We start from the raw sequence: 115,343 nt of genomic DNA, 5'->3' as shown, positions 1-115,343 counted from the left end.
AAGGGGTATGACCGTTACGCACAGGTGGGCGCCAATGATCCTCGCGCTGTCCAGCGCCGTGACGGTTTTGTTGGACGCCTCAAGGGTATTGCTGATGTCGAATTGCCCGAACTCGAAATGAACTCGCCGTCCACTTTCCGTGACGGAAGAATGGCGATGGCTCAGCTTTTGGATCGTGGAGAAGGTACGCTTGGCGTGTTCTGCTCTTCAGATGTGGTCGCTCACGGCGCATTGGCGGAAGCCCACGCCCGCGGATGCAGCATGCCGGACAAACTTGGAATAGTCGGCTTTGGTGATTTCGATTTCGCTCCCCACACACACCCGCCACTAACCACTGTTCGCATTGATCGCCGAGAGATAGGCACCAAGGCTGCCCGCTCAATCCTCAGAAAGATCGAAGGCGACAAAGACGTGGAAGCCATGATCAATGTAGACTTCCACATCGTTGCCCGAGGAACGGCCTGACGCATCTTGGTTACGGACGTTTGCCAAATTCAGCCATTCCGCGCGTCCAATGCCCGGACTGTTCTGAAAGAGTAATGCCCAACCCCGGTCGGGTTGGAACGAGCATACGCCCCTGTTTAATCTCCAGCCGCTCATTAAATAGCGGGTCAAGCCAATCGAAATGCTCTACCCAAGGTTCCAGCTCGTAGGCTGCTGCCAGATGCAAGTGAATTTCCATAGCGAAGTGCGGAGCAAGCTGCAGTTTCTTGGCTTCCGCCAGCGCGCAAATTTTCAGGAACTGGGTGATACCACCGACACGGGGTGCGTCCGGCTGGATAAAATCCACGGCGTTGTTTTGGATAAGCGCGATGTGCTCGAGAACACTTGCCAGCATCTCGCCTGTTGCAATGGGCGTATCGAGCTGTGCTGCGAGGGCGGCATGGCCTTCCACGTCATAGGCATCGAGCGGCTCTTCGATCCAGGTTAGGAGATAGGGCTCCATAAGGCGGCCAAAACGCATCGCGCTTGGGCGATCCCATTGTTGGTTTGCATCAACCATCATCGCTGCCTGCCCACCAATGTGCTCATGCACTGCAGCAACGCGCTTCAGATCAGCACTCATATCGGGCTGACCAACCTTGATCTTGATGCCGCCGATACCTGACGCAATTGACATTTCAACGTTGTCAATAACCTCTTCGATCGGCGACGAAAGGAAGCCGCCTGACGTATTATAGCACTGCACGGAATCACGGTGCGCTCCCAGCAACTTCGCCAGAGGCAGTCCCGCACGTTTGGCTTTGAGATCCCATAAGGCCACATCAAAGGCCGCGATGGCTTGTACGGCAAGTCCGCTTCGGCCGACTGAGGCGCCTGCCCAGCAAAGCTTGTTCCACAACTTGCCAATATCATTGGGGTCCTCGCCGATCAGGACATGTGCGATTTCCTTGGCGTGCTCATATTGCCCAGGTCCGCCAGCTCGCTTTGAATAGCTGAAACCGATCCCGCTATAGCCTTGCTTCGTTTCGATTTCCGCAAACAGGAATGCTACTTCCGTCAGCGGCTTTTGTCTGCCTGTTAAAACCTTCGCGTCACTAAACGGTGTTTTCAACGGCAGGAAGATCGACGACAGCTTTATCCAGGCAATACTGTCCCCGGCCGACTGAAATCCTTGCTGACCTGTCTTTAAAGCATGCATATCCATCTAGCCGCCTCCCGATTTCGAGCTTCTGTAGAGCTGTCATGCTTGACTGATAACGCCCCAATCCATTTAAGTCCAAGTTGATTGTTGTTGAATATCTATACCGGATTTGAATAGATGCTTGATTTAGGACAGGTCCGTTCATTCGTTATGGTGGCCTCTGAACTGAACTTCAGCCGTGCCGCCCGACGTCTGAACATCACACAGCCCCCGCTCAGTCGGCAGATCAAGTTGCTGGAGCAAACACTGGATGTTACACTTTTTGAAAGGAATAGCAGGCGTGTCGTCCTGACACCTGCAGGCCTGACATTTCTAGTCGAGGCCCAGAAACTCCTGGAAATCGGCAATGCCGCTGTCACGGTGACCAGAAGGGCTGCTCGCGGCAGCGCCGGATCTGTCAAGGTCGCATTTGTTGGTGCCGCCACTTACAGCTTCTTGCCGGGCTTCATCAGTCAGGCCCGCGCTCTTGCTCCCCAAATTGAACTCGAACTGGTGCAGATGGAAACCGCCGAACAGCTTCAGGCTATCAATGGCGGAGAAATTGATCTTGGCTTGTCTCGTCCACTAACCGGCTCGCACCACCTTGAAAGTCTTTGTGTCGCGCGCGAAACCATGATGCTGGCCATTCCCCGCACCCATCCACTAGCGGCCAATCGCCGCTCGCCACTGGATGCCCTCAATGGCGAACCCTTCATCATGTTTTCGTCTGCAGCACGTTATCTGCACGACAAACTCGCTCGGCTAATGGCGGAAAACGGCGTCACACCGCGTATCGTGCAGAATATGACACATTCGCAGGCAATATTGTCACTGGTCAGCGCAGGTATCGGTCTGGCAATCGTACCCGCTGGCACCCAAAATGCTTGCTTCGATAATGTCGTTTTTCGTGCACTGGATCTGAAGCACGAATGTATTGCCGAGCTTCATGCCATATGGAGCCCGGGCAATCGAAACGCACTGATGTGGGACATACGCGAGATTGCCACTACGAGCGCCGAATTGCGATAACAAATAGTTGCTGCGACCTAGTGCCTCGAGTTGATGACAAGGCCACCACGCAACCTTGCACCAACTCCGCCAAGCTCTGTTTTACGGCCGAGGGCATCGGGCTGAGCAGCGCTACACCCCTTTCAAGCTTACGGTCACGATACAATCGCTAGTCAGCTCACCTAAAGGCCGTATTGGAACGTGTAGGACAGGAAGAGCGAGGCAATCCATACAATACAACTCTCTATGATTAAGCTTGGCTTTTAATCGTGCAATCGGCCAATGGCTTATCTCGCAAACGAGGGCGACGCAATTTCGAAGCCTCTCCGCGTCCAGATAAGGCATGTAACTTTGCCGTAGTGATTGGATCGTAAATATGGCTACCGTGACCAAAGTATCGCTTAAGCGGTCCCAATTCCGCTTGATCCGATCGCCTTTCCTTGGTTAAACGTCAAACACCCTCCAAAGCGATCGCAATACCCTGTCCCACGCCGATGCACATTGTTGCCAGCGCATATCTGCCCTTGGCCAGAGAAAGTTGAAGCGCGGCTGTTCCTGCAATGCGGGCGCCCGACATACCCAACGGGTGGCCAAGCGCTATCGCGCCGCCATTTGGATTAACGCGCGGGTCATCATCGGCGATGCCGAGCTCTCTTAACGTTGCCAGGCCTTGTGATGCGAAAGCTTCGTTGAGTTCAATGACATCGAAGCGGTCCTGGGTGAGGCCGAGCATCGTCATCAGCTTCTTAGAGGCCGGTACAGGGCCAATGCCCATGACGCGCGGAGGAACACCGGCTGCCGCACCGGCCAGAACACGGGCAAGTGGCGTCAGACCATATTTTTTTGCGGCTTGCTCGGAAGCGAGTATGAGAGCGGCAGCGCCGTCGTTGACCCCTGACGCATTGCCGGCTGTCACCGTTCCCCCTTCCTTCCTGAAAGGTGTGCCGAGTTTGGCAAGGGCTTCAAGCGTTGTTGCTCGGGGATGCTCATCTTGGGACACCATGATGGCCTCACCCTTTCGCTGCGGCACGAAAACCGGGGTGATTTCTCGGGCAAGTCGGCCATTTTCCTGCGCAGCCGCGGCTTTCATCTGGCTGCGAAACGCAAATGCATCCTGATCTTCGCGAGAAATCCGGTAATCTTGCGCAACATTTTCCCCCGTTTCGGGCATGGAATCGACGCCATACAGATTTTTCATCAATGGATTGATGAAACGCCAACCAATCGTCGTGTCATGGATTTCCGCATGACGGGAAAACGCCGTGTCCGCCTTGGGCATCACAAAAGGCGCACGGCTCATGCTTTCCACGCCTCCAGCGATCATTAAGTCTGCTTCGCCTGATTTAATAGCGCGGGCGGCGGTCATGACCGCATCCATACCGGAACCGCACAGGCGGTTGACTGTGGTGCCACTAACGGAGACCGGTAGCCCAGCAAGAAGTAGCGACATACGCGCGACATTCCTGTTGTCTTCCCCTGCCTGATTGGCACAGCCATAAATGATGTCTCCAATCGCATCCCAGTCGACGCCAGTATTTCGTTCGACCAGCGCCTTGAGCGGCAAAGCTCCGAGATCGTCAGCGCGTACCGAGGAAAGCGCCCCGCCAAACCGGCCAATGGGGGTTCTGACGTAGTCGCAGATGTAAGCTTCGGCCATAGGTATTGCCCTCACAAATCAGGAACGACGAGGTCGGCGACCGCCCCGTCGACATGCAGCGCTGCTCCGGTCATGGCTTGCAGATCATCAACGCTCATGCCGGCAAGTTTCTCCCTCAGCACAAAACGCCCCTGAGCGACGTCGATGACAGCGTGGCTGGTGTAGATGCGTGTGACGCAAGCAACACCGGTCAACGGGAACGTGCATTTCTCAACCAGCTTCGGCTCGCCGTTCTTGGTCACGTGCTCGGTGATGACAAAGACCTGCTTGGCGCCGTGCACAAGATCCATCGCACCGCCGACCGCTGGCACACCCTTTGAACCGACCCGCCAATTCGCAAGGTCTCCATTTTGCGCAACCTGTAAGGCACCGAGAATAGCGACATCGAGATGACCACCGCGCACCATGGCAAAACTGTCTGCATGATGGAAGAACGCGGCACCGGGCTTCAAAGTCACAGCCTTTTTCCCGGCATTGATGAGATCCCAATCCTCCTCACCGACCTTCGGCGCCTCTCCAAAATCGAGGATGCCGTTTTCCGTGTGGAATACCGCTTCCCGGCCGGGTGGTTGGTACCGCGCAACCATCTCAGGAAAACCGATACCAAGGTTGACATAGGCACCGTCAGCGATGTCCTGGGCTGCACGCCAGGCAATCTGCGCGTTGCTTAGCTTGTGTTCCTCGTGAATGGCACTTGTCATGCGTAAGCAACTCCGGCCCGAATGAGTTCCTCTTCCTGTTGTGGCTGTGAGACCTCGACAAGACGATCAACAAAAATCCCGGGGGTCACGACATGTTCGGGATCAATTTCCCCGGGTTCGACGATGCCGGAGACCTGAACAATCGTCCTGGCAGCGGCCATGCACATCAACGGATTGAAGTTGCGTGCGGCCTTGTTATAGATCAGGTTGCCATGGCGATCGCCGAGATGAGCCTTGATGATGGCGAAATCGGCCTTGAGCCAACGCTCCTGAACATAGTGCCTGCCATCAAACTCGCCGATCGGCTTTCCGTCGGCAAGCTCCGTGCCGTAGGCGGTCGGCGTGTAGAATGCCGGAATTCCAGCTCCGCCCGCACGAATACGTTCCGCGAGCGTGCCTTGCGGAACAAGCTCAAGTTCGATTTCACCAGCAAGATACCTGTCAGTAAATGCACGCGGATCAGACGATTTCGGAAACGAACAGATCATTTTGCGGACCATGCCCGCATCGATCATGGCAGCGATGCCTATCCGGCCATTTCCGGCATTATTGTTTATCACTGTCAGGCCTTTCGGCCCTTTGTCGATCAGTGCGTGAATAAGTTCAATCGGCGCACCGGATCCTCCGAACCCCCCGATCATCACCGTTGCACCGTCACCAATTTCCGAGACGGCTTGCGCAAGGTTCGGGCTCGTCTTGTCCATCCTACGACCTCCACGGATGTAACTTCGATGGCCCCGTTAAGGAGCCTTGTCTAATTTTCTACCGCTGCACATTGTCGACCTCAACCGAATTGTGCGATATGCTGTATTTGTTTACATATCGCACAAATGAGAAATGATGTGGCCATCAAGCAAAATGACATGATGGGCGGATTAGCCAAAGGCCTACGCGTTATCGAAGCATTTACCGCCGAAACACCGCGCTTGAGCATTTCGCAAACTGCGGACATCACGGGACTGGACCGAGCCACCGCCCGGCGATGTCTGTTGACCCTCGCAGAACATGGGTACTGTGCGTATGATGGCAAATTCTTCACCGTGACCCCGCGTGTGCTGCGGCTCGGAACAGGATGCCTTGCCTCCATGCCATTGCCACGCATTGTCCAGCCTTGGCTTGATCAACTGTCGGAAAAGATCGGTCAGAGTACGTCTGTTGCTATTCTGGACGATGCGGAAATCGTTTACGTGGCCCGTGCAGCGCAGAGAAGAGTGATGTCGATTGCTCTCATGCCCGGGTCACGACTTCCGGCCTACTGCACATCTTTGGGGCGCGTTATGCTGGCGGCACTGGCTGAACATCACGTTCGCGACATGCTGGCGGGCCATCCGCTCCAGGCCAGAACTTTGCGGACAGTCAATGATGTCGACGCGATAATGGCAGAGTTGGAACTGGTGAGAAAGCAAGGATATGCCGCGGTCGACCAGGAGGTAGAGCAAGGGCTGCGATCTGTCGCGGTTCCACTTAAAAATGCGCGCGGCGTTGTCATCGGGGCTCTCAATACGGGGCTCGCAGCCTCCCCTGAGCCCATGGTAGAGGTCATTGAGACCTATCTGCCGTCATTGCTGCAGGTAAGCCGCGAGCTTCAGGGCGTTCTCGCCTGAATCTGAAAACGATTGGCGGGTCTCAAATTAGCGAGAGAGAGGCTGCGACCTCACGTATGATCTGCACCAGATAGCATTGTCATGCCGACGAGCCCTGATGTGTTACTCGTGTCACTCGAGTTGATCTGCAGTGCACACAGTCGTTCGTCAAAGATATCGACAGCGCATCCTTCACCGACAGTGGATTTAGCTAGTGCTTGCGATCAAATCCCTTGTTGCATGGCGCCCAGAGATAACTTCAATCTGGATACTGTAGAAAACGGGAGTGAGGCCTACAGCATCCGTGGACTTGTACATTCCCGGTTCCCACCAGTTGGCCCTCTGCTGTAAAAGAGACCAGGCATACATATGTTCATCATGCCATTTTTCGTCGTCAGGCAGTTCTTGATAGCGGCCCTCGAGAAGGACGCTCTGCCATTCATCCGGTGTGACCAATTGCTCAATCTGGACGCAGGCGTGCGGGTTAAGTCGAAGACTGTCGATCTTTTTGCCCGGTAATGAAAAGCTGTAAAAGGCGCCGTCCCTGAAAGCATACCGTATTGGAACAACATAAGGACGCTCGTCACAGATGCAGCCGAGATGACCAATCTGGTTGACCGAAAGCATCGTCTCGCATTCCTGCCTTGTCATATCTCGCAAATTCATTTTGGAGCTCCTGTTTACCCGCAGCGATACGGTTTGCGTACGCACTGTGGTTTGCTGGCAGAGCGCTATTCTTGCGCCTTTTGCGCCGACTTTGCCACCCATCATGTTTACCGTCAGTCATGCTTCGCACGACGGTTACCTGCCAGTACAATTGTCGCACATGAGAGGTCAGCAGATGAACAAAATTAGCACCCGGATAGTGGCGGGGATGCGGTAGCACGTTGGGCAAAACGGCATCCGACTTGTGGCTAAAAACCGGAAGAGTTATGCGGACCATGTTTGAATATTGGCACTTGCCACTTGGTCTTCGGGATACGCCACGTCCATGCGCTCATGTCATCTAGGGGCATTTGATTTGAAATCACAAGGGCGGCTGTCAGCTACAGCAGGACGCGGGCAGGCCGAAGAATGCAATGGCTTAATCGGTGTCGCAATTAAACCATTGCATTTAGAGCATCACAGAGGTTGCATGTCCCAGCCTCAAAAATCGAACGTGCCCTATGGATTGCGCGGGCCTACTTTGTGACCGTCAGCATGGCATGCATGCCCGCTCCATAGTGTCCCTTGATATTGCATAACAGGACATATGATCCAGGAACTAGCTTAACTTTCAACTGCCCGTCAGCGCCAGGCTTTAACTCGGCAACTTCGCCCATGCTGTGCAGGGCCTTCTCGTCGACCCTATTCTTGGATTTGTTGATGGAGATCATCTGATCCGCTGACTTCAGCTTGACGAGCACCATTTCGTGCTCTTCTGTCATGGCGTCATTGTGAACCAGAAACGTCGTATCACCGGCCTTGATCGTCGACTGATCGAGCGTCAACGTCATCGGACCGCCACCTTCGCCTCCTTCGACAACCTTAATCGTAGTCGCTGCGAACACAGGCGCTGCGACGCAGAACGCAGCACAGGTCATAAAAATTCTCTTTAGGATGCGCATTGTATGTTCCCTTGGTTTGTCATCGGGAACCAGCTCATAGAAATCAATGCTGACATCAGCCTGAATGATCAAACTCTCGCTGATCCTCCCTTGAACCAACTTGGCAAAAGGTGACTTTAGCGCATGCGATTATTTCCGCACTGCCGTCGTTCCACCGTAAATTAGGCTTATAAATCTGTCCTTATAACTCCCCGCTTGAGAAGGACGGGCAATGAGAAAACAAACACGTCAACAGACAGCCGTGTGTATGCTTTCGGCGACCATGTTCTCGCTCACCGGGACGGCGCATGCCGACTGCCGCTCAGCCCTTAACACCCCCAACTGGAGCCAAATAGCGCGGTCAGTTTCCACTCTACAGCTTTGTGAGCAAATCCCCGTCGGCCCAAATCAAACAGCAAGGTTCGACATCGTTTCACTCGATACCTGCTCCTTTCCCAATAACGTCGTATCGGTCACAGCAAAGGCGATGCTGACCTGCCAGTCGGGAGAAGACTCTTTCGTCCAAATGCCAGCCGTTGATAGTGAAGTCACGGTTGCAGCCACGCTCGATATGGCGGCGTGTCGTATCATAAGTTCTGATCTCAAGGTCAGTGGTGAAATTGGTGCCATTCTGTCGAGCCTGGAAGATGTTCAGGCAGCTGCGCGCAATTGGGCACAATCAAATTTGTCGCGGCTTTGTGCGATGCAGCGCTGACAAAGCCTTATTCTGTCATATCTCACGTCACGGTGGTTCTTTAACGCAAATCACCTGTTGTACAGTCGAGCGTAAAGAGAAGGCCTTCGGATAGGTATTCGATTTTTGCCTCTCCACGCACTGTGGCCGATAGGGCGCGTTCTATCATTCGGGTGCCGAAGCGTCTGCGTTTGGGTGCTGCAACGCGAGGGCCGTTCGTATCGTGCCAGACAAATTGAAAGCGCTCACCTTCGACAGTCCACTTGATGGAAACACGTCCCGTCTCAGTCGATAGCGCACCGTACTTGACAGCATTCGTGGCGAGCTCATGCAAGGCCGCGCTTCTTTTTTGTTCGTCATGGAGGCTGTTTCATCCAAACTGATCAGCAAGGTAAGTAATTTCCTTTATGCTAACACAGCGGAAAAAAGTAAGGCGACCATGGTCGACCCACATCTGGTTCCGGACAGATTGGCTTGCTGCGAAGCTCAGTCCTGTTTGAGCAGCAGATTAAACTACTTGATAAATGCGTGAGGGAAGGCGAGCCATCGTGGCAGCGGCATGGCCACGGGCGCCGACAGTCGCCACCTTGTCTATGCTGAGACCGAAATCAGCGGCAAATGTGATAACAGCGACAAGAAGCTTCTAGTGCTGCGGCGAAGCTAATCTGCAACCCGAACCACGACCTTTCCCTTGGCGCGGCCGGTCTCGACATAGGCCAAGGCTTCAGGCGTCTGCTCAAAGGGGAACACCTTGTCCACCACCGGACGGATGATGCCGACGTCGATCAGCGTGGCGATTTCACGCAATTGCTGCCCGTCTGCGTGCATGAACAGGAAGGAGTAGTCGACGCCCCGGCTCCTTGCCTTTTTCAGAATACTGCGGCTCAGCAGCCGCATCACGAAACGCAGGAACAGGTTCAACCGCAGCGATTTGGCGAAGGGACCGTCCGGCGGGCCGGAAATCGAGATGAGCTTTCCACCGGGTTTGAGGACGTTGAGTGACTTTTCCAGCGTTTTGCTGTCCTGGCTGTTCAGCACCAGGTCATAACCGCTCAACACCTGCGCGAAGTCTTGCGTCTTGTAATCGATCACCACGTCGGCACCGAGGCTTTTGACCAGCGCGGCATTGGCGGCACTGGTGGTGGTCGCCACGGTTGCGCCGAGGTGTTTGGCAAGTTGGATGGCAAAGGTGCCGACACCGCCGGAACCGGCCTGGATGAATACCTTCTGGCCGGGTTTGACCTTTCCCACCTCAACCAGCGCTTGCCATGCGGTCAGGCCGACCAGCGGGATCGATGCGGCCTCTTCCATGGAGAGGCTTTGCGGCTTTGGCGCGAGGTCTGCGGCGTCAGCCGCGATCATCTCTGCAAAGGTGCCAACCCTCTGATCTCGCGGGCGGGCGTAAACCTCATCACCTACCTTGAACTCTCGCACATTGACGCCAACACGAATTACCGTTCCGGCCAGATCGTGGCCGAGAATGAAGGGCGGCCGATACGGCAGAAACAACTTGAATTCGCCGTCACGAAGCTTGGAATCCAGAAGGTTGATTGCGCTGGCGTTAATGCGAACCAACACATCATCGGCACCGATTTCAGGATCGGGCATATCCGCCAGACGCAACGGGCCGTTCTTCTTGTATTTGTCGACGACGAATGCTTTCACGGGCTTTCTCCAGTGTGAAACGACTGTCAGTTCAGGCGGCCGGAAAAGCCAGGGCTTTCAGCACGAACTTTGAATGCTATTGGACTATCCCACCGTGACCGGCATCACCTTAGATCACGAGCCCGGCATCGGGAATACGACAGGCCATCAGGCGATGTTGAACTGTTTGCGCAGGATGCGATCAAACAGCGCACGCGGAAGGAAACGCCGGGCAAAGGAGGTCTGTCGTGCAGCCTTGCCTGAAGGGTAACGCAGACCGGGCTTCCCGGCCTGTGCAGCCGCAAGGATGGTCGCTGCGACATCATCTGCCGTGTCGCCTGCCGCCATGGCAGCATTAAACGCGGACTGATATCTGGCGAATGTATCGCGGTACGCCGCAACGGGACGATCGCCCTGTGGTGAGTTGGCTTCGATGGAGGTCTTGGTGGCCCATGGCTCGATGACGGCAACGCGGATGCCGAAGCCCCGCACCTCATGATCCAGGGATTCGGAATAACCCTCGATTGCGTGTTTGCTTGCCGTGTAATAGGCGCCGAAGGGGCCGGGAATAAGCCCCACAACCGAGCCGACATTGAGGATCCGCCCACCGGCCTGCTGACGCATGATCGGAAGGACCACGTTGGTCACGCGCACAACACCCAGGAAATTGGTGTCGAACAGGGCATGAACCTGCTCGATGGAGCTTTCCTCAGCCGCGCCCGATATGGCGTAGCCGGCATTGTTGACCAACAGGTCAATGCGGCCGAGTTCTGCATGGGCCAGCGCCACAGCGGCGGCAACGGAGGCGTCCGAAGTCACGTCGCAAGCGATCATCCGTATGCCGTGGCGGATCTCGCCAGCCGCCGCCTTGCGGCTGGTGCCAATGACACGGAAACCCGCCCGGCTTAGCGCCAATGCTGCTGCCTTGCCGATGCCGCTGGATGCACCGGTGACGAATGCAGTTTTCTGTCCTTTTGGTGTCAAGGTGGTCATAGCTTTCTTCTCGATCTGGTGCGCGACAGCCTGCCGCGCAGCCCTGGGAGTTGCCGGAGGGAATAGTCATTGATTGATGATGATTGGCATTACAGGGAGCCGTACTGACGCACGGCTCCCTTTGCTTAGCTGCCGGACGTCTCGTTAAAGCGCGCATAGTCGGTATAACCCGCAGCACCGCCACCATAGAGCGTGGCCGGATTCATTTCCGCCAGCGGTGCGCCGCTTTGCAGCCGCTCTACCAAGTCCGGATTGGAAATGAACGGACGACCGAAGGCGATAAGATCCGCCTTTTTATCGGCCAGTTGCGACGTTGCCAAGTCCAGATCATAGCCGTTATTGGCGATATAGGTCTTGGAGAAGCGGCGGCGCAGTGACGCGTAATCAAATGGTGCCACGTCGCGTGGGCCGCCTGTCGCGCCTTCAACGACATGAAGATAGGCAATGCCAAGCGCATCGAGCTGATCGACGATATAGCCGTACTGTGCCTGCGGATCGCTGCTGGAAATGCCGTTGGCGGGCGAGACCGGCGAAATCCGGATGCCGGTGCGTTCTGCGCCAATCTCCTGCGCCACCGCTGCGGTGACTTCCAGCATCAGACGCGCTCGGTTTTCCACCGAGCCGCCATAGGCATCGGTTCGGACATTGGCACCGTCCTTGGCAAACTGTTCCAGCAGATAGCCATTGGCGCCGTGAACCTCGACGCCATCGAAACCGGCCTCAATGGCATTGGCGGCGGCCTTGCGGAAGTCGTTGACGATGCCGGCCAGTTCATCGATTTCCAGCGCGCGAGGCTCTGAAACATCAACAAAGGCATTATTGACGAAGGTCTTGGTTTCCGCGCGAATTGCCGAGGGGGCAACGGGCTGGCCGCCATTGGGCTGCAGGTCGACATGGCTGATGCGACCGACATGCCAAAGCTGCAGGACGATGCGTCCGCCCTTTCCGTGCACGGCGTCGGTTACTTTGCGCCAGCCATCGATCTGCGCCTGGTTATAGATGCCGGGTGTGTCCTGGTAACCTTGCCCTTGCTGAGAAATCTGGGTGGCTTCAGAAATGATCAGACCAGCCGACGCACGCTGTGCGTAATATTCCGTGGCCAGTTCGCCGGGCACGAAGCCCGCGCCGGCCCGGTTGCGGGTAAGCGGCGCCATGACGATGCGGTTTGCAAGAGTGATGGCGCCAAGGGTGTAGGGTTTGAAGAGCAGGTTGTTGGTCATGATGTGTACCTGTGGTGTTTGTTCTGCTATTGCGTTGGCTTGCTGCGGGGGATACTCAGGCTGGCGTCCGATACCGCTGGGCTGGAGCAGCGTTACCATAGTTGCCAAGCATGGCTTTGCGTGCGCCATCAAAAGCATCCCACTGTCCGTCGTCGTGAAGCGGCGGTATCGTCACCGGTTCGCGACGATCAAAGCCGACCAGGGCAGCATCCACCAGATCGCCCACTTCCATGACATTGTTCATGGCGTTTACATCTGCGCCGACATGATCCCAGATTTCGGTGCGGGTCGTTGCAGGAAGCACGGCCTGAATGTAGACGCCCTTGGGGCCAAGTTCGTGCGCAAGCCCCTGCGACAGGAACAGGACAAAAGCCTTGGTCGCGCCGTAAACCGTCATACCGAATTCCGGCGCGAGGCCAACGACCGACCCGATATTGACGATTGCACCCTCACCCGCTGCGGCAAGGCGCGGCGCAATGGCGCCGGCAAGCCGGACAAGCGCGGTGGCGTTGAGTGCAACGAGCTTGGTCATGTCGTCTATGCTCTGGTCGACAAAACTTCCGCCGATTGCCGTTCCGGCATTGTTGACGAGAATGCCGATGCGCGCATCGTCCCGCAGCCGGGTCTCGACCTTAACAAGGTCCGCCGTATTCGTGAGATCGGCCGGGAGGATATCGATCGTCACGCCGGTTTGCTGGCGAAGACGGCTGGCAAGCGCCTCCAAGCGGGCCACGTCTCGGGCCACCAGCACAAGATCATGGCCGCGGCGCGCAAAGCGTTCGGCATAGGTTGCGCCAATGCCAGTAGAGGCGCCCGTTATCAGGACTGCAGGAATTTGGCTCATCGGATTGCTCTTTTCTGTCGTTGATCCTATATTCATGACGATCATCATGAATGCATTTAAATATGATGGTCATCATGTAAAAGTCAACTGTGACTACGGAGAAATTTGAAATGAAGGTCAGCCGAGAACAAATGGCCGAGAACAGACGCCGCATTCTGGACGTCGCCAGCCTGTTGTTTAAAGACAAGGGGTTTGAGGCGGTCAGTGTTGCAGAGGTTATGAAGGCGGCTGGCCTGACCCATGGCGGGTTCTATGGGCATTTCAGCTCAAAGGATGATCTGGTGGCGCAGACGCTGGCGCACGCGCTTGCGGCAGACAGTTTCTCAGGCGCAACCTTCAGCGATTTCGTTGCCTCCTATCTGGCGCCTCGACACCGTAACAACCCCGGCAATGGATGCCCGACCGCCGGTCTGGCCGCCGCCATTCGCCACCAGACGCCCGCAGCGACAGCCGCGATGACAGAAGGTCTGCGCGCACAACTCGCCCGCATCGAAAAGGCGCTTCCGGGCGAGGATACCGCCGACAAACGCCGTGCCGCGATTGGAAGCTGGGCCGCCATGGTGGGAGCGGTGATCCTTGCCAGAGCGGTCGATGACCCTGAATTGTCAAACGAGGTTCTTGATCAGACCCGCGCCTGGATCGACACGCGTGTCGGAGAGGTCGCGCATGACTAGAACATGCGCATTCAAGCAACCGAACGCAGAACGGCAAAGACTGGCGTGGTACGATGTGCTCACAACCCTTCTCGATCCTGAAAATTTGGTTGATGGCACCGCGGCTACGATAGGGGCGACGACGGCAAAACAGTCGTGACCTCACTCTGACGCGCGGCGTGAACACCTGCACACAGGGGCAAGCAAATTTGTCTGGGCAAGCGATCTCGTCAATGACATTGCCCCTCAAGAGCAGCGTTAATGAAAATTACAGTTTTTTGCTAAATGTTTGAGGCGGTTGTAGACTGACGGCTTGACCCCACTCACAGCACATTTTGACACGAGTGCCAGGCACAGACTTGACCCGATCGCATCCGACATTTCACACTGAACGTCTTCAGCATCTTCATTACGCATGCCGCTGCGCGTTGCCTCTAGCCGCCCTGGTAAGCGGCGCATGGATACCGTTTTTTGTTCTAATCCAGAACTGGCACCTGGTCGCCATCGAGAGCACGCTGTTTGCGTTCTTGACCTTGAGTTGGCAGATTGGCCGTCACTGGAACATGTCTCTTGGTATGTTGCTGGCCCAGATGGCCTGCTTACTGTTTATATTTTACTTCTCGATCTATTTTGATGTCCCGAGTGAAGAGGTTCCGCGTGTCTCTCATTTGTATCTACTCATCATTGCGTTAGCTGGTTACGGAAACTTCCAGAGAGACCGCAGTCAGTTGCAGCTTGCGATAATTTTCTTGTCGCTCGCCGGTTTTGCTGTCTTTTCCAGTACGTCGTTAAGGTTCGACTTCGCCCTTCCCCTACCCGATTCAGTGCGTTCGATAACGGCATGGATACATGTGAGTTTCCTTGCTGCGCTGTTGTGCGTTGGTGTTATTCTCCTTCAGGAAGGCATGACCGTTGATAGCAAGTTACGCAGGGAACTGCGGTCCGCGATTCCAAGGCAGCAGTTCGAGCTTTTTTTCCAGCCTCAAGTCAATCGTGATGGTCGATTAATAGGAGCGGAAGCGCTCATTCGCTGGAAGCATCCGAAACGTGGTTACATCCAGCCCGGCCACTTCATCCCTACGGCAGAGCGCGCCGGATTAATGGCCGATCTGGGTAACTGGGTTATAGAGAACGCGGTTAAAACGCTAGCGGATTGGACAACTCACCAAAGCACACGTGATCTCGTCATGGCTGTCAACATTAGCGCAGACCATTTCTTGAAACACGACTTCGTCAGCAGACTGATAGATACCCTCAACGCGCACCAAGTCTCGCCATCCAGATTGAAGCTCGAACTGACCGAGAGTGTGTTTGTGACCGAGGTAGACGAACTGATTGGCAAGATGAAAGTCCTGCAGCATCATGGTATTTCGATTGCGCTCGATGATTTCGGCACCGGTTATTCATCGCTGAGCTATCTTCGCCGCCTGCCGCTTCAACAGCTAAAAATCGATCGAAGTTTCGTTCGGGCCATAGCAGAGGGCAGCCGGGGCGCATCGCTGGTGACACGCATTTCGCAGATGGGACAGGACTTGGGCCTTGAAATGTTGGCGGAGGGGATCGAGAATGATGAGCAATTTCAATTTATGCTGTCTTGCGGCTGCCAATCTTTCCAAGGCTATTATTTCGGACGTCCGGTCGCCCTCGAAACATTTGAAGAGCGGATACGAGGTCTGATAAATCAAGCAGATCACTGAAACACGACTTCAAAACACCCTCCCGACGCTCCCAACGCGCCGTCACTTAGGGGAAATTTTCCATCGTTGCCGTCATCCGGTTTCCTTGGCATCGAGCGCTTTACGTCGCCTGCCAAGTTCAGTGGGACACAATCAAAAACCGAAACCGAGAGGGATGATTGGCTGCAACATCGAGGCCTTGGTATTCAATGCGGCATCATTGCCTAATGGCGTGTCCAGCGAATAAGGCTCACGTCATAACCTAATGACTTGGCTTTTCTCACCAGCATCTCCCGCGTGCGTCGTGAAGGGTTGGCGGTGCGGGTCAAAATCCAGAGGTACCGCCCTGACGGTTCGCCCACTATCGACCAAGTGTAATCAGGGGCGCGGTCAAGTACCCAGTAATTGCCAAAGAAAGGCCCGAAAAACGAAACTTTCAGCTTGGCATTGCCGCTGGAAGGCACGATTTTTGCCCGACCTTCCACGGATTTGACGCTGCCATTGATCCCGCCCTGACGGCAGGTATTGATCACCTTGATCATACCATCATCACGCAACGAGTAATCAGCAGTGACGCCTTCGCAGTCAGTTTCAAACCGATTTTCATAACGAGCCAGTTCGAACCAACGGCCAAGATAGCGGTTGAGTTCTACCGCTTTGACAGGCTGGGGAACTGACGTATTGCCAATCGGCCCGGATGGACTGCAAGCTGCGAGCAAGCCGACGATAAGAAGTAATGAAAGTGATTTCGTTTTCATGAACCGTTAAATGAAACATCCCGCCTAAAGTTCCAGCTGGACCTTTCCCAACGCGATGGTTTGCAAATTAAGTGTGCGCGCAGGTCACTATGCGCAGATGGCGTGTAGGCAAGGCTTCGATATGTCTGAACTATTGCTGGGGAAGTCAGCCGATCACCAGTTGAGATTTGTCAAGCGGCTGTGGTCGTCCCGGGCCTTGCCCTGATGAGCTTGCGAATGGGGGATTTAAGTTCAACTGCCATGACGTCGGAAAGCGCACCTTGGACCGCTTCTGCGATAGTCGAGGAAATGAAATCGGCACTTATCTCGCCGGGGTCAATGGCAACGATTTCTCCTGCTTCGAGCAGCGGTATGACGATTCCCACCCGCAGGGACGGCTTTTGACGCTTCAGTCTTCTTATGATCTGACGGGCGTGTGGCTTTGATTTCGGGTTCAGGAAAACGATAATCGCTGTGTCTGCTTCACCAACATTCGGCAATTTAACGCGGTTTACCGCAGGCATTGCCAAGTCATCAGTGAGAACGGTTGCCCCCTGGACCGCGAGCACCTGCGAAATCATCGCCGCAGCTGCCATATCTATCGGGCCTCGCCCACCGACGCATAGAAGCGTTTTACCCGCCCCGTCGGGCAGAGAATTTTCCGGGACTTCGGCATCCTGCGAACCGTCACTCTCCTCCTCCAAGGCAATGTCAGCCAGGTTGCCAACCAGTGTCATTGTCGTTGCCGCGAAAAGAGCCAGTTGCTCGTCCGTCATTACCCCGCGTTGGCGATCAGCCTCGCCAAGAGACAAGGCAGGTAACCCCACCTTGTCATAGTAGTCGATGAGATACTCCTCTTCGAGAAATTCCTCAGCGTTGTCAGTTGCCTCGCTAGGATCTCCTGCAAGCAATCGCTGGTAGAGCTTCTCTTGAGGTTCGAGCACCGGATTATTGCCCAACAGTACATCGAGGAAGCTGAATTCCGGCACATATCGTCCCAGCACGACCAGGCACACTGTCAGTGGCGTAGACAACATGAGCCCTAAAGGTCCCCATAGCCAAGACCAAAAAATGGCAGATACGATAATAGCCAGAGGTGAAAGGCCTGTATGGCTCCCGTACAACCAGGGCTCAACCACGTTGTTGCTGATCAGTTCAGTGACAATGAACAAACCAGCAACCCATGCCAGCAATGACCATCCAGGTGCGATTGCAAGTGCGAGGAAGAGCGGGAGTATCATGCCTATGACAGGTCCAATATAAGGCACAAAACGAAGCACCAGTGTAAGGAGCCCCCACAAAATCGCATTCGGGATCCCCAGCCACCACAGCCCAAGTGCAATAGGGATCGCGTAAAGGGAGTTCACGACCAGTTGCATCAGCAAGTATTTTCCCACGCGGCTGCCGGCATCCTTGAGCGCCGCAGTTGTCTTGTGCAGGTCGCCCAGCCCCACTAACCGTATAAATCGGTCGCGCAGATCTTCACGTTCAAGCAACATGAAAACCACAAGGACTATGACCAACCCGGCAGTCGCGAATGGGCTTATCAGGGGAATGATGAAATTTCCCAGTGTCTGGACCGGATTAGACCTCGTGACGATTTCGACGGGCATGGGTTCCTGACGGGAAGGCCCAACTGCCTGACTTTCACTTGCCCTGTCCTGCAGCTCGGCCCCCACTCGCTCAACGACCTTGCTTAAGTGTTCTAGGACCCCGTTTCCCGAACCAGCCTGGCTAAGTGCCTGTATCTTGAGAACGATATTTCGCTGATATGTCGGAATATTTTCAGCAAGATTTGCCACTTGGCCCGCGACGACGAAGCTAAACATGGCAATCGCCAAGAAAGCGACTACCACAGCGGAAATCACCGCTGCGACCTTTGGAACGTGTCGACGCTTCAGGAATGTAACAATTGGAGAAAGAGTGAATGTCAGAAGTAAAGCGAGCGCAAGCGGTACAAATATTTCCTGCCCTATATGAAGAATAACGGCGACCGAGACCAAAATCAGCAACGTTCTGCCTGTAATAGCAGAGGTTATATGCCCGCCGGTCTGAGGCCCTGTGCTTGCGGCGACGAGGATCTTATTTTGTTCTACAGCCAAGGGACCACCTCTAATGTTAGCCGCCAATGAACAAAGATTGTCTGCGTAGACCGTATTTTAGCTTGATGATTCGAGACGACGGGCAGTTTCGGGCTTGAAGGTAACGACCCTGTACGCGTAGGCGAGTATGATCCCACAAAGCACCGTTGTTGCCACTGGATCGACGTAGTCTTTAACCGTATCGTATGCCTGACCCAGGCCAAATCCCGCAATCGCAAGTATCGTCGTCCACATAACGCTGCCTAACGCGGAGTAAAAGGCAAACTGCCAAAACGGCATGCGGGCCAACCCTGCCGGTACGGAAATGAGTGTCCGTATCGTCGGTATAAGGCGGCCCAACAGCACAGACATTTTGCCATGACGGCGGAAGCGGCCGCGTGCGACCTGAATGTCATTTGGCGACAGTGTAAGCCAGCGCCCGTGGCGAGAAGCTATTGCCTCGATCTGCTTCTCGTTCACAACTCGCCCTAGAACGTACCAAGGCAAGATCCCCATGATGGCGCCGACTGACCCGGCTGCAATGACTGAGAAAACATTTACTTCCCCTTTTGCGGCCAGATAGCCCGCCAAGGGCATGATAAGCTCGGAAGGAATTGGCGGAAAGATATTCTCAAGGAACATCAATAAACCAATGCCAAACAGCCCCAGTTCCTGCATGGTCCATTGAACAAAACTTTCCATTGTCACGCCGCCAGTTTTTATTGCGACGCAGTCGAGCTTTGCTAAGCCTGTGCGATCAGCAAGGATGATCGCTTTTAACTCGCTGGAGATCGAAAGGATGCATCGACCGGGAGATATATATTTAAGGTCGTTGGTTAACCTGGCAGCACTGGCTCAAGCGGTGCTGCCATTGCGAAATTCAGGTTCATAGCACCATTCGCTTAGACGATTGCTGCGAAAGAAATTCACCGATATCCGGCTCTCTCATGGGCCGCGCATAAACATAGCCCTGCACCAGGGTAGCCCCGAGACCTTCCAGAGCCTCGAGCTCCTCAGGTAGTTCGACCCCCTCAACCACGCATTCCAGCCCCATGTCTCGACTTAGGGTCAGGAGGGATTTCACGATTTTGTAACTGGCTGGCTTCTTATGCAGATCAGTCACGAAGCTGCGATCAATCTTGATCTTGGTGAGTGGTAGAGCATGCAGCCGTGTCAGGCTGGAATAACCCGTGCCGAAATCATCCAGCGAAATACCACAACCGAGGCGACGCAATACTTCGACCGACTGTCTGACCTGTTCGAAATCATGCGCAAAGGCCGTTTCGGTAATTTCAAGATCAAGTCTTTGCGGATCAAAGCCGCTGTTTTCAATGATGCCGACTAATCTCAGCACGCCTTCGCAAGAGTTGAGATCATGAGCGGAAAGATTGAAGGACAACCTGAGGGATGGCTCCCATTTCGAGGCAGCAGTCAGGGCCGTTTTGAGAAGGGGCCGAGTGAGTGAGCTGACGATACCTGCCCGTTCGGCAATAGAGAAAAACTGGTCAGGTGGCACTTGTCCGAGAACCGGGCTGTGCCAACGCGCCAGTGCTTCAAAACCGTTGGCTCGTCCATCGCGTATGTCAACGATGGGCTGGAATACGACAGAAAGCTCTTTTTCCATGTCTTTCTGTTTGAGCATATGTTCGATGCGCGCTTCTATATTTATCTGCTTTTCATGCTCTGCATCGAACAGAACAGCATCGCCACGCCGGGTCTTCTTGGCATGGTAAAGCGCATAATCCGCCCTGTCGAAAAGCTGTTCAAGAGTCGAGGCAAGGTTTGGAAAAACCGCGATCCCCATGGAAGCGGAAACATGCACTGTCCCTTCCGGCATGTGGTAGGGCGCTCTCAACTGCTCCGAAATAGCATTCGCATTGGCGACAAGTTGCACATCGTCCGGTATGATCGGAGCAACAATGGCAAATTCATCGCCACCCAGCCGAAACGCCCTGCTTGCTTTGAGAGAATCGGTAAGACGTTTACTTACATTGACCAAGAGCCTGTCGCCAACAGAGTGTCCATAGAGATCGTTGACTGGCTTGAAGCCATCAAGATCAATAACGCCGAGCGCCAGCCGGGTTCCCGTAATCTTGGCCTTTTCGAGTTCGGATTCCAGATGCGTGAAAAAGGCCCGGCGGTTCGGTAGTTCCGTCAGGCTGTCAATATTGGCAAGCAGCAGGTTCTCGTTGCTCAGTGCTTCAGTACGCTGTTGGGAAACGACCATGCGCTCGAAATTGCGATAGTTGGTCAACAAGATGGACATCATGCCCGCACAAACCAGCAGAACATTGATCGCGATGGCAATGAATGTCGGTTGTTGTGAGGCCAGAAAAAAGACAATGAACGCCCCGTTGACAATGACCGTGACAATAAAGGCGGCCGATCGCACATACATCAGACAAAAGATGCAGGAAATAACGGTAATTGCCATGTAGAAGGCGACGTGGGATTGCGTATAGGCATTCCCATAGGGTACGAGCGAAAACGACCAGAGCGTGAATGCTATTGCGATCCCGACCGCCAGCCGGTTTGTGCGCTGTAGTGCGGCATGCGCAACCTTTGGCGAGGGATCGACACCGCGCGTCCTCCACCAGAATGCTACCCTGAGTGTGCAGCCGACTGTGAACACAGCCGGAATTCCAATTGTGAGCCAAGACGGCGCCAATTTCACATGCGTCGTGGCAAGTGCCCAGGTGCTTGAAAGCAGTATAAAGTACATCATCGGCATTTGCCGGGTGAAGGCACGATACTGTTCTCGTAACAGGTCCGAATTATCAGCCCGTACAGACATAAAATACTGCAGTTTCTGCTTGGCGATTAATATGTTCATTCACACGGCCCATCAAGTACAGAGTCGGTTATGTAGCAAATCCATCTTTCATCATCGGAAATACAAAAGGTGAATCAAGCGGAAATGAAATCAACTGCAAGGTGTGAATGCGTATTGATACATGATGTGTAATCAATACTATTTCAGATCTGTGCTGGTCATAAGCCTAAATATACTTGTTTTACTCTACTTTCGAACGCGTATGGCCTTTACCCAGCCCCTCCCGAGGAGCGAGATTTTTTGCATCGAGAATAAAACTGACACGGCTGCTCTGACGTGATGTGATTTCTGTCCACTGTCTTCGCGTAATTCGCCGGTCCAGACGCTTGAGAGCCGATGTGGCGCAAATGCATTTCGCCACATCCGGAGCAGATTGAAGCATAGTGGCAAGGGGAATTCCTTCACTTCTAGTTGGCATGTCCCAACCTTCCCGACAGCACTCCAGGCGTTCGATGGCCCGACGAACCTCTATTCTGCGGCCATCGCCGGCATGGGACCCGGTTCGTCGATCGGGACCGGTTGCGCATGGTGCACCCCCTTTGGCGGCTTGATTCGGAACCACACGGCATAAAGTGCAGGAAGAAAAAGGAGTATCATCACGGTACCCGCCGCCGTGCCGCCGATCAGCGTATAAGCCATCGATCCCCAGAACACTGAATGGGTCAGAGGTATGAACGCCAGGATCGCAGCAAGCGCGGTCAGGATCACCGGACGCGTCCGCTGAACGGTCGCTTCAACGACAGCATGGTAGTCGTCGAGACCCGCGGCCTGATTATCCTTGATCTGCTCCGTCAGGATCAACGTGTTACGCATGAGAATACCCGCCAGTCCTATCAGGCCGAGAATGGCGTTGAAGCCGAACGGCTGATTGAACAGGAGCAAGGTCGGAACCACTCCTGCAAGACCAAGCGGTGCTGTCAGCATCACCATCGTCATCGTCGACAGGCTGCGAACCTGCAGGATGATGACGATCAGCATAGCCGCAATCATCAGCGGGAAAACCTGAGCTAGCGCCGTATTCGCCTTGAGAGACTCTTCGATATTTCCTCCCATCTCGATACGGTATCCGACCGGGAGCGACGCGATGAGCGGCTGTAGTGCCTGCATGACCTGTTGCGAAACTTCCGGTGGCTGCGTCGCCTCGTTGATATCAGACCTGATCGTGATGACCGGGGTCCGGTCACGACGCTTCAAGATCGGCTCTTCGAACCGGATCTCCGAGTGCCCGAGTTGATCCAGCGGCACCTGACGGCCATCCCTGCTCATCAGCGAGAAGTCGGCAAGACGCGACGGGTCGAGACGGATTTCGCCAGCGCTTCGCGCAACGACAGGCACGTTGCGGATGTTGTCGCGCACCTGCGTGACGGGGATACCGCTGAGCAGCATCTGCAACTGCTGGGCCGCCTCCGCTGGCGAAAGGCCAATCAGATTGAGCCGCTCCTGATCAGGGACAAATCGCAGAACAGGTGTTCGATTGCCCCAGTCGCGGTTGGCTTGGCGGACATCGGGAACGGTCTTCATCAGCGCCAGAGCTTGCTCCGAGATCTTGTAGAGTTCGTCCTGATCAGGTCCCATGATCCGGAATTCGACGGGGAACGGCGTGTACGGACCAAATACGAGCTGCGTCACCCGCACAGATGCTTCGGGGACAAGTCCTTCCGATATGGCAGCGCGAAGGCGGTGCTTGAGTTCTTCCCTCGCGTGGGCATCAGATGTCAGCACGACGACCTTGGCGAAGGCAGGATCAGGCAGTTCCGGTGCCATTGCAAAGAAGAAGCGCGGTGCGCCCTGCCCTACGTAGGACGTGACGATGTCGGACTCAGGCTGGGTCTGCAGCCAGTCTTCAACTTTCTTGACCGCAGATGTCGTCGCCTCGATGCTCGTGCCCTCTGGCATGCGCACTTCGACCAACACCTCAGGACGGTCTGATGTCGGGAAGAATTGCTGTTTGACCCCGCCCATCCCAATGACAGAAACTGCCATAGAAATGCCCACCACGGCGCAGACCATATATTTATGGCGAACTGCAAACTCGATGGTTGAGCGCAACCGGCGATAATTTGGCGTATTGTATATAGCCTCGTGGCCGCCCTCTACGGGTTTGACGTCTGGCAACATCTTCACGCCGAGGTAGGGTGTGAAGGTCACAGCGACAATCCACGATACGATCAGGGCAAAGCCGACCACCCAGAAAATGTTGCCGGCATATTCTCCGGCAGTGGATTTTGCGAAACCGACGGGCATAAGTCCGATGATCGTCACAAGCGTTCCAGACAGCATGGGCGCGGCCGTATGGCTCCAGGCGTAAGCCGCCGCCTTGATGCGGTCCATGCCTTCTTCCATCTTTACAACCATGACCTCAATGGAAATGATTGCATCGTCAACCAGCAGACCGAGCGCAAGGATCAAGGCGCCGAGCGTGATACGGTCGAAGAACCGCCCGGTTTCGAGCATGATGAGAAAAACGACGGCAAGAGTTAGCGGGACGGCAAGTGCGACAACGATCCCGACGCGCCAGCCGAGTGCGACGAGGCTTACGAAAAGCACAACCCCCAAAGCCATCGCGAACTTGAGCATGAATTCGCCGACAGCCTCGTCAATATTGACAGCCTGATCACTGACTTTGGTCAGTGTCATTCCCAGCGGCAATGTCTGCGAGATTGCAGCAGACCGCTCCTCGAGTGCCTTGCCCAGATCAAGACCGTTCCAGCCAGCCTGCATGACGGCACCCAACATTATGGTCGGCTCACCTTCATGGCGGATAAGATAGGTTGCAGGATCCTGATAGCCTCGACGCACCTGCGCCAGGTCGGACAGCTTCAGTGTCCGACCGCTGACCGCGATCGGCGTGTCGGCGATTGCCTGCTCACTGTTATACGCACCGTCGAACCGGATGAAGACCTGTGGTCCTTTGGTGTCGATTGATCCCGCGGGCGTTACCGTGTTCTGTCTTTGCAAGGCGGCAGCGATATCCTGCGCGGATATGCCGAGCGTCGCGAGTTTTGCATAGGAGAACTCGACGAAGATCTGTTCGGGACGCTCGCCGACGATGTTGATCTTTTTGACACCGGGCACGTGCAGGAAATCCTGCCGGATGACCTCTGCCTGCCGCACGAGATCGCGCATAGGCAGTCCCTTTGCCTTCAAGGCATAGAGACCGAAGCTCACATCGGAATACTCGTCGTTGACGAATGGGCCCATCACGCCCGGAGGCAGGTTTCGAGCCTCATCGCCGAGCTTTTTGCGCGCCTGATAGAATTCTTCTGCCACAGCACTTGACGGCGTATTATCCTTGAGGGTGACTGTCAGGAACGCGTACCCAGGCCGCGTTGTCGTTTCGACGCGGTCGTACCAGGTCAGTTCCTGAATACGTTTCTCAAGCGGCTCAGCGACGAGGTCCTGCATTTCTCTCGCGGTGGCGCCCGGCCAGACTGACGTGACCGTCAGTGTCTTGATCGTGAACGACGGATCTTCGGCGCGTCCCAGCTTTACAAAGGCATAGGCCCCAGCGGCTGCCAGCAGCACGATAAAGAAAAGAGTGATGGCACGTTCGCGAACCGCGATGGCGGAAAGATTGAAGCTCATTAGTTTTTAACCTCTTGTTGCGAGGCAATCCTGACGTTTGCGCCATCGTTGAGAAGATGTGCCCCCAAGGCAACGACCTGCTCTCCAGTCACAATCCCGCTAACAAATGCCGTCTCCTCGCCGATCTGGCGAACCTTGACTGGTGTGAACTTCACAGTCGAAGTGGTGCTTTCGACAACCCACACGCCTGTACGATTTCCGTCGTCCAGGAGTGCACCCACGGGTATCGCAACTTCCGACTGGCGGTCAGTGTCGGGGATTTTGATTGTCACAGTCGAGCCAAGCGGGGCTGAAGCCGCATTGCCCTCAAGAATGTAACGAGCCTCGTAAGTCCGGGTTTGGGGATCGGCAGAATCGGAAATCTGCCGCAGCCTGGCCTTGCCGCTCAGACTGCCGCCTCCGTAAACATCGGCCTGAGCCTCGGAGCCGAGAGCGGGCCGTAGGGTCTCAGGAAGCCAGACGACGGCTTCACGTGGTCCGGACTGAGCCAGTTGCACGACCGTCTGGCCTGCGGCAACGACCTGCCCGGGATCTCCAAGGGTCTGGACTATTGTTCCGTCAGCGTCTGCGACGAGAAGCGTGTAGAGGGTGTTGTTTTCAGCCACTTGGGCGTCGGCTTCTGCTGCCGCGAGTTGAGCCGTCGCAGTGTCAAGCGCTGCTTTTGCCTGTTCATATCGCTGTGGAGTGGCTGCCAAACCATTTTTTACCAACGCTGCATAGCGTTTCTCGTCTAATTGCGCCTGGACCAGAACGGCGCGTGCTGCGGTGACTGCATTTCGTCTGGCGATGAGCGCCAGTTGCAGGTCGGTTTCATCAATGCGCATGAGCGCCTGGTCTTTGCTGACCTGCTGCCCTACATCGACCATCCGCTCGACAATTTTGCCCGGAACACGGAAACCAAGGTTGCTCTGGACACGGGACGCGACCGTTCCCGTGAAAGAGCGCTCAGTCATTCCGGTGTTCGTGACCTCGGCAACCCGAACCAGGGGGGAGGCTGTCCTCGGATCAGCCGCCAAAGCTTCCTGCCTCGTCGGCTCGTAGAACATGAAGAAGGCTCCGGCAGAACCTGCTGCTGCCACGAGGCCTACGAGAGACAGGACATATTTGCGTTTCATTGTTGCGTTCTCTTCTTGACCAGCGATCCAAACGAATTAGATTGCGACCTAACTCTATTTTCATTATAGATGTCAATCGAAATCTAATTGGAGGTCGAAATGCGAGTGAGCCGCGCACAGGCTGAAGAGAACAGGGACAGGGTCATCGATGTGGCAAGTCGCCTGTTTCGAGAACATGGCTTCGATGGGATCGGCCTCAAGGACTTGATGAAGGGTGCTGGACTGACGCAAGGCGCCTTCTACAAACAGTTTGCGTCAAAGGAGGACCTCGCAACCCTCGCGTCGGCGAGAGCAATGGAGAGCGCCACGGCACGATGGTCGGATGCCGCCGCAACCAGCTCCGACCCCCTCGAGGTGGTGATGGGCTTCTACCTCTCTACAGATCACCGGGGAGAAAAGGCCGAAGGTTGCCCTCTGGTGGCTCTGGGATCGGATGCGGCTCGTCAGAACGCTGAGGTCAAGCAACCATTTGAAGACGGAATTCGCGCTCATTTCGATGTGCTGGAAAATTTGGTGGGCGGCCCCGAGGACCCAACAGCCAATGGCAAAGCCTTGGCGATACTCTCACTGATGGTCGGTGCGGTCACGCTTTCACGTCTCATACAAGACGAAACCTTGTCCCGTGGCATCCTGGATTCAGCAGCTGGCGAAATCCGCAGGATCGCGGGTCGCGATGTTCCAGCGTGAAGTTCATCACCTCCAGCACCTGACGTTGACAGAGCCAGACGACATGATCGGCACGGGTGGTATTCGGACTGAGATCTCGGTTTTGCCGAGGTTAATACCAGAGCAGTTTTGATCGGTTTCGCGTTGTGTCGAAGACGCCCGCATTGACGCGGCGCGTCTGTCGTATTTCGTTTCTCGGTTGATGACGTTGGCGGCAAAAATTGGCAGGTTTCAAATCAGCGCACGGGAGGCTGCGGCCTCACGTATTGTCTGCATCAAAAGAGACATAGCCACCGAAGGGACAGCATCCGTTCGCATTGTCAGGCCAACGGGTCCTCGCGTTTCGTTCGTATCAATCGGCAATATGCACAGCCGTCCGTCATCGATATCACGCGCCACGACACCGGCAGATATGATCCACACCGCATCGCTTGAAAGAACGAAGGCACGGCCGAAGGCATCTGACACGGTCTCGATCTGGTTCGGCAGGCCGGAAATGCCATTGGCAATGAGAAACCGATCAACAAATGGCCGAATGATCGACGACGTGGTCGGCATCAGAATCGTGTACTCTGCAAGTTCGGCAAATGGCGAGCGGTCCGACGCGAGCAGCGGATGTCCGGCTCGGGCGGCAAACACCACCTGCTCGGAATAGAGATGCTCGAAAACGAATCCCGCCATCCTGTCGGCTCCCGCGAGCCGGCCGACGACAAGATCAAGCTCTCCAAAGCGCAGTTGCTCAAGGAGCACTGCGTTTTCACCCGTTACGATCTTGATACGGCTCCACGTCTTTTCTCTCAGAAAAAGGTCCATGGCACGTGGCATGATATGGCTTGAAACAGTGGGCAGCGCACCAATGCGCAGAAGCGGAGCTTCCCCTATCCGTTCATGCGACACAGAATCGAGCCCTTGGCGAAGCGCTGCAATCGCCGATCCGGCATGTTTCAGGAAAACTTCTCCATAACGCGTTATCCGGATCCCTCGCCCATCACGTTCCACCAGCGCGACACCAAGTACGTCCTCGAGTTCTCGTATCGTCTTGGTCACCGCCGGCTGGCTGACATTGAGGAACCCTGCCGCCTTGACGACGCTTCGGTGGCGGGCAACCTCGATAAATGCCTGAAGATGGCGAAATTTGATCCGGGATTCGTTCATTCAATCGATAACCATATGGATATGTAAGGCGCTCAAGAAGTTATTTTACTTAACCGGTTCAATATACCAAAATCATTGTGGGAGATATTTTTCAATGCAGTTTGCACACGTCAACGGAGTCACGATCCATTACCAGGTCATCGGCGGACCAGCCGATAAACCAGTTATCGTGTTCGCTAATTCACTGGGCACTGATTTCCGGATCTGGCGTGATGTGATCGTACGCCTTGCCGGGGATTTCCCAATTGTTCTTTATGACAAGCGCGGCCATGGTCTGTCCGATGTCGGAAACACGCCGTATTCGATTGAAGATCATGCCGCAGATCTTGCCGGTCTTCTTGACCTGCTCAACGTAAGCCAGGCAATTGTCTGTGGCCTTTCCGTTGGAGGACTAATCGCACAGGCGATGTATCAGACACGACCCGATCTGGTGAGAGCGCTCATCCTTTGCGACACAGCAAGCAAGATCGGGTCTGCCGAAATATGGAATTCGCGCATCGCTGCAGTCGAGGAGCACGGCATAGCCAGCATCATTGATGCCGTCATGGAACGATGGTTCACACCATTTTTCCGCAGCCCTGACAACATCGCCTATCGCGGCTACCGGAACATGCTGGCACGCCAGCCTGTCGAGGGTTATGCCGCAACCTGCGCTGCCATTCGAGACGCGGATTACACGGAAGCGGCAAAACGCATAGCTGTACCGACCCTTTGTATCGTCGGCGATCAAGATGGCTCAACGCCACCCGAACTTGTCAGGTCAACTGCGGGTCTTATTGCGGGAGCGCAATTCGAAATCGTCAAGGACGCAGGCCATATCCCCTGCGTCGAGCAACCCGAAGCACTGACCGACCTGATCCGAACTTTCATCATTAGCGCGATCACCCGAGGCAAGCTCAATGAGTGACACCGAAACAGACCGCCACCGGCTGGGAATGGAGACACGGCGCGCAGTATTGGGTGACGCCCATGTCGACCGCGCCATCGCCAATTCAACCGATTTTGACCAGCCGTTCCAGACGTTGATTACAGAATCCGCCTGGGGGCATGTCTGGTCGCGTCCCAACTTTACCAAACGTGAGCGGTCAATCATTACAATCGCGCTCTTGGCGGCGCTTGGCCAGGATGAAGAGGTCGCCATGCATGTGCGCGCCACCGCCAATACCGGTGCTTCACGCGAAGATGTTCGCGAAGCGCTGCTGCATGTCGCCATCTATGCAGGCGTGCCCGCCGCAAATCATGCCATCAAGATTACTAAGCGCGTCTTCGACCAGATGGACGCCGAAAAGACATCAAGGGAGGAGACCTAAGGATGTCCGATAATTCCAACCAGAGGCCGGAAACAGGTGCATTTTTTGCGCGGGATCGCGAATGGCATTCACCGGCTTTGACGCCGGGATACAAAACATCGGTTCTTCGCTCGCCGCAGCGCGCATTGCTGTCCCTGGACGGCACCATCTCGGAAATTACCGGCCCGGTTTTCGGTCATTCCATGATCGGCGAACTCGATAACGATCTCATCCGCAACTATGCCCGTCCGGGCGAAAGTGCCATCGGGGAACGTATCGTCGTCCATGGCCGTGTTCTGGATGAACGAGGGCGTCCTGTGCGCGGTGCCTTGCTCGAATTCTGGCAGGCGAATGCTGGCGGTCGATATCGCCATAAAAAAGAAACCTATCTCGCCGCAATCGACCCAAATTTCGGTGGGTGTGGTCGCGCCATTAGTGACGATGACGGGCATTACGCGTTCCGCACGGTCAAGCCCGGAGCCTATCCATGGCCAAACGGCGTAAACGACTGGCGCCCTGCCCACATCCACTTTTCTGTTTTCGGCCACGGCTTTGCCCAACGGCTTATCACACAGATGTATTTCGAAGGTGATCCGATGATCTGGAAGTGCCCGATCGTCAACACCATCCCGGATCGGCGCGCTATTGAACAGCTGATTGCGCCACTCGACTGGGGGCAGACGATCCCAATGGATTCGCGAGCCTACAAATTCGACATCGTCTTGCGCGGGAGGCGCTCGACCATTTTTGAAAACCGGCTGGAGGGTAACTGATGACCCAGGAACTTCACAGGTTGAAGGAAACACCGTCGCAGACGGCCGGTCCCTATGTCCACATCGGGCTCACTCCGAATTTCTGCGAGATTGGCGGCATCTATGACGTTGATCTGGGAACAGAAATGGTCAATGAGCAGACTGTTGGTGAGCGCATCACGATCTGTGGCCGGATATTCGATGGCGCTGATGTGCTGGTGCGCGATGCGGTCGTGGAAATCTGGCAGGCCGATAATGCAGGTCTTTACAACAGCCCTTCGGAAATGCGCGGCACCGCTGACCCGAACTTTACCGGCTGGGGTCGCTGCCCGACCAACAGCGAAGACGGGTACTTCCGGTTTGAAACCGTCAAGCCCGGCCGAGTGCCGTTCAGGGACGGGCGTTTGATGGCACCGCATGTAACGCTCTGGATCGTTGCCCGCGGCATCAATATCGGGCTGCATACCCGCCTCTATTTCTGCGACGAGAAAGAAGCCAATGCCGCAGATCCGCTATTGTTGCGCATAGAGCATCGCCAGCGGGTGGAAACCATGGTGGCGCAAAGAGATGGCAGCGTCTACAGCCTAGACATTCATTTGCAGGGGCCAAAGGAAACGGTTTTTCTCGATATTTAAGTCCTTTGACGACATATCGACAAACGTTAATCTGGACACATGATGTCATTTTCTCCCTTCGACCACCCCTTTCTGTCGGGCCTTCTCGGCGATGGCGAAATCGCTGGCTATCTCTCGGCTGAAGCCGATATCAGAGCGATACTGTCCTTCGAGAGCGCATTGGCGCGTGCCCAGGCAGGGATCGGCGTTATCCCAACCGAGGCCGCAAACCGTATTTCGATTGAGTGTATTGGACTTAACCCAAATGTGGAGCAGCTTGGCACGGCAGTCGCGAGAGATTCTGTAGTGGTGCCGGAACTGGTCAGGCAGCTACGCGAGGCAGTTGGCGGTAGTGCTGCAACCCATGTTCATTTCGGCGCGACCAGTCAGGACGCAATAGACACAAGCCTGATGTTAAGGCTGCAGACAATCGTGCGGATTTTCGCAGATCGCACAGCAGAAGTTGTAGAATTCCTGCATGGGCTCGAGCGCCGCTTCGGCGACTGCCTGTTAATGGGGAAGACCCGTATGCAGGCAGCCATACCAATTCATGTGTCAGACCGTTTGCGGAGTTGGCAAGATCCGCTCGAGCGTAGCCTCAAGTCGTCCAAGCACCTGGAATTTCCCGTTCAATTCGGAGGTGCGGCGGGCTCACTCGACAAATTAGGCGAGCATGGCCCCGCCGTCCGCGCTGCGCTTGCCAGGGAGCTGGGCCTTGCCGATATCAGGCAATGGCAAAGCCAGCGTGACCCCGTGGTCGCCATCGGCCATTACCTTTCATCGCTGACTGGAGCACTGGGCAAGATGGGGCAGGATATTGCACTCATGGCGCAGGCAAGTGGCGAGGGAGAAATCTCCCTTGAGGGCGGCGGCACATCTTCCGCCATGGCGCATAAGCAGAACCCGGTGGCGGCTGAAACGCTTGTTGCACTCGCTCGCTTCAACGCCGTACAGGTTTCAGGTTTGCATCAGTCGCTTGTCCATGAACAGGAGCGTTCGGGCGCAGCTTGGACCCTCGAATGGCTGATCCTGCCACACATGGTAATGGCAACGGCCGCATCGCTTCGCTTGAGCATGCGAATGCTCGCAAGCATCAAAAGCATGGGAACGACAGATTTGCCATGAATCGGGGAAAGTACCCGCCTGACGATCAGGAGTTCATCGCATCATCGATCAATTCCTGCGGGCGCACTGGCCTTCTCTCACGCGCCGATCTGGCGATGGTCAACGTGGTCGCCAGCGTCATCATGCCATCGCGCGCAGAAATCAGCGGTGTTGCCGTTCCGGCAATGATGTCGATGAAATGGGCAAGCTGGTTGTCATAGGCTCTGCTACCGTCGAGCGTGACATGCCGCCGGACCAGAGGGTGCTGCCAATCTCCATTCTGCGTCTCATGCATCCACAGATCCATTGAGGGTACAGCCAATGCGGCCTGCGTACCCGATAGAAAATATGCATTTTCCGGCTGGTGTGGGAAATACAGGGCCTGCCCGGCTGCGGTGTCCCAGTTGTAGGGTGAAACGGCAGCATCACTCATCAGGAAAGTTCCAAGTGCGCCAGAGGTGAAGCGCGCGCTGATGCTGGCGCTATCCTCCACCTCGAATCCCCGCACTGTGTTGGAGGTGAGCGCCATTACCTCCTCGATATCTCCGCAAATGAAGCGCAAACAGTCGACATCGTGAATGAGGTTGATGAGTAATGGCCCTCCACCCGGCTCGCGACGCCAGGCGGTATTGAAATAATGTCCAGGCTTGTCAGCCATCCACATTGCGTTGACAGCAACAAGGCGCCCCAGCGCACCCTCTGCCACCAGTTGTCTCGCCTTAGCAATATCCGGGCTGTGGCGTCGATGGTGGCCAACAAGCACGGGAACGCCTGTCCTGTCAGCCGCCGCAACGAGCAGCATTGCAGCCTCCAGAGTATCGGCCACGGGTTTTTCGACCAGGCAAGGTATGCCGTGCTCCACACATGCGATCACAGCGGCGGCGTGAAGAGCATTCGGCAGCGCGATAATAACGCCATCCGGGCGAATTTGCTCTAACATAGTGAGAGCGTCGCAATAGTGCCTGGCTCCATATTGGTCAGCCACAGATTTTGCCGCCTCGGCAGGATCAACAATTGCGACCAGTTCCGTTTTCGGGTTTCTGAACAGCAACGCTGCATGTTCACCCCCGATCAGGCCCGCACCTAACAACGCAATTTTCGCAGGTTGGGAAACCATCCTCATCCTTCACAATCTGGCAACAGCGCGCAGTTCCTCGGCCGTCGTTGTCGGCAGGTCAAAAAACTCAAGATATGCGGGGATTTGCTCGAACAACATGTCGGTCCCCACCTGATATCCGCAACCGCGAGCACGAGCAGCAGCAAGAAACGGGGTGATTTCCCGGCTCAACACAACCTCCCCTGCAAAAGCAGATGGCGAAATATGGGAGACATCAAAAGGAAGCGGATCGTTCTCGTTCATGCCAAGCGGCGTTGCATTGATGACAATATCGTATCCGTCGGGATCGGTTTTGCCGATCTCGACCTTCAGGTCAGGATAATGGCGGCGTAGCCGATCTGCGAGCCCCTGCATCATGGTGGCGGAAGCGTCTGACAGCGCCAGTTCCGCCAGTCCGGCCTGGGCAAGCGACGCTGCGATCGCTGACCCGACCCCGCCAGTGCCCGCCATGATCGCTCTCATCCCGCTGATTTGCCTGCCCTTGCGCAAAACCCCGCGCACGAAGCCCTCACCATCGAACATGTCGCCGATCAGGCGGCCATCCAATCCGATCCGCACCGCGTTGCAGGCTCCCGCCACCTGTGCATTGGTGGAAATCTGGTCCAGCAGTCCCATGGTCGTTATCTTATGCGGCATGGTGATGAGTGCGCCGTGAATATTGGACAGGCGGAAAACGAGTTTGAGAAACGCCGTGTAGTCTTCCGGGCGACATCCCATGGGTACGACAACCGCATCAATGCCGTTCTTTTCAAAATAGGGATTGTAGATCAACGGCGCTTTGAAGGAGTGCGTCGGAAAGCCCAGATGGGCTATGAGTTTTGTGTTGCCGCTGATCATCGGCCTACCTTCCGGCTGCGAATTGTGACCGTATCAATGCCGCCCAAGGATCTCACCAAGGAACTTCCTGGTGCGTTCATGTTTGGGATCGGAGAAAAATTCTGCAGGTGGTGCCTCTTCCACAATCACTCCGCTTGCCATGAAGACGACACGATCCGCGACCTGACGCGCAAACCCCATTTCATGGGTCACGCAAATCATTGTCATGCCTTCATCAGCAAGAGCGATCATCGTATCGAGCACCTCCTTGACCATCTCAGGATCCAGCGCAGAGGTCGGCTCATCGAACAGCATCGCCTTGGGACGCATGCACAGAGCACGGGCAATCGCAACGCGCTGTTGTTGCCCGCCGGATAGCTGTGCGGGATATTTCTCTGCCTGCTCAGCAATCTTGACCCGCTCAAGCAACTGCCGCGCGCGTTCCTCCGCCTGCGCCTTGCCGAGGCCAAGCGCCTTTATCGGCGCAAGCATGCAGTTTTGCAGAACGGTTAGATGCGGGAAAAGATTGAACTGTTGAAAAACCATGCCGACCTCGCGGCGTACCGCATCGATCGTTTTGGATCCATGTCCCAGCATGATGCCGCCAACATGGATATCGCCTTTTTGATAGGTCTCTAGGTGATTGATGCAACGGATAAGCGTGGATTTCCCACTGCCTGAAGGGCCGCAAAGCACGATTTTTTCACCCTTGGCCACCGACATATTGATGTTATCGAGGGCCTGAAAGGCGCCATACCACTTGTTTACACCTGACAAGGTGATCATCTGTTCGGTTGGGTTTTCTGTGGCTACTGTCTGGTTCATCAACGAAACTCCGGAATTGTGTGCACGCATAAAGCTTAGCGGCTGGCTGCCACGAACTTTCGCTCGAGGTGAGCGCCATAGATGGTCAGCGGGCAGCACATCAGAAAATAGAGAACTCCAACGATGCCGAAGACGGTTAGTGGCTGGAATATCTGGTTGGAAATGATGTTTCCTGCACGGGTCAGCTCGGTGAACCCGACGATCGAGGCAAGCGAGGTCCCCTTGATCAGCTGCACCAGAAAACCGATCGTCGCTGGAAGCGAAATCCGTATTGCCTGTGGCAGAACGACGTCTTTCATTCTGGAGATATAGCCGAGGCTCAGCGCCTTTGCTGCCTCAGTCTGGCCGCGCGGTACAGCTTCGATCGAACCGCGCCAGATTTCCCCCAAAAACGCACTCGCATGGAGTGTCAGGCCAACAGAAACCGCAGCCCATGCATCCATCTGGATGCCGATCAACGCAAGGCCGTAATAAACAACGAAGAGCTGCATAAGAAGCGGCGTGCCCTGGAAGACGGCGATGTAGCCGGCAGTCAGTCGCTCCAGTATGGCAATGCCGGATGTGCGTGCCAGGGCGACAAGAAGGCCGGAAATGCATCCGAATAGGAAGGCAACCACTGACAAGGCGACGGTCCATTTAAGACCTGCCAACAGGAAAAGAAATTCATCGCGTCCCATGGGATTGTCTCCTCACTTGACCGGATAGCTGAAGTAGCGGGAGGAGAAGAGCGCGAAAATCCGCATCATCACCCAGGATATGACGAGATAAAATGCTGTCACAGTGAAGTAGACCTCGAAGCTGCGGAAGCTGTCGGACTCGATCCGCTGAGATACTGACGTCAATTCGTAGGCTGAAATCGCCGATGCGATGCTGGTCGTCAGCGTCAGCAGAATGAATTGACTTGTCAGCGACGGATAGATCGCACGAAGCGCCGGCTTTAGAACGATCAACCGGAAGACCTGCGCCTTGTGAAGACCAAGAGCCAAACCCGCTTCTACCTGCCCCTTCGAGATGGACTGGACCCCGCCACGGATAATCTCGATGGCATAGGCGCCGCCATTGATACCCAGTGCAATGATTGCGGTCGGGGTGGGATCAAGGCGGATGCCCGCCAGCGGCAAGGCGAAATAGATAAAGAATATCTGCACCAGGAAAGGCGTGTTACGGATCAGCTCAACGAAGGCAATCGTGAGCCAGCGAAGCAGCTTGACTGGAGACTGGCGCAAGATAACGCCGCCAATGCCGATCACGATCGCCAGGAGCATGCCACAGATTGCCAGCGTGAATGTGCCAAGACAGGCCCATAGCAGGTTTGGCAAACCTTCAATGACTGGTGTGAAATCCAGGGTATAGTTCATGACGTCTCCTGCAATGCTCTCAGGATGATCTTGCCAGGTCGGCCATGGCCTCGATCGCCAGTTCATATCCGCGCGCGCCGAAGCCAATCATGATGCCGGTCGCGGTTCGGGAGATCAGGGAATTGTGGTAGATACTTTCGCGTGCATGCACGTTGGAAATGTGCAGCTCTATCTTCGGCCCGTCAAATGTCTTGAGGGCATCCAGCAGGGCAATGGATGTGAAGGTATATCCTGCCGGATTGATGATGATGCCACACGCTTCATTCCGTGCCTGGTGAACGGATTCAACTAGTTCACCTTCGAAATTCGTCTGGCGGAAATCAACCGAAAAGCCCAGTGACGCGGCTTTCGCCTCGCACCGATCGCGAATATCGGCGAGAGTGGTGGGGCCATATATGGAAGGTTCCCGCTCGCCCAAAAGGTTGAGATTAGGACCATTCAGGACAAAGATCTTATTTGTCATCCAAAGTCTCCATGCGCATCGGCGCATCGGCTTTGGCCGGGCACCGATGCGGACACCTGCACGTCAGGTGCCGCCTCGTGAATGTTGGGGTTGTGAAAGTCGAAACTCAGTTGGCAGTAAACGAGATGCCTTCGAGGCTCGTCGGAAACTCCGGAACCGGAACCTTCATCCAGTTGGCATAGATCTTGTCGAGTTCGCCATTCGCCTTGATCTTGTCGATGAACTCGTTCACCGCAGCATTGAGCTCTTTTTCTCCAAGACGGGTGCAGGCACCATTATAAAGCTTCTGGAATTCGAGCTTGTTCTCAAATTTACCAGGGACAGCCTTTTCGACGCGGTCCATGTAGAAAATGTTTCCGCCAAGGGCATCAACCTGACCGGAGGCTAGTGCCTGGACACTTGCAGCGTCGCCATCATATCGACGGATCGTCGCTGTGGATGGTGCGTTCTTGGTGACCTGAGTATCCTGGGCAGCGCCCTTGGCGACACTGATCGTTAAGCCAGCCATGTCTTCATTGGTTTTGATCGACTTGTCCTTTGGACCGATCAGAACGATGGCATTTGCATTGTAGGGCTTGCTGAACTGAACGGCTTTTGCGCGATCCGGCAGCATGGCCATGGTTGCAAAAAGGATATCAACCCGACCCGAGGTCAAGGCGGGAATACGGTTGTTAACTTCAAGCGGAACGAATTCCACATCCACGCCAAGCTCCTTGGCGAACAATGCGCCCATCTCGGCGTCAAAACCATCCTGTTTGCCAGCGCTTGTGACAAAACCCCATGGCGGGTTATCGCCCTGGATGCCAACGACCAGCTTGCCCTTGGCCTTGATCTCGTCCGGCGTGATAGCTGCGGCCGGTTGCGACAGTGATGCCGCGGCCACCATTGCCGCTGCGCCCAACAGGACACTGCGTCGGTTCCATTTGAATCCAAACATAAGGTGCTCCTCCTCTAGTAGCCCAAGGGCTAGCCAACTCTCCTCCAGCTGGCAACACGTTAAAATTGACATAAGGCCATTTCCAAATCAACAGAGTTTTTCTATAATCTCATATAAAATGCATTTCAGCATTCACACGAATTACTGAATGACGAATATCGGTGATGATTTGCCTCTGGAGGAGCGAATATGAAAACATCAATTGCCACGGTATCGATCAGCGGAGATTTTCCCGAAAAGCTTGCGGCGATCGCTGCGGCAGGTTTTGACGGGGTGGAGATCTTCGAGAATGATTTCCTCGCATTTGATGGCAGTCCTGCTGACGTCGGTCGCATGGTTCGTGATCACGGATTGGACATTACGCTTTTCCAGCCCTTCCGTGATTTTGAGGGCATGCCCGAGCCGTTGCGTGGCCGGACCTTTGATCGCGCCGAACGCAAGTTCGATGTCATGCAGCAGCTGGGAACCGATCTCGTTCTCGTCTGCTCCAACGTCTCACCTGCCTCGCTTGGCGGCATAGACCGCGCAGCCGCTGACTTCCACGAGTTAGGTGAGCGGGCTGCAAAACGTGGCTTGCGGGTGGGTTTTGAGGCCTTGGCGTGGGGCAGGCATATCAATGACCACCGCGACGCCTGGGAGATCGTGCGACGGACTGACCATCCCAATATCGGCCTGATACTTGACAGTTTCCACACATTGTCGCGCAAGATCGACATCAATTCTATCCGCTCCATACCAAAGGAAAAGATCTTCATCGTGCAGCTTGCTGACGCACCGCTGATAGACATGGATCTGCTCTACTGGTCGCGTCATTTCCGCAACATGCCGGGTGAAGGCGATCTGCCGGTGACGGAGTTTACCGCCGCGGTCGCTGCAACTGGTTATGACGGATATCTTTCCCTCGAAATTTTCAACGACCAGTTCCGTGGAGGCTCTCCCAAAACAATTGCGGCTGATGGTTACCGCTCACTGATATATCTGGGTGATCAGGTTCGTCGTCATCCTGAAGCGGCAACGCTGACCCTGGCAGAAATGCCGGCGCGCGCGCCTGTATCCGGTATAGGTTTTGTTGAATTTTCAACAGATGAGGAGGACGGTGAAAACCTCGCAGGCATCTTGAAAACCCTTGGTTTTCGCAAGACGGCTTCTCACCGCTCCAAGAAAGTCGCGATTTTCGAACAGGGCAACATCCGCCTTTTGCTCAATACCGACGACAAGGGTTTCTCCAACGCGTCGTTTGCGGTACACGGCACGTCCGCCTATGCGATCGCGCTCAATGTCGATGATGCCAAGCAAGCCTATTCGCGCGCAATCGCGCTCGGTGCCGAGCCATTCGAGCAGTCTGTCAGCGAAGGTGAGATTGAGATACCCGCCATACGCGGTGTTGGTGGTGGACTGATTTATTTGATCGATGACAAAAGCGATCTCGGTCGCTTTGCGGAAATCGATTTTCTCCCCGCCTATGAGGAAGCGGAGATTTCGTCTGCCCACCTTACTCATGTCGACCATGTCGCTCAGACAGTTGCCTATGACGAAATGCTGACCTGGTTGCTGTTTTACACAGCGATTTTCGACGCCAACAAGACTGCAATGGTTGATATCATCGATCCCGCGGGCGTGGTGCGCAGTCAGGTGGTCCAGAATGCGTCGGGCAGTTTGCGGCTGACGCTGAACGGGGCGGAAAACCGTCGCACGCTGGCGGGCCATTTCATTGCTGAAAAATTCGGGTCGGGCGTGCAGCATCTGGCCTTTCATACCGCGGATATCTTCGCAACAGCCGCGGCCCTGCGTGCCAATGGGTTCAAGCCACTGCCCATTTCGCCCAACTACTATGACGATGTAGAAGCACGCTTCGGTCTCGACCCGGAACTGACCGAACGGCTGAAAGTGGAAAACATTCTCTACGATCGCGACGACCATGGAGAATATTTCCAGCTTTACAGTACGACTTTCGGTGAGGGTTTCTTTTTTGAGATCGTGCAGCGTAGTGGTTACCGGGGATATGGCGCCGCCAACGCCATTTTTCGTATCTCGGCATTGAAAAAGGCACTCAGACCGGAAGGCGTGCCAAAGCCCACGCCGGATGTGCGATAGGAGCAAACATTGACACTCCTCAACGCAAGGAGGCTGGATTTATGCACCGCCGCAAAATATGTATGACGATTAAGAGAATATCCGAGATACTGACATGTCGTCCGAAACACTGAACGAAACCGTTGCCGAGAGTAGCTACAAGCGTATTCGAGCCGATATTATCTTTGGTCGCCTTGCTCCCGGGCAAAGGCTGAAACTTGAAAAACTCAAGGATACCTACGATACCAGCATCAGTACGCTGAGAGAAATACTCAATCGGCTTGCATCCGATGGCCTCGTAATGGCTGAAGGCCAACGTGGCTTTCAGGTTATGCCCATGTCATCCGTCGATCTCAAGGAAATCGCCGGCTTGCGCTTGCTTCTGGAGACGCATGCGCTGGAGCAATCCCTCGAAAGAGGTGATGTCGACTGGGAGGCGCGGCTGGTTTCCGCCCACTACAAGCTGGCTCGCATGGAAGGCGTGATGGCCAGCGGCGATACCAGCCATACGGAAGATTGGAAGCGCTATGACTGGGAGTTTCACCAGGCACTGATTTCAGCATGTGGATCGAAACTGCTGATGGAGGCACATGCGGCAGTGTTTGATAAATACCTGCGTTATCAAATGGTCGCACTCTCATACCGCGGTAAAATTGCTGCAGACGAACACAAGCAACTGCTGGATGCGGCGCTCAACCGCGACCAGAAGAACGCAAAGAAAATCCTTGGCCTGCATATTCAAGGCGGCGTCGAGCATGCGCTGGCCCGCAAGTCGCCGCTTCAGGATTGACCATGGGCGAGGAACGAGTGACAGACAATAATGACGCAAAGGCATCGCTTGAAACCGTCAGCGACGCGGTTTTCCGCCGCTTGCGGCAGGACATCATACTTGGCATTCTACCTCCAGGTTCCAAGATCAAGCTCGAAAAAGCCCGTGAGCGATACTCGATCAGCATTTCTTCGCTTAGAGAAATTCTTTGCCGCCTCAGTGCGGAGAACCTTGTTCTTGCTGAAGGGCAGCGTGGTTTCGAGGTTAGCCCAGTCTCGCAAAGAGAACTGGAGGAACTCGCCGACTTGCGAATTCTTTTGGAGTGCCGCGCAATCGAGCTTTCCTTTGCCGCTGGCGATCTTGAGTGGGAAGGTACAATTGTCGCAGCCCACCATCGCCTAAAGACTGTCGAGCAAAAACTTCTCGCGGGAGATACTCTGCAGACAGCCGAATGGGTCCGTTTTGACTGGGAGTTTCATCTGGCAATTGTCGCCGCATGCAATTCGGCAGTGCTCGTTCAGAGCCTCTCATCCGTCTTCGATCGCTTCTTGCGTTATCACATGCTCGCGAAAAACTTTCGTGGGCAAGGTGTTGTTGATGACCACAAGCGCCTGTTCGAGTACGCCCTGGAGAAAAACGTTGATGCGGCCAAAGACATGATAAAACGCCATGTTCTCAACGGGGCAAACCATATTTTGGCAACCCCTATGTTCATTCAGGACAGTCCCGAGGTGGACCAAGCCCGGAGGGGATGAATTTCGTTTCTTGGAGACAAGAAGGATCATCCGGTGGGCTTTTGAACGATTGTCCGCGTTGGGGATGTGAAGCTGTGACCAGCAGTTTGCTTGTCAACCCGTTTCACTCAACACCGCCCTGCTTGTCAGGGTGCTGAAATCACTGCTCTGGGTTTAACAATAATTGGACGCCTGCGCATTGCGGGTGTAGGCTTTAGGTACTGTGCACGCATGCGATGAATCTCGAGAGGACCGGGAGACAGTTATGCAGACGACGTCCACAACCTCAAAAGCTGCAAAAGACCCGCCTGATACAGGGGAGATTCGCTCGCAACTCGAACGCATACTGGCAAGCGCAGAGTTCCCAGGCATTGGTCGAAGTGCTGCATTTCTGCGATATGTTGTGGAAGAGGCGATCGCGGGACGAGCGAACCGCATCAAAGGCTACTCAATCGCGATTGAAGTGTTCGGCCGCAACGAAAGTTTCACGCAAGATGATCCAGTCGTTCGCATCGAAGCTGCACGCCTAAGACGCTCGCTCGAACGATATTACCTGGTGGCGGGGCACTGCGATGCGGTCAGGATCGACATCCCGAAGGGTGGTTACGCTCCTGTGTTTTCTTACAACACTGCGGAGGTTTCCAAGCAGCAGGCACCTGCGCCCGCTCTGGTGTCGCCACATGCCATCGGTGAGCGCTGGTGGAATGCAAAGGGACCTTTGCTTGTTTGTCTGATCGTGGCTTTGGCGACGATCGCCATTCAACTCACCGGGGACTTGATATCGACACAGACACTGCGTCCGCAAGACGGCGTAACTCCCGAAAGGCCGACCCTTGTCGTTGCTCCTTTCACCGATCTGGGCGATGGCACGAACGCCCATCTCTATAGTGCCGGGCTTACAGAGGAACTGCTGACTGCCTTGCCACGTTTCAAGGAAATCAGGGTCTTTGGTCGCGAGACGTCGAAATCTCTGCCACCGGACCTGGATTTGTCGAAAGTTCGCAAAGAACTCGGCGCAGGCTATCTTCTCACAGGAAGCGTGCGGACCGCTGGAAATAGCATGCGTATCAATGCCCGTCTTCTGGACACGGATGACGGCGAGATTGTCTGGTCGCGGGACTATGACAATAATCTGGCGGCGAGCAACCTGTTTTCCATACAGTCGGACGTGGCCAAGAGGGTCGCCACCACCATAGCCCAGCCCTATGGCGTCATGGCGCAGGTTGATAACGCAAACCCTCCACCGCAAGACCCCGGCGCTTATGAGTGCACACTGCGCTTTTACGCATATCGGAGCGAACTCAGCCCGGCAGAGCACGCACAGGTTCGCGACTGCCTTGAAGACGCAGTTGCGCGGTATCCCGGCTATTCAACGGCTTGGGCAATGCTGTCGATTATCTATCTCGACGAAGACCGCTTCAAATTCAACACGGATCACGGCCCGGAAGCGCCACTGCAGCGAGCGCTTCGTTCAGCGAGACGCGCGACCCAGCTTGATGCGAACAATACCCGGGGGCTTCAGGCTCTGATGATGGCTCTTTTTTTTAACAGACAACTGACCGAGGCCATGCGCGTGGGCGAAGAGGCCCTCATCACCAATCCCAACGATACTGAACTGATGGGCGAGTTCGGAACTCGGCTGGCAATGGGTGGCCAATGGCAACGAGGTGCAGACCTGCTTGATCAGGCTATTGCACTCAATCCGGGTGGCGGTGGCTATTATCACGGCACGCGCGCTCTGGCCGCTTACATGCTGCGCGACAATTCAACCGCCGTCCGTGAAATTGCCAAGGCGGACATGCAGAAATTTCCGCTGTTTCACGCTGTCGCTGCCATCATATATGCAGATGCCGGCATGATGGATCAGGCCCGACGCGCGGGAGAGGCTTTCGTGCGGATGCGGCCAGACTTCCTGCCGAACATCGTTGCGGAACTTTCGATGAGAAACGTGCAGCCTGCTGATCGTGACCAACTGATGCGGGGACTTCGCAAGGCAGGAATGCTTGTTCCTTCAGGCGAAGAGCCAACCGCAATAACACTCAGTGCGTCGGATTTACAGCCGCGCTAGGGCCCATGTCCAACAGGAACCTCCCCGCGCCCGCGCACGCCGGTGGGAGGTGCAGAAATAAGCGGCTTATATTTTTCAGGAGCGAGTATGAGTCGATTTTCACTGTTCGGATGGCTATGCGCTCTCGCAATTGCAGCAGCGAGCGGTGCTCTCTACAGTACCTTTATTTTCGGCGGTAACGCTTCAATCGGGGCTGCATATGCAGTCGGCATCATCGGCCTTGTTCTGGCGTTCGAGCAGGATCTGATTCTGGTACGATTTCGCCTCTGGCTCATGGGACTTCCTACCGCGGCATACTTCCTGCTCACGCTCCTGCTCAACATAGTGACCATTGTGATTGGCACTTTTGTTGTCGGGACGCTGCTCTGGTTGTTTGGTTTTCTAGACTCGTGGTTGGGTTCTGTCCTCCCAACGGGTGGGATCCTTGTCTATGCTCTCATTGTTTCCGCACTTATTGTTTTCGTGTTGCGCATGAGAGACCTTGTGGGACCCGAGGTATTCTCCAGTCTCCTTCTAAGCCGTTATCGGCGGCCACAATCAGAAAACAGGGTTTTTCTCCTCGTCGATCTCATGGGATCGACAAGTTACGCAGAGCGCTTTGGCGACTTGCGAACCCAGCAATATCTCGGTGAATTCTTGAAAACTGTTGCATTGTCGGTTCGCCGGTTCGAAGGCGCAGTTGATGATTACATCGGTGATGCGGCCCTGATCACATGGCATTTCAGAAAGGGAATACACCGGTCTGCAAGCATTCGATGCGTCCTACACATTTTTGAGGCCATTCAAGCGAAAGAAGATTTCTGGATCACTGAATTCGGGGAAGTTCCCCGTTTGCGGGCTGCTCTGCATGGCGGACCGGTCATCGTCGCAGAAATTGGCTTGGATCATCGTAAAATCACCTATTTCGGTGACACCGTCAACACAACAGCGAGGATTGAGGGGCTTGCCCGAGAACTGGGTAAGAGCTTTCTCATTTCAGACAGCTTACTCAGTCAGTTCCCGCCCATGGAATTTGCGACGACCGAACCGCTCGGCAGTTATGCGGTAAGAGGCAAGGGGCAATCCCTGTCAGTGACAGCGGTCACTGCTACGCAACAACTGCCTTGACCCAACGTGCGCTGGTGAGCGCCCGGCTTTTGCTCATTCCTTCAAAGGCGACGATTTCTCTGGTTCGGGCGATCCTGATGGCCACCCGTCCCAGGGCTCGCACTTTCAGCATCGGTGTCAAATATCGCATATGACGTTCGGGCGCGTCTCATGCAAATGCACACCGGTGGACCAACGGGCATGAGGTTTCGAAGTCTGAATGGGCGCCAAAGCGCGCCTTTGGACGCTTCCCCGTGCTGTGATCCCGGTCAGTCCACTATCAGTTCCCAACTGTCATCAGGGTTGAAAGTCATGATACCCTCGGCCGTCTTTTCGGTATTGCGTCCCAGATCCACCTGATAGACAGTTCCATTGGCGTTTACCGCGAAGGTGTGCACGCCGGTTTCACCGTATCGGATTGGCCATGCAATGAGCGCGAAACCCGCGATCATGTTGCCGTTGATGAGATAGTCGTGCTTGCCACCTGCTATATTGGAACCTTGTCGTGAGATGATCCGGTAGCGATAGCCATAATAGCCCTCACCCCGCTTTGCCTTGTCGAGCGCGGCATCGTTTTCAAGTGCACTGCCCGCCGGGCTGTCGCCCACCCCCAGATCGGACGGCCAATAAAGGCCATCCATATTCCCGTCGCTGCTGATGAGCCTCTGCGCGTACTCTAGGACACCGTCCCCGTCGCGATCCTGCGAGCGGTATTCCTCTTGAGCACCGACATAGGCCTGAACGGTCGCGATGGTCTGCAGCTCGTTTTCGCCGACACGGCGGTGAATTATCTCCTCAAATCCCGCGTAGGTGTCGAAGCTCCACTTGCGCTCATCGATCTTCACTATTGGAAATGGTAGCGGCCAGAGCCTGGCGCCAATCTCGACAAGCACGCGCCCATCACCATCCTTCAAAACCACCTTGTTAGCAGCTCCATCCCTGATCTGCGCATAGCTGTCCATCACGCTTTTGTCCCCACGGACTTTCGCCCCATCGATACCGAGAATGGTCACGAACTTTTCGAAGTCGTCGGCGGCGAGCGCTGACTTTAGGGCCTCGGCGGCGTCTTCCGGCGTTGAGAAAACCAGGGGATCGCTTCGCGAGGCGAACCCGAAAATCGCACTTGCCTCCGATCTCTCCCCCTTGGCCGAGGACACCGGACTGACCGTGAGGCCCAAAGTGGCAGCAAACACGCAACCCAACAGCGCAGGTCTCAATGAATTGGTCATGACGTCCATCCCATCTTGATGTTGTTATCGGCGACGTCCACCACCGTCGCCTCTGATTTCCCTAGCTGCGCCGCGACCGCCATCACCCATCGCCTGCCGCCCCCTCATCGACTGCATCTGAACGCGTCTGCCGCTATCCACCTGGCCCAGTGCCGATGGCCTACTTGGACGATTGTCCACTCTTGCCGCCGGCTTCGGTCTCGCCACCGGTCGGTTGGCATTGGTTTTGAGCCGGGTATTTTCGACCTTAGTGTGTGCGGTTTGCGGACGGCGGTCCTGCGCCGTCTTCACATTTCTGCCCTTGCCGCGATCAGATGCACCTTTGTCTGCATCGATCTTGCTCCTGCGGACGTCACTAACGGTGACTTTCCCGGGATTGTCACGGATCGTTGCGGAACGGTCGCGAATTCGGGCACCCAGCCCGTTCGCGGGGTTCGCTTCAATATTTCTACGGAAAGCACCACGATCCATCTTGTCGAACTGCGCGCGATCGAACTTGATTTTGCTACGGTCGACATTCTTCCAGTCAATGTCGTTGATATTGACTTTGCCATTGATGTTGTTGAAGCATTTGTTGCAATCGATATCGACATTACCGTTCCAGCGGCCGCCCCAGACGCCCCAGCGGTTCCAGTCGACTGCAGCCGCCCAGACAGCCCCCGTAACCACGCCTGCGAAGAACGTCGCAGTGGGGTAGTAGTAGCTTGGATAGGGCTCTGGATAATATGCGATTGGCACGGCTGCATAACCGGGCTCGTAAAGCATCTCGGGAGCATACTGGGGGACGTAGATTTTTTCCGGGCTGGCGGAGACGATGACTACGTTGTTGTTTTCCTCCGACACCTTAATCTTGTCATCCGTCTTGATGATACCGTCAACCACCGCCTTATCGCGCAGTTGTTGAATAGCAACGAGAACGTCCTTCTGCTGATAGGCGAGCGCCTCTCCGAGCGACTGCGTCCAGTCTAGATCCTCGCTCATCATCGTCACGATCTGCGGATAGTTCAACAGCGAGACCACACTACCGTCCCAGGTGGTCTTCGGCTTGATACTTGGTTGCGTCTTGATCCCCTCGAGAAACCGCGCTGCTTCCACGATCTGCAGCGGGTATTGCGAGGCCGAAGTGACGAGTGCGACCAGCTCGTCCGGATAAAGGGCAATCCGGGCAACGAGGATTTCCAGTTCGTCTTCACTTAAGGGGGCCGACGCTTCCTCTGCCGGATCGGCAGCGGCTTTATCCTGCGCAGCTGCAGTCGGAATGGCATATGGCGTCGATGGCAGGCCCGTAATGGGCACGCACAGGCTCGTGGCGAGAAGAAACAGTGCGTGAGACTTTTTCATCTCTTTCCTCCTTGTGCGCGGACACTCATTCAGACTGCAGATGACAGCGCAGATGTTATAGCAAGGCGTGGTCGCAGTCCCGATCCGGAGTGTATGTTACAGTAACATCGGGGCTGAGCGGGCACTGTGTTGCAGCATCGCTCCTGCTCACTAGCCTGATGGCTCAAGGCTGCAAGCGCGTCTGGCGGAGCCAGTCATGGCCCCGCTTGCTCGAGTCCCGAAGATCTTTTGAATTCACGAACATCGGCAGAGGCAGTTCTCAAATATTGAGCCCATTGGGTCTGACCCCTTGAAGGCTCGCACTGCCAAGGCGCCTGCAGAGGCGCTTTTCTGACCGGACTGATCAAATCAGACAGCACATCTCATGGATTTATCCGTCTCGGATCTGGCCTCCTTGACCACAGAATGGTGGCGAGCAAAAGAGCGTAGATCAAAGCCGCGGCGATATAGACAATGCGGGTAGCGAAGCTTTCGGCAGCAGTGCCGGGTAGAGGTGAGACACCAAGCCCGAACAAGATGAGGAAAATGGTCAATGCACCGGCAAACAGCGGCGCGTCTTTCGTCATTGCTGCTGCCCTGCCACCCAAGAAAAGCGCAACGCCCAGCACAATCAGAAAGATCGACAGCAGGTTTGGACGAAGGGTCAGTGCCGCATAGGCCGCAGATGCCACAAAGCCGCCGAGCAGGTTAACGACGACGAGGCCGAATGCCGCTCTTGTGCCAACGGCGACATCGAGCTGGCCAAGCAGAGATGCGACGGTAATGGGAATGACCGCCGCAGCTGTCAGATTATTGCTCGTAAGGCAGATCACAACAGACGTCAGAAGGATCAGCGTATTTGCAAATGCTCGCAGTAAATCCATCGGTTGAGCAGGCAACCGCTCGGTGTTGTCTTCGCAACAAGCGGGTTCAGGAATAATGGCGTGGGCCAGCCACATTAAAAGCGTGCCCGACAGCACGCCACCGACAAGGATCGACAGTATGGAATTGGCTAGTTCCTTATTCAGGATGCCGAGAAGCGGTACCACGATAGCAACGACCAGTACGAGAAAGACAGCCGGCCCGCCCTTGCCAGAGGTTTGCACTGCAAAACACAGAAAATAGGTCAGTCCCAGGAGGAGGAGAAAAGGTGCTGGACGGTCGCCGAGGCTGCTGGTCAAAACCATCATCGCAATTCCGGCGACCAGGATGACAATGGCTGCACCGACAGTCTTGCCAAGCGGCATTGGTCGAGAGCTCGCCAGTAGAAACTGTGCAGCAAAAAGCGGTCCGAGAAACGGTATGAAAGCCGTCCAGTACACCGCCAGCACAAAGCCGAACGAGACTGCAAGAGCGACCCGCAATCCCTTTCGCTTCTGCTTTGCAGCGGTGGTGTCAGTTGACATAGGTCAGTACCGACACGATGCGGACCCACAGCGATCCCCACGCATTTGTCACCGGATTGTCCCCGGTATAGATGATGACCGTCGCCTGCGAACCGTAGCGTACACCACCCTGTGGTCTGTCGGCTTCGGCGATGTTGAGACGAACAGGGAACCGCTGTGCTTCTTTGACCCAGCCGCTCTCACTCCTGATGGTGGGCAATCCAGTGCTCGGATCCGTGTTGCCTTGCGACACGCCGAAGCCAACGCTCTCCACCGTAGCGGGAAACAGGCGCCCGGGAAGGGCATCAAAAAGGATTTCCGCCCTGTTGCCAACGACGACATTTTCGAGGCTGTTTTCCTTGAACGCGGCATTGATCCAGATGGTGCCGACATCAATGAATGTCATGGCCGGTTGACCCGCGGGTAAAACCTTCCCTGTGGTGAGCTGAAGATTGGTGACAACTCCAGGCGACGGCGCCCGCACGGTCGTATGCATCAGATCCAGCCGTGCCTTTTCCAGTCCCGCAAGGGCAGCACGCAGCTGTGGATTGTCGTTTCCGGAAGGACCAAGCTGTTCGCGGGCCTTGGCTAGATCAGCTTCCGCCCCCGAGACCGAAGCCTCCGCCTGCTCGTAGGCGGATTTGGCCGTATCAAAGCGGGCCTTCGAAAACACGCCGGACTTGAGGAGTGCGGAGGCCCTGGCATACTGGTCGCGAAGATTATCTCTGTCCGCTCGTATCTGCACGAGTTTGGCCTGAGCAGCGTCGACCGCCGCAGTTGATGCGCCGATTGATTGACCGACACTGGCAAGGCCAGCTTCCGCCTCGTTCACCGCAAGTTCGTAGCGCTGGGGATCGATCCGGAACAATATCTGATCGGCCTCCACGCGTGTGTTGTCCGTAACACCCACCTCCACAACACGACCTGTCACTTCAGGCGCAATGCCAACCACATAGGCTTGGACCTGCGCCTGAGACGTTGAGGGTGTCCGCCGCTCCATGAAGACCGAGAGTACGAACAGGCCCAACGCCAAAAAAACAACAATGAGAGCGACCTTCCGCAAGGGATTGCGAGGCGGCAAAGCAGGTGCTGGCTCGTCTATAGTCTCGGAAACCACGATCTTGTTCCTTTAACTGTGTGTCTGATGGACTTACGCAGGGCGGGGACGGGTTGGGCGATGTATCGAGACCACAATGGCGCGGTCGAGCGCGTCTTCAATCTCTTTGCCAAGCGCTGCCAACAGTTCCCCGTATTCGGCTATACGTTCCTCCCGAACCGGATCCGGAGATGTGTTCCATTTGGCCAGTTCACTTTGGGCTTCGGCATAGTCCCGGCAGATCTCGCAGAACACGACGTCTCGCAATGCGAGCTCGTCAATCGCATGAGCTCTTTTCGGAAATCGTAGCCTGACCGCAGCCACGTTTTCATCCATTGTCCGCTCCCACCCTCAAAGCGCCACAGCGACGCCGAATGTCCTGAAGGCATATTCAGTGATCAGGGGCAGTTCGTGCAGTATGTTACCGTAAGATACGGGTGGGGGATCGGAGACCGAGACCAGCGTATGCCGCCGCTACCAGCGGGTCGTCTCGTTGACACCGGAAAGATGCTCACCCGATCAGGCAACTGGCGCTGACGTTTGATTGCCTCGAACGGTTTCGCAGCTTTCTTGCCTGCAACGAGGAGTGCTGCCCCCCGTAACATACCCGATGTTACGGGAAAGCCGCCCGTCATTCGCATAGATTTTCCTGGTGCCGAAAATGGTGGCGAAAAGTTCTGGCAGCTAGGGCAGGTGAACGAGTGAACAGCGCCGAGACAAACGAACTGCGAGATGGACGCGTTCCCTGTCGAGTGGAATGGCTTGTCGCATGCACGGTTATTGCCGCGCTCGCCGGGTGTGGCGGCCACGCCAAAAACGTTCTCGTCCCGGTTGCTGACAGCGCACCGAACGCCACCAGGGTCGACATGCTGGTTACAACAACCCGCAGCCGCTCAACGGTGAGAGGCGAAATGTTTACCGGCGAACGCGCCAAGGTTCCGTCTTTCGCGGAGATCACCGTCTCCATACCGCCAGGCAATGCCAGAAAGATTGGCGAGGTTGCATGGCCGAAGAGGTTACCCTCCAATCCAGCGACCGATTTCGCCACATTGAAGGCAAATGAGATCAGTCGCGACGATGCCAGAAAATGGTTGACCGCTTCAGTGCGCAAGAGCCGTGACGGAAGTGTGCTGGTGTTTATCCACGGCTTCAACAATCGTTTTGAAGACTCGGTCTATCGCTTCGCCCAAATTGTCCAGGATTCCGGAATTGCCAGCGCTCCGGTTCTTGTTACCTGGCCGTCGCGCGCAAGCCTACTCGCTTATGGTTACGACAGGGAGAGCACCAACTACACGCGCAATGCCCTGGAGATGCTGTTTCAGTATCTGGCCAAAGATGTACGGGTGAAGGAGGTTTCCATCCTCGCCCACTCCATGGGCAACTGGTTGGCCCTTGAGGCGCTTCGTCAGATGGCCATCCGTAATAACGGCCTTCCAGCCAAGTTCGAGAATGTGATGCTGGCATCGCCTGATGTCGATGTCGACGTCTTTCGACAGCAGATTTCCGATATGGGCAAACAGCATCCCAAGTTCACATTGTTTGTCTCCCGGGACGACCGGGCACTGGCCGTGTCCCGCAGGGTGTGGGGCGACGTCGCAAGGCTTGGTTCCATCGACCCCGAGCAGTCTCCTTACAAGAAGGAACTGGCTGAGAGCCAGATATCCGTTGTTGATCTGACCGCGATCAAATCCGGCGACAGGCTCAATCACGGCAAGTTTGCGGAATCTCCCGAGATTGTTCGTCTTATCGGTGCGCGGATTTCCCAAGGACAGACTTTGACGGACAGCAAGATTGGCGTTGGGGACACAATCCTCGCGGCAACCACAAGCACGGCAGTTGCGGTGGGCAGCACCGCCGGGCTGATCCTTGCCGCTCCGGTTGCCGTCGTCGATGCCAACACAAGAGACAACTACGCCGGAGGCGTTCAGTCCCTCATTGGCCCGCCTGGAACGACAGCGCATTCATCAAACTTGCAACGCACCGAACAACACGACTGAGGCCGATTGAGGTCGCGTGTCCTCTAGAGGCACGCCGAACGATAACAATAGGACAGAAAATGGCATGGCGCCTGAATTTCCTGCTGATCAAACTGTTTCTCACCGCGGCTGCCCTGGCGGTTACGACACTGGCTTGGATGTCAGCGGCAGCAGCACAAGCGCCTGCTCCTCTGGCGGAGCAACCCGCCAGTGTCCAGCGTTTTATCGGCCTGATGTCAGATCCTGACGTTCAGAAATGGCTGCAGGGCGTCGCTCGCGAAACAGAGACTGCTACGGTCCCAGCGACTGCCAGCCAGGACTCGGCGTCGTCGTTTGCCGGATCAACGATGCGTTTTCGCGCCCACGCCGCTTCGATGGTTGCAGCTGCGCATTCTTTTCCCTCCGAGGCGATCCGGGGCGCGGCTTTGCTTGAGCAAGACGTCAAAGCAATTGGCGGAACCCGGCCCATCGTCTTGCTGGCCGCTTTCGTTGCCGCAGGATTGGGGGCGCAATGGTTGTTCTGGCGGTTCAGCGCTGGTTGGCGGTCATGGATGGCCGGAGCATCAGTCACATCCGTTTGGCACAGGGTCGTTGTCATAACTGCCCGGCTTCTCTGGGCGGTTTGTTATGTCCTGTCGTTTGGTCTTGGCAGCATAGGGTTCTTCCTGCTTTTTGACTGGCCGCCGATCATCAGGGAAATCGTCGTCGGCTTTCTGTTCGCTGTTGTCATCTACCGCCTCGCTTGCGCTTTGCTGGATGTATTTTTGGCGCCGCGTTCAAACGAACAAGACCGTTTCCGCGTGGTCCCGATCACTAACGAGGCGGCAGGCCACTGGGCAAAACGACTCAGCTATCTCATTGGCTGGTACGCCTTTGGCTGGGTGACAATCCGGCTTCTTGGTACGCTCGGCCTATCGATCCCATCGCGTCAGCTCGCTGCCTACTTTCTGGGGTTCATACTGTTGGGCATTGCCATTGAGGCGATATGGCGACGCCCGCCCGGTTCATCCACTCAACAGACGAGCCGGATCAGCCTGCATGGTCGGAACTGGCTTTGGACTGCCTATTTAACAGGGATATGGCTGCTGTGGGTGGCTGGCGCTGTCGAGCTCTTTTGGGTCATGGTGGTTTGCGCCGCATTGCCAGGGGCGATCGTTCTTACAAAGGCGTCCATCAATAACATTCTGCGCCGTTCAGAAACTGATGAAGATGGGCGCAGCCGCGTCACGGTGCTCTCGGTCATCGTCGAGCGCGGGATACGCGCAACCCTGATCGTTGCAGCGATCGTTTTCCTTGCAAATATCCTGGATGTCCGGCTGACGCAGATGACAATGCAGGATTCGCCCGCGCTCCGTCTTGTACGTGGAGTGTTGAGCGCCGGCATTATTCTTCTTGTCGTCGACTTGGCATGGAATATCGTGAAGGTTTTGATCGACCGGAAGATGGGAGACACCGATGCAGCGCTCGAGATAGGAAGTGAACGCGAACGACGCCGCACCCGCCTGAGAACTCTGTTGCCCATCCTTCGCAACTTCCTGATGATTTTATTCGCCGCGATTGCAATCATGATGGCTTTGTCGTCACTCGGCATTGAGATCGGACCGCTGATCGCTGGCGCCGGCGTCGTGGGCGTCGCCATCGGTTTCGGCGCGCAGACCGTCGTAAAGGATATCATCAGCGGCATGTTCTATCTCCTCGATGATGCCTTCCGGATTGGCGAGTACATTCAAAGCGGCAGCTACAAAGGCACTGTAGAGGCGTTCAGTCTCCGCTCCGTAAAGCTAAGGCACCATAGGGGGCCTATATTCATCGTCCCGTTTAGCGAACTGGGCGCCATCCAAAACATGAGCCGCGACTGGTCAGTGGTCAAATTCCTGCTGTCCGTGTCCTACGAATCCGACGTCGCCCAAGTCAAAGCAATTACCAAGTCCGTAGGCAAAGCTCTGCGAGAAGATCCCGAGTTCCAGCCGTTCATCATTGAGAACCTCAAGATGAAAGGCGTCGAAGAGATCAGCGATTATGGAATCAAGTTGAGCTTTGGAATGACGCTAAAGCCCACCCAGCTGCAGTCGGCAATCCGTCGCAGAGCTTATGCGATGCTTCGCGAAGCATTCAACGCACAAGGCATCAAGATCGCCGTTCCGACCGTGCAAGTCGCTGGCGGTAAAGAGGACGGGCTCGCAGCCGTAGCTCAGCAGGCCCTTGCGAAACAAACTGTGGTGGCTGCGCCCGGGCCGACTTGAACGGGAACTTCGCCCAGTTGCATCGAGACCAAGGATCATGGGGAGGACATGAAATGAAAATCTCAAAAACAATGTCAATCTGTCCGGTCTGCCTGCCTGCCAGCTCGCCGAGTTTCTTGGATGTTTGCCCGCCCTGATAAATTCACGGCGAGCAATGCACACGTCTTACGACCGCTTGAAGTGATGGAGCGGCAGCGAAAAACAACCACCAACCAAGGGGATATTCCATGGACTTCAACACTATCGACGCCACGCTCGTCGGAAAGCTTCTACTTTTGCTGTTGATCGGTATGGGGCCGAAAATCGCCCTCGTTCCGTTTTTGGAGAAAACCCATAGTTTCGATGCGGCGACCAAGGTGCGCATCGGTCGCCAAATGGTGCTGACAGCACTTGTCACAGCGTTGATCCTGTTTGCGACTGGAGCACTTTTGATGCGGCTTCTCCACATTACGGGCGGCGCTGTCGCGGTGGCCGGCGGCATCATTCTCGCACTCATAGCGATCAAGATGGCGTCCGGACCAACGGACAAGCCACATGACGAGCTTACCGCTCCGATCGATCCCGACAAGCTCGCGGTGTTTCCGCTCGCCGTTCCCTATCTGCTTAACCCCGTTGGCATCACCGTCATCATTCTCGCATCTGGAGAAGTCGTTTCGGTCGCCAGCGCGGTGGTCGTTGTCGTTCTTATCATTGTCGTGGCAGCTTTCGACTATCTCGTCTTCACCAATACCGACAAGCTTTCCAAACGGATGAAACCGGCCAGTATGGTCGTTTCAGAGGTCGTATTCGGTATTCTCCTGACCGCGGTTGCAATTCAGCTGATCGTCAGCGGACTCGGACGTTTGGGTATCATTACGGCGCCAGCAGCTCATTGAAAAAGGTGCGAGGTCCTGCACAGACCAACGGGAATGCGAATGGATGATTGATCGGACGAGAAATGCTTTCGCTTACGGAGCACTCATTGTGCTTCAATCCCTGGCCGTCGCATTCCTGCTTCGGACTATCTTTCCGATATTCTATTACGTGGTCACACATCTTGGCGAACGCCAGGAACTGCCCGTCTCTACGTTGCTGTTAATCCTCGCGGCTTCTCTTGTTTTGCAGGCAAGTTATTGGACGCGGCTTCGGTGGGTCGAAGTCCCCTCGCCTTTCCGCTCCACATTGCTGTCTCACGTGCTTTCCTTCGCTGCGCGCCTCGCATTCCTGTTCGGTGGCGTGCTGTTTTCGACGATCTTCTTTCGGCACTTGCCGGAAACCGAAGCGCTGCCGCCGCTTGGACAGGCAGTACTGCACGGTGCATTGATCCTGTTGGTGTTGTTCGGGTTCTTTTGCTACTCGGTCGAACTCGAAAGGCTTGCAAAAGCGATCGAGGATCCGACTTGAGGCGATAGGCGGCTTTGCACGTTCACTCGTGAAATCCATGCTTGGCGAGAGAACCTACCTTTCTGGCGACAAGATCGAGGCCGCGTAGATTTCATCGAGCTGCGACAAGCAGCAGCAGGCTTTCCGCCAAGCGCCGAATTCGTCCGCTGCGCAGTAGGCAACGAGAGGTCGAGGCCTTTCGGCTGGTTCTCACTAAAGGCACGCGCGAGCGGTATTTTACGATTTGCGGCGAGACTGTAGGCGTCCCGGATCTCTGACACACGCGCATCATTGGTAATCGAGTTGGTGCCCTTCGACCGGAAAACTGGGCATTGTCTTGGAAGGTACAATGGACGACCTGGATATCAGAGTGTTGATCCCAACCATCCGCTCATCGGAATGGAGTGCAGTGCCGCAGGCCGTCCGAATGAAAAGCATGCAACCCACCCGCAATCCAGAGCTGTCGTGTGTTGCTGTACGCGCAAAGGAATTTGATATCAGAGGTTTACACCAGCGCCTGAACATATCAAATTCGATCCAAGCCTCGCGCTAACGGGGCGGCTATCATTGAGCAACGCAAACGGTCAACAGTCTACAAACAGGGCACATTCTGCTCCAAGCGATATGGTAGGCCGGAAGCACGGCTTAACCGACACGTATCTCGGGAATTGCCTATGCCTGAAATGTCTTCACTTCCCGACAACTATACCGCTCTGGTCATAGGCTCGAGCGGTGGGATAGGATCGGCCATACGACAGACACTCAGTGCGGATCCGCGCTGCAATGAGCTCATCTGTATGTCACGCAGTGAAGACGGGCTGGATGTTACCGAAGAAGCATCGGTCGTTTCTTGCGTGCAAAAGATCGCCAGCAAAAAAATCCATTTGTTGATATGTGCGACGGGCGCTTTGACGATCAATAGTGTTGGCCCCGAAAAAACAATCAGGCAGCTCGATCCCGAGGCGATGACAGCGCAGTTTCGGTTAAATGCCATCGGGCCTGCACTTGTAATGAAGCACTTTCTTCCGCTCGTTGATCGTAAAAAGCGTGGAATCTGCGCCTTCCTATCGGCAAGGGTTGGCTCGATCGGAGATAATCGCCTTGGAGGGTGGATTTCCTATCGCTCATCGAAAGCCGCTCTGAATCAAATCATCCGTACTGCGTCAATCGAGTTCAAGCGCACGCATCCTGACGCGGTGCTAATAGGTGTCCATCCTGGGACAGTCGAAACCAGCCTGTCGGAGCCGTTCTCGCGCGGGCGTGAGAGAATGCGACCAGATGATGCGGCAATGAGGATTCTGGAGGCGCTGAACGCAGTTGCCAGTACGCAAACGGGAAGTTTTATCGCATACGATGGCTCATCCATCGAGTGGTAGTGCAGGCATTCGACAGCGAATAAAGTCCGCTTAAATATCTCCGAGATGGATATGGAAATGCGATCACTTCAGGTGCCTGGAATCAACAAGAAATGGCGGTGAGCTGGAATTTAGCGGCAGGGACGTTTTTATCAGTCCGTATCGAGCATTTGCTGTCTCACGGTCGGGTAGCGCTCTCTCACTTCGATCATTCGATGTCCAATCACAAACTTGCCGGGATGGGGGAGAACGCACCGAATTTGAGGCAAGCCGAGAGAGAACATGATCGCTTCGCGAGCGGTAAGTTTCTAGACCGCAGAACAATCATACGCGCGCGTCACCGCGATAGACATTTGGCGTAGCGCCAGTCAACCTGCCAAATACCTTTCGGAAGGCAGCTGGATCAGTATAACCAACCGCCCAGGCAATGCTCTCGACAGAACCATTCGTCGTCTCAAGCAATTGCCGCGCCTTCATGATGCGCACATTTTGCAGATATTCGGTCAGTTTGAGCCGTGTCGCACGCAAAAATCGGCGCTGGAGTGTCCTTTCGGACAGATGCACGCTGTCTGCCAGCTCACCGATCGATTTTTGCAGCTCAGGCGTCGCATGAAACTGGTGCTGGACCTGCAGGACCTCCTTATCGCCATGATCGAAGCGGGGAAGAAAAGCCTTGTACTGGCCCTGACTGCGACGCGGCGGGTCAACGACAAGAAAGCGTGCCGTCTCAAGCATCACCGCCTGCCCGAGCAGCTTCTCGACGAGGAGCAGACCAAGATCAGCCCAGGCCAGAATTCCGCCAGCGGTGATGACATCGCCATCATCGATGATCATGTTATCGGGTGAGACCTCAATCTTGGGAAACTGTTCAGCAAGCCTGTCTGCAAAAGCCCAGTGGGTCGTGGCGCGTCGGCCGTCGATGAGCCCGGTCTCAGCAAGGACAAACGCCCCGGCACAAATCGAACAGACGGTAACGCCGCGCGCATGCTGGGACGCGAGCCATTGCGAAGCCGGGCTCATGCTTTGCATCTTCTCAGGCATGATGATGCTAGGCGGCGCGATGACGTAGCTCAACGCGTGTGGGATGTCAGGGCTTGAATCCCATATGCAGGATACGTCACCACCCTCCATCTTCCAGTGACTTACCCGAATGTTGCGATAAGTTGTCGGCACCTGCAGATTTGTCGACCAGTCGTTGGCGACGCGAAACAGATCGGTCAGTCCGTAGACGGCAGCCAGCTGACAATCCGGGTAAACCAGTAAGCCCACCTCTATAAAATCAGGTGTTTTGGTATTTGCCACTTTTGCCTCGGATAAAGTCATTTCCGCCACGTGTTTTCGATAGAAGATCGCGATACCTTCTCTTTGTCAAATACGGAATTCGCAGACAAAGCGCGACAGGAGAAATGCCATGACATCTGATACAAACCGGTTTTTCGTGTCGAGACGCAGCGTACTGATCGGAAGCATCGCCCTTGCCAGCGTGAGCGTTCCGGCGACCGGCTTCTCGCAAAACTCTTCCACCAACAGTTTATCACAAGGAGATATCGACATGGGCTTTGTAACAACCAAGGACGGCACCGAAATTTTTTACAAGGACTGGGGTCCAAAGGACGCGCAGCCAATCGTTTTCCATCATGGCTGGCCGCTGTCGTCGGATGACTGGGACGCCCAGATGCTGTTCTTCCTGTCGAAGGGCTACCGCGTTGTTGCTCATGACCGTCGTGGTCATGGTCGCTCGGCACAGGTGGCGGACGGTCACGACATGGACCATTATGCAGCCGACGCATTTGCTGTCGTCGAAGCCCTCGATCTGAAGGACGCCGTTCATATCGGCCATTCAACCGGTGGCGGTGAAGTTGCCCGCTATGTTGCAAAACATGGTCAGCCCGCCGGTCGTGTTGCCAAGGCTGTTCTGGTTTCTGCGGTGCCACCACTGATGTTGAAAACCGACGCCAACCCTGAGGGTCTGCCGATCGAAGTGTTTGATGGCTTCCGTTCCGCCCTGGCTGCCAACCGCGCCCAGTTCTTCCGTGATGTACCGTCTGGTCCTTTTTACGGTTTCAACCGTGATGGTGCGACGGTCCAGGAAGGCGTTATCCAGAACTGGTGGCGTCAGGGCATGATGGGTGGCGCAAAGGCCCATTATGATGGCATCAAGGCTTTCTCTGAAACCGACCAGACAGAAGACTTGAAGGCGATCACCGTTCCAACGCTTGTTCTGCACGGCGAAGACGACCAGATCGTACCGATCGCAGATTCTGCCCACAAGGCGATCAAACTTCTCAAAAACGGCACGCTCAAGACCTACCCCGGTTTCTCTCACGGTATGTTGACGGTTAATGCCGATGTTCTCAATGCCGACCTGTTGGCCTTCATTAAGAGCTGATCTTGGGGAAATTTTGCAGCAACCGTTGCTGCGATCGCCAAGCCACGGAAGCGAGAGAGGAGCGTTGACGCCCCTCTTTCGCAACCGTCTCTCAATTGATTATGCCGCCCGACGCCTCCGCCGCTCTATCGTGTGCTTTCTTGACCCATTCGAGGTTGAATCGCGAGAACGCGCAACGCGTTGAGGATAACAGCCACATCGATCAATTCCTGAGTAACAGCGCCCTGTACCGGCGTTAAGTATCCAAAGGCTGCCGCGATCATTCCGATAGTCGACATTCCGATACCGGCCACGACACTTTCGAGCGCTATACGCCGCGCGCGTTGCGCAATTTCGATACCCGGAAGCAGGCGGTCAAGATGATCGACGAGAAGAACAATATCCGCAGCCTCGGCTGATGCAGCGGCTCCACGAGCCCCCATGGCAACGCCAATATCCGCAACAGCAAGTGCCGGTGCATCGTTAACACCGTCTCCTACCATCATCACCAGCCCGTTCTTGCGTTCAGCAGTCACAAGAAGGACTTTCTCGTCTGGCGTTAGATCTGATTTGACCGCGTCAAGCCCCAGGTTTTTTGTAACATCTTCCGCGACTGCCTTTCTATCGCCAGTGGCTAGCAGGATACGGCGTATACCGAGTTGACGCAGGTTTGCTATAAGCTCTGCGACACCTGTCCGAAGAGCATCGGCCATGGTGATGTAGCCAGCAATTTTATTATCGACTGCAAGCGCGACAATTACCGCACCAACATTCAAGATCGGGCTGGGAATAGGCGCTGCGCCGATTTGCTGATTGACGAATGAAACTCCTCCCACACTGACCAGGTGACCTGAAACGGTTCCGCAAACTCCCTCTCCAGGACGCTCCGTAACGTGATCTGGCGCTGGCAACATAACACCCTTGCGGTGCGCCGCGGTGACAATCGCCACGGCCATCGGATGCTTTGACGCCTGTTCAAGAGCCGCAGCGAAATATAAAACTTCATCCTCCGACATACCGTTGCATGGTTCAATCAACACGATCTGTGGACGTCCATCTGTCAGTGTACCGGTTTTGTCGAGAACCACTGTCGTGATCCGTGCCAGGACTTCCAATGGCTTTGCGCCCTTGATGAGAACACCAAAATGCGCCGCCCGCGAAAGCCCAGCCACGAGAGCGACAGGTACGGCAAGGATTAACGGGCAAGGCGTTGCCACGACCAACACCGCCACTGCCCGGACAGGATCACGCGTGAGCCACCATGCAGCTGTTGCGAGTGCAATTGTCACCGCGAGGAAAAGCATTGAATATTGGTCCGCAAGCCGCGCCATCGGTGCCTTGGATGCTTGCGCTGCTTCAACCAGCCGGACGATCCCGGCGTAAGTGCTGTCAACCGCCCGACGCCGAACACGCAGGTCAAAAGGCTCACCCGCATTCGTACAGCCGCTCATCAACTCGTCACCATGCACAAGTCGCACGGGCATTGATTCACCCGTGATGGCAGACTTATCGACGATCGCCTGCGCGCCCTCAATATATCCGTCTGTCGGCACGATAGCGCCCTGATGAATGAAAAGGAGATCGCCTGGTTCAATCGTGTCGAGCGCGACAACCTCAAGAGTGCCATTTGCATGGCGCGTGGCGGTTCTGGGAACCCGGGCCAGTAGTGTGCTCATTTCGCGCCTGGCACGGCCTTCTGCGAAGTTCTCAAGAAAAGTACCGCCGGCATACATTACGGCGACCACCGATGCGGCCAGCGTTTCGCCGAATAACAGCGCTGCCGACATCGAAAGCGCCGCGACAATGTCCAGCCCGACTTCACCTCGCCAGAGACTTCGAAGGATTTCGACGACAAGAGCAATCAAGACCGGAATAACCCCGACCCGCCAAGCAAGGACGGCCATATCGGGCTTGTCGTCTGCGAAAAAAACCAGCCCACTTACGAGACCGAGTATCGCAATCAAGAACAGCACAGTTTTGAGGCGGTCATAGGTAAAAGAGAACATGAGTTCCTTTCATCGCCCCTTCGAGCGTGTGGATAGTGGTCCTGCCGTCTTTCTATTTGGTTCAACTGCTGGCTTGTTTGTCGTGCTGTCACGAATTGCCAATTCGAAGCTTTTTTCGTGCAGTCGGTATGCAGCTCTAACAGCCATGAACATACCAGAGATGCGCGTCCGCGGCACCAGCGGGAATGGTGCAATTCTAAGGTTACTCTCGCCGGGAGGCTGGCATCCGGCATCTCAGCTTATGAGGTCATCAAGTCTCGCTCAAAGCTGACTGAGCTGTCATTAGCGATTTCTGGATTAGCGAGCACTCGCCTTGAAGAAGCGGAATACACGTACACTTATCTTACGGCATAAGTCGAAGAGCCGAACGGACAAAGTCATTTTCTAGAGTTGTTTCGCCTGGTGTCCAAACATGCGTGCGTATTTTTCCCTCTGCCAGGAAACCTGCTCGAGAGGTACCAACTACTCTGGTATATCTGAACCGCCGCGTGGAACTTTGCCAGGCAGCGTGAAAGGTCAGGAAGCGTGCGCTGGGCGAGAATACATCCTTAGATAGAGGTGCGGAAATGGTCGCAAAACTAAAAGTTGACAATCAGATTAAGATCCACTATCTATCCATTATCGATATTTTCTTGCTGAGCTTTGGTTACCGCGCGATTAGCACCGCGCTTTCAACGAACCCTCCCTTTAAAACAATCGTTATCATCATCCGCAGCGCAGTCGCGCTGAGGTCATCTATATTGCTATGAAAGGGTTCATTATGATCACTGGCACAGTTAAATGGTTTAATTCCACCAAGGGCTTCGGCTTCATCCAGCCTGACAACGGCAGCGCTGACGCGTTCGTTCACATCTCTGCCGTCGAGCGCGCCGGAATGCGCGAAATCGTCGAAGGCCAGAAGCTCAGCTACGATCTGGAGCGCGACAACAAGTCCGGCAAAATGTCGGCTTGCAATCTTCAGGCTGCTTAAATCGGTATCTGCTTTCCTTTGACCACGGATGTACTGGCACTGTTGAAAGCACAATACCTACTGAGGTCAGGCAAGTTGCCTGGCCTTTTTTTTGCCTGATGACACCGCAACTGCGCGGGTGGCCCAGGTGGCCAGTGGCCGCAATAACAGGAGTTCTCGATGACGAACCAAGCCAACGAACTTCAGGCAATCAACACGGCGTGGCAGATTGCCGTGCAGGAAATTCTGCGGATGGTCGTTCGAGACCTGTACAAATCAGGGGATGAGGCGTCCTTCCAAGCGCATATCAAGAGAGTTGAAGAGGCCGCCGTCGACAGCATCTACACCGGACTGATGCTTCGCGGGACTGATGAATGGACGGAAGTGCTTGTCAAGGAAAAGGCCAGTAACTTCGTCACGACGCTTTTGACGTCCTTCACTTATGACAAGGTTTAATCATCGCAAGCGGTTCGCCTGGTTCCATGGAGAGCCATGACCGTGACGACGCGCTTAAAAAACAAGTTTGTCGCTAACAGTTTTTCCACCCGCCAGTCTGTTTCAAAACTCACTTAACGGACGGTCATTCTCCAACAACGGCAACCCCTAGGCGAGAAGATACCGTTAGCCTGTTGGTATGACCAACCGTTTCACATTCAGGCTGTTAGCCGACTTTCCTTTACCCGGAGCGTCACGACAACTCCCCCTTCAACCCAGTTAAAGTCAATTGACCCTCCCAGCTGCCCTGAGACGGTTCGATGCAGCAATTTGCTGCCGTAGCCTTCGGCAGTCTTCGCCGCACCAACACCATCACAGCCGTGCTCGCTCCAAACGATCTCGATGTCGTCTTTGGCTGATGCCCCGGAAATGTCGAGGGACCCCGTTTCGTTTGAAAGGGCACCATACTTCAGCGAGTTCGTTGCCAGTTCGTGAATGATGAGCGCAAGACTTGTCGCGGCCCTCTCCCCAAGCCCCATGCGTGGAACTGCAACGCGGATACGCCCAGCGAAAGCACCATGGTCGTCGTATGGCGCCAACAGCACACTAAACAGATCACCCAGCAAAGCCGCGCGCCCCTGACCATCCGGAAGCGGGCGGACAAGCTCATGGGCCCGTCCGAGTGCGGTAAGGCGCTGCGTCAACTGCTTTGCCATCTCCTCCTTCGTTTCAGTTGAACGCGACGTGATGCTCGTGAGGCCGGAAGCCAAAGCGAGCAGGTTCTTAACGCGGTGGCTCATCTCACCGGCGAGCAGCTCATGGCTTTCCTCCGCCTGCTTGCGCCCCGTTACGTCAAGAAAAATTCCAGTCGTTTTTTTTGTTGCCGTATCGCCGTCGTTCCCCTGGCCACGCGCGGAGATCCATCGGACATCAGAGGCGGTCGTGAGGATGCGGAAATCGATTTCAAAGGGCCCATCAATCGCACGAGTGGCAACAAACGCCGCCCTGACGCGGTCTCTGTCCGCAGGATGGACCTTCGCTGAAAGATGCTCGAAGCTGAGATCCGTTTCTTCTGGTATGTCCCAAAGTTCGTATGCCTTGGTGTCCATGACGAACGTATCGTCGTCCAGCATCCAGGTCCAAAGCGCGACCCCCGCCGATTTAATAGCCCGGCTAAGCTCGTCTGCACTCCATTCAGGCTGCGACCTTGATGCGCTCATCGTAAATCTCTTTTGACAGATGCCACTCACTATTTTCAGGACTAGCGGGCCGGACTAAGGTTATCAATGGCCTATGCAGGCTTTGTGATACCAAGACCAAAGGCTTACACATTGAGAAGCGGCGCAGGATGCCTCTGTCAACGACGACAAATGGTGCGATTGAAGCGATATAGGCGCGCGCCGATCCCGCTGTGCTTTGGTAACATGATCTCCGCGCACGCAAATGCAAAGTCACATCGATGCCGGCGGCGTGCGATAAGGTAGCGCCTCGCGGTTGCGCTGTGCAGATAGCAGGCGCTTTAATTCTGTCGGGAGTTTGAGCACGTACACATCGCGACCCAATTGGTCGGAGCGGCCATGGACGCCAGTGGCGTTCTTGGCGAAAGGCAGGTGAACCGTCCGCTGGGCTTGCCTCCATCCCTAAATCACGCCAAAGGGCTCCCCGTCTGAGTGCCTTATACCACCGATACCCAACAGGCGCTTTGACCTGAACGGGATCCTGAAATCTTGTTTGCAATTTGATGTCTTTGCAGCTTGGGAAGTGACGATCTCCTCAGAGATGAAATGAGGACGCGAATGAAACAAAAACAAATTTTTAAACCCCTGTCTCCCTTTTTCGCCCCGCAGCGATGGCCGCGCTCTATCCGAAGCGCCAACCGGGCGTTCCCCTCACAGGAGCCTTGGATCAGTCAGAGGACAAATCCGTCCACCAGAGTTCGTAGCGGTAAAACAGCACGGTTTTTGTCTTAGCTTAAGTTACATAATCTCCTATTCTTCAATCCGGCTTGCCACTCCAGCCTTGATTCTCTTGAGACCTGTATCTAAGTATTTTAGGAAGTGCGGAGGAAACATGGACGAGATTTTAAGTCAGAGCGCTAGAACAGGCGTGCAGGGATTGGATGATGTTCTTTCCGGTGGCTTAACTCGCAGGCACGTATTCCTCTTAGAGGGATCTCCAGGGACAGGCAAAACGACAATCGCCCTGCAGTTCCTCATCGAAGGCGCAAAACTCGGCGAGCGCTGTCTGTACATCAGCCTATCGGAGACGAACGAAGAGCTGCGTGATTGTGCAAAATCACATGGTATGGAAATCGGTAGCGAGATCGAAATCTTTGAACTCGTACCGCCAGAAAGCCTTCTCGACGCCGACCAGCAGCAAAGTCTGCTCTATTCCTCGGATCTCGAGCTCGGTGAAACCACAAGAATGATTTTCGAGGCGTTTGATCGCATCAAGCCTCAGCGCGTCGTAATAGACAGTCTTTCCGAAATCCGCTTGCTTGCACAAAGTTCGCTGCGCTACCGCCGACAGATTCTTGCTTTGAAACACTTCTTTTCACGTTCGGATGCCACCGTCCTGTTGCTCGACGACATGACGTCGGAAAATTTCGACAAGACTGTGCACAGCGTTGTCCATGGCGTGATCTATCTCGAACAACTGGCTCCAGATTACGGTTCCGAACGTCGTCGCCTGAGGGTCATAAAATATCGCGGACAGTCGTTCCGTGGTGGCTATCATGATTTCGTCATCAAGACCGGCGGCGTTTCGGTGTTTCCGCGGCTTCGTGCAATTGAGCACAAGACCGGTTTCGAGCGAACCACCTTATCCAGCGGTCTCCCCGAGTTCGACGATCTCCTTGGCGGAGGCATCGAGCGCGGATCCAGTACACTGCTTATCGGGCCGGCAGGCACCGGCAAAAGCTTGTTTGCCCTGCAGTTCGTGAACGCCGCAATCCAGCGTGGGGAAAAAGCCGCGATCTTTATCTTTGACGAGGAGCTTGGCCTGCTTTATGCCCGTACCAAGTCCATGGGCATCGACCTGGAAACACTCCACGCACAAGGCCATATCCACATAGAGCAACTGGATGCCGCCGAACTGTCACCGGGTGAATTTGCGCAGCGTGTTCGTGACCGGGTCTCGACCTATGAAGCCAAGACGGTCGTAATCGACAGCATTAATGGCTATCAGGCTGCGATGCCGGAAGAGAATGCTCTCATCCTGCACATGCATGAACTTTTGCAATACCTCAACAGGCAGGGTGCAAATACCTTTTTGACCGTTGCGCAGCATGGTCTGGTCGGCGACATGAAATCGCCTGTTGACGTTACCTATCTTGCAGACAGCGTTATTCTTCTGAGGTATTTCGAGGCACTGGGAAAAGTTCGGCGGGCAGTATCGGTGATCAAGAAACGCACCGGGCCACACGAAGATACTATTCGTGAATTTAAAATATCCGGTAGCGGACTAACGCTCGGCGAGCCGCTTTCGGCCTTTCAGGGAATTCTCCGTGGCGTCCCTAACTTTGTGGGGGATCAAAACCCTCTTCTTCCAATGACCGGTGAGGGTAGCAACAATTCCTAACAGCGACACAAGCGCCCTGGTTTACGCTCCTATCGGCCGTGACGCGGAGATTGCAGTTTCGCTCCTGAAAGAAGCTGGGGTGGCCGCCACCGCAGTGAGTGATATTGCGTCGTTTGTGGCGAAGTTGAGTGACGACATCGCCTTCGCAGTTGTGACAGAGGAGGCTTTTCGGTCTGCCGATCTGAGAGGTTTTTCTGCCTGGATCGAGGCGCAGCCCAGTTGGTCTGACCTTCCGTTCGTCATCCTCACAAACCGTGGTGGTGGACCTGAACGAAATCCGGCTGCGGCAAGATTATCTGAAGTTCTGGGCAACGTGAGCTTCATTGAACGGCCATTTCACCCAACCACCTTCATAAGCGTTGCGCTGTCCGCTATGCGCGGTCGGCGCCGACAATTCGATGCCCGAGCTAGAATAGAGGCTCTTGATGAAGGCGAGAGACGTCTTCAAACGGCCCTCAGTGCCGGCAGACTGGGGGCCTGGGAATTCGATCTTGCAACCGGTGAACTGATCACTTCGACGACCTTTCGATCAATATTTGGTCGCAGTGCCACCGAGGAGTTCTCCTACACGGATCTGTTAGCCACTATCCATCCGGAGGATGTCGACCGGATGCAGTTGGCCGTTCGAACGACCATTGAAACCGGCGCCGACTACGCCATAGAATACCGCACGATCTGGAGTGATGGCTCTGTCCATTGGGCCGAGATCCGCGCCCAGCTCTACAGAGACCGCGAAGGTAAGGCCATAAAGCTCGTCGGCGTCTCGGCCGACATAACCGCAAGACTGAAAGCGGAAGAGCACCAGCGACAACTGAACGAGGTTCTTGAAGAGCGCGTTGCAGAACGGACCCGTAAACTGGAAGAGACCCACGCCAGAATGATGGCAGAGGTGAACCAGCGGGAGAGCGCCGAGCAACAACTTCGCCAGGCTCAGAAGATGGAGGCGATCGGCCAACTTACTGGCGGCGTGGCGCACGATTTCAACAACCTGCTGATGGCCGTACTCGGCAATCTTGAACTCCTGCGAAAGTACGTTGGCGATGATGCAAGAGCGGTCCGCCTGATTGAGGGTGCTCAACAGGGTGCAAAACGCGGCGCTTCGCTTACCCAGCGGCTACTGGCTTTCTCGCGTCGGCAGGATCTGCGCATTGACCCGGTCGACATGCTCGCGCTGGTCACCGGAATGGAAGACCTGCTGAAACGATCCGTCGGCTCGACAATAGTGATCAAAACTGATGTGCCGGATCATCTTCCTCTGGTCTCGGCAGATGCCAACCAGGTTGAACTGGCGCTCCTCAATCTCGTTGTTAACGCCCGCGACGCCATGCCCGATGGAGGCGAGATCCGCATTGGCCTGAACGGTGCTCACCAGGCCATCCCGTCCGGCGAGCTTGCGGCAGGCGATTACGTCGTCCTTTCGGTGGTTGACCAAGGTTACGGTATGGATCGTGACACACTGCAGAAAGCTGTTGAGCCTTTTTTCTCGACCAAGGAATTGGGAAAGGGCACCGGTCTTGGCCTTTCGATGATCCACGGCCTGGCGTCCCAGCTGAAAGGTGACCTCAAGCTGACAAGCGAACTGGGCAAAGGTACTAGAGCAGAATTGTGGGTTCCCGTTGCCACATCCGACATCACCACAAAATCCGCAGCCGTTGAGGCAACCGTCGACCCAACCGTCAGCTCTTCAGGACCGAAACGGATATTGCTGGTTGACGATGACGTTCTCATAGCGATGAGCTCAGCTGATATGCTGATGGACCTCGGTCACGACGTCGTGGAAGCGCACTCAGGGAAAGAGGCATTGGAACATCTTGGGGATGGCAGCGGTTTTGACCTCCTCATCACGGACTATTCCATGCCTGGCATGACCGGCGCAGATTTGACTGTTGCAGTCCGCCATGTTGTCCCGAAGCTTCCGATCCTAATCGCCTCCGGTTATGCAGAACTGCCGCCCGGAGTGGATCTTGACGTTGCAAGGCTTGGCAAGCCGTATACGCAAGAACAGTTGGCGCGGGAACTCGACCGGCTGTTTGCCGATAGGATTTAGGGAAAAGGCTGCCAATCTAAGTTCGTTTTGAGGCTTCTGGCGCCGTCTTTCGCCATGCTGAAGAATGCGGGCCAAAGGTATTATTGGGCCGGACTAGGTCAGCGGGATATAAAACAGATAACACACACTCTGCTTAGCCTCATACATTCGATACGAACTCTCCCGGCGTCAAAGCCGTTGTCCTGCTTAGCCAATTTCTCCGAATGCCCCTATGACAACCCGTGGTCGGTAACTCTGAGCAGCGTTGCTTTTGGCGCAGGCTTCTCAAAACAATGTCGCTACATCCTCAGGAACGGATTAGTATGAAGGGTCCTACCCGAGTTGTTTTTACGCCTAGTGCTGCGCGAAGAAAGGACAGGGCAGACTCGGTGTCGGTGACATTAATCGTACCACTGACCCGGCGATTAGCGACTGTATCGCCCGCAATGACAATCCTGCCGGAGAAATGACGACCGATTTCCTCGACGACCTTGAACAGCGGCGCATTATCGACGGCGATCTGGCCACGCCGCCAGGATAGTGCAACATTGCTATCAACACGCTGAACAACGGAGCTACCGCTCCGGCGGTCCACAAGCGCTTGTTCACCTTCGTGAATCTGCAGGGAGCCGGAATTACCTATTTCCGGTTCAATCATCACAGCATTTTCTGTGACGCTCACCTGCAGGTCGGTGTCGCTGTAACGTACGTCAAAGGCGGTGCCTAGAGCTGTCACCCGGGCTGGGCCTGCATCGACGCTGAACGGGCGTTCCGGTGCATGGGCAACCTCGAAATAGGCCTGGCCGCGCAGGAGCCGCACGACACGTCGCTCTGGAGTAAAATCGACTGCGATGGCTGATGAGGAGTTAAGTTGAACCGTCGATCCATCCTGTAATGTGACGACTGGCATTTCATCGACGCCTGCAACGACATCCGCCTGCATTCTGATGGGGCCATCAAGCGAGAGGAATGTGGCGCCAGCAATGGCGAGAAAAAACAGCGCTATGACGACAGGTTTGACAGGACTGCGGGGTTTTATACGAATGTTGGAAAGCGCGGTATCAGACTGAATGGCAGTTTGGGCATCACCCAGAAGCTGTTCGGCCGCATTGTATGTTCGACAGTTTTGCGGATCGGCGTTTAGCCATGCCTGAAAACGCGACTTTTCTTCCGCTGGTTGGCGGGGGTCGCTGTTACGCAAAATCCAGTCCGCAGCCTCCCGGTTGCGTTTTCGTTGGGCATCTTTCGCCCGGTTGCCTGGCATATCCCTCTCCAGCCTGTGTCCTCTATCGTATAGACGCTTGGCTATACCGAATTGGGACTACGGCTCATTTAGAACATTTCGGGGATCAGGTGAAGCGGGCTAGACTTGCAAGAGGCGATCAAGGCAGTGCGCAAAGGCACGTCGCAAATGTCGGTCCACCATGTTCCGTGAAATGTTGAGCTTCACGGAGATCTGGTCCGGTGTCAGATGATGAAGCCGGTGCAGGATAAAGACAACGCGACGGCGTTCCGGCAACTGGGCGATAGCCTCACGCAATATGGCAACGCGTGCCTCGATCTGCAGAAGGTGATCAGGAGCTGGCGTCGCGCTGGCGACCGCCAGAGCCTCCTGTTCGGAGCCGGAAAACAACCGTGCCTCGATGTTTTCACGACGAAGTCTGTCAAAACCGAGATTGATAGCCGCTCGGCAAAGGAACGCCTTCACAGACCGCTTGTTGCGAAGGACCTCCGGCTTAGTAGATAGCTTGATGTAAAGATCGTGAACAACGTCCTGAGCCGTCGAGCGCGGATGCCCGCGGCGCAGCACGGCACCAGTGATATCGGCATAGTGCTCTTCGATTGCTCTGTTCAGCAAATCACTGCCATCAAGACTGTCCCAAGACATCCGTGAAGTGGAAGAGCTCGACATAATACTCGTTTCCCAAAGCAACAATATCGTCAGGACGGCATCATGTCCTATGGTTCTGAACGCTACAGGTTCAGAAAAAATCGTGCAAGGACAACAAGTTAAAACAATCCATCAGTACGAATTTCTACGCGCTTTAAATCATGACATTAAAATTCATCTTTATGCCTGATTTTGTTGGTCGATTTTCATTTGACCTGTTCCGATCAGACAGCGCTGACCATGCCCAGACATCTGAAAAAATTGCAGCGGTGTGATATTTCCATCACCGCAACATAGACGGTTCGCCTTAGAGCGGTATGCACAGCGGTGTTCCGGCAACCGGATCGCGCATGATCATAGTGTCTACGTTGAACACCTCAGTGATTGTCTTGGCAGAAATAACCTCTCCCGGATTTCCGGACGCTATGATACGCCCAGCCTTGAGGACGACGATGTTGTGGGCATAGCGGGCGGCCTGGTTGATGTCATGCAAAACCGCAACAATGGTCTTGCCCTGGCGTTCAACAAGCATCGTCACGAGTTTCATCAATTCGATCTGATGTTCAAGGTCGAGATAGGTTGTCGGTTCATCGAGTAGAAGGACTTCACTTTGCTGGGCGAGTGTCATGGCAATCCATGCGCGTTGTCTTTGTCCGCCCGACAGGCTGTCCAAGGAACGATCGGCAAGGTCGGTTATACCGGTAAGTGTCAGCGCCTCTTCGCAGGCAGACTGATCTTCGCTGGACCACCGCGCAAATAAAGACCGGTGGGGATAGCGTCCTTGCTGGACAAGATCAGTGACAGTAAGCCCCTCCGGTGCGACCGGTCCTTGCAAAAGAACACCGATGCGCCGTGCTGTCTCCCTCGTAGAGAGCTGAGAGATGTTGTGACCGTCCAGGAGCAAAGTGCCAGTTGTCGCAGGCATAAGGCGCGCGAACGTACGCAGAATAGTGGATTTGCCACTCCCGTTCGGCCCTATCAAAGCAGTGAAACGGCGCGGCGGCACGGCGAGATCAAAATTCTCGACAACGTAGCGTTTTCCATAGGCAATATGGACATCAAATCCAGCCAGCTTGGCAGGCGGCGTTTTCTCATCCACGGTCATGGCGGCGTCCCCAGATCAAGTATGCAAAAAATGGTGCTCCGATGAGGCCTGTGACAATGCCCGCAGGCAGTTGTGCTGGTGCTATGATCACACGGCCCACCAGATCTGCCGATGTTACAAGGCAAGCTCCGACGAGGGCTGCCACAGGTATAATTCTGTAGTGTGCTGGACCGACCAGGCGGGTGGCAATGTGGGGTCCTATCAGACCGACGAACCCGATCAGTCCAGACACTGCAACCGCTGCGCCACAAATCATTACGCAGATAAAGATCAAAAGACCGCGCATTTTATCAACCGGCTGGCCCAGGCTTCGTGCGGCGTTGTCACCAAAGCGGATGAGATCCAGTTCGGACGATAGAAGAAACGTCAGTATGATCGGCACGACGAGCCAGATCGATAACAGCCGAACCTTCAGCATATTGGCGTCATAGACACTTCCAGAAAGCCAGATCATCGCGCGCTGTACATCACCAATCTCACCAAAGGCAGACAGGAAAGTAGTGACCGCACTGGCAAGCGCACCCAATCCCACGCCAATCAGGATGATCCTTAGGGATGATGTTCCACCACGCCATGAGAAGAGAAAAACAGTCCCTGCCATAATGGTTGCGCCACAAAATCCCGCGACCTGTAATAGAAATACAGGCGGGTCCTGCATCAGAACAATAACCGCCATCGCCGCAGCAGCGGCGCCGCCATTAATTCCAAGGACTCCAGGTTCCGCTAGAGGATTACGCAGGACGGCAATCGTGATCGTGCCTGCTGTTGCAAGCGCCGTTCCAACAAGGATGCCAAGAAGAACACGCGGCAGTCGCAGTTCAAGAACAATCATCACGTCTTGTCGGCTGGCATCGATACTGCCGGATAGCACGTCAAAAACTGCACGCCATGAGATGGAGATGTCGCCGAAGGTAAGGCTTGCGGCAATGAGGAGTGTCAGCAGCAACGTAAATACGGAAATGACCCGGATCACGTTTCCGCCCTCACCCTTGTCCGTGCAAGCCACAGAAAGAACGGTGCGCCGACCAGCGCAATCGTCACTCCAACCGGAAAACTCTGGCTCGCGAACAAGGTGCGTCCCATCATGTCGGCTATCACCAGGAGGAAGGCGCCACCCATGGCGCAGAATGGCAAAATCCAGCGGTAGTCAACGCCGACCATGAAGCGAACAATGTGCGGCACAATAAGGCCGACAAAGCCAATCGGGCCAGCGAGCGCCACGGCTCCTCCTGCAAGGAGCATGACGATGACGACAGACACACCACGCCACAACGCGGTGTTTTGCCCAATCGCGCGGGAAGCGTCCGGGCCGAGACTAAGAGCTGTCAAATGCCTGCCGATGAACAAGGACGCAGCGAGCGCAACTGTTACATAGGGGGCGACATCCAGTATCTCAGCTAATGTCCGACCGGCGACCGATCCAGCCGTCCATAGGCGTACGGCATCAAGTGTGCTCTGATCGAATATCAGAACCGCCCCGGTCAGTGACGTAAGGAAAGCGGTAACGACAGCACCAGCGAGAATAAGGCCAAGGGAATGATGAACGATGCCGCCCAGGGAACCGAGTGCGTAAACGACAACGGCGGCAGCTCCTGCTCCACCGAAAGCAAACCATATGTAACTTGAACCGCTACCTGACCCGGTTAGTGTCATCATGGTTACGACGGCAAATGCAGCGCCGGCGTTGATTCCAAGCAGACCGGGTGAGGCAAGTGGATTATTGGTCACTGCCTGCATGATGGCGCCTGACACTGCGAGGGCGCTTCCAGCGATGATTGCGGTCAGTACACGTGGAAGCCTGATGGCGATGATCAGGATGTGATCACGCGACCCGTCGAAATGCACGAGTGCAGCAATCACAGTTTTCGCGGGCATCCACGTTGTGCCGACACTGATGGCCAGAAGACAGCCTAGCGCCAGCAGGAACAGCAGCACAAACAAAGCCAACATCCTCCGCCCAACTAACGTGCGGGCTCCCGTCCTCATTGGCTGTCCAGAATATGACGTTCAATGTCATCAAGAATGCGATGTGCCGACGCAAGACCGTGAAAGCTTTGCCATGGCCCACGATCGACCCGATAAGCCCGACCGCTCTGCACAGCAGGCAATAGCTGCCAAAGTGGATTTTGCACGACATCCTTTTCCAGTTTGTCGTCTTCATCGTTCTCAAAGCCGCTGGCCGAAACATAGAGCAGAATATCGCCGTCCAGACTGGCCAGTTCCTCCCAATCCGGACGCTTCACGATAGTGCCGTCTGTCACTGTTTCGTATAACGTGCGTTTCACTCCGGCTTCGTGAAGCACGGCAAAAGGCGCATAGGCTTCTGGACCATCAACGAAAACCACGAAGCGGCCGGGTGCGAAACGCACAGTCGATACTGTCAGATCAGTCTTCGCCATTCGCTCTCGAATGCTGGAGACGCGCCTCTCATATGCTAGTAGCGCCTGGTCTGCCGTTCCCTCACGCCCCGCGACCTCAGACAAGCGCTGCAGATATTGTTTCCAGTCCATGTGCTTGAAAAGCACCGTAGGGGCGATTTTCGCTGCAGTATCGTAAATCTGTCCATGGGCTTCGGCAGAGCCGATAATCAAATCGGGTTTCAGCGCTGCAACCCTCTCGAGACTTGGCTCTCTGGGATTGCCCAAGTCGACCAAATTACGGTCTTTTACACTCTTCATCACCCCATCGTCCTGGATCGCCATATAAGGCGTCGCAACGACGGGAGCACCAAGTTCAAGGAGCATGCCTAGAGTGATAAGCGGATCAAGTGTCACAATCCTCTGCGCATTTTTAGGGATGCAGAGAGGACCATTGTAAACATCCTCACTGATCTCTTTGCCTTCGCATGCGGCATGCGAAAAAGAGGTGTTCATCAGAAAAATAATGAGGGCAAAACAGAAGCGCATTACAGACGTCATTTCATTCTTAGGGCTGAAATGGCTGTGGGGTATGACACCCCACAACAGCGGTTATCAGAACTTGACGCGGACATTCAGTCCGAATGAGCGACCCTTGCCCGCCTGGCCGAACGGCAGGGAATAGTCAGGATCCACGATCGTGAAATACTTCTCATCCGTGAGGTTCTCCACGAAGGCGATAACCTCCCAATTGTCCTTCTTGAAGCCAGTTTGCGTATTTAGGATGAAGCGCGGATCTATCTTGTACATGCCATTCGTGCCGAAGCGCGAATTGTAGCTCGTCGTGTACTTGGCATCGGCTCCGACAAAGACGCCGTTTTCGAACTCATACCGTCCACCCAAAGCCACACTCCATTCTGGAGCTTCCGGGAACGACTTACCGTCTTGTGGCAGCGTAAGTGCTGCGTGGTTGAAATCGATGAACTTAGTGTTCAGGTAGCCGATAGACATGAATGCGGTAAATTCATCTGTGACCTCAAGAGTTGGCTCGATCTCGAAACCCCAGGCCCGCGACGTTGCAGCGTTCGAAGTGATGCGATAGCCCGGGATGGATGGATCAGGGCGTATTTCAACCTGCTGATCGTCGTACTTCGTGTAAAAAAGATTGGCGTTCAGCGTCAGTCGGTCCTCAAGAAGCGTTCCCTTGTAAGAGAGTTCAACGTTCTGAGAGTATTCCGGATCGTATGTTCCCAGTTCGCCGGTCACCCGGTCGAAATAGGAGCCACCTGAACGAAAGCCCTGCGTGTAAGTAAGGCCGACCATCTGGTTGTCACCGAACTCCTTGGAAAGGCCGACCTTCGGCACAAAATTCAGCTCGGCAAGGGACGATGGATCGCCTGTCAGCACCGCTGAGGGATCGATAAGGCCGAAATAGTTGCGCTGGTGATCCCTATCTTTCAGATAGTCCAGGCGCCCGCCCAGTGTTGCAAACCAGGTCGGTGCAAATTCGTAGGTCGCTTCACCGAAGACCGCGAAGTTGGATGTTCTGCGGTTCTGTGTATCGCTCTGCTGATACAGGTCGAATGCGACAATATCCGTTGCGCCGTCCCACACTTCGTGGCTACCGTAGACGCCGGCAACCCATTTCCAGCTATCGGCTTCGTAGTTTAACCGGAACTCTTGCGTGAAAATTGAATTATCGTCTTCGCCGGTGATTCCATTGATCACACCCTCAGTGCCGTAATCGATCGAGCGCCGGTTGTTGATGCCGTACTGGTAACCCGTCTGGGATGTGAGACGCAGCGCATCTGAGAAATCATGTGTGACCTCGAGGCCTAGGTTGTGCGTCTCGGTCCAGCGATACTCCGTATACGTCACCGGGGAATTGTTGAAGTCGCCGCGGCCCGTATAGAGGCCCACAAGGGCGTCGTTCGGCCGATCTTTTGAGTAAGAATAGGTCAACAGTGCGCGGGTGTCCGGCATTTCTGATGGTGTGATCAGCACCTTAGCCCGCAATACACCGCTAATATCGGTCGTCAGTTCGTCGTAATTGCCGAAAATCCTGAAATCCGAATAATCGGGCTGGGCATATGAACGCTCGAAGGCACCCGAGATGCGCAAAGCGATCTGGTCATCGATAACAGGAGTATTAACCATGAAGGCAGTGCCTGCGAGATGATCGCTACCTATCGTGCCGGAAAGCTCAACTTCTTTGTCGAACGTCGGATCTTTGGACTTGATGTAAATCGCCCCGGTCATGGCTGCACGGCCGGAAAGCGTTGACTGTGGGCCACGATAGACCTCAACCTGCTCGACATCCCAGAGGTTACGCGCACCGAAGCGGGCATTGTATCGCGTCTGGAGGATGCCATCGACATAGACCGATCCAGCCGGTCCACCGGACGGGACAAGACCTTCAGAACTCATGCCGCGGATGACGAAACCGGCGTTGACCGTGGCGCTGTCCAGCACGTTTGCCATGCGACGGTAGGTGTCCTGGGTGGTGCGTATTTGGCTGTCTACCAGGTTTTCAGCGTTCACGACGCCGACGCTGCTTGTCGTACCTTGAAGCGTCGTTGCGTTGCGTGATCCGTAAATTTTTATGGCATCAAGCACGGTACTTCCGTCCGCGGCAGGAGCTGTTGTGAGGTTGGATCCAGAAGAAAGTGTGACCCGGTTGGTTCCCGCAAATCTGGCACCAATACCTGTCCCGACCAGCACGGAATCCAGTGCTTGTTGAGCAGTCAGATTGCCACTGGCGCCTGAGGTCGTTTTGCCTTGGGCGATGGAAGCATCGAAGAGAATCTGTAACCCGGTTTGTGCAGCAAGGCTGTTGAGTGCTGGCGTCAACGGACCTGCCGGAACCGAAATTGGTTGCTGCGTTTGCTGCGCGACTGCCTTTTTGGCCATTTCCGGGACGACAGGGCTTAACACAACAAGTGCTGTACCAGCCAAAAGGATTTTACCCAGGCTTGCCCAAACCCGGCTTCCGGAAAAAACATCGTTATACATCGAGACCCCCAAATCGTAATGCGCTTAACGCGCCTTTACCCAACACGTAGTTGCCGTACCAAACCGGAAAAATCGCGATTTCCGGCATGGCTTTGGACGCGGTTACACAATCCGCTCATGGGGTAGACGACTGGGTTTGGGCTCTTGGGACTATCGGCGAAAAAAAATCTGCTGATCGATCTGGGCACGCACCCACCTTGGGCGTTTCGAACGCTCAGATCACATCAAATGACAACGAGAACCATGGTACGTGAAGCCATATGACAATCCCAGTTTGGTTCACTCAAGCATGAACTCCAATGCCCTGGTCATGAATGTCAGCATTTCCAAGGCCGGAAAATCTCCGCACGGGGAGTTTAATCATATGGCGTATCCCATACCGCGGGATATTGCCGCAGCGCTCTCTTGAACGATCGGCGCAAGCTCGATTAGCCTGGCTCTGGATATATTGGGTGGAGTGCTCGCCACACTCAAACCAGCGATGATCTTTCCTTGCGCGTCGCGAATGGGCGCAGCCACACAACCTATCCCTGTTTCGTTTTCTTCGATCTCCAAAGTGTAACCTGATAGGCAAAAATCACGCATTGAAGCCAAATAGTCGCTCCAGGTCAGGAAACCCGGTGGGGGACGATCATCTCCGAAGACCTCTGCCTGCGCCAGAGAATAGAGCCTTGCCCATTCGCTTTCGCCAAGATCGAGCATCTGGGCCTTTCCGGTACCGGTAACAGCTATCGGTTTGCGAAGCCCCACCCGCGAGCGCATTTCCAGCCCACGTCGGCCAGGTATCTTGTCGACATATATAACGTGGTCCCCATCGCGTACGCTCAGGTGGATCGTATCGCTGGTCTCATCGGATAGTTTTTCCAAAATAGGCCGCGCGACGAAAGTCAGTGGCATTTGCGTCAGTGCCGTGGCTCCCAGTTCAATCAAACGGGTGCCAAGCAGATATCCTCGTCCCTCGACGTGGCGAATAAAGCCCTCCCGCTGGAGGAATGCGACCAGTCGATGGGTTGTGCTGCGCGTTGTACCGGTTTCCTTGCCAATTGATGCCAGGTCGCTCTTTCCGGCCGCGACAGCATTCAGCGTAGCAAATGCCCGAGATAAAGATTGAGTGCCCTGACCTGCCTGATCGTTCATTTAATATCCATACTATGAAATAGGTTCTCTCATGTTGGGATATAACACGATTTTATTTCCTGCAACAACATGATAATCGCATTATATCCCATATTATGGGATTGCATCTTACATATTGAACATAAATGAAAATGATGCTAGGAGCTTGCCCACTGCCCGAACTGCACTTGCACGGCAGCCCCATTGGACGCTCAAAAGGGAGGAGCGCCTGCACCATGGACTATCAATTTGACTTCAGCTTTCTCGCTGAATACTGGCCCGAACTTCTTCGCGGCCTCTGGCTGACAATAAAGATGTCGGTGATCACGATCGCGCTCGGTTTCGCAGTCGGCACCCTCTTTGCTGTTGGGCGGAGCTCTCAAAGCAGTTGGCTTCGCCGCCTCTGTGCGATCTATGTGGAAGTGATCCGCAACACGCCACTTCTCATCCAGATGTTCCTGATCTACTTCGGGCTGGCATCACTCGGCTTGAAGCTCGGCGCTGATTTTTGCGCGATCCTCGCAATCGTCATCAACATAAGTGCCTACACTTGCGAGATCATGCGGGCAGGCATCGAATCGATCCGCAAGGGTCAGCTTGAAGCTGCGAACTGTCTTGGCTTGTCGAGGCTGCAGACTCTGGCAATGATCGTTCTGCCGCCAGCAACCGAGCGCGTTTATCCCGCACTGACCAGTCAGTTCATCCTTATCATGTTGACGACAAGCGTCGTTTCGCAGATTTCCGCAGAAGAACTGACCTCAATCGCAACACGGATAGACTCCATCACCTTCCGCTCCTTCGAGATCTATCTGGTGGTGGCAATTCTCTACATTCTCCTGGCCGCAACCGTGCGCATCTTTTTCTGGCTGCTCGGCCGGTTGGCCTTCCCTCGCTTGCGCCGACTTGGCACCCCGCTCTGAGGCCCCGCCATGCTTACAAGTTTTCAAATTCAAGCGCTGCTGGTCGGCGCAACCTGGACCTTGGGCCTGTCTCTGGTCGCCTTTGCGGCAGGCGGTATTCTGGGGCTGCTGATCGCCGTTTCACGCGTGTCCCAAAACCGCATGCTGCGTTACCTGTCATTCCTTTACGTGCAAATCGTCCAAGGTACGCCACTGCTGATCCAAATGCTGCTGGCTTATTTCGGCCTGTCGCTCCTGGGAATTGACATCGCGCCTTTCGCGGCGGCTTCGCTGGCAATTGCAGTCTACGCCAGTGCCTATTTCGGGGAGATCTGGCGCGGTGGCATCTTGTCAGTCCCCAAGACCCAGTGGGAAGCTGCCGAATGTCTGGCGCTCAGTTCCCTTCAGCGGTTCTGGCTCGTCATCGTACCCCAGGCGCTTCGCCTCTCAACGCCCCCCACAGTAGGCTTCATGGTGCAGATCGTGAAGAACACGTCGCTTGCTTCGGTGATCGGTGTCGCCGACCTGACCTATACGAGCAAGCTAATCAACAACTCGACGTTCCAGCCCTTTCAGGTCTTCGTGCTCGTCGCCGCCCTTTATTTCCTGATGTGCTTCCCGCTCGCATGGTGGAGCCGCAAGCTGGAGGATCGCCTCAATGTCTCCAATCGTTAAACTCACGAACGTTTCCAAATCCTTTGGAGCCCTGCAGGTGCTCAAAGGCATCTCATTCGAGGTCGCCCAGGGATCGGTGGTCGCACTTATCGGACGAAGCGGTTCGGGGAAAAGCACTGCCCTGCGCTGCATAAACGGGCTCGAAACCATCAATGGCGGCGAGATCGAAATCTGTTCGCACACACTCGGCACCAAGCTCGACAGCAAGTTACTGCATAAACTGCATCTCGACGTTGGCATCGTCTTTCAGAGCTACAACCTTTTCCCGCACCTGACGGTCGGTCAGAACATCATGCTGGCGCCTCGCTGGGTGAAAAAGGCGTCGCGGTCCCACGCGAAAGAAACGGCCAGGGAAGTGCTCGACCGCGTGGGCCTCCTTGAGAAATTCGACAATTACCCTGAGCAGCTCTCCGGGGGCCAGCAACAGCGCGTGGCGATCGCCCGCTCGCTTGCCATGCGTCCAAAGGTCATGCTGTTCGATGAAGTCACCTCAGCGCTTGATCCGGAACTGACCGGCGAAGTCCTGCGCGTCATGGAAAACCTTGCCCGTGAAGGCATGACCATGGTGCTCGTCACTCACGAGATGGCTTTCGCCCGCGGCGTCGCCAACAACGTGATTTTCATGCACGAGGGCAAAATTCACGAAAGCGGACCAGGCTCAATGCTGTCTGCACCCCAGACGCGTGAGCTCGCCCAATTCGTCGGCAACGGCCTGTGAAGGGGCACCGCAACACTTTCCAAAAACTCAACGGAGGAAATGAGTATGAAACTGACAGCATGTCTTACCACCTTTCTAGCGACGATTGCCTTGGGAACCGGCGCATACGCCGTAAAGGCCGACGACCTTGCCAAGATCAAAGAGAACAAGTCGATCACCATTGGGATTGACCTGGGCCAGGCCCCGTTTGGCATGGTCGATGGACAGATGAAGCAGGTAGGCTCGGACGTTGCGGCCGCCGAACTCCTGGCCAAGGATCTCGGGGTTGAACTTAAGGTCGTTTCCGTTTCACCCGCAAACCGCATCCCCTACCTGATGACGAACAAGGTCAATGCGGTCATCGCCAGCTTTTCGATCACAGACGAGCGCAAAAAGACGGTCGACTTCTCCGCTCCTTACGCCGTCATTCAGGCTGCTGTGTCCACGACGGGTGGTCTGAAAGTCACCTCATTGAAGGATATTGAAGGCAAGGAAGTCGCTGTAACCCGTGGCTCGACCAACGACCAGATCATCACCAAGGCAGTCACCGACGAAGGTCTGAAGGACGTGACCATTGTCCGCTATGACGATAATGCCACGGCAACCAACGCCGTCGTTTCCGGCCAGCAGTCGGTTTACGTGGTCGCACCGTCCCTGCTGGCGCCGGTCAACGCCGCCAACCCGTCGAAGCAGGTCGAACCTCAGCTCACACTTAAAACCTTCCCGCTCGGCATCGGCCTCCGCAAGAACCAGGATGCCTTCAAAGCCTATCTTGACAAGTGGGTGGCTGACAATCTGGCGAACGGCAAGCTGCGTGAGATCTACAAGACCTACCACAATGTCGACCTGCCAGAAGACATGACCAACATCAACTGACTATGAAGCCTGCCGGTCTCCTGGCGGAGGCCGGCCCCCATTTCGCAAAGGCACTGGAAATCGAGATGTCTGCACCAACAATCATCCGCCTCCGACCTGAAGACGACGTCGTCATCGCCGCCAAGGCGGTCTGCGCCGACACAGCGTTGCCGGAACACGGAATCACTGTCCTTACCGATGTGCCCGCAGGTCACAAGATCGCGGTGCGCGATATTAAAGCGGGCTCTCCGGTCCGGAAATACAATCAGATCATCGGCGCTGCCAGTGCGGATATACCCGCTGGCGCCCATATTCATGTCCATAATCTTGAAATGATGGAGGTCGAACACGACTTTGCGATCGGCCAGGATTTCCATCCCGTGAAACACGAAACAAAACCTGTGACCTTCATGGGTATCAAGCGCCCGGACGGACGCGTAGCCACGCGCAACTATATTGGCATTTTGACCAGCGTGAACTGTTCAGCACGCGTGGCGCGTGTCATCGCCGATCACTTCCGTCGCGATATCAATCCGTCGGCGTTGGCAGATTTTCCAAATGTTGATGGCGTCGTGGCTCTCACGCACGGCATCGGTTGCGGCGTCGATGTCGCAAGCGAAGGCATGGCGATGGTGCGCCGGACGATTTCCGGTTACGCTGTCCATCCGAATTTCGGAGCGGTCGTGATCGTCGGGCTTGGCTGCGAGGCGAACCAGATATCCACAATCATGGACGAGCGGGAGCTTTCTGAAAAAGAAACCCTGCAGGCGTTCACCATTCAGGCGCTCGGCGGGACCGCCAAAACCATTCAGCATGGTATCGAGAAGATTCGCTCGATCCTTCCCACTGTCAACGAGGTTCAGCGTGAACCGCTGCCAGTTTCGCATCTTACTGTCGGTCTGCAGTGTGGCGGCTCTGACGGGTATTCGGGCATTACAGCAAATCCGGCGCTAGGTGCAGCCGTCGATATATTAGTCCGGAACGGCGGCACCGCCATCCTTTCCGAAACGCCGGAAGTCTATGGCGCAGAACACCTTTTGACGCGTCGCGCCTCCAGTCAGATCGTGGGCGAAAAACTTGTCCGCCGTCTGGAGTGGTGGAAGGAATATTGCGCCCGCAACGGCGCTGAAATGAACAACAATCCTTCCGCCGGCAACAAGGCGGGCGGCCTCACGACCATTCTGGAAAAATCACTGGGTGCCGTGGCCAAGGGCGGCACCACGCCGCTGAACGGTGTCTATGAATATGCCCAACCGATTACGACCAAAGGTCTCGTGTTCATGGATTCGCCCGGCTTTGATCCGATCTCTGCTACCGGACAGGTCGCTTCGGGGGCTAACCTGATCTGCTTTACCACTGGTCGCGGCTCTGCATTCGGTTGCATGCCCTCCCCGTCCCTCAAGCTTTCGACCAATACCGCCACGTGGAAACGACAAGAAGAGGATATGGACATCAACTGCGGCTCGATCATTGACGGCGACGCCACGATTGACGAGCTGGGTAAGACGATCTTCCAGATGATCATCGACTGCGCATCGGGAAAGCCGTCTAAAAGTGAAGCTTTCGGCTATGGCCAGGACGAATTTGTTCCATGGCAGATCGGCGTCGTTACCTGACCACCCGGCATCATGTCCCTACATAGAGCGGTAGGTCTTCGACCTTCCGCCACGTTCCGTGCGCCATTTGGGCAATGCGCTCGTGGAAGATTTTCCAAAGGTCGGCTGTTCCGTCATCTCCTCTACACCCATACAGGGCGGGTGTGCGCCCGGTAAGACCCCGGCCATGATGGCCGGGGGGTGGATAAAGCTTACTGGTTTAACCCTGTCGCCAAAGAAAACAGTCTAGCCTGACGCTGTGCAAAGGCGCGCGGGTCGGAGGGTTTGTCCCCGTCGAGAATGCGGGCCTGATCGAGCAGCAGCCACGCGGCATCCTCAAGAAATACCCGGTCTTCGACGCCGGCAATACGCTGAACCACTTCGTTTTGCGCATTGATTTCAAGGATCGGCTTTGACGCGGTTTGAAGTCGCCGTGCCCCTTGAAGGATTTTTTCAAGCTGCCTGTCTGGGCCATGCTCAGATGCCACGAGACACACGGCGCTTTCGGTCAAACGGCCGGATACCCGCACGTCGGCGAGCTCGTCAACAAGAACGCTGCGAGCGAGATCGATAAAGGCAGCAACATTCGCAGGCGCTTCGTGTTTTGGATCGCCGGTGCCATCCACGCCAGAAACTTCGTCTAGATCGGCCAGACCCTGGGTGACAGACTTGAGAGGTTTGCCCTCGAACTCGGATATGTTGCCTGGCCAGAAACTGTCAACCGGGTCCGACAGCAACAGCACTTCAATTCCTTTGGCACGAAAGCCCTCCAGATGTGGCGAAGACCTCAGTTGGTCGACACTGGACCCGTTGATATAATAGATTGATGACTGCCCTTCCTTCATGTCCGCTACGTAGTCACCGATTGTGCGTGTGGCGTCGTCGACGGCTGTTGTTTGGAATCGCGCCAGCTTGAGCAGTTGCTCACGACGTTCCCAGTCTTCGTAAATCCCCTCCTTTAAAATCGGTCCGAAGAGGTCCCAGAATTTTGCGAAGGTGTCGCTCTCGTTTTCAGCCAGTTTCTCCAAGGCGGCAATGACCCGGTTGGTAACCCCTTTGCGGATTGCCGACAGGACCGGACTTTCCTGGATTGTCTCGCGCGAAATATTGAGAGGCAGGTCAGACGTATCCACAATACCGCGCACGAACCTGAGGTATCTTGGCAGCACTTCGGCATCGTCCGTGATAAAGACGCGCTTCACGTAGAGTTTCATTCGCCCCTTACGCTCCGGGTCGAACAGGTCAAACGGCTGAGCTCCCGGGACGAACGCCAGAGTGGTATATTCGTGGCGGCCCTCGGCGTGGAAATGGACTGTTGTCAAAGGTGCATCATAGTCCCCGGAGATCCCACGATAGAAATCGTCATAATCCTGTTTGGCAATATCGCTCCTGGAACGGGTCCAGAGCGCCACACCATCTGAGACCTGCGTCGGTTCAGCACCATCCTTTTCAATCAGGCGGACGGGAATAGGTACATGGCCGGACTGGTCACGAATGATTTTCTCCACAAGCCACTTGCCTGTATACTTCTTCGCATCCTCCAGTAGGTGCAGGATGACTCGAGTGCCTCTCTCAGGCGCCTCATCAAGATCAACGGCAACCATGTCGTAACTGCCCTTGCCGTCGGACGACCACTTCCAGGCTGCGGCATCACCGGCGCGACGAGAAATGACATCGACCCTCTCGGCAACCATGAAGGAGGAATAAAAACCGACCCCAAACTGACCGATCAGTTGCGCCTTGTCCCCGGTTTTGGCGGCTTCGAGCTTTTCCATGAAGGCTTTGGTCCCCGAGCGGGCAATCGTACCGAGGGCATCGATCATTTCGTCGTGGCTCATGCCAATGCCGTTGTCCTCGACAATGACCGTGGAAGCTTTTTCATCGAGTTTAACGAGGATTTCTGGCTGCGTGCCCTCAGGATTGAGCTGCGGCTGCAATATTGATTCATAGCGTAGCTTTTCGCAGGCGTCTGCGGCATTCGAAATCAGTTCGCGCAAAAAGACATCCCTGTCCGAATAGACAGAATGGACCATCATATGAAGAAGGCGACTGACATCGGCTTCAAATGAATGTTTTTCGGGCAGAGCGTCCTGTCCAGTGGTCATTGGTAATCTCCATGTTGCAGAAAACGGCGATCAGATGGTTTTTTATGTTCTGAATTTCAAGCCATGAAATCTGTCTTTACCGAAGATATGAATTCACCTGAAACTTTGGCCGAACCGCACGAAATTCGACTGCTGGGAGCCTCCTGTTATCGTGCAAGACGACCTTGTTTCCAGATCGCAACACTACCGTCTATAGCGTGTCACGTTTTAAGTTGGACCATCTTATAGCGCTGAGCCGCACAAGTCCTGTCCGGCGATGGATCTGGAGTGTTAGGCGTCACTATGTAAGCCAGCGTACACTTGCGCCGGAATAACAAAGGACGAGGAACTTTCCTGGCGAGGCGGTGTTGGTAGCGGCAGCAGCAATGGAGGATAATATGCCTGCCCTTTCCTGGAATACCCCGGTCCAAGTCAACATGCCCCATAGCGGAAGGCAGACCGTCCACGGCCCCTTTGCGGCTTTAATTTTACTTTTGGACGAATGGCCTACTATCAGTGGTCCAGCCTACGCCATGGCGCGCAGCAGATGTCGCGCCGCCCTTGATGGAAGAGCGACACCGGAAGAAGCTCGCGAGCTCTTTTTGACAGCTGCCGAAGAAGCCGACGTTCTGCCAGGTTCGCATCGTTACGTCGCTTGAGCAGGAATACATCAGCGCCACAGGACTTGTTAGCACCGGCCGAGCCCGTCGCTGTCTTCACTTGCCAGTGACGTGTATTGCACCAGCATTACCGAAGCTCTGCTGTACTGCCGGAATCTGGCTCGCCGCGATGTCGGCCGAAACCTCTATCTCGCCCTCGTGCGGCGCGTCGAGCCGATTGACGTCGCCGCGTGAGGAACTTGTTCCATTTGTATTCTGATCGGATGCCGACTGGATAAATATATCTGGGCGCGAAATTCCCACCTGCTGTACCAGATGCTCGACCGCCAGATCTGCCGCCTCACGTGTTCTGAACCGTACCCGGATTGTAATGGTGCTTTCGTCTGTCACGATATTTCTCCTGTTTGGATAAAAAATCAATTTGACCAACACCCGGGACCATCATGTGGACACCGCGAGCGACTGCATGCAGCGGTGAGATGCGTGTGAGTGGTCCAAAGCCAATTTATTGCAACAGCGTAACTGGCGTCCGTCATCCATGTCGCAGTCGGCGCCTTCCCTCAGTCCAGACGCAGGGCTGATCGCACGGGTATTGTCGCAATTACCACACCATCTATGCGTATCACCTCGAACCTCGCGCCATCGACGATCTCACCTTTCAGGATTTTCTCGGCGAGCATTTCTCTGGCGGCCTGCATGGCCTCAGCTCGCGCCCGGTCATCACTGGCAAGTTCCACACCTTCCTCATCGAGGGATAGCCCGTCGCAATCTCTGACATGGAAGAAATACCTGGGCATTATCATGCTCGCTAATCATTCAGATTACTAAACCTGCTTGGCGCTAGTTGGTTCCGTGACGTCGCCTTTATGGCGATCCCGTTGCGCGGTCTGGGCGCAATCACATAGCCGACGATCGGCCGACTATGAACGAGGAGGCCAACATTCCCCAGTGAGTGTCGCGGCCATGCGTGTACAAAACTCGGCGTTCCTCAAATTAAGCGGACAACGCCGTTCGCACGTTTAATGTTAAATCCACAACGCAAACACCGACCGATAGGAGAAAATTAGCAGATCGATTATCCGGTACTGATAAGTCGTCCCAGTTTCCATCCGTTTGCAACGCTGACGGCAAGTTGAGACCGCTCGCAGGTCAAAGCGTCAGAGTTAGCGCTTGTACGCATCGATGAGCCTGCCATCCAGGCCTTAACCAGAAATAAGCTTCGCGACTATCAAGGCGTTACGAGAACTGCCCAGACGTTCCGGACAGCGGGCAAAACGACTTTCACCGCGCTGAAGCGGTAATCCGTTTACGCCGAAGTTCCGGCCCGGGCCGGTATCGTACGGTGACGTACTTTTTTATTGTGTGTGAAACCGTTCGAGCAGATGCGGGTTAAGCGAGTGGTAAATTCATTCCCTCTCAGTAAGGCAACATGTCCCCCTGCTTCGGTCCCATCATTGGCAAAGACAATACTACATTTCAGCTATGGGCTCCATTTCATGACAGAATAGGTTTAAAGCTCGACAATCGCCACTTGTACGAAATGCGCCGTGCTGATGACGGCTGGTTTACAGCTGTCGTCGAAGGTACGGGGCCCGGCACCCTCTACCAGTTTATATTGCCCGACGGGATCGCTGTACCCGACCCCGCTTCACGCCACCAGCCGAACGACGTTCATGGACCAAGCGAAGTCGTTGATCTTAGCGCCTATGCATGGAAGCGACAGAAGTGGACCGGTCGTCGGTGGGAAGAGATGGTTCTCTATGAGCTTCATGTTGGGACCTACACAAAAGAAGGAACGTTCAAAGGGGTGATCGAACGGCTTGATCACCTCAAGCATATTGGCGTGACCGCTCTCCAGATCATGCCCATCGCTGATTTTCCTGGCGGTTACAACTGGGGATACGACGGCGTTTTACCCTACGCCCCCGACAGCAGTTACGGACGGCCGCAGGATCTCATGGCGCTGGTTGATGCCGCCCATGAGCGCGGCATCTGTGTTTTCCTCGATGTCGTTTACAATCACTTCGGATCTGACGGGAATTACATTCCACTTTATGCGCCGCTGTTCTCGAAGCGTCACGAAACGACGTGGGGAAATGGCCTCAATTACGACGGCGCCGGCAGTGGCATGGTCAGGAAGTTCATCGTTGAAAACGCGTTATACTGGATCAGAGAGTACAATGTCGACGGCCTGAGACTGGACGCGGTTCACGCGATAATCGACGACTCGCAAGAGCACCTTCTGGTGGAAATCGCAAGACGTGTTCGTGAAGCAGTGACCGATCGGCATGTGCATCTCATCGTTGAAAACGAAAACAACGACAGCGCGTTGCTGGAGCGCGACCATGACGGCCATGTTCTCCACTACACCGCTCAGTGGAACGACGACCTACACCATGCACTTCACGTCGCGGCCACTCATGAAACATTCGGATATTACGGGGACTACGCTGCTGGTCAAAATGGTCTTGGCCGAGCGCTCGCGGAAGGGTTTGTGTTCCAGGGAGAGATCATGCCCTATCGGGGCGAGGCGCGCGGCAAGACAACTGCCGACCTACCACCGAGCGCATTTGTCTCGTTCATCCAGAACCATGATCAGATCGGAAACCGCGCCTTTGGCGATCGGATGATCACCTACACCGATCCGCAGGCTCTCAAAGCCATCACGGCGATATATCTTCTTCTACCACAGATACCGATGTTATTCATGGGAGAAGAATGGGGAGCCTCCACCCCTTTTCCGTTCTTTTGCGATCTCAACGAAGACTTGAACGATATCGTTCGCGAGGGTCGTCGCAAGGAGCTTTCACGTCTTCCCGGCTTCGAGGGCGAGGACATCCCAGATCCGACAGCGTTGTCGACATTTCTCTCGGGAAAACTGGATTGGGCAGCCCTTGGATCTGACCCTGCTGTCCAGTGGCTTGCATTTTATCAGTCCTTGTTGATGACCCGGCGACAGTGGATCGTTCCTCTTCTCGATCAAGGCATCAAGGGAGTTGGAACAACGCATCAGGAGGGCACAACGGTGGTCGTTGAATGGAAGCTGCCGCGTGAAGCGAAGCTCCGTTTGATGGCAAACCTTTCACCAGCTCCCGGCGCGTTCGTCACAAGGAGCGATAAGGCAGAAACGATTTTTTCCCTCGGTGGCGTTGCAAATGAGCAGCTGCCGCCATGGGGTATTCTCTGGAGGATAGAGCATCCATGACAGCAACGGTTCCAACAGCAACCTATCGCCTCCAGTTTCGCAATGGCATGACCTTCGCGCGAGCAAGCTGCCTTGTTCCGTATTTAAAGCAACTGGGTATCAGCCATCTGTACGCTTCTCCCGTCTTCACGGCTGTACCGGGCTCCACCCACGGCTACGACATCATCGATCCGAACGAAATTGATCCGTCTCTGGGGGGACGCAAGGGATTTGACGGTCTGATCGACGTGCTCAGAAAGCACGATATCGGACTGATCCTGGACATCGTTCCCAATCACATGGCTGCGTCCATGGAAAACGAGTGGTGGCGTGACGTGGTCGAATTTGGTCGGGAAAGCACATATGCCCGATTTTTCGATGTTGACTGGTCCCGGCCGATCACGCTTCCGTTTCTGTCTGATACGTTTGAAAAAGTCCTCGAAAGTGGTGACCTTAATGTCAAACTGCATCCTGAGACGGCACAGCCCTCGATAGAATATCTCGGTACGTTTTACCCTCTCAATCCTTCATCCTATACAGGCGACGACATCGTTACCTCTCCCGACAAGAACCGGCTGCGTCAACTGCATGAGCAACAGCCGTATCGATTGACGTCATGGCGCGATGCGTCCAGCAACCTGTCATATCGGCGATTTTTTGAGGTAACCGGTTTGATCGGAATGCGGGTTGAGGACGAAGCTGTCTTTGCGACAACGCATCGGCTGATCCTGGAGCTTGTGGAAAATGGCGCCGTAGATGGCTTGCGCGTAGATCATGTCGATGGCCTATCGGATCCGTCGGGTTATCTTGAACGACTTCGGAAGAAAGCGGGGCCGGACTGCTACATCACTATCGAGAAAATTCTCGCAACCGGTGAGCAGATCCCGCAGACTTGGCCCGTATCCGGCACGACCGGCTACGAGTTCATCGAAGCCATTTCCAATGTCTTTGTGCCTCCTGATAAAGCTGACTTGATGTACTCATCCTATGATGAGGTTGCAGGACATGTATCGGATGCGACGAATGAGCTCGAACTGGCTCGATCACAAATGATTGACGTCAACTTCGAGGGCGAGACAGGCACTCTTTGCGATCTCGCTCAGAACATAAGTATCCGTCAGTCCCGCGGGTTTTCGTCGGACACCCTTAAGGATGCGATAAGGGCCGTTCTTCTCCACTTTCCGGTGTACCGGACATACGGCACCGATCAGGGCTTTGCGTATCAGGACCAGGAAATACTCGACCTCGTACTGGCCCGTGCCAGATCCATGCCAAACGCGCCGAAATCAGATGCTTTGACATTCATCGAGCAGATCCTTTTGACAAAGGTTGGCACGCCCCCTGACCCGGACGCGTCGGAATTCCGCAGACGCTTCCAGCAGTTGACCGGCCCCCTGATGGCCAAGGCGGTTGAAGACACATTGTTTTACCGGCGCAACGCCATTCTTGCCCTCAATGAGGTGGGCGGCGAGCCTCTAGCCAGACCCTATTCGCGACACCGCTTTCATGCCGACATGCAAAGGCGCCTTGTGCGGCAGCCGGATGGCCTTTCTGGTACATCAACCCATGACACGAAACGCGGCGAGGATGCCCGAGCCAGACTATATTCCCTTCTTGAGGCACCCGAGACCTGGAAAAGCGCCGTTCAAAGATGGCAGGTAATCAATCAGGACCACGTCCGGTTCCTGCCAGACGGGCCTGCCCCTGAACCGGCCGTAGAATGGATGTTGTATCAGGCACTCGTCGGCGTATGGCCTGCGGATTTGCAGCCAGAGGACAAAGTTGGGCTTCAGGGACTTCACGAGCGGTTTTCCGGTTATGTGGAAAAAGCCCTGAGAGAAGCAAAGCTGCGGACCAACTGGGGCCAAGTCAACAAGCCCTACGAGGACGCTGTCTTGTCCTATTCGAAAAATCTGCTGTCCGTCGATAACCAGTCTTTCCTGAGGGATTTCGTGGCAACAGTTACACCCTTTGTCCGGGCGGGTCTCGTCAATTCATTGACGCAGGTCGCGATCAAGCTGACCGCGCCTGGAATTCCCGACATCTATCAGGGATGCGAAAGTCTCGACTTCAGCCTGGTTGATCCGGATAACCGCCGTCAGCCCGACTTTGAAGCGCTCCAGCACGCGCTACTGCCCGGTCAGCGCATTGATTTCAGTGACGAGCAGAACTGGAACAGCGGCCTGGTCAAGCAGTTCGTAACCCGCACATTACTCACGCTAAGACAGCGGGCGCCCGGACTTTTCAGAGCCGGGCAATATATCCCGCTGCAGACAACCGGTGATAATCGTGACGAATATGTCGCCTTTGCTCGCGCTGACAACACCAACGTGATCATTATTGTAGCGCCCCGGCTGGTGCTTGAAAAAGTCGGCCGCGGACCGTTCGCGAACTCATTCTGTAAAAAAGGCACCTGCTCCGTCAGATTGCCGGGAGAACTGTCAAACAGGCATTATCGAAGTATCTGGAGCGGCAAACCGGTTGAAGTCGATGAACGTCTCGACATCGCGTGTATCGATGGCATGCCTTTGATTGCTCTTTGGGCGGGAAGCGAACTGCCTCAGCAGGCCTAAAGAGAGTGGCGAACGCGGGTGAAGCCTGCTTGAGCCGTTTCTCCATTCGGACTGACGGCCACCACCCCAGACGCCGCCCGCGTCAAATACCGCCTTATGGACCGCCTATCGAGTTCAGGCGGTCTGATCAGCAATTTCCTCGCACTCAGCGGCTTTGTTGAACTGTTTTGCGGATCGCAGGAGGCAGCGAATGAGCAGGCGGACTTTTTCAAAAAAAAGCAGACAACGCCTGATCGCGAGAGAGCCTTGCGAGCTCAATAGAAACAACCAGCAAGACTGATGTGGAAGTAGCAGGATCACCCGGTATCGGTCAGCTTTCACTGAAGGTTCCGCTTATCCCCCGGTCGTGCTCTCTCGCCATCGTCGCAGCCAGTATTGACCCCGCTTACCCCGGGAGATGCACCCTCTTGCAGAAACAGAGCCCGCGGCTCTCATCCTGTTCACACTTTGGTATCGCCTAGGACCGCGGTTGCTAGAGCTTTCCGGTGGACAGGTCGCGCCCGGAAATGTCGGCCGGAACTCTGACTTCCTGCACGTCATCCTTTAACGGCAACGATACATTGTCTGGCACAGACACGACCGGTTGGTCGCTCTCCTGGGAATGCGCGGAACCTCGAGACGTCTGCATTGTATGGTGTTCAGCTGTCTTTTTTGGCGTGTCCTGGTCGGATCCTTCCTCTATAGACTTTTCTGCCAGGAGCTCGCTCGGATAGACACCCCTGATCAAGCCGCCCTGCATGACGGCCCATCCGTTTTCGTGCGGGCTGATACAATAGCCGATATTGGTCATGACAACGCTCCTCCCTTTTAAGCATCCCTAACCTTGAATACTGGAAACGGTTCCATCGAACGGCCCTGTCGCGAGCGTCCGTTTAGGATGGCGGAGGGGATGAACCGTTAAACAGTGGTTCTGGACGCTACAAAAAGTGATGCAGTTGATTATCTCTGCGGAACACTCTGAGCTTGTCGCAGTTAGGACTTTTTTGGAGGAATGACGTGATGATGGTTATCGACACCACTTTTAAACCGGTCTGGCCGGTCCCAGTTCGTATTAAAACCGCAGCGGGTTCCAGCGCGCATGTGAGAGGACCGGAAGATGCGCTGCAGTGTATGGCCCACAGTTGGCCTACCAAACAGGGAACCGAGTTTGAGTCAGCGTGGCTGAGTTGCATGAGAATGTTGAAAAGACAGGCACGTTGCGATGACGCGCGCGAAGCATTTGTCACCGCCGCGCTCAAAGCAAACGTACTGGTGCTGTGATAGCCACGGACGTAACTGACGACAAACCGCGGCTGGCCGATGGTTGTCATTTATTTTGAGATTTAGCCTGGCCTTTTGATTGTCGGGGGCCAGTGGAGCACTCCATCATCGAACTAATCACGTCGATCCGCGACCTGCGCTGACAGATTGCAAGATATGGGATCATACATGTCTTGAGGAATGGCAGTGAGAGAGCGCGTTTCCATGATGGGTCGCAAACATTGGGTACACGACGCAACTGCCATTATGTAGGGCAAAACGAAAATTGCCGGACAGACAAGACGCGCAAGCGGTGGGAACAAGTGTCACCGATGTCCATGGCAGCTATCGCGGGACAAACGGGTCCCGGCCATCGACGTTCGTCTCGTCTCAATGGACTGCATTCCGGTCGTTAAAATCCGCATCCAGGCCATCAGTCGGCGAAATGCTGGACTTCTCATGCGCATAATAAGATAGGTTTTGAAAATGGGGCAGGCCCGGCCGCTTACCAGCCGGGCACCGGTCTGTTGACCCGGCCTTAAATTTCAGCCCGCACGACCGGCTGGACTGCCTCCGTGCTAACCAGCGAGGCTTTTAGCTTTCGGCCACTCGTTAAGCTTTTGGATTCGCTTTTCGACTTCGCGCGCACAAGTTTCACGTCAGCACCATCAACCGATGCGCGGGTTCTGTCACGGCGCTCGTATTCCGCCGCGGCCTGTTGCCAGTGCTGGACATCCTTGCCGTGTGCTTGCCCATCTCGTTCCCAAAGAGCATAGGCTCGGGCGCTAATCCAGTCATTTTTGACGTCAGTCATTGTATTCAACCTATTTGTATAAAGAGAAAACCGGTGATGCGATTTGGACTGCTGTTTTAGAACAGCGTACCTAACCATCCGCTTCGGAAAATGTTCCCGGTTCCGATGTTTTTTCCATAGGTGTCGACGATCAGGTGATCTGTAAATCCAGACTTATGGGCCGCGCCTAAAAGATCGCTCTGCTCTCTCCGAGATCTGCCCTGGAGTTCGAGAGCGTTAGCGGCAAATTTTACCGATCTGATCGTGTCGTAGTTCAATGATGTGTCGGCCTGAGCGTGCTATTTCTTTGCATCGTTCAACGGCAGGGATCGAAATGGTGGTGTCTAACCTAGTGCATGGCTTAGTCCGTCAACGTACACAGAGCTTGTTAGCGGAACACAATAGCGACCGTTACCATTACACATTGCCGCCGCAGTGGGCGATGTGGAGTAACTTGCATGAATACCAGAATTTGCATCATCGGTTCAGGCCCAACCGGCATTTTTACACTTAAGACGCTGGTTGCCTCTCCAGTTCCGCTGATAATTAGCGTGTTTGATGCCGAACTTGTCGCGGGCAAGGGAACACCCTACCTGCCGGGGGCAAATGATCCGGTTATGTTGTCAAATATTCCCAGCATCGAGATACCGCTGTTGATGGAAACGCTCGTGGATTGGCTTAACCGTCAGTCCGACGACTATCTGAGCACATTCAGCATAAACCGATCATCAATAAATGATCGCGAATTTTATCCGCGCCTAGTGATCGGAGACTATTTTCACGATCAATTTCAGGCGATCCTATCTGTTGGAAAAACCAACGGCCATCGCGTTGAGGTTTATCCCGGCCATAGGGTTAACGACATCGAGCTCGGTACAACCGATATCCGTGTTAAAGTCTCCAGCTTCGACGGGGATTTTGACGCCGTGTTCGACCATGTCGTTATGGCCACGGGTCACAACTGGCCTGAAAACACTCAGGTCAAACCCGGATATTTTGCGTCGCCGTGGCCCGCTACAGAACTGCAAGAGATCGGCCATGGCAGACTTGGCATTCTTGGCACGTCGCTCAGCGGCATCGATGCACTTCTAACAGTTGCGACCTCTTGTGGTTCATTCGTTTGTGACGACGGGGGAACATTGCAGTACGTAACAAGTGCAGGACACCAGGACTTTCACGCAACAATGATGTCCCGGAAGGGCTTATTGCCCGAAGCTGACTTCTATTGCCCACTTCCCTATATAGAACCACAAATTTGTACGTATGAAGCCATCCAAAACGAAGTCAATATCGGTTCTCAGGGCCTGCTGGATCGGGTGTTTGATCTTTTCCAGCGAGAGTTGTTGGCAGCTGATCCTGACTATTCGGCTGAAATCGGTCTCAGTCACCTGTCGGTAGACACATTCGCGGACGCTTACTATGGGCGGCGTTCAGACACTGATCCATTCGTATGGGCGGCGACAAACCTTGCGGAAGCGCACCTCAATTTCCAGCTGCAGTTCACCATTCCGTGGCGATACGCCATTCTCATTACGCATGAGATTATAGAGAAAGCGATACCACACCTCGACACAACCGATCTCACGCGTTTTAACCGGTCATTCAAGGGTATTTTTATCGATCAGTACGCGACGGTTCCACATCTTTCTATTCGTCGGCTTTTGGCACTGCGTAACGCTGGCCGATTGGACATTCTTAAGCTCGGATCGGACTATGACATTGAGACCGAGGGACTCGAACGCGGAGCACGAATCCGGACAGGCGATAGAGAACAACAGTTCAGCAGTTTCATCGACGCGACCGGACAAAGCAGCTTGTCTGTTCGTGAACTGCCTTTCCCCACCCTGTTAAAGCAACGCGGAATCCAGGCGGCAAACACGCCTGAGCCAGCACGTCGTTTCATGGATGGCGAAAGTGTCAACCTTAAAAAGACAGGTGGCATCGAGATCGACGAGGCGTACCGACCACGGGGAGCAACGGCACTTTCAAACCGACTTTACTGTGTGGCAATTCCATTCCTCTTGCACAAGCGTCCCTTCGTTCAGGGTATCACAAGTGCTGCTGAACTGGGAAAGACGGCAGCAAACGCCATATTGGCGGACATTGCGGTGGATCAGCCGCCCATACTTCGCATGGCATAACAGAGGCTGTGGAACAGCTGAATTCGTCAAGCGTTGGCTGATAATGAAAAAAATCGGAATAGTAAAAGAGATTTGGCGCTACCCGGTCAGTTCACTGGGCGGAGAACGGTGTCATCGGGCGAAGGTGAATGGCTCAGGGATTTGCGGCGACCGTCAGTATGCTCTGTTCGATGCTTGCTCAGGGGCAGTGGCTGTGCCCGAGAAGGACAGCCGGTGGCGTCCTGCCTTGTTCTTGAGCAGCCGCACCTGTGATAATGACATTACCCAGATTTGCTTCCCCGACGGGCGTCGAATAGACGTCAATGAACCAGGGTTGCTTCCAAACCTGAGGGATCATTTCGGATTTGACGTGGCTGTAGGCCAGTATGGTGAACCAACCGCCCAAAATGTTTCGCTCCCACAGGTGAGTAATCGATATGATCTGGCACCCCTCCACCTGCTGACCACTGCCTCGCTTTGTGAGATTGTAAAAACAGCTCCAGAAAGTGCTAACGATCCGCGGCGCTTTCGGCCAAATATCTTGATAGAAACAGATTGTGAAGCAAGCTTTGCAGAGACAGATTGGCTCGGCGCGAAGTTGAGTATTGGTCCCACCACATTGAATGTCTCAGAGCCCACGAAACGTTGTGGAATGACCTTCATTGGTCAGCCGGGTCTTGAGGAAGAACCAGAAATATTGCGGAATATCGTCCGCAAAAATCGCAGGACACTCGGTGTCTACTGCGACGTGATGATGTCAGGATCGATCGAGTTGGGAGCAGCAGTCAACCTGCAAATTCAGTCGCCGAACGAAAGGCCGATCAACTGAGTTCAAATCATTGCCATAACCGATGTTCATCGGCTTTGTTGTCGGGTTAGCGATTGAAATAGCTCTGGAGAAACATAGATGCCTTCTGCGCTCCGGATGAGGAGATCGTGTGACCAACATCTGGAAGCAATGTCACTGTCACATCAAACCCAGCAGCCTTCAATTGCGTGCCGGCAGCGACCGAGGCAGCCGACGGAATAGTCTTATCGGCGCGACCATGGATCAACAGAACGCGTGTGTCGTTACCGGTAGAGATCGCCAATGGCAGCATGCCGGCAAAACTAACGACGGCGCCTACTTTCCATCTCCCATTGCCGACTGCGTCCAAAGCCATGATTGCGCCTTGCGACACACCCACGAAAGCAACGTTATGCAAGTTACCTTCGAAACCTTCTCGTCTCACGATCTCAGATACCAGTTCGTCAAAAGCACGTCGCGCTCCCTGGATGCGATCGGGACGCATAACTTGGTCATCCACTACGAACCACTGCCTTCCACCCGATCTGTGAGCGAAAGGCGCATCGGGATACACGAAGCTCGTATTCGCCAAGGTCTTTTCCCACGATTTTCCGATCGTGGTAAACTGACTCCCCCCTCCTCTGATGCCGTGGAAAAAGATAACCAAGTGTCGGCTTTTCTGTGCGTTGGCCTGGATTTGAGCGATCTGTGCAGTGAAAAGCTCATGGGTTCGAAAAGCGGTTGGCTGGGTAACTTGGCCGTGGACTGCGACTCGTCCGGGACGCTCCAACGCGCTCGCGTTGGATGAACCCACTACCAAGAAAACGACTGAAAAGATCATGCAAGTGACGAAGGTGAATACGGCGAGTTGTGATGACATCATAAGGGGCCCAATGGAATTATCGAAACCAGTCTGACTTGCCTTTGTTCCCCTGTTCAGCCGTCACCATGGCTAACAACTGCGTGATTACCTATCGCTTATTTTAGTTGTCACGACGATGCAGGCCTGATGGTGTTCGGAACATTCGATTTAGACCATCGTTATCGGACGAGAAGTCATCACATATGTCGGGAGAATTTCATGCAGCGCTTCCACGATAAGGTTATCATCATCACCGGAGCTGGATCCGGAATTGGCAAGGCAACAGCAGAGAGATTTCTGAGTGAGGGGGCCCAAGTCACACTCGTTGGCCGCACCATGTCAAAGCTGGAAGAGGTGGCGAAGCGATATTCGCCCGATCAGGTGTTGATCGTTGAAGCAGAGCCGCCTCAATAATCCAAACGCTTCATAAGATGGTTCAGTGGTCAGGCTGATCCGCAGGAACAGTGCGATGTCAACATTTCGAGTTCGCGTGATTGACCTTGAGACGGCAGGAAACGGCCAAAGCGACGTGTGCGAGATTGGCTGGCAGGACGTGGTTTTCGACAGCGCCGATGGCTGGGTCGTGTCGAGCGAACGGGGATCGCAGTTGGTTAATCCGGGTAGGCCTATATCTCCTGATACGATGGCTGTTCATCACATTCTCGACTGTGAGGTTGCCGATGCGCCCTACTGGAAAGAAATAGCGCGATCTATACTGCGTCCTGACGGCAAAATTGATGCTTTAGCTGCGCATCGCGCGACCTTCGAACAGAGATATTGCACGCCGCACATGACCGGTGGCCTGCCCTGGATCTGCACATGGAAATGCGCGCTCCGAATGTGGCCGGAACTTCCACGATTTTCCAATCAGATGCTGCGTTACCAACGTATGCCTCAGGGCCTTATCCACGAGCTTGGACTTCCAGCGCACCGGGCCATGCCGGACGCCTATGTCACGGCTCACCACCTGCGAGACCAGTTGAACGCCACATCGCTCGAACAGTTGCTCGCGTGGAGCAATGAACCTGGCCTTTTGCCACGGGTGCCCACCGGTAGTAACCGAGGCAAGAGCTGGGACCGTCTCAGTGTCGAAACGCTGGCTGAATTCCTCCACGACAGAGATGTCGATGTGCGTTTCAGTGCGCAGACAGAGCTTACACGAAGAAGCGAACTGCAGCCGACCGTGGTGTCGGAACCAGTGCAGCGAACTTTGTTATGAACGAGCAGTCGCCTTCATCAAAATATCCCCACACGCCGGACGGAAGATACTTTGTCGTGCGCGGACGTTTGTGGCGAGCAAGCAATCCATTTCTCGATGAGCAGACGAAACGGCATTTGGTCAAACAGTTAATGTCAGCGCGTCGTGCGGTTCGGCAGGCTGAGGGTGATCCTGACCGTCTGGCTGCTGCACGCAGCCGCGTCGACACTGCAAAGGTGGCGCTGGGCGAGCGCGGTCCTGTGTGGTGGAACGACGAGGAACCGGATTTCAATAGGCAGCTTGTAAGAAAAACACCTTACGCCGCATGGTTTTCTGGGATCTCAAAATAGCGTAGATTTAGCAGGGGAGTACAAGGGTCACCCGACTGCCGCCTCGCAGTATCTTGATGGTCCTTTACGTACCGTTATTTTCCGGTCATGACGTGACGTTGTGGGGCTTGGGGAACATTGAATTCCGCATTTATACGTAAACAAGCCAAAAGCTTTCCACCCGCGTTACGGATCGTAATTTATATCCCAGTCCTTGCTTGGCTTTTTGGCCCCAGGCGGCGCCTTATTTATAGTCGCATCATCTGACCCCGTGATAACGCGGGGCTTGGCACTAGACACTCCGTTGTTTCTGGATGATTTTTTGCCCCGGGCAAACTGCGGTTTGCTGTCCTGATGGATCTGCTCAATATTGTCTTTTTTCGTCATGTGTACTTCCTCCACTCGCCTCCTAACTCTGATCGTTTGACGTTGTTCCTGATTTTCTTCGCACACGCCTGAAATAAGCGCAGATCCTAAGTAACCCGCCTTTTCAGTGACCACTGACGACGGAAACAGAATGAACATGTATGAGAGCCGTCAGCCCCCAACTGCAAACGAAAGCAAAAGTTTAGCGGTTTTTAGTCACCCGCAGAGAAGCTGGTCTCTTTACTGGGCTAACCCCCCAGACTTCTCATCGTACGGTGCCGTACGGCAACCAGATACACGTAAAGGCATTCCTATCCCATGTGAGGAAGCCAAGATGAGTAATCCTAAAATAATCGGCGCTACGCTACGGGTTTCGAACGAAAACGAGATCAGTTTACTCAAGGACCAGATCGCGGGATTCACCACTACACTTCTGGTGTTCGCCCGCCGGTTTGTGCGAACGGATCAAGACGCTGAAGATCTGGTACAGGAAGCAATTTTCAGGGCGCTTCGTTCCGCGCATCTTTTTACTCCCGGTACGTCGCTCAAATCCTGGCTTTTTACCATTCTACGAAATAGCTTTTGCAGTCGCTACAAAGTCGCAAAGCGGGAACACGTGGGCCTCCCACTATCGGTTCATCAATGCATGACAACCACACCAGAACAAGAATGGAAATTAGAACACGATCAGGTAATGCTCGCGATCCGGGATCTGGACGTTAGACAACGACAGGCCCTGATGCTCGTTGCGGAAGGGACAAGCTATGCCGCCGCAGCCGAGATTTGTGGCTGTAAGATCGGTACAATAAAAAGCCGCGTAAACAGAGCGCGAGAGACCTTAAAGCGAGATCTCTACTGAGCAGGTATTTCCCGCCTCATCTGGCACATTTTTTAGTACAGCGTTTAGTGCGTTAGAGCCGCGGCCATATTCCCAGCATCCACCGAATGCCCGGAGACTGGAAATTGTGCGTGCCTGAACGTGTTCAGCGTATTTGCGACATTTGTTATCACGACTGATATAAGACTGCGGACGTCCTGCGCTGACAGCGAGCACCTGATGCTGAGGAGCGAATGCACGTGCACACGCTCGTTCAAAACAAATGGCCTTGACGCTTTCCTTGGCCATCTGGGTGAAGTGAAAGAGGCCGACGGAATCGGGTCAATCGGCGGACCGGCCTTTCGGGATTTTGTCCTACGGTTTCTGTTACCTACTGAGAACATTCAACGAAATGGCTTTGGCTAAAACGCGGTTGCCTGCATAAAGCCACTGACAAAAGACAAGATCAAGCTTTGTCAGTTCTCATTCACTCCTGACAGAGCAACGCAGATGGCACGAGCTAGTGATACATTCGTCGGTTAGGACGATTACTGTCAAAAAGCGAAGCCCATAGATAGTCCCTCACCTTACCCATTACATTCTCAAGCCCGGCCGATTTCAACAATCCATCCAGATGACGGACGACTTTTGCCAGATGCTGTCTTCCCCCGAACTCGTTGTAGTCGTCAGCGCGTTTCATCAACGCGAATAGCTCGGCTTGCAACTGAATTCCACTTAGTCCGGCTGCGATTAAAGCCGCATCGCTCGTAGATGCGACCTTTAAGCGCGCGGCGCGAAATCTCTCTTGGGCGCTACTACCAGGGACAGCTGGATCCCCACGCCATGCATTGATCATAGCATCATACAGGTTGGACGCGAATAACCGCACACCCAGACTATCCTCGCCGGACACAACGAGTTGACACAGGAATGCCTCTGCCTCGTCAAGCAACTCGATCAACATAACGCGGCTCGACTTGTCCAGGGGCAGTGGAATGTTAATTATGGACAAGGCGTACCTCGCAATATTGGAGACCGGAATTACCTTAAGCACGACATGTGCCGGAACCGTCGAGATGATTAGTCTGAAATCCTTAATGTCTGCCAAAAAAACGCTCGACCGAAACCAGCCTTGATCCGAAAAGACTTTGCCGCTGCGTGAAAATCCATAATGCGCAATCTTGACCCATCGAGTGAAATTCTACCGCGCATTTCGTCGGGTCCGACGCGCGCAGCTGGGCTTCGTACTGTGGGCCAAGGGTCACGCGTCACTTACGCGTGTCTAGCAACTGCCCCGTCAGTTGCTCCGACAGTGTCCAAAGCCGCTCTGCCGCCTCAACATCCATGGCCCAAGACGCAACGCCCTTGTTCCCGTCAGCTTGGCTCTGCGGCAAAGCAATCTCGCAATCCTCGCAATAAACGCCGCCAATGCCATTAAGCTCAGGACGGGTTGCCGCCCAGACACTGGTAGCAGCGCCTTGTTCCGGGCTCTTGAGATCGCGTGATGGGTCAACGCGACGGTTACCGTTCTCGTCATAGACATCGAACGAGTTAATCTCGTCTTCGCTCAGATGCCGGGCAAGATCTGTTAGAATGACACCGGGGTGGAGAGAGAATGCCCGCACACCATGTTGTTCACCGCGCCGGTCGAGTCCGACAGCAAAGAGCGCATTGGCTGTTTTCGCCTGTCCGTAAGCCTGCCACTTATCGTAGGCGCGTTTTGTGAAGTCGACATCGTCGAAATCAACAGGCGCAATCTGATGACCTCTCGAAGATACGGAAATCACACGAGCACCTTTCGCCTTAAGGAGTGCGGGCCATAACCCTGCCACTAGCCGGAAATGCCCGAGATGGTTTGTCGCGAACTGGCTCTCATGTCCATCCGCATCTCGGGCCAGCGGCGTCGCCATGATACCCGCACTGTTAACCAGGATCGAGATCGGCGTGTCGTTCGCGACCATTCTGTTTGCGAATGCCGCGACGGATGCCGGATCTGCGAGGTCCATGGTTTCGATGATCACTCTCTCGATGCCAGCAAGCGTGCGCTGCGCCTTCTCGCCGTTTCGGGCCGGCACAATGACGGTGGCACCAGCACCGGCAAGCGCTCTTGTGGTCTCGATTCCCAGACCCGAATAACCGCCCGTGACAACCGCCGTCTTGCCGGACAGGTCCATCTCCGCCACCACATCATGCGCTGTGCTTGCCGCGTTAAAACGGGATCCAATCGGTTTTTGCTCGGACATATCGGCACTCCTTTTTTGTTTGTGCTGATTTTTATATCAGATAAGATATCGGAGCCTCCAGTTCGCAAACGCCGGATTTTTGTCGTGATCGTCCAATATAATCAGGATGCTTTGTCCGATGTGCTAAGCGTGATCGATGCGCAAGCCCTGTTTACGGTACGATTTGCCGCAGGTGGCAACTGGTCAGTTGCCTTCCCACCACCCGGATATGTCAAGTTCAATGCTATCCGCCAGGGCGGCGCATGGTTGCTCTCAGACGGTGAGGCACCCATGTGGGTAAAAGCCGGAGATTGTCTCGTGGTGAGCGGCAGGGCCTTTACACTCTGTGGCGATCCAAAGGCGAAGCCGATTCCCGCGAGCGAAGTGTTCGCGGGTGGTGCTTTGGACGTTTGTGTCGGAGATGGTCGAGATTTCGTGCTTCTTGGCGGCAGTGTCAGTCTCGACACGGTCGACGGCTCCCTGTTGACTGATGCCCTTCCACCGGTCGTCGTGATCGAGCGCGAGGAGACTGGTCCCATCACTTTCCTGCTCGAACAGCTTGATCTCGAATGGAACGGTGCAGCGCCTGGCTCGCGCATAGCCTGCAACGATCTGCTTCGGTTGGTATTCATCCACGTTCTGCGCGCCTACCTGGCACGCCAGACCTCGCAGCATCCGGGTTGGCTTGCTGGACTTGCCGACGCACGCCTTGCGCCATCCATGCGGGCGATCCATTCGCAACCGGCGCGCAGATGGACAGTAGATGCATTGGCCGAACTTGCAGGACTGTCACGCTCGGCCTTCGCCGAGCGATTTCGCGCTACTGTTGGATCCTCACCGATAGATTATCTTGCCAACTGGCGGATGCGGCTTGCGGCAGCAAGGCTGCGTCGTGGCAATGAGTCATTGTCACGGATCGCTCAATCCTTCGGTTACAGCTCAGACAGTGCCTTTGCCGCCACATTCCGGCGCGTTGTTGGACAGTCTCCTGCGCGCTACCGCAGCCTGCACCGAGACCAGGCGGACGCTTAGCCGTCACGGTCCCATCAGCGCATCGGAGCGCACCGCTTCAATGATAAAATCAAACACTGCTTTCACCCGCAAAAGCGGATATCTGGTCGACGCAAATATGAACTGATCGGGAAACGCGCCGACAGACGGGACCGGAGTTGCGCTGCGAAGATTTCAACAAATCGATAGAAATGCGCTTTGTCGAATATTAAGCAAAGAAAACGGCTGTTGTAACGAGGTGGAATTTTGCCCGGCTGCAGGATTTGTACCTGCTAACCGGGTCAATGTTTTTGAGCGATCCGTGCCAATATATCAATTATACACCGGGATCGCCGTCACCCTTACCTTGCTTTCCCGACAGTCGAGAGTCGTGTCTGCCAGACAGGGCTTATGGTCAGTCCGGTGATGTCCCCGCGTATGGCAACGGAGTCAGTGACCTGTGAGATTGCCTGGATCGCGGGCACTCGATCGCGATAGATTTGCTGGATTTTGGCATATTCGGCTTTTTGCTGCTCGGGTGCCATGAACAGCGCCTTATCAATCTTATTGTTGAGTTCTTCGTCGCGGTAAGAAACCCGCCAGCTCAACAGACCTGACAATTGCGCTTCGTCACTATTGTCAGGATTATGGACAATACTGCGCAGGTCACCGTCTGGATGAGAAACCTGGCCGCCACTTCGACCTACCAACAGCTGGAATTCGCGTTTGCGCATTGGTCCATAAACAGTCTCTCCACCGCCTGTGATCAATTTTACATCCACGCCCCCATCTGACAACGCGCCCTGAATGGCGACTGATAGATTGTCAAACGGTGGCTCCGACAGGGCGTGTAAGGACAGTTGCAGTCCGTCTGGATATCCTGCTTCTTTCAAGAGCAACTTGGCGCCTTCGACGTCCCGCTCAGGCGGAGTGTCATTGTTTTCACCACCCAGACCAATCTGGATCGGGTCGACATGAAGGACGCCGTAATATTTCATAACGGCATCATTGATCGCTTTGAAATCAATGAGCTTGATTATTGCTTGCCTGACCTTGGGGTCTGACAGCGCCTTATCCTTTACTGACATGGCCAGATAATAGAGACCGTTCCCGACCTCGTTGATTATCTTGACGTCCTTGTCCTTTTCCAGTGCACTGAGGTCTCCAGCGCTCAGTGAATAGGCGATGTCCAGATCACCTTTGCCAAGAAGCAATCTCTGAGACTGAGATTCCGGCAGATGCCGCATTATCACCCTGTCCATAGTCGCGGGTGCTCCCCAGTAGTTCTCATTGCGCTTCAGGACCACCATCTCGTTCGGCGTCATGACCTGCAGGTCGAATGCACCGGACCCTGCTGCATGTGTTGCAAGCCAAGCGCTGCCGAGATCGCCGTTCTTTTCGTTTTCAAGCACCGTTTTCATATCCAGGATGGATCCTGGACCAGTCATTGCGATCGTCAGGAGAATGATTTTCGGGTCGGTCTTTTGCGGAATGCGAATTTCAACTGTCTGCGGGTCTATTGCTATGAAGTTTTCGTCAGCATTTTGCGCGGTGTAACCCCTGATCTTGAAATTCGTGGCTTGGGCAAGGTTGAGTTTCAGGACGCGCTTGAAGGACCAGACGACATCTTCGCTGGTAACTGGGTTTCCAGAAGCGAAAGCGGCCCCGGGTCGTAAGTTAAGACGTATGGATGTTCCGTCCTGCGCAACAGTCCAGCTCTCCGCAAGTTCTGGTTTGAGTGCGGTACGGTCGGCCGGGTCAATAGCAATGAGATTGTCATAAAGATTGGTGATGATCTGGACACGTTCTTTGCCACCTGCGCCAGCCGGATCAAGCGTCAGAACGTTAGCCATCGAAAACCCGACGACCAGTTGGTTTTCCGGTGTTTTAGCGACTGCCGTCCATGGCTGCAAAGCCAGAAGAACCATCGCTGTCGTGGCAGTGATAAAACCTCGCCGGTTCAACTTTTTCATAATATTTCCTCCCATGGCGTTTCCTCCTCAGGGCGCCTGCGTGGCAAAGACTCTCTCACTTCACCAGGTTGTCGTTGATGTAATCAAGGTTGATGTCGACGCCGATCCCGGGCTGTTGAGACAGCGACACATAGCCTTCAGAATCCATCGGATCATCAATGGAGTTGAGGTATTCGGGGCATGCATCATAATCCAGCATGGGATGCAGGAGGCCACGCTCGTACCAGCGGCAGTTTTTGCTGACTGCAGATATCAGAAGATTTTCAGCGCCGTGACCATGAACCTCGCAATTCATGCCAAAACTCTCCGCCAGATGCATCGTCTTCAACGCAGGCGTAATACCTCCGACATCCTCAACGCCGGTACGCAGAATATCGCAGGCACCCGCCTTTACCCATTCTGCCCGGTGCTTGTACTTGCCACCCATGGACTCAGGACCAATCACGGGGATTTTCAGTTCGGCGGCAAGCCATGCGTACGAGGACATGGACTGCTCGTCCATTACTTCCTCAATCCATGTAAAGTTCAACTTCTCAAGACCTTTACCGAGCGTGTATGCCTCCTCACGCGAATACCAGTGATATGCGTCCAGCATGAGCGGTATCGAAGGTCCGACAGCTTCGCGCACAGCAGCACAGGCTTTCAAATCCATGTCGATATTGGGAGACCAGCTTACAGGGGGCATCCAAGTGTGCAGCTTGATGGCACGGTAACCGCGTTTAACAAGCCATTCAGCAAAGCGACCGTAATCCTCAGGCGTCGCCAGTCCGCCTTCAATCTCGTCACCGCACATGATCGAACCATAGGTCGGCACCTTGTCCCTGTACGATCCTGCCAGCTTGTAGGACGGTATGTTCGCCAGTTTCCCGCAAAGATCCCAAAGTGCCACATCCACAACGCCAAGTGTTCTGTCACTCAACTGGCCACCACTGCCCCGTTGCCAGTGTGCCAGATCCTGCCACAACCGTTCGCGTGCAAATGCGTCCTGATGTAACAGCACTGGCCTGATGAAGTTGTCGAGCAGATGCGAACGAACCTGTTCAGGGCTGCCAAACGCGTGTCCCTCCATGCCGTTTTCGGCGACCAGTGTTAAAATGGACTTTCTCACCCGCTTTGTCGGCCCCGGGTGATCGTGACCATCCGTATCCTTTTGCAGATGGGTGGTGTGCCAAAACGTGCGGACATGCACATCGACAATCTTCATTCTTCAACTCCCTAGCAATCATTCGACCTTGGCGGCTGGAGACAACCGGCACAGATTTCACGTGCACAACAATTCCACAGCGTAGTAGGACATGTAAACATGATTTCAGTGCTTTTTTTCAATGCATCGAAAAGATGGACACTTCTTCGGATTCCGATACGACATCTATAATGCTGTTTTTTCTATCTTTAATCCGTTAAACGAAAACAAAAATAATTTTTTTGCTGTCCTACCACAACTGAACAACAGCCATCACTTGTCATACATATTGTCTCGTAGTATGAAGAATTCAGGAGATCAGGAGGACCGGAATGAACAAAACGACATCGCTCGACAGCCTGTCATTGGCCGCCACCGATGCACGCCCTCTTGTTGCCCGCATCACGGATACTTTGCGCGAAGGCATTGAGCACGGTGATCTTGAGGCTGGTGACCGCCTGTCGAGCGAAACTGAACTCGCTCGACAGCATTCAGTCAGCCGTGCAGTCGTCAGAGAAGCCATTGCAATCCTGAGATCAAAGGGTCTCGTCGAAGTGAGGCGAGGCGTTGGCGCGTTCGTAGCGGAGCGTGTTCAAGAACCAGTCCCGTTTGCTGACCTGTCACTGGAGCGAATTTCGTCGGTCATTGAGTTGATCGAGTTGCGGCTTGGGTTTGAAACGGAGGCGGCATCGCTCGCTGCTACACGACGCTCGGCGACCCAGCTTGAAGCAATTTTCGATGCGCATCGCCGAGTGGCTGAAGATATCGAACAGGAGCAGCCGACACGTTACACAGATTTCAATCTCCACCTGAAGATTGCCGAAGCCACGCAAAACAGCCGGTTTCCTGAATTGATGTTACTAGTCAAAGCCGGAATGGTGGCGGCAGGGCCAAAGGCGATATCGGAGGATTCCGCTTCGCTGCTTCCTAAAAACCCCCATCTTCAGGAAGAGCACGGGCGGATCGTCAATGCCATATTGCGCGGATCGTCCGAAGATGCACGTGCTGCCATGCGAGCTCACCTGGAAGGCAGTCTCGAACGTTACAAAAACCTGCTCCTGGCTCGTATCGCCATGTAGCAAGGCGAAGTCGATGCGCTCAGGCATCGTCAACTCACCATAATTCTATCATGAACCTGCTCGGGAGGCAGGCGGGAGGAAACATGTCCATGTGGAGGCTGCGGTTCATGCGTTTTGCCGACCAGTTCGGTACGATAGCTGTCACCCTGCTCGGCTTGCTTATGCTTACATTTTTTATCGGCCGCATGATGCCCGCCGACCCGGTGCGGGCGATTGTCGGTGAAGATGCGACACGGGAGACCTATGAGCAGGTCTTTCGTTCGCTCGGTCTTGACCGCCCCGTGTGGGAGCAGTTCTTCTTATATCTTCGCGATGTGCTGACGGGTAATTTCGGCACGTCTATCCGCACCGGTCAGCCTGTCATCCAGGATATTCTGCATGTCATGCCGGCGACGATTGAGCTGGCAACCTTTGCCATCATCATTGGTGCAGGCCTTGGTGTGCCGCTTGGTGTGTTTGCTGCGGTAAACAAGGATCGCTGGCAGGATCATGCCGTGCGCGTCGTCAGTCTGTTCGGCCATTCCATGCCGATTTTCTGGACTGGTATGATCGCGCTGATCGTGTTTTACGCCTATCTTGGTCTGGTTGGCGGTAGTGGCCGTATGGATCAGTTTTATATCGGTCTGGTGGACGAGCGGACGGGTTTCCTGCTGATTGACAGCCTGCTGGCCGGTGACATGGATGTGTTCTGGTCGGCGGTAAACCACCTCATTCTTCCCGCCAGCCTGCTTGGATATTCTTCATCGGCCTATATTACCCGTATGACCCGCAGCTTCATGCTGGATCAGCTGGGTCAGGAATATGTCACCACGGCACGAGTGAAAGGCCTTTCCAGCCGACAGACCGTCTGGTTACACGCCTTTGGCAACATCCGCGTTCAGCTCGTCACCATCGTGGCGCTGGCCTATGGCTCGCTGCTCGAAGGTGCCGTGCTGATCGAAACGGTTTTCGCATGGCCCGGTTTTGGCCAGTACCTCACCAGCAACCTGATTATCGGCGATATGAACGCGGTGATGACCTGTGTTCTGATCGTGGGCGTCATCTTCATCGGGCTTAACCTGTTGTCTGACGTTCTCTACCGCTTCTTTGATCCGAGGACACGCTGATGACCACGCAAACACAAAGCACAGTGCGTCTTCCCGCCTGGTTGAATGCCCTGAAAAACATCTTTGTTTTTCTGCTGAAAAGTCCGACCTCGACCTTTGGTCTGATCGTTCTGGGACTGCTTATTCTGGCGGCGGTTTTTGCGCCATTCATTGCCACACATGACCCCTATGCTCAGGATCTGGTCAACACCCTGCAGGCACCCGGTAACGGACATCTGTTCGGTACGGACGAGTTGGGGCGTGATATTTTCAGCCGCCTGATCTGGGGCGCCCGTATCACGCTGACAATCATCTTCCTGGTGTCGATCATTGTTGGCCCGATTGGACTGATTGTCGGCACGGCGTCCGGTTATCTCGGTGGCAAGTTTGATACGGTGATGATGCGCATTACCGATATCTTCCTGTCTTTTCCGAGCCTCATCCTGTCGCTGGCCTTTGTTGCGGCGCTTGGGCCAAGCCTCAACAATGCAATCATCGCCATTGCCTTGACCTCCTGGCCACCGATTGCCCGTCTGGCGCGCGCTGAAGCGATGACATTCCGCAATGCCGATTACATCGCGGCCGCACGTCTTCAGGGTGCGTCACCGATGCGCATCATCGTCAAGTCGATCATGCCGATGTGTCTGCCATCTGTTCTCATTCGTCTGACACTCAATATGGCAACGGTGATCCTGACAGCTGCCGGTCTTGGCTTTCTCGGTCTCGGTGCACAGCCACCATTGCCGGAATGGGGTGCGATGATCGCGACTGGACGGCGGTACATGCTGGATAGCTGGTGGCTGGTGACCTTCCCGGGCGTTGCCATCCTGTCGGTCAGTCTTGCCTTCAACCTGTTGGGCGACGGTCTGCGCGATGCACTCGACCCGAAGCAGATGAACCGGAGATAAGACGATGGAAAAGACCATTCTCGACGTTGAAAATCTCCGCATTCGTTATGGTGGCTCCGCCACGGAAGCCGTGCGCGGAGTGTCATTCACCCTTGGACGCGAACGCCTCGGCATTGTTGGGGAAAGTGGCTCTGGTAAATCGACCGTAGGGCGTGCCTTGTTGCGGCTTTTGCCGGGCGCGACGATTACCGCCGACACGTTGCGCTTTGACGATCTTGACCTTTTGTCGCTTTCCGAAAAAGAGATGCTCAAGGTTCGCGGTCGTCGTATGTCGATGATCCTTCAGGACCCGAAGTTTTCGTTGAACCCGATCCGTCGGGTCGGCGATCAGGTGGCTGAAACCTATTTGCGGCATTTCAAATGCGCCAAGTCGGAAGCCAAAGACAAGGCACTGGCCATGCTGGAGGCGGTGAAGATCCGTGACCCGCTACGTGTCTACCAGCAGTATCCGCACGAGATTTCTGGCGGTATGGGCCAGCGCGTGATGATTGCCATGATGCTACTGGCCGATCCTGATCTGGTAATTGCCGATGAACCAACTTCCGCGCTTGATGTGACCGTGCGCCTTCAGGTGCTCAATATTCTCGACAGCCTTGTGCGCGACCGCGGTATTGGCCTGATCATGATCAGTCACGACCTTAATCTGGTGCGCAATTTCTGTGACCGCGTTCTTATCATGTATGCTGGTCGCGTTGTGGAAACACTTGAGGCGCGAAATCTGGATAATGCGCAACACCCTTACACGCGTGGTCTGCTGGCTGCACAGCCGCGTATTGGCGGTTCGCGTGCGCCGCTTGCGGTGCTCGACCGTCGTCCTGAATGGCTGGAGGAAACTGTCTAATGTCCGTTTCTGTTGAAACTCGCGATTTGTCCATTTCCTTCGGCACTGAACCCAATGCGGTCAAGGTTCTGCCCGGCGTATCATTCTCTGTTCAGCCGGGAGAATGTTTCGGACTGGTGGGAGAATCCGGCTCCGGCAAGTCCACCGTTCTGCGTTGCGTGTCCATGCTGACGGATTTCTGGAAGGGTGAGGTGCTGATCGCCGGCAAATCCGTTCGTGATATGCCGCTGATCGATCGTTGCCGCATCCTGCAAATGGTGTTTCAGGATCCCTATGGTTCCTTGCATCCGCGCCAGTCGGTGCGCACAGTTCTGAATGAACCACTGGTCATCCACAAGCTGGGCGACAGAGAAGAGCGTATGCGCAAGGCCATCACCGATGTGGGTCTGCCGGTGTCGTTCCTTGATCGTTTTCCGCACCAGCTGTCCGGCGGTCAGCGCCAGCGCGTTGCAATCGCCCGCGCGCTGATCCTGGAGCCATCCTTGCTGCTATTGGATGAACCAACCTCGGCACTGGATGTGTCTGTTCAGGCGGAAATTCTCAACCTGTTGCAGCGTCTTCGCGAAGAGCGTGGTTTTACCTACATCATGGTCACCCATGATCTGGCTGTGGTTGATCATATGTGTGATCGCTTTGCGGTGATGCTCAGAGGCGAGATTACCGAAATCCTGCCGCGCCAAGCCATCGCCGGAAACGGTGCCACGCATGATTATGCGCGTGAACTGATTGGCGCATCTCTGGAGTATGAAGGCGCACATTGAAGTGCTTGAAAATTTTCAAGTCTAATAGCCGTGTTCGCTGTCAATTATTAGCGAAAACGACAGCGCGCCTTATTGTACTCGAATGGAATTTTTGCCGAGCAGATAGCGCGTCCAAAGCGGTTAGGTCTTCCAAAAGTTGACGACAACTCTACAATACCTTGAAACATCGCTCATACTGAAAATTGTCGAGAAAGAACTCGGGCAGAGATTGCGCCCCTCTGGTCAAGCTGAATTAAAACGTGCACACCAGATTTGCACGAAAGGAAATAACAATGGCGACGACACCACGACGACCGTCCAATCCTAAAGACGCAGCCGAGGCGCTGTTCAAACCGGCCAAGAAAGTCACGGCGCCGGTCTTTGAACGTCCGATTATCCGCAATGCCAAGGAGTTGGTGTCGCTGAAAATCGACAGCGATATACTGGCGCACTTCCAAGCAGACGGCCCTGGGTGGCAGGACCGTATTAATGACGCCCTACGGGCAGCGGTGAATGAAGCCATCTAGCGCGCTTGATGAGATTTAAACGCGCGCAATATCTGCTCGTCCGGTTGCTGCAGTAAACAATTCATCGCCGGAGCGACGCCCGTCTTATTGGCCGGACCTACAGGCCACGGAGCTTCCAAGACTGCTCGATTAAGCGTTTGCAATATATCTGGAAACCTCGTGTCGAAGACCCGCTTACTCTTCCGTGGGCAGCAGCCGCATCCCTCAAAACAGAGTGGAGGACCGGCTAAGTAGTTTCACAATATCGGCTCAATACACAGGCTGGTACTGAGCCGATATGGATTTTAGGCCTACCTCAAGCGCTCGACGGTCAACCAGACCGGCTCCTTGTGGAGATAGGTGGATTCCCATACAGCTGCGCCGACCTTGGCAAGCTTCGACACATCTTCGGGCAGAACGGAGCCAATAACCGGAGCGAGGATATCTTCTGTCGTGCGCCCATATTGCACAATCAGCTTCTGCCCGGTCCTTGGGTTGAACCTTATGCGACCCGGAGGGGCAAGACGTATTTCCTCTTTGAAAGGCGTGGGTGCGGTTGATACCAGAGGTGTGTAAGCCATGAGTGACTCGCCAGCGACCATCGCATGCGTCTGAAGGCATTTAAACGGCATGATGGCCATTAGCTCATTGCACAACTCCGCATTGCCGTCAGTGACTACAAATGCTTTGACTTCAATACCAATTGGGTCCCACCTCAACTTTATCAACGTGCTTGTCGGCTCGAGGCTGTCAACGACTTGTGGAAGTGCGATTTCGCCCCCCTCTTCATAACGCATGGCATCACCGATGTTCCAGGGAAACCAGTGATATGCCCAGCCATAGAGCAGGTTTGTGTAACGGAGAAACCGAGTGAGCGCCTGATCAAACTGCTCGTTGTTCAATGTCGGAGCCAAGCGCAGCAGTGTATGCCCGAGCACCTTCAGTTCGCCAAAACCACTGTAGCCGAGATAGTTCAAGACCGTTGGGAACATCTCTGCAATCATTGCTCGCGATGCATCCAGGTCTTGCCGCTGGCGGTGCAGAACAAGGCCAGGATACACAATGTACATTGTAAAATCTCGCAGCATTCCATGGGCGATGTCGAGTGTCGTGAAATAACTTCCCTTACCACCGGGCCGCGCCTCAAGCTTGCCTGTTCGAAGTTTGCGGTGTTCCTCAGGCTCCTCCTGCGCGACCCGCGCAACGGCAGCATCCATCGCAACGAGGAAGTCCTCGAAGTCCTTCATATCAGTTCCTTTCGGTGTTTTAGTTTAGAGCAAGGTCATGCGACATGCGCCTGAAGTGATCGTGTCAATCGCTCATAGGTTTCGGTAAACACTTCCACAAAACGCTCCAGCATCGGGCTTCGGACGATGTCAGGCGCGTAGACAACGGACAGTTGATAGCGAATTTTGGGAGAGAATTTGCGCACCACTGTGCTCGATGTATCGACCATCGAAGCAACCAGAGGATCAACAATCGCCAGCCCCAGTCCACGATTGACATAGTGGACAACGGTTCCTGAAAACAGACTTTCTACGCGCAAGCGTGGATGCGCCTCAGCCGCGCGCAATAGCGCCTCTAACTCCATACGCATCAGGCTACCGTGGCCCAACGCGATATAGTCCTGTTTATCAAGGTCTGCCGGACTAATGACCTTCTTTTCGGCAAGTGGATGAGTGTGGGGAAGTATGCACACAGCCTCTGCCTCCGGAAGGAGCCGGAATGAGCAGTCGTTACGAGATGCAGGACGCGCAATGATGGCGACATCCACGTGGCTGGCCGCAACAAGATCGATGAGATCAACCGATGCGCCGTTGTGCACAGATACTATAGTATTGGGGAAATCAGAGGCGTAGCGAGCAAGTGCATCCGGCAAGCAATGGCCGGAAAGTGCAGGTATTGCCGCAATTCTAAGCCTTCCTGTTCCAAACTCCCGAATGCTGGAGGCGCTCTCCCGCAATCTTTCAGTCGAAATGAAATGCCGCTCCACCTCGTTGAAAAACTCTCGTGCCTCTGGAGTAGGACTGACTGTGGCACCACTGCGTGAAAACAGCTGCATTTCAAGATCAAGTTCAAGATCACGTATGAGCCGTGTCACCGCAGGCTGCGAAATGGAAAGAAGAAGCCCTGCCTTGGTAATGCTTCCAGATACCATGACGGCGCGGAATGCCTCGAGCTGGCGCGGATTTAGCGATCTGTTTCCCATATCATCCTCTATAGACCCGGCGATGGTTGCCCCTCGCGATTTCGAGAGGGGCAAATCTTTTACTGGCCTAACTTGATGCCAAGGCGGGTGATAAGATCGGAATAGGTCTTCTCCTCACTTTGCAGCATGGATCTCGCCGCCTCAGGACTATCGGCAACGACCGTCGCCCCCATCGAAGAAAACTTTTCAACCACCTCCGGTTTTTTCAGAACTTCCACGATCTTTGAGTTCAGGTATTGGACGCGTTCTGCAGGAATGTTGGCTGGAGCAAGAACCATGCCCCATGTATTGGCACTATAGCCAGTGACACCCTGTTCGGCAGCGGTAGGAAGGTCAGGATAAACCGCTGTACGTTCAGGACCCCCAGCGGCAATCGCTACGAGCTGGCCGCTGTCAATATATCCACGGACCGCCAGCACCGACTTGAAGCCAACTTGAATAACGCCTGACAGCAGGTCTGGCATTGCGTCCCCAGAGCCCTGGTACGGCACATGAATCATCTCGATGCCTGCCGCATCCGCAAACCACTCTCCAAACAGATGTGTGTTGCTGCCCTGACCGGATGAATCAAAGGCGACATCGCCGGCATGTTCTTTTGCGTAGGAAATAAACTCCTCGACATTTTTTACACCGATCGATGGCGTGGTAACCATCACGATGTCTGTTCTTGCAGTCGTGGTTATGGGTGTGAAACTCGTTACAGGGTCGTAGGGCAGGTTGGGAACCAGAGCCTTCGCCATCGCATGAGACGCAACGACGACACCAATCGTATGCCCATCGGCCTCGGCATTGGCTATCGCAGAGATCCCGATAACGCCATTGGCGCCCGGTCGATTTTCGACGGTTACTGGCTGCCCGATCAGCGGCGACAAGTGCTCCGCAATCAGGCGGCCCGTGATATCACCCTGGCCACCCGGCGCATAAGGAACGATAATTGTGACGGCGCGTGACGGGAATTCATCCGCCAACACACCTGTCGACATTGGCATTAACGATGCCAATGTCAAAGCTGCAAAAGTTCTGCGTGAGATTTTGTACATTCTGAAAGTTCCCTTTTTGTATTTTTTGGCAGGCTTTAGTCTTCAACAAAGACTTCTTCTCGTTTCCTGCGCACCACGGGCGAAAGAACGGAAATCAGGAGTGCGAGCGCGGTCAGCAAAAGAACGAGCGAAAGCGGTTGCGTTACAAAAACGCTGACGTCTCCTTTGGACAACAGCAGCGCGCGGCGCATATAGACTTCGATCATCGGGCCGAGAATGAATCCGAGCAACAAGGGCGCAGGCTCACAACCCAAGCGGTTGAACAGATAGCCAAGGATGCCGAAACCGGCCGCCATCAAGATCGGCGCAGACGAATTTCCGATGGAGTACAGGCCTACCAAGGAAAATATCAGGATAGCCGGGAAGAGCATATTGTAAGGCAGGCGAAGCAAGCGGACCCAAATGCCGATCAGTGGCAGATTGATAATGACGAGCAGAAAGTTGCCGATCCACATTGAGGCAACCAGCCCCCAAAAAAGATCTGCATTGCGTGTCATCACCTCGGGACCGGGAACGATGTTATGGATCATCATCGCGCCAATCATCATGGCCATGACCCCGTTCGACGGCAAACCTAACGTCAACATTGGGATGAACGCGCTCTGGGCTCCAGCATTGTTGGCACTCTCAGGTGCAGCAACGCCGGCAGGTGCCCCTTTACCAAATCGTTCCGGATGTTTTGAAAGCTTCTTTTCAATCGAATAGGATGCAAAGGAGGACAGCGTGGCACCACCGCCAGGGAGCAATCCAAGGAGTGATCCCAGCGCCGTGCCCCTCAGGACCGCTGGCCAAGCTTCCTTAAATTCTTGCTTGTTTGGCCAAAGATCTGTGACCTTGCCCTTCACCATACTGCGGTCATGGGTTTTGCTCGCATTGGCGATAATGTCGCCGATCGCGAACAGACCCATCGCCAGCGCGGTAAATTCCAAGCCGTCAAGAAGCTCGAAAGTACCAAAAGTGTACCGCGCCGTGCCGGTCGTGAGATCGGTACCGACCGAACCCAGAAGAATTCCGACAAGGATCATTCCGAACGCCTTCAGCAGGCCACCGGATGCAAGCACGATCGCAGCAACCAAACCAAGAACCATGAGCGAGAAGTAGTCTGCCGGACCGAAGGATAGTGCTATCTTTGAAAGATACGGCGAGAACGCCGCAATCATAAGCGTCCCAACGGTGCCAGCAAAGAACGATCCTAGCGCAGCTATCGCCAACGCTGATCCTGCACGGCCGTTTCGGGCCATCGCATTGCCGTCAATGCAGGTAACAACGGAACCAGATTCCCCTGGCAGGTTCACCAGGATCGCTGTGGTCGATCCACCATATTGGGCACCGTAGTATATGCCCGAGAGCATGATCAAGGCACTCGTTGGCTCCAACGAATATGTCAATGGGAGCAATATCGCTATTGTGACAAGCGGTCCCACTCCTGGAAGAACACCGATGGCGGTCCCAAGCAAAACACCGATGAAGCATAACATAATGTTATTTAACGTTACGGCTGTCTCGAAACCGCCTGCGAGGTTTGCAAACCAATCCATTACAAAACTCCTGCCAGAAACGGGAGGCGCACGCTGAAGCCGACGACAAAGACAAGCCAGACGAACACCGTCAAAAGCGCAGCCAGTCCAAGAGCGTGCGATATGGGAAAATCACGCGAGGCACGGCTGGAAATCAAAACGGCGCCTGGCACAGCAACCGCTATGCCTCCAACCCGTAAAGTTGCAGCAGCAAAAACCAACGCTGCAACAATATATGCTGGCGTACGCAGGTTCATCTCTGCAATCGCAGCCCCCTTGTGGCCGCATAACGACCTGATAACGAGTAGCAGGCCCACAAGCGCGAGAAGCAGACCTACCACCAGCGGAAATACGCCGGCGCCTAGGCGGCGCACGCTTCCAAAGCCATACCCGATTGCCGGGACGACAAAACAGACGGCAAGAATAAGGTAGAGCAGGCCTGCTGCTCTGTCGGAATCAGATAACTTCATATGTATCCCCTTGCGAT

Annotated in this window: 106 protein-coding genes (1 of these 106 running past the window's edge); 50 read left to right on the top strand and 56 right to left on the bottom strand. The window is 54.8% G+C overall.

Annotated elements, in window-relative coordinates:
* On the top strand, positions 1-465 hold the 3' end of the coding sequence (locus IB237_RS18305) for a LacI family DNA-binding transcriptional regulator (protein ID WP_192490128.1). The gene continues 561 nt to the left of window position 1, outside the view; only the last 465 of its 1,026 coding nucleotides appear in the window; its start codon lies off the left edge, out of view; the stop codon is at positions 463-465.
* A 10-nt stretch (positions 466-475) separates the two neighbouring features.
* On the opposite strand, the gene IB237_RS18300 is transcribed toward IB237_RS18305, so the two are convergent.
* Positions 476-1,648, bottom strand: coding sequence for a mandelate racemase/muconate lactonizing enzyme family protein (locus tag IB237_RS18300; RefSeq protein ID WP_192490127.1), 1,173 nt, complete (start codon positions 1,646-1,648; stop codon positions 476-478).
* 114 nt (positions 1,649-1,762) lie between these two features.
* On the opposite strand from IB237_RS18300, the gene IB237_RS18295 reads away from it, so the two are divergent.
* Positions 1,763-2,653, top strand: a complete 891-nt coding sequence (locus IB237_RS18295) for a LysR family transcriptional regulator (RefSeq protein WP_192490126.1) — start codon at positions 1,763-1,765, stop codon at positions 2,651-2,653.
* A gap of 430 nt (positions 2,654-3,083) precedes the next feature.
* Here IB237_RS18295 and pcaF read toward each other — a convergent pair whose 3' ends face one another.
* Genes pcaF through IB237_RS18280 form a run of 3 tightly spaced genes read right to left on the bottom strand, consistent with a single transcriptional unit; the run spans position 3,084 to position 5,694 of the window.
* Positions 3,084-4,289 carry a 3-oxoadipyl-CoA thiolase gene (gene pcaF, locus IB237_RS18290; protein WP_192490125.1) on the bottom strand — a complete coding sequence of 402 codons (1,206 nt, stop codon included), beginning with the start codon at positions 4,287-4,289 and terminating at the stop codon, positions 3,084-3,086.
* Positions 4,290-4,300: 11 nt separating this feature from the next.
* The gene (locus IB237_RS18285; protein ID WP_192490124.1) at positions 4,301-4,990 is read right to left on the bottom strand and encodes a CoA transferase subunit B; all 690 of its coding nucleotides are present in this window, start codon (positions 4,988-4,990) and stop codon (positions 4,301-4,303) included.
* Positions 4,987-5,694 (bottom strand): 3-oxoacid CoA-transferase subunit A, encoded by a 708-nt coding sequence (locus IB237_RS18280; protein WP_192490123.1) that lies wholly within the window; start codon positions 5,692-5,694, stop codon positions 4,987-4,989. The genes IB237_RS18285 and IB237_RS18280 overlap by 4 nt, the downstream gene beginning before the upstream one ends.
* 138 nt (positions 5,695-5,832) lie before the next feature.
* Between IB237_RS18280 and IB237_RS18275 the strand changes: the two genes are divergently transcribed.
* Entirely contained in the window at positions 5,833-6,594 is a 762-nt protein-coding gene (locus tag IB237_RS18275; RefSeq protein ID WP_192490122.1) for an IclR family transcriptional regulator C-terminal domain-containing protein, read from the top strand.
* Positions 6,595-6,780: 186 nt separating this feature from the next.
* Here the strand turns inward: IB237_RS18275 and IB237_RS18270 are convergent, their stop codons facing one another.
* Complete coding sequence (locus IB237_RS18270) at positions 6,781-7,239, bottom strand: pyridoxamine 5'-phosphate oxidase family protein (RefSeq protein ID WP_246788072.1); 459 nt, start codon at positions 7,237-7,239, stop codon at positions 6,781-6,783.
* A gap of 515 nt (positions 7,240-7,754) precedes the next feature.
* Positions 7,755-8,180: a plastocyanin/azurin family copper-binding protein gene (locus tag IB237_RS18265; protein WP_192490319.1), complete on the bottom strand. Its 426-nt coding sequence runs from the start codon at positions 8,178-8,180 to the stop codon at positions 7,755-7,757.
* A gap of 211 nt (positions 8,181-8,391) precedes the next feature.
* Between IB237_RS18265 and IB237_RS18260 the strand changes: the two genes are divergently transcribed.
* Positions 8,392-8,874: a hypothetical protein gene (locus IB237_RS18260; protein ID WP_192490121.1), complete on the top strand. Its 483-nt coding sequence runs from the start codon at positions 8,392-8,394 to the stop codon at positions 8,872-8,874.
* Between the two features lie 639 nt (positions 8,875-9,513).
* On the opposite strand, the gene IB237_RS18255 is transcribed toward IB237_RS18260, so the two are convergent.
* From IB237_RS18255 to IB237_RS18240, 4 genes are all read right to left on the bottom strand, one after another.
* Entirely contained in the window at positions 9,514-10,518 is a 1,005-nt protein-coding gene (locus tag IB237_RS18255) for an NADP-dependent oxidoreductase (protein ID WP_192490120.1), read from the bottom strand.
* A gap of 147 nt (positions 10,519-10,665) precedes the next feature.
* Positions 10,666-11,490 carry an oxidoreductase gene (locus tag IB237_RS18250; RefSeq protein WP_192490119.1) on the bottom strand — a complete coding sequence of 275 codons (825 nt, stop codon included), beginning with the start codon at positions 11,488-11,490 and terminating at the stop codon, positions 10,666-10,668.
* Between the two features lie 125 nt (positions 11,491-11,615).
* Positions 11,616-12,710: an alkene reductase gene (locus IB237_RS18245; protein WP_192490118.1), complete on the bottom strand. Its 1,095-nt coding sequence runs from the start codon at positions 12,708-12,710 to the stop codon at positions 11,616-11,618.
* Positions 12,711-12,765: 55 nt separating this feature from the next.
* The gene (locus IB237_RS18240; protein ID WP_192490117.1) at positions 12,766-13,554 is read right to left on the bottom strand and encodes an SDR family oxidoreductase; all 789 of its coding nucleotides are present in this window, start codon (positions 13,552-13,554) and stop codon (positions 12,766-12,768) included.
* A gap of 110 nt (positions 13,555-13,664) precedes the next feature.
* On the opposite strand from IB237_RS18240, the gene IB237_RS18235 reads away from it, so the two are divergent.
* Together IB237_RS18235 and IB237_RS18230 are read left to right on the top strand one after the other, a co-directional pair.
* Positions 13,665-14,228, top strand: coding sequence for a TetR/AcrR family transcriptional regulator (locus tag IB237_RS18235; RefSeq protein WP_192490116.1), 564 nt, complete (start codon positions 13,665-13,667; stop codon positions 14,226-14,228).
* Positions 14,229-14,566: 338 nt separating this feature from the next.
* Positions 14,567-15,904, top strand: coding sequence for a bifunctional diguanylate cyclase/phosphodiesterase (locus IB237_RS18230; RefSeq protein WP_192490115.1), 1,338 nt, complete (start codon positions 14,567-14,569; stop codon positions 15,902-15,904).
* A gap of 203 nt (positions 15,905-16,107) precedes the next feature.
* Here the strand turns inward: IB237_RS18230 and IB237_RS18225 are convergent, their stop codons facing one another.
* The 6 genes from IB237_RS18225 to IB237_RS18200 all read right to left on the bottom strand — a co-directional run bounded on the left by IB237_RS18225 (position 16,108) and on the right by IB237_RS18200 (position 26,234).
* Positions 16,108-16,641, bottom strand: coding sequence for a lipocalin family protein (locus IB237_RS18225; protein WP_192490114.1), 534 nt, complete (start codon positions 16,639-16,641; stop codon positions 16,108-16,110).
* A gap of 170 nt (positions 16,642-16,811) precedes the next feature.
* The gene (locus IB237_RS18220; protein WP_371815362.1) at positions 16,812-18,701 is read right to left on the bottom strand and encodes an AI-2E family transporter; all 1,890 of its coding nucleotides are present in this window, start codon (positions 18,699-18,701) and stop codon (positions 16,812-16,814) included.
* Positions 18,702-18,779: 78 nt separating this feature from the next.
* Positions 18,780-19,403 (bottom strand): DedA family protein, encoded by a 624-nt coding sequence (locus tag IB237_RS18215; protein WP_192490112.1) that lies wholly within the window; start codon positions 19,401-19,403, stop codon positions 18,780-18,782.
* A gap of 184 nt (positions 19,404-19,587) precedes the next feature.
* Positions 19,588-21,534 carry a bifunctional diguanylate cyclase/phosphodiesterase gene (locus IB237_RS18210; RefSeq protein WP_192490111.1) on the bottom strand — a complete coding sequence of 649 codons (1,947 nt, stop codon included), beginning with the start codon at positions 21,532-21,534 and terminating at the stop codon, positions 19,588-19,590.
* Between the two features lie 468 nt (positions 21,535-22,002).
* Positions 22,003-25,119 (bottom strand): efflux RND transporter permease subunit, encoded by a 3,117-nt coding sequence (locus tag IB237_RS18205; protein WP_192490110.1) that lies wholly within the window; start codon positions 25,117-25,119, stop codon positions 22,003-22,005.
* A complete protein-coding gene (locus tag IB237_RS18200) occupies positions 25,119-26,234 on the bottom strand; it encodes an efflux RND transporter periplasmic adaptor subunit (RefSeq protein ID WP_192490109.1) in 1,116 nt (371 codons plus the stop codon). The genes IB237_RS18205 and IB237_RS18200 overlap by 1 nt, the downstream gene beginning before the upstream one ends.
* Positions 26,235-26,333: 99 nt before the next feature.
* Between IB237_RS18200 and IB237_RS18195 the strand changes: the two genes are divergently transcribed.
* Positions 26,334-26,921, top strand: a complete 588-nt coding sequence (locus IB237_RS18195) for a TetR/AcrR family transcriptional regulator (protein ID WP_192490108.1) — start codon at positions 26,334-26,336, stop codon at positions 26,919-26,921.
* Between the two features lie 210 nt (positions 26,922-27,131).
* Here the strand turns inward: IB237_RS18195 and pcaQ are convergent, their stop codons facing one another.
* Complete coding sequence (gene pcaQ, locus IB237_RS18190; protein WP_192490107.1) at positions 27,132-28,055, bottom strand: pca operon transcription factor PcaQ; 924 nt, start codon at positions 28,053-28,055, stop codon at positions 27,132-27,134.
* 94 nt (positions 28,056-28,149) lie between these two features.
* Between pcaQ and pcaD the strand changes: the two genes are divergently transcribed.
* The 5 genes from pcaD to IB237_RS18165 are packed head-to-tail and all read left to right on the top strand — an operon-like array spanning position 28,150 to position 31,835.
* On the top strand, positions 28,150-28,962 hold the full coding sequence (gene pcaD, locus IB237_RS18185) for a 3-oxoadipate enol-lactonase (protein ID WP_192490106.1): 813 nt from the start codon (positions 28,150-28,152) through the stop codon (positions 28,960-28,962).
* A complete protein-coding gene (gene pcaC / locus IB237_RS18180; protein ID WP_192490105.1) occupies positions 28,955-29,365 on the top strand; it encodes a 4-carboxymuconolactone decarboxylase in 411 nt (136 codons plus the stop codon). Before pcaD ends, pcaC begins: the two co-directional genes overlap by 8 nt.
* Before the next feature lie 2 nt (positions 29,366-29,367).
* Positions 29,368-30,117 (top strand): protocatechuate 3,4-dioxygenase subunit beta, encoded by a 750-nt coding sequence (gene pcaH / locus IB237_RS18175; RefSeq protein WP_192490104.1) that lies wholly within the window; start codon positions 29,368-29,370, stop codon positions 30,115-30,117.
* The gene (pcaG, locus tag IB237_RS18170; protein WP_192490103.1) at positions 30,117-30,731 is read left to right on the top strand and encodes a protocatechuate 3,4-dioxygenase subunit alpha; all 615 of its coding nucleotides are present in this window, start codon (positions 30,117-30,119) and stop codon (positions 30,729-30,731) included. Before pcaH ends, pcaG begins: the two co-directional genes overlap by 1 nt.
* Before the next feature lie 42 nt (positions 30,732-30,773).
* A complete protein-coding gene (locus IB237_RS18165) occupies positions 30,774-31,835 on the top strand; it encodes a 3-carboxy-cis,cis-muconate cycloisomerase (protein WP_192490318.1) in 1,062 nt (353 codons plus the stop codon).
* Between the two features lie 25 nt (positions 31,836-31,860).
* Here the strand turns inward: IB237_RS18165 and IB237_RS18160 are convergent, their stop codons facing one another.
* The 7 genes from IB237_RS18160 to IB237_RS18130 form a co-directional block, all read right to left on the bottom strand.
* The gene (locus IB237_RS18160; RefSeq protein WP_192490102.1) at positions 31,861-32,931 is read right to left on the bottom strand and encodes a Gfo/Idh/MocA family protein; all 1,071 of its coding nucleotides are present in this window, start codon (positions 32,929-32,931) and stop codon (positions 31,861-31,863) included.
* A 9-nt stretch (positions 32,932-32,940) separates the two neighbouring features.
* Positions 32,941-33,768, bottom strand: a complete 828-nt coding sequence (locus IB237_RS18155) for a shikimate dehydrogenase (RefSeq protein WP_192490101.1) — start codon at positions 33,766-33,768, stop codon at positions 32,941-32,943.
* 33 nt (positions 33,769-33,801) lie between these two features.
* Positions 33,802-34,533: an amino acid ABC transporter ATP-binding protein gene (locus IB237_RS18150; protein ID WP_192490317.1), complete on the bottom strand. Its 732-nt coding sequence runs from the start codon at positions 34,531-34,533 to the stop codon at positions 33,802-33,804.
* Positions 34,534-34,607: 74 nt separating this feature from the next.
* A complete protein-coding gene (locus IB237_RS18145) occupies positions 34,608-35,249 on the bottom strand; it encodes an amino acid ABC transporter permease (RefSeq protein WP_192490100.1) in 642 nt (213 codons plus the stop codon).
* 12 nt (positions 35,250-35,261) lie between these two features.
* A complete protein-coding gene (locus IB237_RS18140) occupies positions 35,262-35,930 on the bottom strand; it encodes an amino acid ABC transporter permease (RefSeq protein ID WP_192490099.1) in 669 nt (222 codons plus the stop codon).
* 19 nt (positions 35,931-35,949) lie between these two features.
* Positions 35,950-36,393 (bottom strand): type II 3-dehydroquinate dehydratase, encoded by a 444-nt coding sequence (gene aroQ / locus IB237_RS18135; RefSeq protein ID WP_192490098.1) that lies wholly within the window; start codon positions 36,391-36,393, stop codon positions 35,950-35,952.
* A 106-nt stretch (positions 36,394-36,499) separates the two neighbouring features.
* Positions 36,500-37,330 carry a transporter substrate-binding domain-containing protein gene (locus tag IB237_RS18130; protein WP_192490097.1) on the bottom strand — a complete coding sequence of 277 codons (831 nt, stop codon included), beginning with the start codon at positions 37,328-37,330 and terminating at the stop codon, positions 36,500-36,502.
* A 189-nt stretch (positions 37,331-37,519) separates the two neighbouring features.
* On the opposite strand from IB237_RS18130, the gene IB237_RS18125 reads away from it, so the two are divergent.
* The 5 genes from IB237_RS18125 (at position 37,520) to IB237_RS18105 (ending at position 44,081) form a co-directional block, all read left to right on the top strand.
* Positions 37,520-39,424, top strand: coding sequence for a bifunctional sugar phosphate isomerase/epimerase/4-hydroxyphenylpyruvate dioxygenase family protein (locus IB237_RS18125; RefSeq protein WP_192490096.1), 1,905 nt, complete (start codon positions 37,520-37,522; stop codon positions 39,422-39,424).
* A gap of 94 nt (positions 39,425-39,518) precedes the next feature.
* Positions 39,519-40,193, top strand: coding sequence for a GntR family transcriptional regulator (locus tag IB237_RS18120; protein ID WP_192490095.1), 675 nt, complete (start codon positions 39,519-39,521; stop codon positions 40,191-40,193).
* 2 nt (positions 40,194-40,195) lie between these two features.
* Positions 40,196-40,927, top strand: a complete 732-nt coding sequence (locus IB237_RS18115) for a GntR family transcriptional regulator (protein WP_192490094.1) — start codon at positions 40,196-40,198, stop codon at positions 40,925-40,927.
* Between the two features lie 244 nt (positions 40,928-41,171).
* On the top strand, positions 41,172-42,974 hold the full coding sequence (locus IB237_RS18110) for an adenylate cyclase (RefSeq protein WP_192490093.1): 1,803 nt from the start codon (positions 41,172-41,174) through the stop codon (positions 42,972-42,974).
* A gap of 87 nt (positions 42,975-43,061) precedes the next feature.
* Positions 43,062-44,081 (top strand): adenylate/guanylate cyclase domain-containing protein, encoded by a 1,020-nt coding sequence (locus IB237_RS18105; RefSeq protein ID WP_192490092.1) that lies wholly within the window; start codon positions 43,062-43,064, stop codon positions 44,079-44,081.
* Positions 44,082-44,329: 248 nt separating this feature from the next.
* Here the strand turns inward: IB237_RS18105 and IB237_RS18100 are convergent, their stop codons facing one another.
* The 5 genes from IB237_RS18100 to IB237_RS18080 form a co-directional block, all read right to left on the bottom strand.
* Entirely contained in the window at positions 44,330-45,289 is a 960-nt protein-coding gene (locus IB237_RS18100; RefSeq protein WP_192490091.1) for a DUF2950 family protein, read from the bottom strand.
* Positions 45,290-45,313: 24 nt separating this feature from the next.
* Positions 45,314-46,630, bottom strand: a complete 1,317-nt coding sequence (locus IB237_RS18095) for a DUF3300 domain-containing protein (protein WP_192490090.1) — start codon at positions 46,628-46,630, stop codon at positions 45,314-45,316.
* Between the two features lie 362 nt (positions 46,631-46,992).
* The gene (locus tag IB237_RS18090) at positions 46,993-48,015 is read right to left on the bottom strand and encodes a DUF2955 domain-containing protein (RefSeq protein ID WP_192490089.1); all 1,023 of its coding nucleotides are present in this window, start codon (positions 48,013-48,015) and stop codon (positions 46,993-46,995) included.
* Positions 48,005-49,111 carry an HlyD family secretion protein gene (locus tag IB237_RS18085; RefSeq protein WP_192490088.1) on the bottom strand — a complete coding sequence of 369 codons (1,107 nt, stop codon included), beginning with the start codon at positions 49,109-49,111 and terminating at the stop codon, positions 48,005-48,007. The genes IB237_RS18090 and IB237_RS18085 overlap by 11 nt, the downstream gene beginning before the upstream one ends.
* Before the next feature lie 33 nt (positions 49,112-49,144).
* Positions 49,145-49,426, bottom strand: a complete 282-nt coding sequence (locus IB237_RS18080; protein WP_192490087.1) for a hypothetical protein — start codon at positions 49,424-49,426, stop codon at positions 49,145-49,147.
* Positions 49,427-49,815: 389 nt separating this feature from the next.
* Here IB237_RS18080 and IB237_RS18075 point away from each other — a divergent pair, with 389 nt between their 5' ends.
* The 6 genes from IB237_RS18075 (at position 49,816) to IB237_RS18050 (ending at position 56,047) form a co-directional block, all read left to right on the top strand.
* Positions 49,816-51,087, top strand: coding sequence for an alpha/beta hydrolase (locus IB237_RS18075; RefSeq protein ID WP_210324024.1), 1,272 nt, complete (start codon positions 49,816-49,818; stop codon positions 51,085-51,087).
* Between the two features lie 59 nt (positions 51,088-51,146).
* Positions 51,147-53,309: a mechanosensitive ion channel family protein gene (locus IB237_RS18070; RefSeq protein WP_192490085.1), complete on the top strand. Its 2,163-nt coding sequence runs from the start codon at positions 51,147-51,149 to the stop codon at positions 53,307-53,309.
* 227 nt (positions 53,310-53,536) lie between these two features.
* Positions 53,537-54,184, top strand: a complete 648-nt coding sequence (locus IB237_RS18065) for a MarC family protein (protein ID WP_192490084.1) — start codon at positions 53,537-53,539, stop codon at positions 54,182-54,184.
* A gap of 88 nt (positions 54,185-54,272) precedes the next feature.
* Complete coding sequence (locus IB237_RS18060; protein WP_371815353.1) at positions 54,273-54,692, top strand: hypothetical protein; 420 nt, start codon at positions 54,273-54,275, stop codon at positions 54,690-54,692.
* Between the two features lie 328 nt (positions 54,693-55,020).
* Positions 55,021-55,224, top strand: coding sequence for a hypothetical protein (locus IB237_RS18055; protein WP_192490082.1), 204 nt, complete (start codon positions 55,021-55,023; stop codon positions 55,222-55,224).
* Between the two features lie 121 nt (positions 55,225-55,345).
* Positions 55,346-56,047, top strand: coding sequence for an SDR family NAD(P)-dependent oxidoreductase (locus IB237_RS18050; RefSeq protein ID WP_371815352.1), 702 nt, complete (start codon positions 55,346-55,348; stop codon positions 56,045-56,047).
* Between the two features lie 303 nt (positions 56,048-56,350).
* Here the strand turns inward: IB237_RS18050 and IB237_RS18045 are convergent, their stop codons facing one another.
* Complete coding sequence (locus IB237_RS18045) at positions 56,351-57,349, bottom strand: GlxA family transcriptional regulator (protein ID WP_192490081.1); 999 nt, start codon at positions 57,347-57,349, stop codon at positions 56,351-56,353.
* A 229-nt stretch (positions 57,350-57,578) separates the two neighbouring features.
* On the opposite strand from IB237_RS18045, the gene IB237_RS18040 reads away from it, so the two are divergent.
* A complete protein-coding gene (locus IB237_RS18040) occupies positions 57,579-58,415 on the top strand; it encodes an alpha/beta fold hydrolase (protein ID WP_192490315.1) in 837 nt (278 codons plus the stop codon).
* Between the two features lie 125 nt (positions 58,416-58,540).
* On the opposite strand, the gene IB237_RS18035 is transcribed toward IB237_RS18040, so the two are convergent.
* Positions 58,541-60,400 carry a heavy metal translocating P-type ATPase gene (locus IB237_RS18035; protein WP_192490080.1) on the bottom strand — a complete coding sequence of 620 codons (1,860 nt, stop codon included), beginning with the start codon at positions 60,398-60,400 and terminating at the stop codon, positions 58,541-58,543.
* Between the two features lie 760 nt (positions 60,401-61,160).
* On the opposite strand from IB237_RS18035, the gene IB237_RS18030 reads away from it, so the two are divergent.
* Together IB237_RS18030 and IB237_RS18025 are read left to right on the top strand one after the other, a co-directional pair.
* Positions 61,161-61,370, top strand: coding sequence for a cold-shock protein (locus IB237_RS18030; protein ID WP_192490079.1), 210 nt, complete (start codon positions 61,161-61,163; stop codon positions 61,368-61,370).
* Positions 61,371-61,529: 159 nt separating this feature from the next.
* Entirely contained in the window at positions 61,530-61,805 is a 276-nt protein-coding gene (locus IB237_RS18025) for a hypothetical protein (RefSeq protein WP_192490078.1), read from the top strand.
* Between the two features lie 197 nt (positions 61,806-62,002).
* Here IB237_RS18025 and IB237_RS18020 read toward each other — a convergent pair whose 3' ends face one another.
* Positions 62,003-63,004, bottom strand: coding sequence for a sensor histidine kinase (locus IB237_RS18020; protein ID WP_192490077.1), 1,002 nt, complete (start codon positions 63,002-63,004; stop codon positions 62,003-62,005).
* An 850-nt stretch (positions 63,005-63,854) separates the two neighbouring features.
* Between IB237_RS18020 and IB237_RS18015 the strand changes: the two genes are divergently transcribed.
* Both IB237_RS18015 and IB237_RS18010 read left to right on the top strand, forming a co-directional pair.
* Complete coding sequence (locus IB237_RS18015) at positions 63,855-65,363, top strand: ATPase domain-containing protein (protein ID WP_192490076.1); 1,509 nt, start codon at positions 63,855-63,857, stop codon at positions 65,361-65,363.
* A complete protein-coding gene (locus IB237_RS18010) occupies positions 65,341-67,410 on the top strand; it encodes an ATP-binding protein (protein WP_371815351.1) in 2,070 nt (689 codons plus the stop codon). The genes IB237_RS18015 and IB237_RS18010 overlap by 23 nt, the downstream gene beginning before the upstream one ends.
* A gap of 286 nt (positions 67,411-67,696) precedes the next feature.
* On the opposite strand, the gene IB237_RS18005 is transcribed toward IB237_RS18010, so the two are convergent.
* From IB237_RS18005 to IB237_RS17970, 8 genes are all read right to left on the bottom strand, one after another.
* The gene (locus tag IB237_RS18005; RefSeq protein WP_192490075.1) at positions 67,697-68,653 is read right to left on the bottom strand and encodes a FecR family protein; all 957 of its coding nucleotides are present in this window, start codon (positions 68,651-68,653) and stop codon (positions 67,697-67,699) included.
* A gap of 99 nt (positions 68,654-68,752) precedes the next feature.
* Positions 68,753-69,301, bottom strand: a complete 549-nt coding sequence (locus tag IB237_RS18000; RefSeq protein ID WP_192490074.1) for an RNA polymerase sigma factor — start codon at positions 69,299-69,301, stop codon at positions 68,753-68,755.
* Between the two features lie 286 nt (positions 69,302-69,587).
* On the bottom strand, positions 69,588-70,385 hold the full coding sequence (locus tag IB237_RS17995) for an ABC transporter ATP-binding protein (protein WP_192490073.1): 798 nt from the start codon (positions 70,383-70,385) through the stop codon (positions 69,588-69,590).
* Positions 70,372-71,358, bottom strand: a complete 987-nt coding sequence (locus IB237_RS17990; RefSeq protein ID WP_192490072.1) for an iron ABC transporter permease — start codon at positions 71,356-71,358, stop codon at positions 70,372-70,374. The genes IB237_RS17995 and IB237_RS17990 overlap by 14 nt, the downstream gene beginning before the upstream one ends.
* Positions 71,355-72,335 (bottom strand): iron ABC transporter permease, encoded by a 981-nt coding sequence (locus IB237_RS17985; protein ID WP_246788070.1) that lies wholly within the window; start codon positions 72,333-72,335, stop codon positions 71,355-71,357. The genes IB237_RS17990 and IB237_RS17985 overlap by 4 nt, the downstream gene beginning before the upstream one ends.
* A 32-nt stretch (positions 72,336-72,367) precedes the next feature.
* Positions 72,368-73,303, bottom strand: coding sequence for an iron-siderophore ABC transporter substrate-binding protein (locus IB237_RS17980; RefSeq protein WP_192490070.1), 936 nt, complete (start codon positions 73,301-73,303; stop codon positions 72,368-72,370).
* Positions 73,304-73,357: 54 nt separating this feature from the next.
* Positions 73,358-75,592, bottom strand: coding sequence for a TonB-dependent receptor (locus IB237_RS17975; protein ID WP_246788068.1), 2,235 nt, complete (start codon positions 75,590-75,592; stop codon positions 73,358-73,360).
* Positions 75,593-76,114: 522 nt separating this feature from the next.
* The gene (locus IB237_RS17970) at positions 76,115-76,891 is read right to left on the bottom strand and encodes an IclR family transcriptional regulator (RefSeq protein WP_192490068.1); all 777 of its coding nucleotides are present in this window, start codon (positions 76,889-76,891) and stop codon (positions 76,115-76,117) included.
* 215 nt (positions 76,892-77,106) lie between these two features.
* Between IB237_RS17970 and IB237_RS17965 the strand changes: the two genes are divergently transcribed.
* From IB237_RS17965 to IB237_RS17945, 5 genes are all read left to right on the top strand, one after another.
* Positions 77,107-77,790 (top strand): amino acid ABC transporter permease, encoded by a 684-nt coding sequence (locus tag IB237_RS17965; RefSeq protein WP_192490067.1) that lies wholly within the window; start codon positions 77,107-77,109, stop codon positions 77,788-77,790.
* A gap of 9 nt (positions 77,791-77,799) precedes the next feature.
* Positions 77,800-78,444, top strand: a complete 645-nt coding sequence (locus IB237_RS17960; protein ID WP_192490066.1) for an amino acid ABC transporter permease — start codon at positions 77,800-77,802, stop codon at positions 78,442-78,444.
* On the top strand, positions 78,428-79,162 hold the full coding sequence (locus IB237_RS17955) for an amino acid ABC transporter ATP-binding protein (protein ID WP_210324014.1): 735 nt from the start codon (positions 78,428-78,430) through the stop codon (positions 79,160-79,162). Before IB237_RS17960 ends, IB237_RS17955 begins: the two co-directional genes overlap by 17 nt.
* A gap of 45 nt (positions 79,163-79,207) precedes the next feature.
* Positions 79,208-80,017 carry a transporter substrate-binding domain-containing protein gene (locus IB237_RS17950; protein WP_192490065.1) on the top strand — a complete coding sequence of 270 codons (810 nt, stop codon included), beginning with the start codon at positions 79,208-79,210 and terminating at the stop codon, positions 80,015-80,017.
* 65 nt (positions 80,018-80,082) lie between these two features.
* Positions 80,083-81,612: a UxaA family hydrolase gene (locus IB237_RS17945; RefSeq protein ID WP_192490064.1), complete on the top strand. Its 1,530-nt coding sequence runs from the start codon at positions 80,083-80,085 to the stop codon at positions 81,610-81,612.
* A 191-nt stretch (positions 81,613-81,803) separates the two neighbouring features.
* Here the strand turns inward: IB237_RS17945 and htpG are convergent, their stop codons facing one another.
* A complete protein-coding gene (htpG, locus tag IB237_RS17940) occupies positions 81,804-83,696 on the bottom strand; it encodes a molecular chaperone HtpG (RefSeq protein ID WP_192490063.1) in 1,893 nt (630 codons plus the stop codon).
* Positions 83,697-84,061: 365 nt separating this feature from the next.
* Between htpG and IB237_RS17935 the strand changes: the two genes are divergently transcribed.
* Positions 84,062-84,334 carry a DUF982 domain-containing protein gene (locus IB237_RS17935; protein WP_371815350.1) on the top strand — a complete coding sequence of 91 codons (273 nt, stop codon included), beginning with the start codon at positions 84,062-84,064 and terminating at the stop codon, positions 84,332-84,334.
* A gap of 57 nt (positions 84,335-84,391) precedes the next feature.
* On the opposite strand, the gene IB237_RS17930 is transcribed toward IB237_RS17935, so the two are convergent.
* On the bottom strand, positions 84,392-84,685 hold the full coding sequence (locus IB237_RS17930) for a hypothetical protein (RefSeq protein ID WP_192490061.1): 294 nt from the start codon (positions 84,683-84,685) through the stop codon (positions 84,392-84,394).
* Between the two features lie 170 nt (positions 84,686-84,855).
* Positions 84,856-85,092, bottom strand: a complete 237-nt coding sequence (locus IB237_RS17925; RefSeq protein ID WP_192490312.1) for a hypothetical protein — start codon at positions 85,090-85,092, stop codon at positions 84,856-84,858.
* Positions 85,093-85,724: 632 nt separating this feature from the next.
* On the opposite strand from IB237_RS17925, the gene treZ reads away from it, so the two are divergent.
* The gene (gene treZ / locus IB237_RS17920) at positions 85,725-87,500 is read left to right on the top strand and encodes a malto-oligosyltrehalose trehalohydrolase (RefSeq protein ID WP_192490060.1); all 1,776 of its coding nucleotides are present in this window, start codon (positions 85,725-85,727) and stop codon (positions 87,498-87,500) included.
* On the top strand, positions 87,497-90,052 hold the full coding sequence (gene treY / locus IB237_RS17915; protein WP_192490059.1) for a malto-oligosyltrehalose synthase: 2,556 nt from the start codon (positions 87,497-87,499) through the stop codon (positions 90,050-90,052). The genes treZ and treY overlap by 4 nt, the downstream gene beginning before the upstream one ends.
* 472 nt (positions 90,053-90,524) lie before the next feature.
* On the opposite strand, the gene IB237_RS17910 is transcribed toward treY, so the two are convergent.
* On the bottom strand, positions 90,525-90,842 hold the full coding sequence (locus tag IB237_RS17910) for a hypothetical protein (RefSeq protein ID WP_192490058.1): 318 nt from the start codon (positions 90,840-90,842) through the stop codon (positions 90,525-90,527).
* A 209-nt stretch (positions 90,843-91,051) separates the two neighbouring features.
* Between IB237_RS17910 and IB237_RS17905 the strand changes: the two genes are divergently transcribed.
* Positions 91,052-91,312 carry a DUF982 domain-containing protein gene (locus IB237_RS17905; RefSeq protein WP_192490057.1) on the top strand — a complete coding sequence of 87 codons (261 nt, stop codon included), beginning with the start codon at positions 91,052-91,054 and terminating at the stop codon, positions 91,310-91,312.
* A 517-nt stretch (positions 91,313-91,829) separates the two neighbouring features.
* On the opposite strand, the gene IB237_RS17900 is transcribed toward IB237_RS17905, so the two are convergent.
* Positions 91,830-92,105, bottom strand: a complete 276-nt coding sequence (locus IB237_RS17900; RefSeq protein WP_192490056.1) for a DUF2934 domain-containing protein — start codon at positions 92,103-92,105, stop codon at positions 91,830-91,832.
* Positions 92,106-92,542: 437 nt separating this feature from the next.
* On the opposite strand from IB237_RS17900, the gene IB237_RS17895 reads away from it, so the two are divergent.
* Entirely contained in the window at positions 92,543-94,225 is a 1,683-nt protein-coding gene (locus tag IB237_RS17895) for an FAD/NAD(P)-binding protein (protein WP_192490055.1), read from the top strand.
* Positions 94,226-94,268: 43 nt separating this feature from the next.
* On the top strand, positions 94,269-95,033 hold the full coding sequence (locus IB237_RS17890; RefSeq protein WP_192490054.1) for an MOSC domain-containing protein: 765 nt from the start codon (positions 94,269-94,271) through the stop codon (positions 95,031-95,033).
* 46 nt (positions 95,034-95,079) lie between these two features.
* Here the strand turns inward: IB237_RS17890 and IB237_RS17885 are convergent, their stop codons facing one another.
* Entirely contained in the window at positions 95,080-95,874 is a 795-nt protein-coding gene (locus IB237_RS17885) for an alpha/beta hydrolase (protein ID WP_246788066.1), read from the bottom strand.
* Positions 95,875-96,072: 198 nt separating this feature from the next.
* Here IB237_RS17885 and IB237_RS17880 point away from each other — a divergent pair, with 198 nt between their 5' ends.
* The 3 genes from IB237_RS17880 (at position 96,073) to IB237_RS26575 (ending at position 97,401) form a co-directional block, all read left to right on the top strand.
* The gene (locus IB237_RS17880) at positions 96,073-96,267 is read left to right on the top strand and encodes an SDR family NAD(P)-dependent oxidoreductase (RefSeq protein ID WP_192490053.1); all 195 of its coding nucleotides are present in this window, start codon (positions 96,073-96,075) and stop codon (positions 96,265-96,267) included.
* Positions 96,268-96,322: 55 nt separating this feature from the next.
* Positions 96,323-97,072, top strand: coding sequence for an exonuclease domain-containing protein (locus tag IB237_RS17875; RefSeq protein WP_192490052.1), 750 nt, complete (start codon positions 96,323-96,325; stop codon positions 97,070-97,072).
* Positions 97,073-97,203: 131 nt separating this feature from the next.
* Positions 97,204-97,401, top strand: a complete 198-nt coding sequence (locus IB237_RS26575) for a hypothetical protein (RefSeq protein WP_371815349.1) — start codon at positions 97,204-97,206, stop codon at positions 97,399-97,401.
* A gap of 165 nt (positions 97,402-97,566) precedes the next feature.
* Here IB237_RS26575 and IB237_RS17865 read toward each other — a convergent pair whose 3' ends face one another.
* Positions 97,567-97,767 (bottom strand): hypothetical protein, encoded by a 201-nt coding sequence (locus IB237_RS17865; protein WP_192490050.1) that lies wholly within the window; start codon positions 97,765-97,767, stop codon positions 97,567-97,569.
* A 313-nt stretch (positions 97,768-98,080) separates the two neighbouring features.
* Between IB237_RS17865 and IB237_RS17860 the strand changes: the two genes are divergently transcribed.
* Positions 98,081-98,605, top strand: a complete 525-nt coding sequence (locus tag IB237_RS17860; RefSeq protein ID WP_192490049.1) for a sigma-70 family RNA polymerase sigma factor — start codon at positions 98,081-98,083, stop codon at positions 98,603-98,605.
* A gap of 478 nt (positions 98,606-99,083) precedes the next feature.
* Here the strand turns inward: IB237_RS17860 and IB237_RS17855 are convergent, their stop codons facing one another.
* On the bottom strand, positions 99,084-99,671 hold the full coding sequence (locus tag IB237_RS17855; RefSeq protein WP_192490048.1) for a hypothetical protein: 588 nt from the start codon (positions 99,669-99,671) through the stop codon (positions 99,084-99,086).
* Between the two features lie 160 nt (positions 99,672-99,831).
* Positions 99,832-100,806 (bottom strand): oxidoreductase, encoded by a 975-nt coding sequence (locus IB237_RS17850; protein WP_192490047.1) that lies wholly within the window; start codon positions 100,804-100,806, stop codon positions 99,832-99,834.
* Positions 100,807-100,890: 84 nt separating this feature from the next.
* Here IB237_RS17850 and IB237_RS17845 point away from each other — a divergent pair, with 84 nt between their 5' ends.
* Positions 100,891-101,817: an AraC family transcriptional regulator gene (locus tag IB237_RS17845; protein ID WP_192490046.1), complete on the top strand. Its 927-nt coding sequence runs from the start codon at positions 100,891-100,893 to the stop codon at positions 101,815-101,817.
* Between the two features lie 320 nt (positions 101,818-102,137).
* On the opposite strand, the gene IB237_RS17840 is transcribed toward IB237_RS17845, so the two are convergent.
* Both IB237_RS17840 and IB237_RS17835 read right to left on the bottom strand, forming a co-directional pair.
* A complete protein-coding gene (locus tag IB237_RS17840) occupies positions 102,138-103,748 on the bottom strand; it encodes an ABC transporter substrate-binding protein (RefSeq protein WP_246788064.1) in 1,611 nt (536 codons plus the stop codon).
* Between the two features lie 55 nt (positions 103,749-103,803).
* Complete coding sequence (locus tag IB237_RS17835) at positions 103,804-104,952, bottom strand: enolase C-terminal domain-like protein (protein WP_192490045.1); 1,149 nt, start codon at positions 104,950-104,952, stop codon at positions 103,804-103,806.
* Between the two features lie 311 nt (positions 104,953-105,263).
* Here IB237_RS17835 and IB237_RS17830 point away from each other — a divergent pair, with 311 nt between their 5' ends.
* The 6 genes from IB237_RS17830 (at position 105,264) to IB237_RS17805 (ending at position 110,111) form a co-directional block, all read left to right on the top strand.
* Positions 105,264-106,010: a FadR/GntR family transcriptional regulator gene (locus IB237_RS17830; protein WP_192490044.1), complete on the top strand. Its 747-nt coding sequence runs from the start codon at positions 105,264-105,266 to the stop codon at positions 106,008-106,010.
* Between the two features lie 83 nt (positions 106,011-106,093).
* Positions 106,094-107,116 carry an ABC transporter permease gene (locus tag IB237_RS17825; RefSeq protein ID WP_246788062.1) on the top strand — a complete coding sequence of 341 codons (1,023 nt, stop codon included), beginning with the start codon at positions 106,094-106,096 and terminating at the stop codon, positions 107,114-107,116.
* A complete protein-coding gene (locus IB237_RS17820) occupies positions 107,116-108,003 on the top strand; it encodes an ABC transporter permease (RefSeq protein ID WP_192489325.1) in 888 nt (295 codons plus the stop codon). Before IB237_RS17825 ends, IB237_RS17820 begins: the two co-directional genes overlap by 1 nt.
* Before the next feature lie 4 nt (positions 108,004-108,007).
* A complete protein-coding gene (locus IB237_RS17815; protein WP_192490043.1) occupies positions 108,008-108,844 on the top strand; it encodes an ABC transporter ATP-binding protein in 837 nt (278 codons plus the stop codon).
* The gene (locus IB237_RS17810) at positions 108,844-109,605 is read left to right on the top strand and encodes an ABC transporter ATP-binding protein (protein WP_192489323.1); all 762 of its coding nucleotides are present in this window, start codon (positions 108,844-108,846) and stop codon (positions 109,603-109,605) included. Before IB237_RS17815 ends, IB237_RS17810 begins: the two co-directional genes overlap by 1 nt.
* 272 nt (positions 109,606-109,877) lie before the next feature.
* Positions 109,878-110,111 (top strand): BrnA antitoxin family protein, encoded by a 234-nt coding sequence (locus IB237_RS17805; protein WP_192490042.1) that lies wholly within the window; start codon positions 109,878-109,880, stop codon positions 110,109-110,111.
* 290 nt (positions 110,112-110,401) lie between these two features.
* Here the strand turns inward: IB237_RS17805 and IB237_RS17800 are convergent, their stop codons facing one another.
* From IB237_RS17800 to IB237_RS17780, 5 genes are read right to left on the bottom strand one after another with little or no spacing between them, the layout of a single operon-like run.
* Positions 110,402-111,337: a hypothetical protein gene (locus IB237_RS17800; RefSeq protein WP_192490041.1), complete on the bottom strand. Its 936-nt coding sequence runs from the start codon at positions 111,335-111,337 to the stop codon at positions 110,402-110,404.
* A gap of 35 nt (positions 111,338-111,372) precedes the next feature.
* On the bottom strand, positions 111,373-112,299 hold the full coding sequence (locus tag IB237_RS17795; RefSeq protein ID WP_192490040.1) for a LysR substrate-binding domain-containing protein: 927 nt from the start codon (positions 112,297-112,299) through the stop codon (positions 111,373-111,375).
* A 59-nt stretch (positions 112,300-112,358) separates the two neighbouring features.
* Positions 112,359-113,339 (bottom strand): tripartite tricarboxylate transporter substrate binding protein, encoded by a 981-nt coding sequence (locus tag IB237_RS17790; protein ID WP_192490039.1) that lies wholly within the window; start codon positions 113,337-113,339, stop codon positions 112,359-112,361.
* A 35-nt stretch (positions 113,340-113,374) separates the two neighbouring features.
* Positions 113,375-114,877, bottom strand: coding sequence for a tripartite tricarboxylate transporter permease (locus tag IB237_RS17785; protein ID WP_192490038.1), 1,503 nt, complete (start codon positions 114,875-114,877; stop codon positions 113,375-113,377).
* A complete protein-coding gene (locus IB237_RS17780; protein ID WP_192490037.1) occupies positions 114,877-115,326 on the bottom strand; it encodes a tripartite tricarboxylate transporter TctB family protein in 450 nt (149 codons plus the stop codon). Before IB237_RS17780 ends, IB237_RS17785 begins: the two co-directional genes overlap by 1 nt.
* Between the last annotated feature and the right edge of the window lie 17 nt (positions 115,327-115,343).

The organism is Agrobacterium sp. AGB01 (assembly GCF_014851585.1).
Classification (GTDB): domain Bacteria; phylum Pseudomonadota; class Alphaproteobacteria; order Rhizobiales; family Rhizobiaceae; genus Agrobacterium.
Note: the sequence above shows the minus strand (reverse complement) of the source record. Positions and strands in the feature narration are given on the sequence as shown.

Excerpts from the sequence above, each read along its gene's own strand:
- IB237_RS18300 (WP_192490127.1), bottom strand. The coding sequence starts at position 1,648 with ATGGATATGCATGCTTTAAAGACAGGTCAGCAAGGATTTCAGTCGGCC.
- IB237_RS18295 (WP_192490126.1), top strand. The coding sequence starts at position 1,763 with ATGCTTGATTTAGGACAGGTCCGTTCATTCGTTATGGTGGCCTCTGAA.
- pcaF (WP_192490125.1), bottom strand. The coding sequence starts at position 4,289 with ATGGCCGAAGCTTACATCTGCGACTACGTCAGAACCCCCATTGGCCGG.
- IB237_RS18285 (WP_192490124.1), bottom strand. The coding sequence starts at position 4,990 with ATGACAAGTGCCATTCACGAGGAACACAAGCTAAGCAACGCGCAGATT.
- IB237_RS18280 (WP_192490123.1), bottom strand. The coding sequence starts at position 5,694 with ATGGACAAGACGAGCCCGAACCTTGCGCAAGCCGTCTCGGAAATTGGT.
- IB237_RS18270 (WP_246788072.1), bottom strand. The coding sequence starts at position 7,239 with ATGAATTTGCGAGATATGACAAGGCAGGAATGCGAGACGATGCTTTCG.
- IB237_RS18265 (WP_192490319.1), bottom strand. The coding sequence starts at position 8,180 with ATGCGCATCCTAAAGAGAATTTTTATGACCTGTGCTGCGTTCTGCGTC.
- IB237_RS18260 (WP_192490121.1), top strand. The coding sequence starts at position 8,392 with ATGAGAAAACAAACACGTCAACAGACAGCCGTGTGTATGCTTTCGGCG.
- IB237_RS18250 (WP_192490119.1), bottom strand. The coding sequence starts at position 11,490 with ATGACCACCTTGACACCAAAAGGACAGAAAACTGCATTCGTCACCGGT.
- IB237_RS18245 (WP_192490118.1), bottom strand. The coding sequence starts at position 12,710 with ATGACCAACAACCTGCTCTTCAAACCCTACACCCTTGGCGCCATCACT.
- IB237_RS18240 (WP_192490117.1), bottom strand. The coding sequence starts at position 13,554 with ATGAGCCAAATTCCTGCAGTCCTGATAACGGGCGCCTCTACTGGCATT.
- IB237_RS18235 (WP_192490116.1), top strand. The coding sequence starts at position 13,665 with ATGAAGGTCAGCCGAGAACAAATGGCCGAGAACAGACGCCGCATTCTG.
- IB237_RS18225 (WP_192490114.1), bottom strand. The coding sequence starts at position 16,641 with ATGAAAACGAAATCACTTTCATTACTTCTTATCGTCGGCTTGCTCGCA.
- IB237_RS18215 (WP_192490112.1), bottom strand. The coding sequence starts at position 19,403 with ATGGAAAGTTTTGTTCAATGGACCATGCAGGAACTGGGGCTGTTTGGC.
- IB237_RS18210 (WP_192490111.1), bottom strand. The coding sequence starts at position 21,534 with ATGAACATATTAATCGCCAAGCAGAAACTGCAGTATTTTATGTCTGTA.
- IB237_RS18205 (WP_192490110.1), bottom strand. The coding sequence starts at position 25,119 with ATGAGCTTCAATCTTTCCGCCATCGCGGTTCGCGAACGTGCCATCACT.
- IB237_RS18200 (WP_192490109.1), bottom strand. The coding sequence starts at position 26,234 with ATGAAACGCAAATATGTCCTGTCTCTCGTAGGCCTCGTGGCAGCAGCA.
- IB237_RS18195 (WP_192490108.1), top strand. The coding sequence starts at position 26,334 with ATGCGAGTGAGCCGCGCACAGGCTGAAGAGAACAGGGACAGGGTCATC.
- pcaQ (WP_192490107.1), bottom strand. The coding sequence starts at position 28,055 with ATGAACGAATCCCGGATCAAATTTCGCCATCTTCAGGCATTTATCGAG.
- pcaD (WP_192490106.1), top strand. The coding sequence starts at position 28,150 with ATGCAGTTTGCACACGTCAACGGAGTCACGATCCATTACCAGGTCATC.
- pcaC (WP_192490105.1), top strand. The coding sequence starts at position 28,955 with ATGAGTGACACCGAAACAGACCGCCACCGGCTGGGAATGGAGACACGG.
- pcaH (WP_192490104.1), top strand. The coding sequence starts at position 29,368 with ATGTCCGATAATTCCAACCAGAGGCCGGAAACAGGTGCATTTTTTGCG.
- pcaG (WP_192490103.1), top strand. The coding sequence starts at position 30,117 with ATGACCCAGGAACTTCACAGGTTGAAGGAAACACCGTCGCAGACGGCC.
- IB237_RS18165 (WP_192490318.1), top strand. The coding sequence starts at position 30,774 with ATGTCATTTTCTCCCTTCGACCACCCCTTTCTGTCGGGCCTTCTCGGC.
- IB237_RS18160 (WP_192490102.1), bottom strand. The coding sequence starts at position 32,931 with ATGGTTTCCCAACCTGCGAAAATTGCGTTGTTAGGTGCGGGCCTGATC.
- IB237_RS18155 (WP_192490101.1), bottom strand. The coding sequence starts at position 33,768 with ATGATCAGCGGCAACACAAAACTCATAGCCCATCTGGGCTTTCCGACG.
- IB237_RS18150 (WP_192490317.1), bottom strand. The coding sequence starts at position 34,533 with ATGATCACCTTGTCAGGTGTAAACAAGTGGTATGGCGCCTTTCAGGCC.
- IB237_RS18145 (WP_192490100.1), bottom strand. The coding sequence starts at position 35,249 with ATGGGACGCGATGAATTTCTTTTCCTGTTGGCAGGTCTTAAATGGACC.
- IB237_RS18140 (WP_192490099.1), bottom strand. The coding sequence starts at position 35,930 with ATGAACTATACCCTGGATTTCACACCAGTCATTGAAGGTTTGCCAAAC.
- aroQ (WP_192490098.1), bottom strand. The coding sequence starts at position 36,393 with ATGACAAATAAGATCTTTGTCCTGAATGGTCCTAATCTCAACCTTTTG.
- IB237_RS18130 (WP_192490097.1), bottom strand. The coding sequence starts at position 37,330 with ATGTTTGGATTCAAATGGAACCGACGCAGTGTCCTGTTGGGCGCAGCG.
- IB237_RS18125 (WP_192490096.1), top strand. The coding sequence starts at position 37,520 with ATGAAAACATCAATTGCCACGGTATCGATCAGCGGAGATTTTCCCGAA.
- IB237_RS18120 (WP_192490095.1), top strand. The coding sequence starts at position 39,519 with ATGTCGTCCGAAACACTGAACGAAACCGTTGCCGAGAGTAGCTACAAG.
- IB237_RS18115 (WP_192490094.1), top strand. The coding sequence starts at position 40,196 with ATGGGCGAGGAACGAGTGACAGACAATAATGACGCAAAGGCATCGCTT.
- IB237_RS18110 (WP_192490093.1), top strand. The coding sequence starts at position 41,172 with ATGCAGACGACGTCCACAACCTCAAAAGCTGCAAAAGACCCGCCTGAT.
- IB237_RS18105 (WP_192490092.1), top strand. The coding sequence starts at position 43,062 with ATGAGTCGATTTTCACTGTTCGGATGGCTATGCGCTCTCGCAATTGCA.
- IB237_RS18100 (WP_192490091.1), bottom strand. The coding sequence starts at position 45,289 with ATGACCAATTCATTGAGACCTGCGCTGTTGGGTTGCGTGTTTGCTGCC.
- IB237_RS18095 (WP_192490090.1), bottom strand. The coding sequence starts at position 46,630 with ATGAAAAAGTCTCACGCACTGTTTCTTCTCGCCACGAGCCTGTGCGTG.
- IB237_RS18090 (WP_192490089.1), bottom strand. The coding sequence starts at position 48,015 with ATGTCAACTGACACCACCGCTGCAAAGCAGAAGCGAAAGGGATTGCGG.
- IB237_RS18080 (WP_192490087.1), bottom strand. The coding sequence starts at position 49,426 with ATGGATGAAAACGTGGCTGCGGTCAGGCTACGATTTCCGAAAAGAGCT.
- IB237_RS18070 (WP_192490085.1), top strand. The coding sequence starts at position 51,147 with ATGGCATGGCGCCTGAATTTCCTGCTGATCAAACTGTTTCTCACCGCG.
- IB237_RS18065 (WP_192490084.1), top strand. The coding sequence starts at position 53,537 with ATGGACTTCAACACTATCGACGCCACGCTCGTCGGAAAGCTTCTACTT.
- IB237_RS18055 (WP_192490082.1), top strand. The coding sequence starts at position 55,021 with ATGGACGACCTGGATATCAGAGTGTTGATCCCAACCATCCGCTCATCG.
- IB237_RS18050 (WP_371815352.1), top strand. The coding sequence starts at position 55,346 with ATGCCTGAAATGTCTTCACTTCCCGACAACTATACCGCTCTGGTCATA.
- IB237_RS18045 (WP_192490081.1), bottom strand. The coding sequence starts at position 57,349 with ATGACTTTATCCGAGGCAAAAGTGGCAAATACCAAAACACCTGATTTT.
- IB237_RS18040 (WP_192490315.1), top strand. The coding sequence starts at position 57,579 with ATGGGCTTTGTAACAACCAAGGACGGCACCGAAATTTTTTACAAGGAC.
- IB237_RS18035 (WP_192490080.1), bottom strand. The coding sequence starts at position 60,400 with ATGTTCTCTTTTACCTATGACCGCCTCAAAACTGTGCTGTTCTTGATT.
- IB237_RS18030 (WP_192490079.1), top strand. The coding sequence starts at position 61,161 with ATGATCACTGGCACAGTTAAATGGTTTAATTCCACCAAGGGCTTCGGC.
- IB237_RS18025 (WP_192490078.1), top strand. The coding sequence starts at position 61,530 with ATGACGAACCAAGCCAACGAACTTCAGGCAATCAACACGGCGTGGCAG.
- IB237_RS18020 (WP_192490077.1), bottom strand. The coding sequence starts at position 63,004 with ATGAGCGCATCAAGGTCGCAGCCTGAATGGAGTGCAGACGAGCTTAGC.
- IB237_RS18015 (WP_192490076.1), top strand. The coding sequence starts at position 63,855 with ATGGACGAGATTTTAAGTCAGAGCGCTAGAACAGGCGTGCAGGGATTG.
- IB237_RS18005 (WP_192490075.1), bottom strand. The coding sequence starts at position 68,653 with ATGCCAGGCAACCGGGCGAAAGATGCCCAACGAAAACGCAACCGGGAG.
- IB237_RS18000 (WP_192490074.1), bottom strand. The coding sequence starts at position 69,301 with ATGTCGAGCTCTTCCACTTCACGGATGTCTTGGGACAGTCTTGATGGC.
- IB237_RS17995 (WP_192490073.1), bottom strand. The coding sequence starts at position 70,385 with ATGACCGTGGATGAGAAAACGCCGCCTGCCAAGCTGGCTGGATTTGAT.
- IB237_RS17985 (WP_246788070.1), bottom strand. The coding sequence starts at position 72,335 with ATGTTGGCTTTGTTTGTGCTGCTGTTCCTGCTGGCGCTAGGCTGTCTT.
- IB237_RS17980 (WP_192490070.1), bottom strand. The coding sequence starts at position 73,303 with ATGACGTCTGTAATGCGCTTCTGTTTTGCCCTCATTATTTTTCTGATG.
- IB237_RS17970 (WP_192490068.1), bottom strand. The coding sequence starts at position 76,891 with ATGAACGATCAGGCAGGTCAGGGCACTCAATCTTTATCTCGGGCATTT.
- IB237_RS17965 (WP_192490067.1), top strand. The coding sequence starts at position 77,107 with ATGGACTATCAATTTGACTTCAGCTTTCTCGCTGAATACTGGCCCGAA.
- IB237_RS17960 (WP_192490066.1), top strand. The coding sequence starts at position 77,800 with ATGCTTACAAGTTTTCAAATTCAAGCGCTGCTGGTCGGCGCAACCTGG.
- IB237_RS17955 (WP_210324014.1), top strand. The coding sequence starts at position 78,428 with ATGTCTCCAATCGTTAAACTCACGAACGTTTCCAAATCCTTTGGAGCC.
- IB237_RS17950 (WP_192490065.1), top strand. The coding sequence starts at position 79,208 with ATGAAACTGACAGCATGTCTTACCACCTTTCTAGCGACGATTGCCTTG.
- IB237_RS17945 (WP_192490064.1), top strand. The coding sequence starts at position 80,083 with ATGTCTGCACCAACAATCATCCGCCTCCGACCTGAAGACGACGTCGTC.
- htpG (WP_192490063.1), bottom strand. The coding sequence starts at position 83,696 with ATGACCACTGGACAGGACGCTCTGCCCGAAAAACATTCATTTGAAGCC.
- IB237_RS17935 (WP_371815350.1), top strand. The coding sequence starts at position 84,062 with ATGGAGGATAATATGCCTGCCCTTTCCTGGAATACCCCGGTCCAAGTC.
- IB237_RS17925 (WP_192490312.1), bottom strand. The coding sequence starts at position 85,092 with ATGCCCAGGTATTTCTTCCATGTCAGAGATTGCGACGGGCTATCCCTC.
- treZ (WP_192490060.1), top strand. The coding sequence starts at position 85,725 with ATGTCCCCCTGCTTCGGTCCCATCATTGGCAAAGACAATACTACATTT.
- treY (WP_192490059.1), top strand. The coding sequence starts at position 87,497 with ATGACAGCAACGGTTCCAACAGCAACCTATCGCCTCCAGTTTCGCAAT.
- IB237_RS17910 (WP_192490058.1), bottom strand. The coding sequence starts at position 90,842 with ATGACCAATATCGGCTATTGTATCAGCCCGCACGAAAACGGATGGGCC.
- IB237_RS17905 (WP_192490057.1), top strand. The coding sequence starts at position 91,052 with ATGATGGTTATCGACACCACTTTTAAACCGGTCTGGCCGGTCCCAGTT.
- IB237_RS17900 (WP_192490056.1), bottom strand. The coding sequence starts at position 92,105 with ATGACTGACGTCAAAAATGACTGGATTAGCGCCCGAGCCTATGCTCTT.
- IB237_RS17895 (WP_192490055.1), top strand. The coding sequence starts at position 92,543 with ATGAATACCAGAATTTGCATCATCGGTTCAGGCCCAACCGGCATTTTT.
- IB237_RS17890 (WP_192490054.1), top strand. The coding sequence starts at position 94,269 with ATGAAAAAAATCGGAATAGTAAAAGAGATTTGGCGCTACCCGGTCAGT.
- IB237_RS17885 (WP_246788066.1), bottom strand. The coding sequence starts at position 95,874 with ATGATGTCATCACAACTCGCCGTATTCACCTTCGTCACTTGCATGATC.
- IB237_RS17880 (WP_192490053.1), top strand. The coding sequence starts at position 96,073 with ATGCAGCGCTTCCACGATAAGGTTATCATCATCACCGGAGCTGGATCC.
- IB237_RS17875 (WP_192490052.1), top strand. The coding sequence starts at position 96,323 with ATGTCAACATTTCGAGTTCGCGTGATTGACCTTGAGACGGCAGGAAAC.
- IB237_RS26575 (WP_371815349.1), top strand. The coding sequence starts at position 97,204 with ATGTCAGCGCGTCGTGCGGTTCGGCAGGCTGAGGGTGATCCTGACCGT.
- IB237_RS17865 (WP_192490050.1), bottom strand. The coding sequence starts at position 97,767 with ATGACGAAAAAAGACAATATTGAGCAGATCCATCAGGACAGCAAACCG.
- IB237_RS17860 (WP_192490049.1), top strand. The coding sequence starts at position 98,081 with ATGAGTAATCCTAAAATAATCGGCGCTACGCTACGGGTTTCGAACGAA.
- IB237_RS17850 (WP_192490047.1), bottom strand. The coding sequence starts at position 100,806 with ATGTCCGAGCAAAAACCGATTGGATCCCGTTTTAACGCGGCAAGCACA.
- IB237_RS17840 (WP_246788064.1), bottom strand. The coding sequence starts at position 103,748 with ATGAAAAAGTTGAACCGGCGAGGTTTTATCACTGCCACGACAGCGATG.
- IB237_RS17835 (WP_192490045.1), bottom strand. The coding sequence starts at position 104,952 with ATGAAGATTGTCGATGTGCATGTCCGCACGTTTTGGCACACCACCCAT.
- IB237_RS17830 (WP_192490044.1), top strand. The coding sequence starts at position 105,264 with ATGAACAAAACGACATCGCTCGACAGCCTGTCATTGGCCGCCACCGAT.
- IB237_RS17825 (WP_246788062.1), top strand. The coding sequence starts at position 106,094 with ATGTCCATGTGGAGGCTGCGGTTCATGCGTTTTGCCGACCAGTTCGGT.
- IB237_RS17820 (WP_192489325.1), top strand. The coding sequence starts at position 107,116 with ATGACCACGCAAACACAAAGCACAGTGCGTCTTCCCGCCTGGTTGAAT.
- IB237_RS17815 (WP_192490043.1), top strand. The coding sequence starts at position 108,008 with ATGGAAAAGACCATTCTCGACGTTGAAAATCTCCGCATTCGTTATGGT.
- IB237_RS17810 (WP_192489323.1), top strand. The coding sequence starts at position 108,844 with ATGTCCGTTTCTGTTGAAACTCGCGATTTGTCCATTTCCTTCGGCACT.
- IB237_RS17805 (WP_192490042.1), top strand. The coding sequence starts at position 109,878 with ATGGCGACGACACCACGACGACCGTCCAATCCTAAAGACGCAGCCGAG.
- IB237_RS17800 (WP_192490041.1), bottom strand. The coding sequence starts at position 111,337 with ATGAAGGACTTCGAGGACTTCCTCGTTGCGATGGATGCTGCCGTTGCG.
- IB237_RS17795 (WP_192490040.1), bottom strand. The coding sequence starts at position 112,299 with ATGGGAAACAGATCGCTAAATCCGCGCCAGCTCGAGGCATTCCGCGCC.
- IB237_RS17790 (WP_192490039.1), bottom strand. The coding sequence starts at position 113,339 with ATGTACAAAATCTCACGCAGAACTTTTGCAGCTTTGACATTGGCATCG.
- IB237_RS17785 (WP_192490038.1), bottom strand. The coding sequence starts at position 114,877 with ATGGATTGGTTTGCAAACCTCGCAGGCGGTTTCGAGACAGCCGTAACG.
- IB237_RS17780 (WP_192490037.1), bottom strand. The coding sequence starts at position 115,326 with ATGAAGTTATCTGATTCCGACAGAGCAGCAGGCCTGCTCTACCTTATT.